Origin of the sequence: Agrobacterium sp. ES01 (assembly GCF_050320885.1) — a bacterium.
In the GTDB taxonomy this organism is placed as follows: Bacteria; Pseudomonadota; Alphaproteobacteria; order Rhizobiales; family Rhizobiaceae; genus Allorhizobium.
Genome location: NZ_JBNQTH010000001.1, coordinates 387,994 through 497,207, shown reverse-complemented (window position 1 = coordinate 497,207; position 109,214 = coordinate 387,994). Strand labels below are relative to the sequence as shown.

General features: G+C 60.3%; 117 protein-coding genes, 1 pseudogene and 1 riboswitch (2 of these 119 only partly in view). Of the genes and pseudogenes, 73 read left to right on the top strand and 45 right to left on the bottom strand.

From position 1 onward, the window contains the following. A protein-coding gene (locus ACQQ2Q_RS02585; RefSeq protein WP_428185458.1) for a nucleoside 2-deoxyribosyltransferase crosses the window boundary here: on the top strand, positions 1 to 345 show its 3' portion. Its footprint begins 225 nt before the window's first position; only the last 345 of its 570 coding nucleotides appear in the window; its start codon lies beyond the left edge, outside the window; its stop codon occupies positions 343 to 345. Positions 346 to 353: 8 nt separating this feature from the next. On the opposite strand, the gene ACQQ2Q_RS02580 is transcribed toward ACQQ2Q_RS02585, so the two are convergent. From ACQQ2Q_RS02580 to ACQQ2Q_RS02560, 5 genes are all read right to left on the bottom strand, one after another. Next, positions 354 to 812, bottom strand: a complete 459-nt coding sequence (locus tag ACQQ2Q_RS02580) for a cupin domain-containing protein (protein ID WP_428185457.1) — start codon at positions 810 to 812, stop codon at positions 354 to 356. Positions 813 to 822: 10 nt separating this feature from the next. Then, positions 823 to 1,236 (bottom strand): MerR family transcriptional regulator, encoded by a 414-nt coding sequence (locus ACQQ2Q_RS02575; protein WP_428185456.1) that lies wholly within the window; start codon positions 1,234 to 1,236, stop codon positions 823 to 825. A 147-nt stretch (positions 1,237 to 1,383) separates the two neighbouring features. Continuing rightward, entirely contained in the window at positions 1,384 to 1,671 is a 288-nt protein-coding gene (locus tag ACQQ2Q_RS02570; protein ID WP_428185455.1) for a hypothetical protein, read from the bottom strand. Between the two features lie 150 nt (positions 1,672 to 1,821). Continuing rightward, positions 1,822 to 3,135: a DUF2254 domain-containing protein gene (locus ACQQ2Q_RS02565; RefSeq protein ID WP_428185454.1), complete on the bottom strand. Its 1,314-nt coding sequence runs from the start codon at positions 3,133 to 3,135 to the stop codon at positions 1,822 to 1,824. After that, a complete protein-coding gene (locus tag ACQQ2Q_RS02560) occupies positions 3,132 to 3,656 on the bottom strand; it encodes a DUF1697 domain-containing protein (protein ID WP_428185453.1) in 525 nt (174 codons plus the stop codon). The genes ACQQ2Q_RS02565 and ACQQ2Q_RS02560 overlap by 4 nt, the downstream gene beginning before the upstream one ends. Before the next feature lie 213 nt (positions 3,657 to 3,869). On the opposite strand from ACQQ2Q_RS02560, the gene ACQQ2Q_RS02555 reads away from it, so the two are divergent. Further along, positions 3,870 to 4,481 (top strand): glutathione S-transferase family protein, encoded by a 612-nt coding sequence (locus ACQQ2Q_RS02555; RefSeq protein WP_428185452.1) that lies wholly within the window; start codon positions 3,870 to 3,872, stop codon positions 4,479 to 4,481. A 41-nt stretch (positions 4,482 to 4,522) separates the two neighbouring features. Here ACQQ2Q_RS02555 and ACQQ2Q_RS02550 read toward each other — a convergent pair whose 3' ends face one another. Together ACQQ2Q_RS02550 and ACQQ2Q_RS02545 are read right to left on the bottom strand one after the other, a co-directional pair. Beyond that, on the bottom strand, positions 4,523 to 6,118 hold the full coding sequence (locus tag ACQQ2Q_RS02550; protein ID WP_428185451.1) for a diguanylate cyclase: 1,596 nt from the start codon (positions 6,116 to 6,118) through the stop codon (positions 4,523 to 4,525). A gap of 187 nt (positions 6,119 to 6,305) precedes the next feature. Continuing rightward, entirely contained in the window at positions 6,306 to 8,414 is a 2,109-nt protein-coding gene (locus ACQQ2Q_RS02545) for a S9 family peptidase (protein ID WP_428185450.1), read from the bottom strand. Positions 8,415 to 8,607: 193 nt separating this feature from the next. Between ACQQ2Q_RS02545 and ACQQ2Q_RS02540 the strand changes: the two genes are divergently transcribed. Both ACQQ2Q_RS02540 and ACQQ2Q_RS02535 read left to right on the top strand, forming a co-directional pair. Continuing rightward, on the top strand, positions 8,608 to 8,997 hold the full coding sequence (locus ACQQ2Q_RS02540; protein WP_428185449.1) for a DUF930 domain-containing protein: 390 nt from the start codon (positions 8,608 to 8,610) through the stop codon (positions 8,995 to 8,997). A gap of 261 nt (positions 8,998 to 9,258) precedes the next feature. Next, a complete protein-coding gene (locus ACQQ2Q_RS02535) occupies positions 9,259 to 11,052 on the top strand; it encodes an SLC13 family permease (protein ID WP_428185448.1) in 1,794 nt (597 codons plus the stop codon). 33 nt (positions 11,053 to 11,085) lie between these two features. Here ACQQ2Q_RS02535 and ACQQ2Q_RS02530 read toward each other — a convergent pair whose 3' ends face one another. After that, positions 11,086 to 11,949 (bottom strand): VOC family protein, encoded by an 864-nt coding sequence (locus ACQQ2Q_RS02530; protein ID WP_428185447.1) that lies wholly within the window; start codon positions 11,947 to 11,949, stop codon positions 11,086 to 11,088. 301 nt (positions 11,950 to 12,250) lie between these two features. Between ACQQ2Q_RS02530 and ACQQ2Q_RS02525 the strand changes: the two genes are divergently transcribed. Both ACQQ2Q_RS02525 and ACQQ2Q_RS02520 read left to right on the top strand, forming a co-directional pair. After that, complete coding sequence (locus tag ACQQ2Q_RS02525) at positions 12,251 to 12,661, top strand: universal stress protein (protein ID WP_428185446.1); 411 nt, start codon at positions 12,251 to 12,253, stop codon at positions 12,659 to 12,661. Between the two features lie 47 nt (positions 12,662 to 12,708). Continuing rightward, positions 12,709 to 13,029 (top strand): TraR/DksA family transcriptional regulator, encoded by a 321-nt coding sequence (locus ACQQ2Q_RS02520; protein ID WP_428185445.1) that lies wholly within the window; start codon positions 12,709 to 12,711, stop codon positions 13,027 to 13,029. Positions 13,030 to 13,088: 59 nt separating this feature from the next. Here the strand turns inward: ACQQ2Q_RS02520 and ACQQ2Q_RS02515 are convergent, their stop codons facing one another. After that, a complete protein-coding gene (locus ACQQ2Q_RS02515) occupies positions 13,089 to 13,472 on the bottom strand; it encodes an MAPEG family protein (protein ID WP_428185444.1) in 384 nt (127 codons plus the stop codon). A gap of 205 nt (positions 13,473 to 13,677) precedes the next feature. Between ACQQ2Q_RS02515 and trhA the strand changes: the two genes are divergently transcribed. Both trhA and ACQQ2Q_RS02505 read left to right on the top strand, forming a co-directional pair. Then, positions 13,678 to 14,340, top strand: coding sequence for a PAQR family membrane homeostasis protein TrhA (gene trhA, locus ACQQ2Q_RS02510; protein WP_428185443.1), 663 nt, complete (start codon positions 13,678 to 13,680; stop codon positions 14,338 to 14,340). An 88-nt stretch (positions 14,341 to 14,428) separates the two neighbouring features. After that, positions 14,429 to 14,950, top strand: a complete 522-nt coding sequence (locus tag ACQQ2Q_RS02505; RefSeq protein ID WP_428185442.1) for an N-acetyltransferase family protein — start codon at positions 14,429 to 14,431, stop codon at positions 14,948 to 14,950. Between the two features lie 11 nt (positions 14,951 to 14,961). On the opposite strand, the gene ACQQ2Q_RS02500 is transcribed toward ACQQ2Q_RS02505, so the two are convergent. Continuing rightward, positions 14,962 to 15,702: a hypothetical protein gene (locus ACQQ2Q_RS02500; protein ID WP_428185441.1), complete on the bottom strand. Its 741-nt coding sequence runs from the start codon at positions 15,700 to 15,702 to the stop codon at positions 14,962 to 14,964. A gap of 140 nt (positions 15,703 to 15,842) precedes the next feature. On the opposite strand from ACQQ2Q_RS02500, the gene ACQQ2Q_RS02495 reads away from it, so the two are divergent. Further along, positions 15,843 to 16,913, top strand: coding sequence for a helix-turn-helix domain-containing protein (locus ACQQ2Q_RS02495; protein WP_428185440.1), 1,071 nt, complete (start codon positions 15,843 to 15,845; stop codon positions 16,911 to 16,913). A gap of 17 nt (positions 16,914 to 16,930) precedes the next feature. Here the strand turns inward: ACQQ2Q_RS02495 and ACQQ2Q_RS02490 are convergent, their stop codons facing one another. Further along, positions 16,931 to 17,551 carry a hypothetical protein gene (locus ACQQ2Q_RS02490; protein ID WP_428185439.1) on the bottom strand — a complete coding sequence of 207 codons (621 nt, stop codon included), beginning with the start codon at positions 17,549 to 17,551 and terminating at the stop codon, positions 16,931 to 16,933. Between the two features lie 276 nt (positions 17,552 to 17,827). Between ACQQ2Q_RS02490 and ACQQ2Q_RS02485 the strand changes: the two genes are divergently transcribed. Then, positions 17,828 to 18,799, top strand: coding sequence for a phospholipase D family protein (locus tag ACQQ2Q_RS02485; protein ID WP_428185438.1), 972 nt, complete (start codon positions 17,828 to 17,830; stop codon positions 18,797 to 18,799). A gap of 39 nt (positions 18,800 to 18,838) precedes the next feature. On the opposite strand, the gene msrB is transcribed toward ACQQ2Q_RS02485, so the two are convergent. Beyond that, positions 18,839 to 19,246, bottom strand: a complete 408-nt coding sequence (gene msrB / locus ACQQ2Q_RS02480; protein WP_428185437.1) for a peptide-methionine (R)-S-oxide reductase MsrB — start codon at positions 19,244 to 19,246, stop codon at positions 18,839 to 18,841. A gap of 533 nt (positions 19,247 to 19,779) precedes the next feature. Here msrB and ACQQ2Q_RS02475 point away from each other — a divergent pair. The 10 genes from ACQQ2Q_RS02475 (at position 19,780) to ACQQ2Q_RS02430 (ending at position 28,050) form a co-directional block, all read left to right on the top strand. Then, positions 19,780 to 22,170 (top strand): putative monovalent cation/H+ antiporter subunit A, encoded by a 2,391-nt coding sequence (locus tag ACQQ2Q_RS02475; RefSeq protein WP_428185436.1) that lies wholly within the window; start codon positions 19,780 to 19,782, stop codon positions 22,168 to 22,170. Beyond that, a complete protein-coding gene (locus ACQQ2Q_RS02470) occupies positions 22,167 to 22,586 on the top strand; it encodes a Na+/H+ antiporter subunit B (RefSeq protein WP_428185435.1) in 420 nt (139 codons plus the stop codon). Before ACQQ2Q_RS02475 ends, ACQQ2Q_RS02470 begins: the two co-directional genes overlap by 4 nt. Beyond that, the gene (locus ACQQ2Q_RS02465) at positions 22,586 to 22,963 is read left to right on the top strand and encodes a Na+/H+ antiporter subunit C (protein WP_428185434.1); all 378 of its coding nucleotides are present in this window, start codon (positions 22,586 to 22,588) and stop codon (positions 22,961 to 22,963) included. Before ACQQ2Q_RS02470 ends, ACQQ2Q_RS02465 begins: the two co-directional genes overlap by 1 nt. Before the next feature lie 3 nt (positions 22,964 to 22,966). After that, positions 22,967 to 24,544: a Na+/H+ antiporter subunit D gene (locus ACQQ2Q_RS02460; RefSeq protein ID WP_428185433.1), complete on the top strand. Its 1,578-nt coding sequence runs from the start codon at positions 22,967 to 22,969 to the stop codon at positions 24,542 to 24,544. Then, positions 24,541 to 25,014 (top strand): Na+/H+ antiporter subunit E, encoded by a 474-nt coding sequence (locus ACQQ2Q_RS02455; protein ID WP_428185432.1) that lies wholly within the window; start codon positions 24,541 to 24,543, stop codon positions 25,012 to 25,014. The genes ACQQ2Q_RS02460 and ACQQ2Q_RS02455 overlap by 4 nt, the downstream gene beginning before the upstream one ends. Continuing rightward, positions 25,011 to 25,379, top strand: coding sequence for a cation:proton antiporter (locus tag ACQQ2Q_RS02450; protein ID WP_428185431.1), 369 nt, complete (start codon positions 25,011 to 25,013; stop codon positions 25,377 to 25,379). The genes ACQQ2Q_RS02455 and ACQQ2Q_RS02450 overlap by 4 nt, the downstream gene beginning before the upstream one ends. After that, positions 25,376 to 25,711, top strand: a complete 336-nt coding sequence (gene mnhG / locus ACQQ2Q_RS02445; RefSeq protein WP_428185430.1) for a monovalent cation/H(+) antiporter subunit G — start codon at positions 25,376 to 25,378, stop codon at positions 25,709 to 25,711. The genes ACQQ2Q_RS02450 and mnhG overlap by 4 nt, the downstream gene beginning before the upstream one ends. 474 nt (positions 25,712 to 26,185) lie before the next feature. Continuing rightward, positions 26,186 to 26,614 carry a MucR family transcriptional regulator gene (locus ACQQ2Q_RS02440; protein WP_428185429.1) on the top strand — a complete coding sequence of 143 codons (429 nt, stop codon included), beginning with the start codon at positions 26,186 to 26,188 and terminating at the stop codon, positions 26,612 to 26,614. Positions 26,615 to 26,825: 211 nt separating this feature from the next. Beyond that, positions 26,826 to 27,239 carry a helix-turn-helix domain-containing protein gene (locus ACQQ2Q_RS02435; RefSeq protein ID WP_428185428.1) on the top strand — a complete coding sequence of 138 codons (414 nt, stop codon included), beginning with the start codon at positions 26,826 to 26,828 and terminating at the stop codon, positions 27,237 to 27,239. Beyond that, positions 27,232 to 28,050, top strand: coding sequence for a DUF6456 domain-containing protein (locus tag ACQQ2Q_RS02430; RefSeq protein WP_428185427.1), 819 nt, complete (start codon positions 27,232 to 27,234; stop codon positions 28,048 to 28,050). The genes ACQQ2Q_RS02435 and ACQQ2Q_RS02430 overlap by 8 nt, the downstream gene beginning before the upstream one ends. A gap of 12 nt (positions 28,051 to 28,062) precedes the next feature. On the opposite strand, the gene ACQQ2Q_RS02425 is transcribed toward ACQQ2Q_RS02430, so the two are convergent. Then, positions 28,063 to 28,482 carry a SufE family protein gene (locus ACQQ2Q_RS02425; RefSeq protein WP_428185426.1) on the bottom strand — a complete coding sequence of 140 codons (420 nt, stop codon included), beginning with the start codon at positions 28,480 to 28,482 and terminating at the stop codon, positions 28,063 to 28,065. Between the two features lie 277 nt (positions 28,483 to 28,759). Then, a complete protein-coding gene (locus ACQQ2Q_RS02420; RefSeq protein ID WP_428185425.1) occupies positions 28,760 to 29,173 on the bottom strand; it encodes a DUF5330 domain-containing protein in 414 nt (137 codons plus the stop codon). Positions 29,174 to 29,589: 416 nt separating this feature from the next. On the opposite strand from ACQQ2Q_RS02420, the gene ACQQ2Q_RS02415 reads away from it, so the two are divergent. Then, complete coding sequence (locus ACQQ2Q_RS02415; protein ID WP_428185424.1) at positions 29,590 to 31,176, top strand: sensor histidine kinase; 1,587 nt, start codon at positions 29,590 to 29,592, stop codon at positions 31,174 to 31,176. After that, entirely contained in the window at positions 31,151 to 32,080 is a 930-nt protein-coding gene (locus ACQQ2Q_RS02410) for a peptidoglycan-binding domain-containing protein (RefSeq protein WP_428185423.1), read from the top strand. The genes ACQQ2Q_RS02415 and ACQQ2Q_RS02410 overlap by 26 nt, the downstream gene beginning before the upstream one ends. A gap of 57 nt (positions 32,081 to 32,137) precedes the next feature. Here ACQQ2Q_RS02410 and ACQQ2Q_RS02405 read toward each other — a convergent pair whose 3' ends face one another. Further along, the gene (locus ACQQ2Q_RS02405) at positions 32,138 to 32,485 is read right to left on the bottom strand and encodes a DUF1491 family protein (RefSeq protein WP_428186463.1); all 348 of its coding nucleotides are present in this window, start codon (positions 32,483 to 32,485) and stop codon (positions 32,138 to 32,140) included. Between the two features lie 188 nt (positions 32,486 to 32,673). Here ACQQ2Q_RS02405 and ACQQ2Q_RS02400 point away from each other — a divergent pair, with 188 nt between their 5' ends. Next, entirely contained in the window at positions 32,674 to 34,341 is a 1,668-nt protein-coding gene (locus tag ACQQ2Q_RS02400) for a BCCT family transporter (protein ID WP_428185422.1), read from the top strand. Positions 34,342 to 34,451: 110 nt separating this feature from the next. Further along, positions 34,452 to 35,078 carry an FMN-binding negative transcriptional regulator gene (locus ACQQ2Q_RS02395; RefSeq protein ID WP_428185421.1) on the top strand — a complete coding sequence of 209 codons (627 nt, stop codon included), beginning with the start codon at positions 34,452 to 34,454 and terminating at the stop codon, positions 35,076 to 35,078. On the opposite strand, the gene ACQQ2Q_RS02390 is transcribed toward ACQQ2Q_RS02395, so the two are convergent. Then, on the bottom strand, positions 35,062 to 35,265 hold the full coding sequence (locus ACQQ2Q_RS02390; RefSeq protein ID WP_428185420.1) for a DUF1127 domain-containing protein: 204 nt from the start codon (positions 35,263 to 35,265) through the stop codon (positions 35,062 to 35,064). The genes ACQQ2Q_RS02395 and ACQQ2Q_RS02390 overlap by 17 nt on opposite strands. A 104-nt stretch (positions 35,266 to 35,369) precedes the next feature. On the opposite strand from ACQQ2Q_RS02390, the gene ACQQ2Q_RS02385 reads away from it, so the two are divergent. Next, on the top strand, positions 35,370 to 36,254 hold the full coding sequence (locus tag ACQQ2Q_RS02385) for a LysR substrate-binding domain-containing protein (protein ID WP_428185419.1): 885 nt from the start codon (positions 35,370 to 35,372) through the stop codon (positions 36,252 to 36,254). A 51-nt stretch (positions 36,255 to 36,305) separates the two neighbouring features. On the opposite strand, the gene ACQQ2Q_RS02380 is transcribed toward ACQQ2Q_RS02385, so the two are convergent. Further along, positions 36,306 to 37,397, bottom strand: a complete 1,092-nt coding sequence (locus tag ACQQ2Q_RS02380) for a DUF2336 domain-containing protein (protein WP_428186462.1) — start codon at positions 37,395 to 37,397, stop codon at positions 36,306 to 36,308. Positions 37,398 to 37,780: 383 nt separating this feature from the next. Between ACQQ2Q_RS02380 and ACQQ2Q_RS02375 the strand changes: the two genes are divergently transcribed. Continuing rightward, positions 37,781 to 37,987 carry a hypothetical protein gene (locus tag ACQQ2Q_RS02375; RefSeq protein WP_428185418.1) on the top strand — a complete coding sequence of 69 codons (207 nt, stop codon included), beginning with the start codon at positions 37,781 to 37,783 and terminating at the stop codon, positions 37,985 to 37,987. A 53-nt stretch (positions 37,988 to 38,040) separates the two neighbouring features. On the opposite strand, the gene ACQQ2Q_RS02370 is transcribed toward ACQQ2Q_RS02375, so the two are convergent. The 4 genes from ACQQ2Q_RS02370 to ACQQ2Q_RS02355 form a co-directional block, all read right to left on the bottom strand. Then, a complete protein-coding gene (locus ACQQ2Q_RS02370; protein ID WP_428185417.1) occupies positions 38,041 to 38,589 on the bottom strand; it encodes a DUF1254 domain-containing protein in 549 nt (182 codons plus the stop codon). Then, positions 38,582 to 39,169: a DUF1214 domain-containing protein gene (locus ACQQ2Q_RS02365; RefSeq protein WP_428185416.1), complete on the bottom strand. Its 588-nt coding sequence runs from the start codon at positions 39,167 to 39,169 to the stop codon at positions 38,582 to 38,584. The genes ACQQ2Q_RS02370 and ACQQ2Q_RS02365 overlap by 8 nt, the downstream gene beginning before the upstream one ends. A 114-nt stretch (positions 39,170 to 39,283) precedes the next feature. Next, positions 39,284 to 40,477 (bottom strand): GGDEF domain-containing protein, encoded by a 1,194-nt coding sequence (locus ACQQ2Q_RS02360; protein ID WP_428185415.1) that lies wholly within the window; start codon positions 40,475 to 40,477, stop codon positions 39,284 to 39,286. Positions 40,478 to 40,635: 158 nt separating this feature from the next. Beyond that, complete coding sequence (locus ACQQ2Q_RS02355) at positions 40,636 to 42,816, bottom strand: transglycosylase domain-containing protein (RefSeq protein WP_428185414.1); 2,181 nt, start codon at positions 42,814 to 42,816, stop codon at positions 40,636 to 40,638. A gap of 159 nt (positions 42,817 to 42,975) precedes the next feature. On the opposite strand from ACQQ2Q_RS02355, the gene ACQQ2Q_RS02350 reads away from it, so the two are divergent. Further along, on the top strand, positions 42,976 to 43,470 hold the full coding sequence (locus ACQQ2Q_RS02350) for a YcgN family cysteine cluster protein (protein ID WP_428185413.1): 495 nt from the start codon (positions 42,976 to 42,978) through the stop codon (positions 43,468 to 43,470). A gap of 247 nt (positions 43,471 to 43,717) precedes the next feature. Then, positions 43,718 to 45,616 (top strand): putative bifunctional diguanylate cyclase/phosphodiesterase, encoded by a 1,899-nt coding sequence (locus ACQQ2Q_RS02345; protein ID WP_428185412.1) that lies wholly within the window; start codon positions 43,718 to 43,720, stop codon positions 45,614 to 45,616. Positions 45,617 to 45,635: 19 nt separating this feature from the next. Here ACQQ2Q_RS02345 and ACQQ2Q_RS02340 read toward each other — a convergent pair whose 3' ends face one another. From ACQQ2Q_RS02340 to ACQQ2Q_RS02310, 7 genes are all read right to left on the bottom strand, one after another. Then, positions 45,636 to 46,697 (bottom strand): FecCD family ABC transporter permease, encoded by a 1,062-nt coding sequence (locus ACQQ2Q_RS02340; protein ID WP_428185411.1) that lies wholly within the window; start codon positions 46,695 to 46,697, stop codon positions 45,636 to 45,638. Next, positions 46,697 to 47,650, bottom strand: a complete 954-nt coding sequence (locus ACQQ2Q_RS02335; protein WP_428185410.1) for an ABC transporter substrate-binding protein — start codon at positions 47,648 to 47,650, stop codon at positions 46,697 to 46,699. The genes ACQQ2Q_RS02340 and ACQQ2Q_RS02335 overlap by 1 nt, the downstream gene beginning before the upstream one ends. Before the next feature lie 2 nt (positions 47,651 to 47,652). After that, a complete protein-coding gene (locus ACQQ2Q_RS02330; RefSeq protein ID WP_428185409.1) occupies positions 47,653 to 48,468 on the bottom strand; it encodes an ABC transporter ATP-binding protein in 816 nt (271 codons plus the stop codon). Between the two features lie 112 nt (positions 48,469 to 48,580). After that, positions 48,581 to 48,794: riboswitch (cobalamin riboswitch) on the bottom strand. Between the two features lie 253 nt (positions 48,795 to 49,047). Then, positions 49,048 to 49,800 carry an ABC transporter ATP-binding protein gene (locus ACQQ2Q_RS02325; protein ID WP_428185408.1) on the bottom strand — a complete coding sequence of 251 codons (753 nt, stop codon included), beginning with the start codon at positions 49,798 to 49,800 and terminating at the stop codon, positions 49,048 to 49,050. Next, positions 49,794 to 50,873, bottom strand: coding sequence for a FecCD family ABC transporter permease (locus tag ACQQ2Q_RS02320; protein WP_428185407.1), 1,080 nt, complete (start codon positions 50,871 to 50,873; stop codon positions 49,794 to 49,796). Before ACQQ2Q_RS02320 ends, ACQQ2Q_RS02325 begins: the two co-directional genes overlap by 7 nt. After that, positions 50,873 to 52,015, bottom strand: a complete 1,143-nt coding sequence (locus ACQQ2Q_RS02315; protein WP_428185406.1) for an ABC transporter substrate-binding protein — start codon at positions 52,013 to 52,015, stop codon at positions 50,873 to 50,875. The genes ACQQ2Q_RS02320 and ACQQ2Q_RS02315 overlap by 1 nt, the downstream gene beginning before the upstream one ends. Before the next feature lie 61 nt (positions 52,016 to 52,076). Further along, the gene (locus ACQQ2Q_RS02310) at positions 52,077 to 53,213 is read right to left on the bottom strand and encodes an ABC transporter substrate-binding protein (RefSeq protein WP_428185405.1); all 1,137 of its coding nucleotides are present in this window, start codon (positions 53,211 to 53,213) and stop codon (positions 52,077 to 52,079) included. Positions 53,214 to 53,331: 118 nt separating this feature from the next. Here ACQQ2Q_RS02310 and ACQQ2Q_RS02305 point away from each other — a divergent pair, with 118 nt between their 5' ends. Further along, positions 53,332 to 54,150 (top strand): class I SAM-dependent methyltransferase, encoded by an 819-nt coding sequence (locus ACQQ2Q_RS02305; RefSeq protein WP_428185404.1) that lies wholly within the window; start codon positions 53,332 to 53,334, stop codon positions 54,148 to 54,150. Positions 54,151 to 54,156: 6 nt separating this feature from the next. On the opposite strand, the gene ACQQ2Q_RS02300 is transcribed toward ACQQ2Q_RS02305, so the two are convergent. From ACQQ2Q_RS02300 to ACQQ2Q_RS02290, 3 genes are all read right to left on the bottom strand, one after another. Then, entirely contained in the window at positions 54,157 to 55,833 is a 1,677-nt protein-coding gene (locus ACQQ2Q_RS02300) for a sensor histidine kinase (protein ID WP_428186461.1), read from the bottom strand. 166 nt (positions 55,834 to 55,999) lie between these two features. Beyond that, positions 56,000 to 56,656, bottom strand: a complete 657-nt coding sequence (locus ACQQ2Q_RS02295; protein ID WP_428185403.1) for a hypothetical protein — start codon at positions 56,654 to 56,656, stop codon at positions 56,000 to 56,002. A 268-nt stretch (positions 56,657 to 56,924) separates the two neighbouring features. Next, a complete protein-coding gene (locus ACQQ2Q_RS02290) occupies positions 56,925 to 57,725 on the bottom strand; it encodes a hypothetical protein (protein WP_428185402.1) in 801 nt (266 codons plus the stop codon). A 378-nt stretch (positions 57,726 to 58,103) separates the two neighbouring features. On the opposite strand from ACQQ2Q_RS02290, the gene ACQQ2Q_RS02285 reads away from it, so the two are divergent. After that, positions 58,104 to 59,009 (top strand): helix-turn-helix transcriptional regulator, encoded by a 906-nt coding sequence (locus ACQQ2Q_RS02285; protein ID WP_428185401.1) that lies wholly within the window; start codon positions 58,104 to 58,106, stop codon positions 59,007 to 59,009. An 80-nt stretch (positions 59,010 to 59,089) separates the two neighbouring features. Here the strand turns inward: ACQQ2Q_RS02285 and ACQQ2Q_RS02280 are convergent, their stop codons facing one another. The 6 genes from ACQQ2Q_RS02280 to ACQQ2Q_RS02255 all read right to left on the bottom strand — a co-directional run bounded on the left by ACQQ2Q_RS02280 (position 59,090) and on the right by ACQQ2Q_RS02255 (position 66,392). Continuing rightward, complete coding sequence (locus tag ACQQ2Q_RS02280) at positions 59,090 to 60,121, bottom strand: glycoside hydrolase family 25 protein (protein ID WP_428185400.1); 1,032 nt, start codon at positions 60,119 to 60,121, stop codon at positions 59,090 to 59,092. Positions 60,122 to 60,404: 283 nt separating this feature from the next. Continuing rightward, positions 60,405 to 62,723 carry a molybdopterin cofactor-binding domain-containing protein gene (locus ACQQ2Q_RS02275; RefSeq protein WP_428185399.1) on the bottom strand — a complete coding sequence of 773 codons (2,319 nt, stop codon included), beginning with the start codon at positions 62,721 to 62,723 and terminating at the stop codon, positions 60,405 to 60,407. Next, the gene (locus ACQQ2Q_RS02270; protein ID WP_428185398.1) at positions 62,716 to 63,189 is read right to left on the bottom strand and encodes a (2Fe-2S)-binding protein; all 474 of its coding nucleotides are present in this window, start codon (positions 63,187 to 63,189) and stop codon (positions 62,716 to 62,718) included. The genes ACQQ2Q_RS02275 and ACQQ2Q_RS02270 overlap by 8 nt, the downstream gene beginning before the upstream one ends. A 13-nt stretch (positions 63,190 to 63,202) precedes the next feature. Further along, positions 63,203 to 64,507, bottom strand: a complete 1,305-nt coding sequence (locus tag ACQQ2Q_RS02265) for a cytochrome c (RefSeq protein ID WP_428185397.1) — start codon at positions 64,505 to 64,507, stop codon at positions 63,203 to 63,205. A 214-nt stretch (positions 64,508 to 64,721) separates the two neighbouring features. Beyond that, positions 64,722 to 65,225: a chemotaxis protein CheW gene (locus ACQQ2Q_RS02260; RefSeq protein ID WP_428185396.1), complete on the bottom strand. Its 504-nt coding sequence runs from the start codon at positions 65,223 to 65,225 to the stop codon at positions 64,722 to 64,724. Between the two features lie 147 nt (positions 65,226 to 65,372). Beyond that, positions 65,373 to 66,392: an LLM class flavin-dependent oxidoreductase gene (locus ACQQ2Q_RS02255; RefSeq protein ID WP_428185395.1), complete on the bottom strand. Its 1,020-nt coding sequence runs from the start codon at positions 66,390 to 66,392 to the stop codon at positions 65,373 to 65,375. Positions 66,393 to 66,698: 306 nt separating this feature from the next. Between ACQQ2Q_RS02255 and ACQQ2Q_RS02250 the strand changes: the two genes are divergently transcribed. From ACQQ2Q_RS02250 to ACQQ2Q_RS02240, 3 genes are all read left to right on the top strand, one after another. Continuing rightward, on the top strand, positions 66,699 to 67,640 hold the full coding sequence (locus ACQQ2Q_RS02250) for a hypothetical protein (protein WP_428185394.1): 942 nt from the start codon (positions 66,699 to 66,701) through the stop codon (positions 67,638 to 67,640). Between the two features lie 51 nt (positions 67,641 to 67,691). After that, positions 67,692 to 70,475, top strand: coding sequence for an EAL domain-containing protein (locus ACQQ2Q_RS02245; protein ID WP_428185393.1), 2,784 nt, complete (start codon positions 67,692 to 67,694; stop codon positions 70,473 to 70,475). Positions 70,476 to 70,624: 149 nt separating this feature from the next. Further along, complete coding sequence (locus ACQQ2Q_RS02240; RefSeq protein WP_428185392.1) at positions 70,625 to 71,344, top strand: hypothetical protein; 720 nt, start codon at positions 70,625 to 70,627, stop codon at positions 71,342 to 71,344. On the opposite strand, the gene ACQQ2Q_RS02235 is transcribed toward ACQQ2Q_RS02240, so the two are convergent. Next, positions 71,280 to 71,480: a DUF6471 domain-containing protein gene (locus ACQQ2Q_RS02235; RefSeq protein ID WP_428186460.1), complete on the bottom strand. Its 201-nt coding sequence runs from the start codon at positions 71,478 to 71,480 to the stop codon at positions 71,280 to 71,282. The two genes, ACQQ2Q_RS02240 and ACQQ2Q_RS02235, sit on opposite strands and share 65 nt — an antisense overlap. Positions 71,481 to 71,607: 127 nt before the next feature. Between ACQQ2Q_RS02235 and ACQQ2Q_RS02230 the strand changes: the two are divergent. Beyond that, positions 71,608 to 72,497 (top strand): annotated as a pseudogene (locus ACQQ2Q_RS02230) (IS1595 family transposase). On the opposite strand, the gene ACQQ2Q_RS02225 reads toward ACQQ2Q_RS02230, so the two are convergent. The 3 genes from ACQQ2Q_RS02225 to ACQQ2Q_RS02215 form a co-directional block, all read right to left on the bottom strand. Continuing rightward, on the bottom strand, positions 72,494 to 72,688 hold the full coding sequence (locus ACQQ2Q_RS02225; protein WP_428185391.1) for a hypothetical protein: 195 nt from the start codon (positions 72,686 to 72,688) through the stop codon (positions 72,494 to 72,496). The pseudogene ACQQ2Q_RS02230 and the gene ACQQ2Q_RS02225 overlap by 4 nt on opposite strands. A 191-nt stretch (positions 72,689 to 72,879) precedes the next feature. Continuing rightward, the gene (locus ACQQ2Q_RS02220; protein WP_428185390.1) at positions 72,880 to 73,443 is read right to left on the bottom strand and encodes a Panacea domain-containing protein; all 564 of its coding nucleotides are present in this window, start codon (positions 73,441 to 73,443) and stop codon (positions 72,880 to 72,882) included. 147 nt (positions 73,444 to 73,590) lie between these two features. After that, positions 73,591 to 74,049 carry a hypothetical protein gene (locus ACQQ2Q_RS02215; RefSeq protein ID WP_428185389.1) on the bottom strand — a complete coding sequence of 153 codons (459 nt, stop codon included), beginning with the start codon at positions 74,047 to 74,049 and terminating at the stop codon, positions 73,591 to 73,593. Here ACQQ2Q_RS02215 and ACQQ2Q_RS02210 point away from each other — a divergent pair. The 8 genes from ACQQ2Q_RS02210 to ACQQ2Q_RS02175 all read left to right on the top strand — a co-directional run bounded on the left by ACQQ2Q_RS02210 (position 74,040) and on the right by ACQQ2Q_RS02175 (position 81,516). Continuing rightward, on the top strand, positions 74,040 to 74,363 hold the full coding sequence (locus ACQQ2Q_RS02210) for a WYL domain-containing protein (protein ID WP_428185388.1): 324 nt from the start codon (positions 74,040 to 74,042) through the stop codon (positions 74,361 to 74,363). The genes ACQQ2Q_RS02215 and ACQQ2Q_RS02210 overlap by 10 nt on opposite strands. Positions 74,364 to 74,593: 230 nt before the next feature. Further along, complete coding sequence (locus ACQQ2Q_RS02205; RefSeq protein ID WP_428185387.1) at positions 74,594 to 77,128, top strand: heavy metal translocating P-type ATPase; 2,535 nt, start codon at positions 74,594 to 74,596, stop codon at positions 77,126 to 77,128. Further along, positions 77,125 to 77,559 (top strand): Cu(I)-responsive transcriptional regulator, encoded by a 435-nt coding sequence (cueR, locus tag ACQQ2Q_RS02200; RefSeq protein WP_428185386.1) that lies wholly within the window; start codon positions 77,125 to 77,127, stop codon positions 77,557 to 77,559. Before ACQQ2Q_RS02205 ends, cueR begins: the two co-directional genes overlap by 4 nt. Before the next feature lie 120 nt (positions 77,560 to 77,679). Further along, positions 77,680 to 77,886, top strand: coding sequence for a heavy-metal-associated domain-containing protein (locus ACQQ2Q_RS02195; RefSeq protein WP_428185385.1), 207 nt, complete (start codon positions 77,680 to 77,682; stop codon positions 77,884 to 77,886). A gap of 198 nt (positions 77,887 to 78,084) precedes the next feature. Continuing rightward, complete coding sequence (locus tag ACQQ2Q_RS02190) at positions 78,085 to 78,498, top strand: hypothetical protein (protein ID WP_428185384.1); 414 nt, start codon at positions 78,085 to 78,087, stop codon at positions 78,496 to 78,498. Between the two features lie 203 nt (positions 78,499 to 78,701). Beyond that, entirely contained in the window at positions 78,702 to 78,998 is a 297-nt protein-coding gene (locus ACQQ2Q_RS02185; protein ID WP_428185383.1) for a hypothetical protein, read from the top strand. Positions 78,999 to 79,481: 483 nt separating this feature from the next. Continuing rightward, complete coding sequence (locus tag ACQQ2Q_RS02180) at positions 79,482 to 80,087, top strand: hypothetical protein (protein WP_428185382.1); 606 nt, start codon at positions 79,482 to 79,484, stop codon at positions 80,085 to 80,087. Further along, on the top strand, positions 79,999 to 81,516 hold the full coding sequence (locus ACQQ2Q_RS02175) for a DNA-packaging protein (RefSeq protein ID WP_428185381.1): 1,518 nt from the start codon (positions 79,999 to 80,001) through the stop codon (positions 81,514 to 81,516). The genes ACQQ2Q_RS02180 and ACQQ2Q_RS02175 overlap by 89 nt, the downstream gene beginning before the upstream one ends. 22 nt (positions 81,517 to 81,538) lie before the next feature. Here ACQQ2Q_RS02175 and ACQQ2Q_RS02170 read toward each other — a convergent pair whose 3' ends face one another. From ACQQ2Q_RS02170 to ACQQ2Q_RS02155, 4 genes are all read right to left on the bottom strand, one after another. Then, a complete protein-coding gene (locus ACQQ2Q_RS02170; protein WP_428185380.1) occupies positions 81,539 to 82,108 on the bottom strand; it encodes a hypothetical protein in 570 nt (189 codons plus the stop codon). Positions 82,109 to 82,313: 205 nt separating this feature from the next. Next, positions 82,314 to 82,712 carry a DUF4440 domain-containing protein gene (locus ACQQ2Q_RS02165; RefSeq protein ID WP_428185379.1) on the bottom strand — a complete coding sequence of 133 codons (399 nt, stop codon included), beginning with the start codon at positions 82,710 to 82,712 and terminating at the stop codon, positions 82,314 to 82,316. A gap of 129 nt (positions 82,713 to 82,841) precedes the next feature. After that, positions 82,842 to 83,216 carry a VOC family protein gene (locus ACQQ2Q_RS02160; RefSeq protein WP_428185378.1) on the bottom strand — a complete coding sequence of 125 codons (375 nt, stop codon included), beginning with the start codon at positions 83,214 to 83,216 and terminating at the stop codon, positions 82,842 to 82,844. A 138-nt stretch (positions 83,217 to 83,354) separates the two neighbouring features. Continuing rightward, positions 83,355 to 83,516, bottom strand: coding sequence for a hypothetical protein (locus tag ACQQ2Q_RS02155; RefSeq protein ID WP_428185377.1), 162 nt, complete (start codon positions 83,514 to 83,516; stop codon positions 83,355 to 83,357). A 232-nt stretch (positions 83,517 to 83,748) separates the two neighbouring features. On the opposite strand from ACQQ2Q_RS02155, the gene ACQQ2Q_RS02150 reads away from it, so the two are divergent. From ACQQ2Q_RS02150 to ACQQ2Q_RS02000, 31 genes are all read left to right on the top strand, one after another. Next, entirely contained in the window at positions 83,749 to 84,360 is a 612-nt protein-coding gene (locus ACQQ2Q_RS02150) for a glycoside hydrolase family 19 protein (protein ID WP_428185376.1), read from the top strand. A gap of 65 nt (positions 84,361 to 84,425) precedes the next feature. Next, entirely contained in the window at positions 84,426 to 85,595 is a 1,170-nt protein-coding gene (locus ACQQ2Q_RS02145) for a phage portal protein (RefSeq protein WP_428185375.1), read from the top strand. Further along, on the top strand, positions 85,576 to 85,746 hold the full coding sequence (locus ACQQ2Q_RS02140; protein ID WP_428185374.1) for a hypothetical protein: 171 nt from the start codon (positions 85,576 to 85,578) through the stop codon (positions 85,744 to 85,746). Before ACQQ2Q_RS02145 ends, ACQQ2Q_RS02140 begins: the two co-directional genes overlap by 20 nt. A gap of 52 nt (positions 85,747 to 85,798) precedes the next feature. After that, entirely contained in the window at positions 85,799 to 86,116 is a 318-nt protein-coding gene (locus ACQQ2Q_RS02135) for a DUF6107 family protein (protein WP_428185373.1), read from the top strand. 132 nt (positions 86,117 to 86,248) lie between these two features. Continuing rightward, on the top strand, positions 86,249 to 86,845 hold the full coding sequence (locus ACQQ2Q_RS02130) for an HK97 family phage prohead protease (RefSeq protein WP_428185372.1): 597 nt from the start codon (positions 86,249 to 86,251) through the stop codon (positions 86,843 to 86,845). Further along, on the top strand, positions 86,842 to 88,107 hold the full coding sequence (locus ACQQ2Q_RS02125; RefSeq protein WP_428185371.1) for a phage major capsid protein: 1,266 nt from the start codon (positions 86,842 to 86,844) through the stop codon (positions 88,105 to 88,107). Before ACQQ2Q_RS02130 ends, ACQQ2Q_RS02125 begins: the two co-directional genes overlap by 4 nt. Positions 88,108 to 88,277: 170 nt before the next feature. After that, the gene (locus tag ACQQ2Q_RS02120) at positions 88,278 to 88,847 is read left to right on the top strand and encodes a head-tail connector protein (protein WP_428185370.1); all 570 of its coding nucleotides are present in this window, start codon (positions 88,278 to 88,280) and stop codon (positions 88,845 to 88,847) included. 1 nt (position 88,848) lies between these two features. After that, complete coding sequence (locus tag ACQQ2Q_RS02115) at positions 88,849 to 89,178, top strand: phage head closure protein (protein WP_428185369.1); 330 nt, start codon at positions 88,849 to 88,851, stop codon at positions 89,176 to 89,178. Further along, positions 89,175 to 89,348, top strand: a complete 174-nt coding sequence (locus ACQQ2Q_RS02110) for a hypothetical protein (RefSeq protein WP_428185368.1) — start codon at positions 89,175 to 89,177, stop codon at positions 89,346 to 89,348. Before ACQQ2Q_RS02115 ends, ACQQ2Q_RS02110 begins: the two co-directional genes overlap by 4 nt. Further along, on the top strand, positions 89,345 to 89,740 hold the full coding sequence (locus tag ACQQ2Q_RS02105) for a DUF3168 domain-containing protein (protein WP_428185367.1): 396 nt from the start codon (positions 89,345 to 89,347) through the stop codon (positions 89,738 to 89,740). The genes ACQQ2Q_RS02110 and ACQQ2Q_RS02105 overlap by 4 nt, the downstream gene beginning before the upstream one ends. 64 nt (positions 89,741 to 89,804) lie before the next feature. Beyond that, positions 89,805 to 90,212, top strand: coding sequence for a phage major tail protein, TP901-1 family (locus tag ACQQ2Q_RS02100; RefSeq protein ID WP_428185366.1), 408 nt, complete (start codon positions 89,805 to 89,807; stop codon positions 90,210 to 90,212). Continuing rightward, positions 90,212 to 90,583, top strand: coding sequence for a gene transfer agent family protein (locus ACQQ2Q_RS02095; protein WP_428185365.1), 372 nt, complete (start codon positions 90,212 to 90,214; stop codon positions 90,581 to 90,583). Before ACQQ2Q_RS02100 ends, ACQQ2Q_RS02095 begins: the two co-directional genes overlap by 1 nt. Before the next feature lie 29 nt (positions 90,584 to 90,612). Further along, positions 90,613 to 90,798, top strand: a complete 186-nt coding sequence (locus tag ACQQ2Q_RS02090; RefSeq protein ID WP_428185364.1) for a rcc01693 family protein — start codon at positions 90,613 to 90,615, stop codon at positions 90,796 to 90,798. 116 nt (positions 90,799 to 90,914) lie between these two features. Continuing rightward, the gene (locus ACQQ2Q_RS02085; protein WP_428185363.1) at positions 90,915 to 91,481 is read left to right on the top strand and encodes a phage tail tape measure protein; all 567 of its coding nucleotides are present in this window, start codon (positions 90,915 to 90,917) and stop codon (positions 91,479 to 91,481) included. Positions 91,482 to 91,610: 129 nt separating this feature from the next. Further along, positions 91,611 to 92,249, top strand: a complete 639-nt coding sequence (locus tag ACQQ2Q_RS02080; RefSeq protein WP_428185362.1) for a phage distal tail protein, Rcc01695 family — start codon at positions 91,611 to 91,613, stop codon at positions 92,247 to 92,249. Continuing rightward, entirely contained in the window at positions 92,246 to 93,130 is an 885-nt protein-coding gene (locus tag ACQQ2Q_RS02075) for a DUF2163 domain-containing protein (RefSeq protein ID WP_428185361.1), read from the top strand. Before ACQQ2Q_RS02080 ends, ACQQ2Q_RS02075 begins: the two co-directional genes overlap by 4 nt. Then, complete coding sequence (locus ACQQ2Q_RS02070) at positions 93,127 to 93,561, top strand: NlpC/P60 family protein (RefSeq protein ID WP_428185360.1); 435 nt, start codon at positions 93,127 to 93,129, stop codon at positions 93,559 to 93,561. The genes ACQQ2Q_RS02075 and ACQQ2Q_RS02070 overlap by 4 nt, the downstream gene beginning before the upstream one ends. Before the next feature lie 2 nt (positions 93,562 to 93,563). Then, complete coding sequence (locus tag ACQQ2Q_RS02065) at positions 93,564 to 97,415, top strand: baseplate multidomain protein megatron (RefSeq protein ID WP_428186459.1); 3,852 nt, start codon at positions 93,564 to 93,566, stop codon at positions 97,413 to 97,415. Positions 97,416 to 97,537: 122 nt separating this feature from the next. Then, positions 97,538 to 97,750 (top strand): hypothetical protein, encoded by a 213-nt coding sequence (locus ACQQ2Q_RS02060; protein ID WP_428185359.1) that lies wholly within the window; start codon positions 97,538 to 97,540, stop codon positions 97,748 to 97,750. A gap of 87 nt (positions 97,751 to 97,837) precedes the next feature. After that, positions 97,838 to 98,086 carry a hypothetical protein gene (locus ACQQ2Q_RS02055; protein WP_428185358.1) on the top strand — a complete coding sequence of 83 codons (249 nt, stop codon included), beginning with the start codon at positions 97,838 to 97,840 and terminating at the stop codon, positions 98,084 to 98,086. Between the two features lie 70 nt (positions 98,087 to 98,156). Beyond that, the gene (locus ACQQ2Q_RS02050; protein ID WP_428185357.1) at positions 98,157 to 98,834 is read left to right on the top strand and encodes a response regulator transcription factor; all 678 of its coding nucleotides are present in this window, start codon (positions 98,157 to 98,159) and stop codon (positions 98,832 to 98,834) included. After that, positions 98,824 to 100,227, top strand: a complete 1,404-nt coding sequence (locus ACQQ2Q_RS02045) for an ATP-binding protein (protein WP_428185356.1) — start codon at positions 98,824 to 98,826, stop codon at positions 100,225 to 100,227. The genes ACQQ2Q_RS02050 and ACQQ2Q_RS02045 overlap by 11 nt, the downstream gene beginning before the upstream one ends. 107 nt (positions 100,228 to 100,334) lie before the next feature. Next, positions 100,335 to 100,763, top strand: a complete 429-nt coding sequence (locus ACQQ2Q_RS02040; RefSeq protein WP_428185355.1) for a hypothetical protein — start codon at positions 100,335 to 100,337, stop codon at positions 100,761 to 100,763. A gap of 117 nt (positions 100,764 to 100,880) precedes the next feature. Next, on the top strand, positions 100,881 to 102,020 hold the full coding sequence (gene ccmI / locus ACQQ2Q_RS02035) for a c-type cytochrome biogenesis protein CcmI (protein ID WP_428185354.1): 1,140 nt from the start codon (positions 100,881 to 100,883) through the stop codon (positions 102,018 to 102,020). Then, positions 102,017 to 102,466: a cytochrome c maturation protein CcmE gene (gene ccmE, locus ACQQ2Q_RS02030; RefSeq protein WP_428185353.1), complete on the top strand. Its 450-nt coding sequence runs from the start codon at positions 102,017 to 102,019 to the stop codon at positions 102,464 to 102,466. Before ccmI ends, ccmE begins: the two co-directional genes overlap by 4 nt. Further along, on the top strand, positions 102,463 to 104,451 hold the full coding sequence (locus tag ACQQ2Q_RS02025; RefSeq protein ID WP_428185352.1) for a heme lyase CcmF/NrfE family subunit: 1,989 nt from the start codon (positions 102,463 to 102,465) through the stop codon (positions 104,449 to 104,451). Before ccmE ends, ACQQ2Q_RS02025 begins: the two co-directional genes overlap by 4 nt. After that, on the top strand, positions 104,448 to 104,951 hold the full coding sequence (locus tag ACQQ2Q_RS02020) for a cytochrome c-type biogenesis protein (RefSeq protein ID WP_428185351.1): 504 nt from the start codon (positions 104,448 to 104,450) through the stop codon (positions 104,949 to 104,951). The genes ACQQ2Q_RS02025 and ACQQ2Q_RS02020 overlap by 4 nt, the downstream gene beginning before the upstream one ends. 138 nt (positions 104,952 to 105,089) lie before the next feature. Then, positions 105,090 to 106,637 carry a Do family serine endopeptidase gene (locus ACQQ2Q_RS02015; protein WP_428185350.1) on the top strand — a complete coding sequence of 516 codons (1,548 nt, stop codon included), beginning with the start codon at positions 105,090 to 105,092 and terminating at the stop codon, positions 106,635 to 106,637. Positions 106,638 to 106,721: 84 nt separating this feature from the next. Then, complete coding sequence (locus tag ACQQ2Q_RS02010) at positions 106,722 to 107,477, top strand: response regulator transcription factor (RefSeq protein WP_428185349.1); 756 nt, start codon at positions 106,722 to 106,724, stop codon at positions 107,475 to 107,477. Positions 107,478 to 107,489: 12 nt separating this feature from the next. Beyond that, on the top strand, positions 107,490 to 108,896 hold the full coding sequence (locus ACQQ2Q_RS02005; RefSeq protein WP_428185348.1) for an ATP-binding protein: 1,407 nt from the start codon (positions 107,490 to 107,492) through the stop codon (positions 108,894 to 108,896). A 75-nt stretch (positions 108,897 to 108,971) separates the two neighbouring features. Then, on the top strand, positions 108,972 to 109,214 hold the 5' end (the start) of the coding sequence (locus tag ACQQ2Q_RS02000) for a bifunctional [glutamine synthetase] adenylyltransferase/[glutamine synthetase]-adenylyl-L-tyrosine phosphorylase (RefSeq protein ID WP_428185347.1). The gene runs 2,715 nt beyond the window's last position; 243 of the gene's 2,958 nt are visible here — the first part of the coding sequence; its start codon is at positions 108,972 to 108,974; its stop codon lies beyond the right edge, outside the window.

Sequence of the window (109,214 nt, the reverse complement as noted above, 5' to 3'; positions counted from 1 at the left end):
CCGTTCCGTGGCATATCCGCCGATGTCGGCACCGCCTTCGAGCTGGGTTACATGTGCGCGCAGGGCAAGATCGTCGCCGCCTATACCAATATCGCGGACGGACATTTCGAACGCAGCATGCGTTTCTACGGTGGCGACGCGGTAAAGGGCGACGATGGACGCTGGCGCGGGCCGGATGGTATTGCACTGGAAGATGTCGACATGATCGACAACCTGATGCTGCAGGGTGGTGTCCTCAGGCGCGGCGGTCATGTTGCCGTCCATGCAGCACAGCCAGACAGGCTTTATCTGGACCTCACGGCCTTTGAGGAGTGCCTGACATTTATCGCGGCACGCGGTGCGTAAAGCGAGTTCTAGTCCTGCAGCCGGTTTCCTGACCTATCGGTCAGCACCTTCTCGAAACTCACCTTGGTGAGCAGCATGTCCTTGTCGGTGTAATGCACCGCATCGTCGGGCATGCGCGTTCCCACAATCAGGTAGGTCACTGGTGCATCCGACTGGTTTTCCAGCCGGTGCCCCACCTCGACGCCGGCCTTGAAGCAAGCGGCATCGCCGGGATGCATTTCTGTCATTGTGTCGCCCTCATTGAGCATCACCTGGCCTGAAAGCACATAGACGAACTCGTCTTCCGACTCGTGCCAGTGCTTGTGGGAGGAGAAGGAGCCCGGTGGCAGGGTTTCGACGAAGGCGCCGAATTGCGTCAATCCGCCGGCGTCGCTGAGCAGTCTGGCGCTGTAGTGTCCAAGCTCTGCATTTCGTCCTTCTCCGTTCACCTCTTCAAGAGGTGCGTTCTCGCTTCTGATCACTGGCATTGGTTTCCCCTCAGTGGTCGTGTTCGCAAAGGCTGTGATCGGACAGGGCGCGGATCACATAACAATCGCCGACAGTGTGATTGCCGCAATGGTCGACAATGCGCTCCAGCTCCACTTCCAGTTTCTTCAGGCGCGCCAGTTTTTCGCGCACCTCCATCAGCTGCGCCCTGGCAATGTCATCCGCGCGCTCGCACGGTTCTTCCGGATGGCGGCTCAGCGACAGCAATTCCCGGATCGCCTCGATCGGAAATCCCAGATCGCGCGCATGGCGAATGAATGTCAGCCTGTCCAGCGCACGTCTTTCGTAACGGCGCTGATTTCCCTCGGTGCGATCGGGCGCGGCAATAAGGCCCTGCTGTTCGTAATAGCGAATGGTGGGGACTTTGACGCCCGTCAAACGCGAAAGGTCTCCAATCGCATACATGGCCATCCTTCCAGATCTCTAGTTGCTGTAGATTTGGGGATGATTGCGGCGATATCAAGTTGCGCGCCCCCGGTCGCCAGGGGCTGTGTCGTCTCACGTAAGGAAAAGAGGCAGGTAGGGGCGCAGAAACATGCGGCCCTGGAGCGACTATTGTTCGTCGCTGAATTCCATGTAGACGGCTTCAACCTTTTCAGCCGTTGTCGGAAAGCCGAAGTCCTTGATGCCGGTGCCGGCGGATGCGCCATTCTTCTTGCCGCCTTCGATGCCCCACAGAGCGCTGGCAAGATGCGAGGAGAGAAGCGTCTTGCTGAAAGCCGGATTGGAAGCAGACCGCGTCGTCGCAACCGTTTCCGGTGCTGCGTCTTCGCTGTCGATCTGTTCCGGCACATACCGGTTCTGGTAATATTGGCTGCTTAGACCGCTGTCGATCCTCATGGCAGGCCTCTCTGCGTTGGCGTTAACCTTTTATTAACGATTGAAGCTTGCGCGAGGCTTGCGCATTATTGCGCTGCGGCAAAACGGGTATTGACCTTGCAATTCATTTCTGAACTGACACTGCGAAGCACCTGACGCTACGTAAGCTAACTATAGCTGTCGTGTGTGTGCCAGATGCGATCTGGAGGTCATGGACGCATGCAGCGCATCCAGCTTTTTCCAGTCTCCCTCATAGGTCATCGCATCCTGACTACGCTCCAGCGCCTGGCGCGCCATGTCGCGCGCGGCATCTGCAATTTCGGGATCGGCGGCCTGTGCCACGACTGCGAGCGACTGCTGCACCGCCGACGCCACCTCGATCAGATGCGCGCCATCGCGGGCAACGCCGACATAGGCGGCGCCGAACAGATCGTCGGCCAGCACGGGCGGCATATAAACGGTGTCATAGCGCGCCTCGGAGCCATCGCCGTCGGCCTCTTTCGCCAGCCGCGTGCGGCGCTGCTCGGCAAATTTGCCCATCAGCCTCGACAGCCTCGACACCACATCAAGCGCCGTGCCGGGATCATTGATGCCTGGCGATAGCGCCCGCGATGCGATCTCCGACAGAACGGTGAGGCCGAATAGGGGATCCTGGGCGTAATTGCGGATATCGCCAAGGGTGAAGGCCCGCAGTGTCGCTTCGCGCGTATCGTCTTCTTCGTCTCCGAAGCCTTTTGGCCCGTGGAACATCAATAGCGGTTCGTTTGGCGAGCAATAGTCACCGGGCCGTGCAAGCAGGAAGATTTTCCCCTCCAGCCCCTTTGCGATGTCGTGCAGCCGGGCCATGTCGACATGGCGCAGATGCCCGGCAATGTCGGGAAACAGGGGAAGAGCGCCATCGGGAACTTGTGTATAGGGCAGTCCGCCGAGATAGGGGGACTGGGCCAGATCGCTCAACGCGCTTTCTGCAGTGTCACTCACACGGCTGATGGTTTCGCTGACCTGGCCAAGTCCGGCCAGATGATCGATCCAGCGCAACAGCATGGTCACGATCAAAAGAACGACCACCAGAGTGGCAACGAAAAGCACCAGACGCCCGCCGCCGCCATAGAGATGCGTATTGAGCGCAATCAGCCCGACCAGCGAAAACAGGAAGGCCCCCAGAAAGGTGGAGAGTGCCGACTGCGCCGTTCGATCCTGCAACAAGAGGCTGATCGCGCGCGGTGTGCCGCTTGTCGCCGCAGCCGTGGTGGCTGCCACCAGTGTGGAAAGCGAAAAGGTGGTGACGGCCAGCATGCTGGACGCGATGATCGACAGGATGGCATCGACAGCCTTGGCACCGACCATATCGGAAAAGCTGTCTGGTATATAGGGTCCGATGACAATGCCCAGCACGGCAATTGCAACAGCGACCAATGCATAGAGCGTTGCCCGGAACCACAGCCGCTTGACGACCTGCAAGGCTTGCCACCACGTACCGCTCATGCGTTGTTCTCCAGTTTGGTGGCCATGTCCGCAAGCTTGGTGACCGTATTGATATTGCGCGAAGTGCCGGACCTCAGAGACGGCAGCTTGATTTTCGAGCGGCCTGAGCCAAGCGGATAGTGCACATAGATCTCCCGCCCGCGCACCACGGCTTCCTCACCGTCAGGGGCCACAAAGCCGTGCAGGGCGGTATCGCCGGGCGCAGCGCTGAAGAAGCTGACGAGAACCTGGTCTGCGGGCATGCCGGCAAACGGATTGTTGTCGGCAATCGCCCTCATCTCGTCCGCGCGTCTGACGAAGACCCGCGTCGGGCTGCCAAGCTTGCGTTCGAGTTCCTCGCTCAGGCATCCAATGATGAAGGCCGGCTGGTCGTCGCTGGAAAAGATCAGATTGCCCGACTGAATATAGGTCGAAACATCGTTATAGCCGAGGCCTTTGGCAATCTCCCTCAGGTCCTCCATAGACAGTTTTGCGGTCCCGCCAACATTCACGGCACCGATCAGGGCGACAAAGACTGGCATGTTCCCTCCCAAAATTTAAAGGCTCAAATACGATAGGGGGCCGGCATCCTCTTGCCAACGTGCACACTTATTTGGTGATGAGATAGCCCAGCCCTCAACTTTAAACACACGGACCTTCCGCTTGTTCCCACAATTGCGCGCCATCTCTCTGGTGACGCGCATTGGGCAGTGATATTCAGTCTCAAGCATTGCTTATGATCGGGAGGAAATTCATTGAAATTATTCGTTGCCAAGGGAAGCTGCTCGCTTGCCTCTCACATCGCATTGGAAGAGGCCGCAGCATCCTATACGGTCGAGAAGATCGATCTGGCCAAGGGCGATCAGAACAGCGAGGCCTATCGTGCGGTCAACCCAAAGAGCCGGGTTCCGGCACTGGTCACCGACCGCGGCATCCTCACGGAAACGCCGGCCATCCTCGCCTTCGTCGCCCAGAGCCATCCCGATGCCGGTCTCGCACCGGTGGACGATCCCTTTGCCTTTGCCGAGATACAGGCCTTCATGAGTTATATGAGCTCGACGGTTCATGTGGCCCACGCCCATGGCCGGCGGGGAACCCGCTGGGCTGACGATCAGTCCTCGCTGGACGACATGAAGCGCAAACTGCCGGAGGTCATGGGCAAGTGCTTCGACATGATCGAACAGGACATGTTCAAAGGTCCCTGGGTCATGGGCGACGCCTATTCCATCGCCGATCCCTATCTCTTCACCATCGCCCGTTGGCTGGAGAGCGACGGTGTCGATCCCAAGCGTTTTCCGCGCATTCTGGATCACGGCAACCGGATGGAAGAGCGATCGGCAGTGAAGGCGGTACTCGCCTCTTACTGACGCAGGTCTGCGCCAGTCATTGGCTCGCATGGAGCGGTCGCTCAGGCCGCGTCGGTGTGTTTCAACGGCGCGGCTTCTTCGGAGATAAAGGCGACATCGCGTCCTGCTCTCTTGGCATCGTAAAGCAGATCGTCGGCTGCCTTGACGGCATCGTCGAGTGTTGCCTCGACGCCGGCTTCGATCAGCCGAATGCCCGCTGAAAAGGTGAGGGGCAGTTCGACGACCGTACCGATATCCGATTCCGCAAACATCCTTCGCCAGTGCGCACAATGCGCCATGGCGTCATCCCGGTCGGTGTCTGGCAGGAATACCAGGAATTCCTCGCCGCCCCAACGGAACGCAAAGTCGCGCATGGCAGGATCGGACTGCAGGATCTGGCCAAAACGCTTGATCACCTTGTCGCCCAAGTCATGGCCATAGCGGTCGTTGAAGCTCTTGAAGTGATCGATGTCGATCACCACCATGGCACGGGTTTGATGGCGGCCGGCCTCGCTCAGAAGCCGTGGCAGGACCCTGTAGGCATGGCGACGATTGAACAGCCCTGTCAGATGATCGCGCGAGGCCTCTTCCTTAAGTTTGCGCTGCAGGGTCAGATTGTCGTGCAACTGGGACTGCAAGTCGCGTGACAGGGTGTTGAGCGTGGCCTCTCCAGCCTTGCGCTCGGTGATGTCGTGCATCAGGAACATCCGGCCGCCGGCGCGTCCCCAGGCCGAAAGAGCGTGGCAGCCGATCTCATAGGTCTTTCCCGATGCTGCAATGGTCACTTCGCCCCGTGCTTCATCCGTGAATGACACGTCATGAATAAGGCTTGCCAGTTCCGGTGGCTCCGAAAGGATTGCGCCGATCGGGGCCTTGGGAATTCCCGGTAGTGCTGCACCGGCAGGATTGATTTCCAGGATACGGCCTTCACCATCGACGATCACCACAGGATTGGGCAGGATCGCAAAGATTGCATCCCGTCCGACCGGTGGCACCACGAACAGACTTGAAAAATACTGGGCAGACAGCAGGACCGCGCCGGTCATGGCGAAGACAAAGGGTGTCGGATCGTCGTTAAACACGCGAAAGGAAAAGAAGTTGAAGCCGATATTGGAAGCCCAGGGCAGGAGTGCTCCCATGAGCAGTGCAACCAGTTGCCAGCGATGGATTCCCTGAGCGGTACGAAGGCGAACCAGGCCATAGATAAATGCGGCCCCCATCGTGGCGTAAGCGATGTACATGGCCAGATCGTAGATCAGGCCGTGTGCGTTGCGACCGCTGGCAAGATCGTAGGCCGGGGCGTAAACGCCGTGGTGCCAGTCATTCGTGAGGGCTGCAAGTCCGACCGCTGACGTGAAGGCCAGCAGCGCCCCGATCTGCCAGTTCTTTTCGCAGTCCTCGCCGCGCGCATAGGTGACGAAACTCAGGCTCCAGAACAGGGGCACGCCGACAATGCCAAACCATGCCAGTTTGACCATGAAGTTGTTGAATTCGACGTCGTCACTGCCATTGCGCGCAATCACGCAGCAGGTCCACCACAAACCGCAAAGCACGGCAATGATCAACGAGACACGACCGGGACTGCGCGGCGTGCGAAGCACGCCGACGACGATGAGCGGGATCATTGCGGCAACCGCGACCAGCACCCAGAAAGACATAAATAAACCTTCGTTCAAATAAAAAGGCGCCAAAAAAGCGCAGGTCCCTGATCAAAAAAATATCAGCAACCTTCACGAAGCTTTATGGGAAACAATCGCTAACAAAACACTTCTGCGCCGCGCACCGCACGCAGTGTACTTACCGCATGGTAAACAAGGCCAGCCTGCCGCGAGCGTAAAAGGTCCCCTACATCTTGCCCGCAACCTTGATCGCAAACGCATATTCGAATGCGATCTCTTCCAGTCGCTGGAAGCGTCCCGATTTTCCGCCATGGCCGGCAGCCATATTGGTCTTGAGCAGATACGGTCCGGCCTCCGGCGCCTTGTCGCGCAGCTTGGCCACCCACTTGGTCGGTTCCCAATAGGTCACGCGCGGATCGGTCAGGCCCGAAAGCGCAAGGATCGGCGGGTAGGGCTTGTGGGCGACATTGTCGTAAGGCGAATAGGCGGCGATCCAGTTATACTCCTCGGCGCTCTCGATCGGATTGCCCCATTCCGGCCATTCCGGCGGCGTGAGGGGCAGGGTGTCGTCGAGCATGGTGTTGAGCACATCGACGAAGGGAACGGCCGCGATAATGCCGCCGAACTTCTCAGGTGCCATATTGGCAATGGCGCCCATCAGCATGCCGCCGGCCGATCCGCCTTCGGCGATGATCTTGTCGTAAGAGGTGAACTTCTCGCTCACCAGATGATCCGCTGCCGAGATGAAATCCTTGAAGGTGTTGGTCTTCTTTTCCATCTTGCCGTCTTCATACCAGGCAAAGCCCTTGTCCTTGCCGCCGCGGATATGGGCGATGGCATAGACGAAGCCGCGATCGGCAAGCGACAGCGCATTGGTGTTGAACGAGGCCGGAATGGCAATGCCATAGGCGCCATAGCCATAAAGCAGGCACGGGGCAGAACCGTCGAGGGCGACATCCTTGCGGTAAAGCAGGGTGACCGGAACCTCGACCCCGTCATGGGCCTTGGCAAACACGCGGCGCGTTACATAGTCGCTCGGATTATGGCCCGACGGCACTTCCTGCGTCTTCAGCAGCGTGCGTTCGCGGGTTGCCATATTATAGTCGAACAACTGGCTGGGCGTCGTCATCGACGAATAGGAAAAGCGGATGACGTCCGTGTCGTATTCGGCCGCGCCCGACAGGCCCAGCGAATAGGCCTCTTCGGCAAAGGCAATCTCGTGTTCGGCGCCGGACTTGCGATCGCGGACCATGATCCGCGGCAGGCCGTCGCGGCGCTCCAGCCAGACCAGATGGCGGGCAAAGGCCATATGGTTGAGGATCAGTCGACCCGGCTCATGCGGCACCACTTCCGTCCAGTTTTCCTTGCCCGGTGTCGCAACCGGGGTTTCCATGATCTTGAAATCCTTGGCATCCCCATCATTGGTGAGGATATAGAACACATCGCCACCTTCGGTCAGATCGTATTCCACGCCATCCTCGCGCGCCGCCACAAGCTTGGGCTCGGCCGTCAGGTCGGAGGTTGGAATGAGATGGAATTCCGAGGTCTCGTGGTCGTGGATGTCGATATAGATGAAGTCGTCGAGCAGCGAACCGCCAACCCCCATGAAGAAGCCCGGGTCCTTCTCCTCGAAGACCAGGCGATCTTCCGATTGCGGCTGGCCGATGATGTGGTGGAACACCTTGGACGGACGGTGATTGTCGTCCTGAAGCGTATAGAAGAAGCTCTTGCCATCCGGTGCCCAGACCCCGCCGCCGGCGGTATTGTCGATCACGTCGTCGAGATCGGTCTTGGTCGCCAGGTCGCGCACCCGCAACGTAAAATATTCAGACCCCTTGTCGTCATAGCCCCAGATGCCGAGCGAGTGGTCATTGTTATTGCCAAGGCCGGCCAGACGGAAATAATCCTTGCCCTCGGCTTCCTTGTCGCCGTCCAGCAGCAGGTCGCGGATCGTCTCGTCCTTGACGTCGCCGTCGCGCGGGATGCGGAAATAGCGCGGCTGCTCGCCGCCGGTGACGAAACTCGTGCCATAGGCAAAGGACCCGTCCTTCACCGGCACCGAACTGTCGTCTTCCTTGATACGGCCTTTCATCTCGGCAAACAGCGTCTTTTGCAGATCTTTCGTATCTGCCATCGCCGCCTCCATATAGCCGTTTTCGCCTTCCAGATAGGCGCGGACCTCGGGGTCGAGGATAGAGGTATCCTTGAACATCGCCTGCCAGTTATCGGCCCTCATCCAGGCGTAATCATCCGTGCGGGTGATGCCGTGACGGGTATCGCTGACCGGTTTGGCAGCAGCGCTCGGGGTGGTTGGCAGGTTCTTGAAAGGGGACAATGCGTTCTCTCGACTTTGAATATCCGGGGCGGGTGGATCAGAGATAGAGAGCGCGGCAGGGCCGATCAAGCCCGAATGTCCGTCGCGCTATTCTGGCACCTGGGAAAAACAGAATTGACAACTCGTGGTTGCTGGAACACCCCATTTCTGGCGGGTAATTTCGGCCCCGGTTAAACGACTCAGTGAGTATTCGATGTATAAAAGAGTGTTTTCCGCAGCCTTTGTAACGCTCCTTGCGGGCCATGCTTTCGCCCTGGACAACAGTGTCATTCGCCAGCTCGAGGAACTCGAGCCCGAGGAACAACTGGAGCAGCGCTGCGATATCGAAGCCATGAGCCGCATCCGCAGCGAACAAAGCGGTTTCAATCCGGACAAGGTGATCGCCTACACATTCTCCCCGCCGGACGTCGACGGCAACAGCATCCATGCCTCCGGCGCAGTCGTGCGCAGCCGTGGCAAGTGGTATCGCCTGAAATACCAGTGCGAGACGGGTGAAAAGCACCTGAAGGTCAAGAAGTTCGACTACGAGATGGGCGCACTGATCCCGCGCAACGAGTGGCAGAAATATTATCTCTATGATTGACAGGCGAGCCCGGCCTGTCGCCGGGATCGCTGGTCCCTCGAAGAGACGCGCCGTCTAGCGGTCCGCCGCTCCCTTGCCGAAGGTCGCGGGGCCGCTGGCTGCTTCCGGCCAGCCACCTTCACAACAACGCCGTATTAAACGGTCACCAGTGCTATCGGACTGCGGAACATTTCGACATCGTCGGATGTTTAATGCCGGCGCTTCGACAATGGGGACGAGCGCGCTATAGTCGTCCGCATCGCGGCACTTTCGGGGACATTCATGACGCCTGCAGACTACCTGAAAGACTACTCCGCCTTCATCGCGCTGGCGGTGCTTTTTCTCATGCTGATCGGATTCTTGCGCGAAAAGACGCCGCCCTCGGCTGTGGCCGTATCCGGTGCAGCGGTGTTCATCGCCTTCGGTTTCGTCAAGCCGGATGAAGCGCTGTCGGTATTTTCCAATGGTGCGGCCATCACCGTTGCCGCCATGCTGATCATCTCGGCAGCCTTTGCCCGAACAGGCATCCTCGAAGCCATCATCACCCGCATTCTGGCGCTGGCGCGGACCCGGCCAACCCTTGCCATCTTCACCCTGTTAGGGCTGACGATGGTGGCCTCCGCCTTCGTCAATTCCACACCGGTCGTGGTCATGTTGATCCCGGTCATGACCTCGCTTGCCTCTGCCACCGGCATAGCAAGGCGCAAGCTGCTGATCCCGCTATCCTATGCCGCCATTCTCGGTGGCACCTGCACGCTGATCGGCACATCGACCAACCTTCTCGTGGATAGCGTTGCACGTCAGCAGGGCCTGGAGCCCTTCGGCATTTTCGGCATCACGCCCATCGGTCTCATTCTGGCCGCAGGCTGTTCCATCTTCCTGCTGTTTGCCCAGACCTTTCTGTTGCCGGCCAGACGCGATGGCGACGATCTGAACAAGGGTGACGCCAAACCCGACATCGTCACGGAACTGCGCCTGCGGGACGATTTTGCCGATCTGGGCAGGCCCTATTCCAAGGCCAAGATCTTCTCCCCGCGCGGCGTCGAGCTCATGGCAGCCTTTCGCGGCGGGGTGAAACTCGATCTCACCGATGAGGACGTGCTGATGCTGGAGCGCGACCGGATCGTGCTGCGCGCCACCCAGGCCGAACTGGCCACGCTCGACAGCACCGACGGCGCCGATCTGGGCCTGCAGTTGCGGGCACCTGCGAAAAAAGCCGAAGACCATGAGATCACCAAGATCACCATCGCCTCCGGCCACGACGCGGTCGACCGCAAGATTTCCGACGCATCCTTCCTGTCGCGTCACAAGGTCAAGGTGCTGGGTGCCAGCCGCAGGGCCAACCTCGCCGGTCCCGATCTTCCGAGCCTCAAGCTCAAGCCCGGCGATGCGCTGTGGCTCGCAGGCTCCGCGGAAGACCTGCAAAAGCTCGCAAATGACATCCGCCTCATACCGTCCCAGACGCCGCTGGAAAAATCCTTCCGCCGCGACCGCGCAGCATTGGTCTTGCTGGCTCTGGCCACAGTCATCGTGCTCGCAACGCTCGGGGTCATGCCGATCGCCGTGCTGACAATCATTGCCATCGGTTTCCTGTTTCTGGTCCGTGCCATCGATACGTCCGATGCATGGCGGGCAACGGATGGCGATGTGCTGGCGCTGATTTTCGGAATGTTGATCGTCGGCATCGGCCTGCAAAACAGCGGCGCGGTCAAATTGATGATCGATGCGGTCCTGCCCATCCTGACGCTGGCGCCGCCGGTGGCCATCATCCTGATCATCTATCTGCTGACATCGGTGCTGACCGAAATGGTCACCAACAATGCCGTGGCCGTGATCATGACGCCAATTGCCATTTCCCTTGCCGGATCGCTGGACATGCCGCCGGAAGCCGTCGTGCTGGCCGTCCTGTTTGGGGCCAGCGCAAGTTTTGCCACGCCCATCGGCTATCAGACCAACACCATCGTGGCCTCTGCCGGCGGCTACCGCTTTGCCGACTTCCTGAAGATCGGCGTGCCGATGAACCTGATGGCCTCCGTCTTCACAACCTTCGGCATCTGGCTGTTCTATCTGCGCTGAGCGGTCAATGGCTCGAATGGGGGCATGCTCTCCTCAGGCGCTGAGCGTCAAAGCAATGCCCCATGGGTCCTGTATCAGATGGCCGTCTGCATTGCGTGTCACCGGGATCTCCATCGCATCCAGAGTTTTCAGCGCCATGTCGAGCGCCGGCTTCTCATTGAAAACCACGGAATATCCCTTGAGCCCGGATAGATTGCCGCTGCGCGGTCCAGCCTTGCGACTGCGCCAGATATTGGCGGCCACGTGATGATGGTAGGAGCCGGACCCGAAGAAGCTTGCGCCCGGAACCGTTGCCATCTTCTTCAGGCCAAGCACGCCTTCGTAGAACTGATCGGCAGCGGGAATGTCGCCCACCTGAAGGTGAATATGGCCAAGGCCGGCACCATCGGCCATGCCGCCCCATTCGCCCTTGGGTGCGCTGTCGTAGAGGGCCTGAAGATCGAGCGCCAGAGTGTCCATCTGGACGGTGCCGTCACTGTTGAAGGCCCAGGCATCGACGGGGCGGTCGGCATAAATCTCGATACCATTGCCTTCCGGGTCTGACAGATAGATGGCCTCCGATACCAGGTGATCGGCTGAACCATCCAGCCGCACGCCGCGATTGGCTGCGTGATAAAGCCAGTGGGCCAGTTCCTGCCGGTTCGGCATCAGGAACGCATTGTGAAACAGCCCCGCAGCGCCTCGCGGAGCGGCAGCAACGTCGCCTTGCGTCGTCAGTGTCAGCAGCGGAACGCCACCGGCGCCCAGAACCACACCGCTCATGCCAGTCTCGATGGTCTTGAGGCCCAGCATCGAGCGATAGAATTCCGCAGTGGTATCGAGATCCCGGACGACAAGATGGGCCGCGCCCACATGGGCCGGCCGGGTCAGGGCAAAGCTTTTGTCTGTCGTGTTCATATCGGCCTCCGAGGGCTATGAGAGTGCCGGACCGGATGTAATGAGGCTTGCGCTGGCGACGAGCAGGCCGCGTCGGCTGATATCACCCATGATCTGTGCTCCCTTTGATTGTCTGGAGGGAATATGCGCTGGCACAGGTGTTCACGAAAGATGCTCAGTTGGAGATTTATCGTTCGCTATTCCTTGACAGTCGCCCGTGCCGCAACTTGATCCGGATCAATGCAGGCCCATCGGGTGCGCTGCATTCTGCCGGGCATCGGAGCAGCCTGACCCACAGGTCTGCGGCAATAGGAGAACACGCATGTACAAGAAGATCATCGTACCCGTGGACTGCGGCGCGCTCGACCGGGGCGCAACCATTCTGGAAACCGCCAGCAACCTGCTGGCCGAAGGGGGCGACATCGTCCTGCTGACGGTCGTTGAAGATGTTCCGGGCTATCTGGCCATCGATCTGCCCGTCGACATGATCGAAAACGCCATTGAGGACGGCAAGGCAAAGCTGGTCGGTCTGAAGGAAAAGACAGGTGTCGCCGCCCGCGTCGAGATCCGCACAGGTGCGCCGGCCCGCGAGATTTTGGCGGCCGCGGAGGAACATTCCGCCGACCTTATCATTGTTGCATCACACGTCCCCGACTATTCGAACTATTTCATCGGCGCCACCGCCGACCGGATCGTGCGCCATTCGAAATGCTCGGTATTGGTCGACCGCTGATCGCGGTTGAGCCTCATGACAATCCGACGAAACGTAAGGAGACATCCATGGATCAAGCAAAATACGAGAAAATCCTGCGTGATCGTCAACGCGAGATCAATTCCCGCCTGAACCGCATTGATGATGACCTGGGCCACGAAAAAAGCGCCGACAGCGAGGACCGCGCCATCGAGCGCGAAAACGACGAGGTGCTGGAGGAACTGGGCCAGGCCGGCGAGGTGGAACTGAAAGCGATCGCCGCCGCCTTGCATCGTGTCTCGCAAGGCACCTTTGGCGAATGCGTCAATTGCGGCCAGCCGATTTCGCAAGAGCGGCTGGACGTCATTCCCTACACGCCCTTCTGCAAGGCCTGCGCTGCGGAGCTTTAGTCTCACAGATGCGGATCGACATTTGTGGGTCGGCTGTCGCCAGTCGGCCCGTTTTCGTCCTACATGGTCTGCAACAGCGCCCCGACTGTCCCGCCGATCAGCAGGATGAAGGACGAAAGCCATGTGATCACGGCGCCGGGTCCGCGTTTCTTGGCATCGGAATAATATTCGACCGCATAGAGCGCGCGGCCGCCGGTCCAGCACAGGCCTAAAAATCCGGCCAGCGGATCGGAGACATAGGTGCCGAAGATCCACAGCGACGGCAAAAACAGGACCATTTGTTCCACCGTGTTCTGCTGCACTCGGAACACCCGCTCGAAATTGACATTGCCGGTCGTCTTGGGCGCTTCCACGCCATATTCCTTGCGGGCCCGGGCCACGCGGATAAAGAAGAAAATATAGGCGACCAGAGCGGCAAAGGTCGCAAGAACCGTAAAGCGCATCGATAATTCCTTGAACTGACCCGGAGTGAGGATCTGCACTAGCCGTAGGACAAACCCATTTTGCTGGCAAGCAGCGCGATCTGACCGGCACGCAAAACAATTGCCGGATTGGCTGTGACGATTGTCACAATTTCAACATTGCTTAATTGCTATCCTCTTATCATCATGACCAGACTATCACTCGTTGAAGGACAGCATCCGGAAGATGACCCAGCAGTTCCGTTTTGGACGGCCCTATGATTTCCATGAACTGCTCGCCGACGGCATCGTCCATGGCGTGGGTGTTGTCTTCGCGCTCATCGGCGCAACGGTCCTGATTTTCTACGCCACCGTCTGGTCGAGCTATGGTGAAATTGCCGCGGCCTGGATCTATGGCCTGGGGCTCGTCATCGCCCTTGGTGTGTCGTTTACCTACAATATGCTGCCCCACTCGCGCTTCAAGTGGATCATGCGTCGATTCGATCATTCCGCCATCTTCATCCTGATTGCGGCGACCTACACCCCGTTTCTCGAGCGTGGCTCCGACAACCCCTGGATCCTGGCGCTGTTGATCGGCATCTGGCTGGTGGCCGCGATGGGCATTGCGCTGAAATGCTTCTTTCCCGGCCGCTACGACCGACTGGCCATCCTGCTTTATCTGGCGATGGGCTGGAGCGGTCTGATGGCCGTGGGCGAGATCGCCAGCTACCTGCCGTCGATCTCAATGGCGCTGATCGTCGTCGGTGGCGTGATCTATTCCGCCGGTGTCATCTTCCATGTCTGGGAAAAACTGCGCTTTCAAAATGCCATCTGGCACGGTTTCGTCGTCGCCGCCGCCGCCGTGCATTATTCCGCCGTCCTCACCGCCTTCAGCCTTGGCGCATCCTGAATAGCCTGCCTTCTTAAACATGCACCCGCTGGACAACGCAGCCACAGCGTGGCTATGGAACAGGCACATTTCTGGCAGGACCCTATGCATGACCTCATCTCTTCTGATCCGTGACGCCGGCGAAGCGGATCTTGCCGCCATCCGCGACATCTACAATCACGCCGTGGAACACACGACCGCAATCTGGAACGACATTCTGGTCGATCTGGACAACCGCCGCGCCTGGCTGGATGCCCGTCTTGAGCGTGGCTTTCCGGTGCTGGTCGCCGAGCGCGATGGCAAGGTCATCGGCTACGCCTCCTATGGCGACTGGCGCCCCCATGACGGCTATCGCCACACGGTCGAGCATTCCGTCTATGTCGACAAGGACTGCCGTGGCGGCGGCATCGGACGTCAGCTGATGGCAGCCCTTTTGGCAAGGGCACGGGCCGGCAATATCCATGTCATGATCGCCGCCATCGAGGCCGGCAACACGGCCTCGATCGCCCTTCATGAAAAACTCGGCTTCGCCATGGTCGGCATCCACAAACAGGTCGGCACCAAATTTGGCCGCTGGCTGGACCTGGCGGCCATGGAGCTGGTGCTCGACGACCGCCAGCCCCGGGGCTGATCGCAACCGGATCACTCGATGTGCAGCCGCAGCATGTCGCCGCGCACGGTCACTGCGGGTTTCGCACCGGGCGTGTTCGGCAAGTCGCTGTCCACCAGCGAGGCGACCGCTTCGACCAGATAGCTGATCTCGGTTGGCTGTACGAAACGAAGGCTTGCATCCATCATCTTGCCGAACAGCTGGATCGTCTCGTCATTGGCGACATGGCGATAGATGATCCGGGCCCGCAGCGCCGCGCCTGAGAGCGACAGGCCGGTCGCGTGTCCGTCGAACACCACATCGCCCGCATCGCTTGCCACGTTCACCGTGGAAAAATCGCCCTCGAGCTCGGTACGGCTTGCCGCCTGATCCACGCTGATCGCGCTGTCGGGCTTGATATTGGCCGTGAGCGTGGGCTGGCAGTCGGACCAGTCGAAAAGCCGTGGCGAGCGCCCCATGTCGACGATCAGCCTGTTGCCATCGGTGCGCATGCTGGCATCCGGTGTGCAGGTGTCGGAGAAGAACCAGCCGGAGCGCCAGACCGCACTCCAGCCATCGCGCCGCCCTTGCAGAAGAGCCGTCTGCGGCGCGTCGGGATCGGCGGTGATGATGATATGGCTTGCCTTGCCGGTCACGTCGACCGATGACACCTGGGTCAGATCGAGAGGACCGGCAATGGCCTCGCTGCGGCTGATCAGGCCGACAGCCGCGTCAGTCACGATGACGGCCAGCAGAATGCCGCAGCCGGTCAGAAGAACAGTTCTCGATTTCATGATATGTGCCTTTCAGGGTACGGGTTGAACCGCTCCTGTTGTCGGCCACATCGAGACAAAACGCGTCCTTGATCACGTTTCAGGTCGACCGGGATCGCAATCGAGGCCAAACTCTCAGCCATGTTATCAAGTGATGCCCGATGATTTTCGTACCCCTGTCCTTTTGCGCCACCCTGCTTTTGCTGGTCCTGATCGTCCGCCTCTTGTCGGCGCGCGACGAGGGAGGGCCGGCATGGCCCTTTATTCTGTTGCTGCTGCTCTACACCGTCCAGACCGTGATGGTCGGCCTGCGCTGGGGCTATGGCGTTACAGAAATCCTGCCCTTGCTGGCAACCATTGCCAGCGCCATCCCGCCGGCCTCCTATCTCGCCTTTCGCGGTCTGGCGCAGGAAGGCGATATGGTCCGCTCCGGCGATTGGCCCCATGTCCTGCCGGTCATCGCGGTGGTGATCCTGTTCGCCCTCTGGCGTGCGCCCATCGACATTTTGATCATTGCCGATTTCCTCGGCTACGGAGCGGCGCTGTTCTGGCTTGCCCGCCATGGCCCCGACGGTCTCGTGGCATCCCGTCTGGACGGTGCCCTGCGCTCCTGGCGCTCCATGCTGGCCGGCGGGGTGATGCTTGTCTCCTCGGCGCTGACCGATTGTGCCGTCAGCCTGGACATGAGCCTTGGCGGCGGGCGGCATGCGGGCGAGGTGGTCTCGGTCTCCACCACGCTCATCCTGTTGCTGCTCGGTATTGCCGCCGCCTCTGCCGGCTCCGGTGGCGGCCGTCGCGAGGTGGAGGAGGGGCAGGCCAGTCGCAAGGCTGTCGGTGCGGCTGCAGAAAATGATAACCCGGACACCGCAACCGCCAGCGGCGCGGATGCGCAGATTGCCGCCGATCTCGACCGGCTGATGGGAGAGCGACAGCTTTTTGCCGATGCCGATCTCAATCTGGCCCGTCTCGCGCGCCGTCTGGGCCTGCCGGCCCGCGCCGTGTCCAACGCCGTCAACCGCGTCCACGGCGTCAGCGTGTCCCAATATGTGAACAATCTCAGGGTCGTCGAAGCCTGCCGCCTGTTGGCCGAAAGCGATCTTCCGGTGACGGCGATCTTCTACGAGGCCGGCTTCATGACCAAGTCCAATTTCAACCGCGAATTCCTGCGCGTCACCGGCAAGAGCCCGACGGTGTGGCGCGCCGATGCCGCCGCTCGACGTCAGGCCGGTTGACGAAACCGGGCATGGCCTCAGTTGGTGCCGTTATCCATGGCGGGACGCTCCGTCGGCCCCCAGACGCCGATTGGCTGGCCGGAGCGCGTCTTGACCGCCGCATCGAACATCGCGACCACGGCCTGCTTGAGGTCCGCTTGCGCGCAGGCATAGCCGCCAGAACTCGCCCCCTTCAGGCCACCAAAGCAGTTGCCGGTGCCGCCGGGCGTATATCCGCTGGCCCAGTCCCGCACCACGCCATCCGGCCCGACCAGGAAATAGACCAGCCGTTCGCGTTCATAGGGCAGGGGCTTTCCATTGGGTTCGGCATAGCCGGTGCTCGCCGACGTCGTATCGGCAGGCGCCAGATGGCGATAGACCATGGCGCCACTGGCAAGCACGGTCGCGCCGATCATCGGTCCAAGCGCAGGCTCCGTTGTGCCATCGCCCTGGTTCGCATGCGCTGCAGCCAGCACTTTGGCATAGGGCTGGCCCACGGATTGGCCCGTCACCGGATCGGCCGAAGCCGTCGCCGTTTCCACCGAAGGGCTGACGCTCTTGGCACTCTGCGCCAGATCGTCCGTTGCCTGGAGGCATCCCGAAAGAGCGGCACTGATGACAAAGCAAAGACCCACGGTCTGAAGTGACGTTACCCGCATGCGATTCCCTTGATCTGTTTTCCGCACCTATTTGCCGGACAAATGTCGAGGATCGCAAGCGGCGAAAATACGCCATCAACGAAAAATGAGCACACGTATCGGATCAAGGCTTGCCGGTCTTGGCCGCCTCGAACTTGATGCCGCAATCCTTTTTAAGCGACGTCTGTTCGATCGCCTTCATCTCACCCTTTAGCCGCGACACTTCCGCAGCAGACGCACCGTCGCCTTTGGCAAAGAACAGGGCCGGCCTTTTCAGGGGCAGAAGTTGAAGTCATTGTGACGTCATCCTGGCGGATTTTTTTTAAAGTCGTCTGCGTCGCTGCTATGTGTTCGTATGAAATTGGGGAATTTTCTGTGTCAAATAACTGTTTTGTTGAAGGAAATGACGTCGCTCAAAAAGTAATTGAACTGTCTGATGCAGGTCCGGGGCAGATCATTTTGGCTGTCGCATTCTGGGGAACCGGAGCTTCTAAGGCTTTAAAATTAGACGAACTTGCAAGCGCTAAACGAGATGTGACTGTGCTTTGCGATCTCTTCTCACAAGGTTGCAATCCAGACGAAATTAAAAAGATTATTGACTTGGGGGTTAAGGTGAAAACTCTGAGTGGATATCACGGAAAAGTCTACTGGACAGAACATGGCTGTCTCATCGGCTCCTCAAACGCCTCCAACGGCGGCCTCCACTTTCGTTCACCTGGCAACCATGAGGCAAATGCAATCCTCACGGATAAAGACACCGTCAATGAATTGAAGAAGTGGTGTCTTTCATTGATCGAAAAAGCCGATATCGTGACTCATGATCTTGTAGAAAAAGCGAAAATAAAAAGGGATATTTCCGGTTTTTCTTTGGAATATTTAGAAGAAAATATGCGCGACAAAGTAAAGTTTGCGCTGTGGTCTGATCCCGTTACTAGTGCTCGATTTAATCAGGCGATGTCTGAGTGGCCTGACCTGGCAGGTGGTATTGATGTCTACGACGGATGGGATGGCTTCGAGGTGGGAGACGTAGTCATTGATGTTAATTGCAAAAGTAACGGAGCAGTTGAGCTGAGCTACTATATTGTCACAAGAACTGCTCCAGGCACGGTATTTACCTATGCCAAGCGTTTCCCTATCAAGTTTATACAAGACAAGATATGGCAAGAGTTGAATTCCAAGGGACACCGTGTGTTATCCGAAATCCATCAAACGAAGCCCACGGCACTGACATTCGATCAGTTGCGTGAGGAGCTGCAAAAGCTGGATTAACATAGCTTTGGCCCCGAATGGCGTCGGGGCCAGCTTTATTCACTCGGCCTCGAAAACCATCGAATGGCCGTTGATGCAGTAGCGCAATCCCGTGGGCGGAGGACCGTCGGGGAACACGTGGCCCAGATGGCCGCCGCAATTGCTGCAGCGGATTTCCGTGCGGATCATGCCGTGTGAATTGTCGCGGATTTCCGTCACCGCATCGGGCTTCACAGCCTCGAAATAGCTCGGCCAGCCGCAGCCGGAATCGAACTTGGTATCGGAATAAAACAGCGGCTCATTGCAGGCGGCACACCGGTAGAGACCCTTCTCGTGGGAATTCCAGTAAGGGCCGGTAAAGGCACGCTCGGTGCCGGCCTCGCGCAGAATGTGATACTGCTCGGGCGTCAGCTGCTCGCGCCATTCGGCGTCGGTTTTCTGGACTTTCGGCTTGGTGTCTTGGGACATCGTCAAACTCCTTGTGGTGCTGAAGATATAGGGTCCGACTTGCGTTTCGACAATCTCCCGTCCTTTCTGCGTCGCCCCCTTTCCGATCGAGGGGTGCTTGCGAGCTGCGGGCAGGGGCATGGCTGGGCATCCGGATGGGAGTGGCGGAGGGACCTGCCGTTTTTGCCGTAACCCGGTCGCGCCAGACTGTTCACGGACAGCCGTCCAATGCGGCCAAGTGGCGCATGCAATTGCGGTTTCCACCGCTCCGCGGTGCTTCGCCAACCGCGCTCTTTTGCCAATCATTGCTGAATGAAACAGCCATTCGCGCCGATCGAGGTCTTTATACAATACGCGCGCGAGCAAGTCCGGTGAAGATCGTGTATCGCGCAAGAGGGTGGCGAGAACACATATCCTCACAGCTTCTTGATCGCTGTCAATTTCACGGCGCAAACAAAGCAGGGCCTCTTGAGGCGCGTGGCTGTTTGGCCTAACTAGAGGCTCCTCCTCATGAAAACGGAGGTTTGTAGTATAGCGGGAACGGAAAAAGCTTGATGTTCGACAATGTCGCTGGCGTGACATTCATTGCCCTGATGCTGCCCTTTGCGGGCGCGCTCATCGCACCATGGCTCACACGGCGGTTCGGTCATAACGCAGCCTGGATTCTGGCGCTGCTGCCGGCTTTTGCCTTTTTGCATTTTGCCGGCTTTCTCCCCGAGATCGCGGCGGGCGAAGTGGTCACCGGCGGTTATGCCTGGGTGCCCAGCCTCAATCTGTCCTTTTCCTGGTTCCTCGATGGCCTGTCGCTCACCTTCGCCCTGTTGATCACGGGCATCGGCGCACTGATCATTCTGTATTCCGGCGGCTACATGAAGGGCCATCCCCAGCAGGGCCGGTTCTTCTCGTTCATGCTGATGTTCATGGGCGCCATGCTTGGCCTCGTCATGTCCGACAGCTTCCTGATGCTGTTCATCTATTGGGAACTGACCTCGATCACCTCCTTCCTGCTGATCGGCTTCGATCATGAGCGCGAGGCCTCGAGGCGCGCAGCCCTGCAGGCTCTGGTGGTCACCGGTGGCGGTGGTCTGGCTTTGCTTGCCGGCCTGATCTTCCTGTGGAACATGACCGGCGTCACCCAGCTGTCGCTGCTGGTCAATACCGGCGACATCGTGCGCGAAAGCCCGTTCTACATGGCCGCATTGCTTTTGGTCCTGGGCGGCGCCTTCACCAAGTCGGCGCAGTTCCCCTTCCACTTCTGGCTGCCCAACGCCATGGAAGCGCCAACGCCGGTGTCTGCCTATCTGCATTCGGCCACCATGGTGAAGGCCGGTGTCTACCTGTTGATGCGGCTCAATCCGGTGATGGGCGGCACGCCCGCCTGGGAAATCCTGCTGCCCGTCTTCGGTGGCGTCACGCTTCTGGTCGGTGCATTCCTTGCCATCCGCCAGACCGATCTGAAGATCATGCTGGCCTATACCACGGTCGCATCGCTCGGCCTGCTGGTCATGATGACAGGCTTCGGTTCCGAACATGCCGTCGTTGCAGCCGTCCTCTATCTGGTCGCCCATTCGCTCTTCAAGGGTGGCCTCTTCATGGTGGCCGGTATCATCGACCACGAGGCCGGCACGCGCGATGTCACCAGGCTTGGCGGTTTGCGCAAGGCAATGCCCATCACCTTCCTCGCGGCGCTGGGCGGCGCCATTTCCATGGCCGGTCTTCCGCCTTTCTTCGGCTTCTTCGCCAAGGAAGAGATCTATGCGGCGCTCGCCCATGCCGATTTGCGCTCGATCCTTTTCACCGTGGTCGCCATCATCGGCAATGGTCTCATGTTCGTCATCGGCTTTGCCGTCGCGCTCAAACCTTTCCTCGGACCAAAGGTGGAGACCCCAAAACCGGCGCATGAAGGCCCCGCACTGCTGTGGCTCGGTCCTTTCACATTGGCATTGTTGGCTCTGGGCATGGCGATCTTCTCCGGCCTGTCGCTTGACTTCATCTCCTCGCCCATGGCAACGGCTGTTGCAGGCATGGTGAAGGATGTCGAGATCAGCCTCATCCCGCATATCGGCATTCCGCTTGCCCTCTCGGTTGTGACCGTGATTTTCGGTATACTGGTCTATCTGGGTCTCGACCGCGCGCGCGCTGCAATGGTCAAACTCATGGACGCGCTCGGCCCCGGACCGGATCGCGGTTTCGACCACTTCATCGCCGGCCTGGTGCGCTTTGCAAGTGTCGTCACCCGCGCCGTGCAGAACGGCAGGCTGGAATTCTACGTCACCATCACCTTCGTCTTCCTGGCGCTGGTGCTGCTGGTGCCGCCCGTCCTCTATGGCGAACTGCCGGACATGCCGGTCTGGCCCGAGGAAACCCATTTCCACGAACTGGCCTTCTTTGCCATCGCCATCATCGGCCTGATCGCCGTGCTGGCTGCCAATGATCGCCTGACGGCCATCGTCTCGCTCGGTATCCAGGGCTTCTCCGTCGCCGTCATCTTTCTCCTGTTCGGCGCGCCGGATCTGTCCTTCACGCAGTTCATGGTCGAAACCCTGTCGGTGGTCATTCTGGCGCTGGTCATGACACGCCTTCGCCTGTCGCCATCCGATCACCGCACCTGGAGCCAGGTCATTGTCGACGGATCGATTGCGATTGCCTGCGGTCTCGGCTTCACGCTGATGCTGCTCAAGTCGACCCAGATCCCGTTCAACACCTCGCTCACCGATTTCTTCAATGCCTATTCCAAGGTCATTGCCCACGGTGCCAATGTCGTGAACGTCATCATCGTCGATTTCCGCGGCACCGATACGCTGGGTGAAATCGCGGTGGTCATGATCACCGGTCTTGCCATTCTGGCCCTCATCCGCATTCGCGTGGGGTCCGTGCCGGCTGCGCAATCGCTGGAAGGCGAGGCTGCCGGCAAACGCCGCGCCAAGAAGGAGGGCAGGGCATGAACACGCTGATCTTCCGCACCGTCGCCCCCTTCCTGACGGCTGTCATGGTGCTGTTTTCGATCTTCGTCCTGCTGCGCGGTCATAACGAACCGGGCGGTGGATTTATCGGTGGATTGATCGCAGCCTCGGCACTGGCCATCTACGGTATTGCCTATGGCGTTCAGGCCGTTCGCCGCGCCATCTGGTTTCACCCCATGTCTGTTGCAGGCTTCGGCCTGCTGCTCGCCTGCCTGTCGGGCCTGTTGTCGATCTTCTTCGGCGTACCCTTCATGACCGGTCTGTGGATCTATCCGGAAATTGCAGGTGTCGAAGTGCCCATCGCCACCGTCATGAGCTTCGATATCGGCGTTTATCTGGTGGTGGTTGGCGCCATCACCTCAATTGCACTGGCACTGGAAGAAAGGGAGGACGACTGATGGAAGTTCTGCTCTCCGGCCTTGTCGGCATCTTCTTTGCGGCTGCATTTTATCTGCTCATGTCCAAGCATATTGTCCGCATGTTGCTGGGCGTGGCCATTCTCGGCAATGCCGTCAATCTCCTGCTGTTCACCGCAGGTCGCCTGACGCGCGAAGTGCCGCCCATCATTGCCGAAGGCTCCAGCGAGCTTGCCTCCGGCGCTGCCAATCCGCTGCCGCAGGCCCTCATCCTGACGGCAATCGTGATTTCCTTTTCCTTCTTCTGCTTCCTGCTGGTGCTCGCCTATCGCGGCTATCAGGAGCTGAAGACCGATGACACCGACGAAATGCGCGTGGCCGAGCCGGAAAACGACCCGCTGCCACCGATGGGATACTGATTGATGGCCGCTTCTTCGACCACCCACGCCGTCGACCATGCGCTTGCCTGGGTCATGGAACCGGCAACCGCCGGTCAATGGCTGACCATATCGCCGGTGGCACTGTGTCTGACGACCGGCGCTGTCTTGATGATGGTGCGCCATACCACCCGGCTTCATGCCGCCATTGCCATTGTCTCGCTGGCCATTCTGGTTCTGCTGGAATCCCTGCTCTTGCTGCACGTCGCCGAAACAGGGCCTGTCACCATGATGATGGGCCGCTGGCTGCCGCCTTTCGGGATCGCCTTTACGGTCGATCTGACCGGCGCGCTCTTTGCCCTGTCATCGGGCATCGTGGCGCTGGCCGGCGGTATCTACGCCGTCGCCGATATCAATCAGTCCGCGCGCCGTTACGGCTTCTTCCCCTTCCTGATGGTCCTGATGGCTGGCGTCACCGGTGCCTTCCTCACCGGCGACATCTTCAACCTCTATGTCTGGTTCGAGGTGCTGCTGATCTCGTCCTTCGGCCTGCTGATCCTCGGCTCCGAACGCGAGCAGATCGACGGCGCGCTCAAATACTCGATCCTCAACCTGATCGGCACCACGCTATTCCTGATCGCCGTCGGCTATCTCTATGCCATCTTCGGCACGCTCAATATGGCCGATATCGCCCGCAAGGCTGGCGAAATGCGGGATACGGCACCGTTGATGACACTGTCGGCGCTGTTCATTCTGGCCTTCAGCATGAAGGCAGCCGCCTTTCCGGTCAATTTCTGGCTGCCGGCCTCCTATCACACGCCGCGCGTGGTGGTCTCCGCACTCTTTGCCGGTCTGCTCACCAAGGTCGGCGTCTATGCGCTGCTGCGCATCATGGTCATGCTGTTTCCGGTCGAGCGCGAAGCATTGTCGCTGCTGATCGGCATTGCCGCAGCGCTCACCATGATAACCGGGGCCCTCGGTGCGATTGCCCAATCGGACATCCGTCGCATGCTGGGCTATATCGTCATCTCCGGCATCGGTTACATGCTGGCCGGTGCCTCGATGGGCGGCGTCGCCGGCCTGTCGCCGGCCATCTTCTACGGCCTGCATTCGATCGTGTTGATGACGGCCCTGTATTTCGTCGCAGGCCAGGCAGCTGCCGTCGGCGGGTCCTTCAATCTGCGCGGTCTGGCCGGTATCTGGAAATCATCGCCGCTGCTCGCCTTCATCACGCTTGCATTGTTCTTTGCAGGCGCGGGCCTGCCGCCGTTTTCGGGCTTCTGGCCAAAGGCCATGCTGGTCAAGGGCGCGATCGATATCGGCGCCTGGTGGCTGGCGGCCTCGATCCTCATTGCCGGCTTCCTGACAACCATCGCCTTTGGCCGTGTCTTCCTGCTTGCCTATTGGCGCCCGGCGGAAACGGCAGTGGCTGTCAGCGAGGAAACGCCGCCAAAGCCGGCTGGCTGGCCGGCCTGGGCACCGATCATCGGCCTGACGGCACTGGTCGTGTGGTTCGGTCTGTTTCCGCAGCCGCTGCTGGAGCTGACCCAGCAGGCAGGCCTTGGACTGGCTGATCCGACCGCCTATCTCAATTCCGTCTTTCCGCAGGGAGGCGCCCAATGACCCTCTATGCGATCAATTTGCTTCTGGCGATCATCTGGGTGGCGGTCACCGGCAGCGCCTCGCTGCACAATCTCGTCTTCGGCTTTGTGCTCTCGACGCTGGCGCTGGGGCTGATCCGCGAGCAGACCGGCGGAACGGGCTATCTGCGCCGCAGCTGGCGCATATTCGCGCTGATCATGCTGTTCTTCATCGAACTGGCAAAGTCGGCCTGGAAGGTGGCAGCCATGGTCTTGTCGCCGCGCATGGATATCAAGCCGGGCATCTTCGCCTTTCCACTGACCCTGGAGCGTGATTTCGAGATCGCCCTTCTCGCCAACCTGATCACGCTGACGCCGGGAACCTTGTCTGTCGATGTCTCCGACGACAAGAAGACCCTGTTCGTCCACGCCATCGACTGCTCCGATCCGGAAGCTGCTGTCCGTGACATTGCTGACGGCTTCGAGCGTAAAATTCGGGAGGCTTTCCAATGATCTCGCCGGATACCATTATTCAGGTGACCTGCAATTTTGCACTGGTCGTGCTGTGTATCGCAATTTTGCTGACAGTCTTTCGCGTTGTGCGTGGACCGACACTGCCAGACCGGGTGCTCGCCCTCGACATGCTGGTCGGTATTGTCATCGGCTTCATTGCCGTCATTGCCATCCGCACCGGTTATACACTTTATGTGGATATCGCCATCTCGCTCGGACTGGTCGGTTTTCTGGCGACGGTTGCCTTTGCCCGTTTCATTTTGGCACGCGGTATTACCGGAAAGAAACCCTCGGAAGACAGCGCCGTCCTGAAGCCAGTCAAGCGCGGGCAGAAACGCAATACACGCAGAGGTGGTAAATCATGACTATGGCTGTCGCTCTCGTTACCGCATTTCTGATGGTTGCCGGTTCGCTCTTTGCCCTGATCGCCGCCATCGGCATCAATCGCCTGCCGGATCTCTACACGCGCATGCATGCGGCCTCGAAAGCAGGAACCGTCGGCTCCGGGCTTTTGCTGGTTGCAGTGGGCTTTCATTCCGGCGATTTGGCCATTTTCAGCCGCGCTTTGGCCGGTTTCTTCTTCTTTATCCTCACCGCGCCGGTCTCCGCGCATCTGCTCGCCAAGGCCGCGCACGAGGTCGGCTACAAGTTGGATCCCGTATCGGTACGCGACGATTTGAAGAAACGTAAAGTCTAGTCGCAGTTTAGTGTGGAAAAGCTAAATCATTCCTTGATTGATTTCGGGTTTTCTTGAAAGCAACGCGACTGCATTTCGTTCTGTTCACGGAAGCAAAACCTTTCCTTAACGATGAATGTCTCAACACCCTAAAATTGGTAAAAAATTGTAATTGGCCTTTATTGCAAAGAATGCTATCGCCTTATTTAAGCGCTGATATTGCGATAGTGCCTTTTTCTCCTTGGCTGCAACGTTTTTGACGGACGTCACAGCAATGGAGTTTGCGGATGTAGTGTGAACTTCATCCGTTAGATCGAAAAAGGCAGTTTTCAATTTCAGGCAGTGTGATTTTGGACGTTTTCCTGACCTGTGGGGGGTACGCTTGCACTCGGGTGCGGGCCGGAAGTCGTTCATCGTCGAAACTGTTGGCTTGAAAGGAGATACGCTCGGCGGTGAGCGTATCGTTTTGCTGCTATAAACAGGAGTTACAATAATATGAGCGAAACTGCGTTGGGCTCGAACCAGAGTGTACTGGTTGAACTGACTGCGGATATCGTTGCGGCCTATGTAAGCAATCACGTCGTCCCGGTCTCCGAATTGGCCGGCCTCATTGGCGATGTTCACACGGCACTCAGCAACACCTCTGCCCCCACACCGGCCGTATCGGTCGTCGAGAAACAGAAGCCTGCGGTCGCAGTGCGCAAGTCGGTCCAGGACGATCAGATCATCTGCCTGGAATGTGGCGGCGCCTTCAAGTCTCTCAAGCGTCACCTCATGACCCATCATTCCCTCGCCCCCGAGGAATACCGGGAAAAGTGGGATCTGCCGGCCGACTATCCGATGGTTGCACCAGCCTATGCCGAAGCGCGCTCGCGCCTGGCAAAGGAAATGGGTCTCGGCCAGCGTCGCAAGCGCGGCAAATAACCCGATATTCGGATGACATGAGAAAGCCGGGTCTCCCCCGAGGCCCGGCTTTTTCATATCGGGTATATGGAATTAATTCCTAAAAATTGACGGATGTTTTTACGTAAACCATATTGTAAAACAGAGTTTGTGAACGGCAGCGCGACCGAGGTCTGATTTGTATCTTGACGAATAGTTAAGAATATATTCCTATATCGTCAGGAGTGGCGATATGATCTCTTTGAAACAACTCTCTGTGCCGGCCGTCCACCGTCCCAATCGGCTCCTCGATGCCGGGCACCTTGGCAGTCGGGCGCATTTGCCGCCCAGGCTTGCCTGTCACCTCATATCTGACATGACGAAGGAGATGCTGGTGCTTGCTGGCCATTTCGGCCTGCTGCATCGCCACACGCGCCGCGCCGTCTGCCATGTCCGCCAGATTTCCATCTATGTCTGCCATGTGGCCATGCGTCTGCCGTATCGCGATATATCGCTGGCCTTCGGGCTCGATCGCAGCACCGTGTTCCATGCCTGCAGTGTGGTCGAGCGGCGTCGCGACGACCCCGATTTCGACGCCTTCATAACGACGCTCGAAAGAGTTGCGGCCACCGTCCTCAAAACCAGTGAAGGAGAGTACGATGTCTGACCGAAGACATGACAAAGCAGCAGTTAAAATTCTGGTGAGGCTTTTGCGAATGGCGCTGGCTGGTCCTTTGACATGGCGCTCTGGCGATGGCGATAAGATCCTGTTGATCGGCAAGGATGGTACGGAGTGCCCGTTTTCGCGCCAAACGCTCGCAAGCCTTCTCGCGCGCGGTCTCTTGCGGCAGGCGAATGGCCGGTATCAGGCAACCGGGGAGGTGCGACCATATCTTCGCCGCCTGCTGATCGAGGAGGGCGAAGACGGTTTTCAGGCCCAGCACCGCGATGTCGTCGAAGACCACTTGCCAGCGCAAGAGGGTCTGCCGCGGCGTCTCGTTCGTCGCAACCGCGATGAGTCGCCACTGGCGCAGTTGGCGAAATTGCGCGACAAATCCGGACAGCCTTATTTTACCGCAGAGGCGATCGATGCCGGTGAACGTCTGGCGGCGGACTTTTATCGCGGCGGCCTGCAGCCACGCGTCACGGCACGCTGGGAGCCAAGGCTCGATACGCGCGGAAAGGGCGGGGCAGGCGGCGTGGCCGATTTGACGGAGACGGCACTGGCCGCCCGCATACGCTTTGCCCGCGCGGTCGAGGCCATGGGCCCCGATCTGTCCGGCGTGGCAGTCGATGTCTGCTGTTTCACCAAGGGCCTGGAACTGGTCGAGCGCGAACGGCTATGGCCGGCCCGCTCTGCCAAGCTGATGCTGCGCACCGCCCTTGCCGCGCTCGCCCGCCACTACGATCCGCCCGGAAATGCGCGCAGGACCAGAGCCCGGCACTGGGGCGCCGCCGACTATCGACCGGAGCTTTGAAGCTGCGCGCTGTCACCCGACCCGACGTGCGGCTTCCTCTCGGATACGCTGGATCATCGAGCGCAGGCCGTTGGCGCGCTGGGCAGACAGATGTTCGATCAGCCCGATTTTCGAAAACAGGTCGATCGCGTCCAGCTTGACGATTTCGGTGGCATGCCGTCCGGAATAGGCGGCAAGCACAATCGCCACCAGCCCACTGACGATATGCGCGTCGGAATCGCCCCGATAGGTGATCACCGGGTCGGGACCGTCTTCCGAGGGTTCGGTCACAAGCCAGACCTGGCTTGCACAGCCCTTCACCTTGTTGTCTGGCGTGCGATCCTCTTCCGGCAGTTCCGGAAGCGCCTTGCCCAGTTCGATCACATAGCGGTAGCGGTCTTCCCAGTCTTCGAGATAGGAGAAGTCTTCGATAATCTCGTCGATCTTGCTCATCAGGCACCGCTTTCTTTATTCGCTGGGCGACGCGCACTCGCCAGGAGCACCGCTGTTTGCGATATAGGCCATATGCCGGCGAAAATGAACCGGCGCGCCGACGAAAAAAACCGCGAGGAAACAGGTTCCTCGCGGCTCAGCCAAAGGCTGCAGTTTTCATGCGGGCAGGCACGACAAGCGCCGGGACATCGTGTTCAAGAGAGAAACGGTCAATGACCCGGCACAGGATCTGGGGTGAGGGCCGCCGCGACGGCCCTGAATTCTGAAGGGGAAGGCCTCAGCGCGTCGGACGCTGCATCGGCACGGGAATGGAAGGTGTAATGGTACCGGTCACAAGAGCAGGCATCGGCTGGTCGTCGGCGCCAAGGACAGCCGTCTCCAGCTTGGCAGCGCCGGTGCTGACGCCATCTTCTTCGCCAAGCTGGGTGTCGATCAAGCCGATGGCCACATAGGCGCCCTCGCGGGCACGGTGTCCAAGCGCTGCAATCGTCTTTGCGCCCTTTTCGCAGACATCGGGTTTTTCAAGGCAGATCTGGGTCATATACTGGTAGATGCCGCTGGCAGCCGTCACGGCGCCGGCCACTTCGAAGGGCGGTGTTGGCTCGGAACTGGTATCGGGGCTGTTGCCGAAGAATGACAGGGCGACAAGCACCACCGTCAACCAGATTGTCCCTTTGATCAGAAACCACATTGTCTTGACCCATCCGTATTGCTGCCGGCTTCAGCCGGTTCTTCGCCGGTCATCCCGGCCTTGTTCCGTCAACCTAAGCCCGGTGTGCAAAGAACGATTTGCAAAACTCGCTCGGCTTTTCGGCAAATTCGTCTAAAAAGCCGAATTCCTGCATTTAATGTGTTTTTGTCTCAACTTGTTCCGGTCATCGTTAAGCATGTTTGCGGCAGACATGCGGCACCGTAGGGCATTTCACCGCGTCTGAGATGTGAATAGGTTAATTTCTATGTGGAAATAAGCGCTTACCCCCCGTTAACCACGTTTTTCATTGCCTGTCCGGATGTCTCATTTCGGGTCGTTCTGCGCCTTCCCGGGGCGGCTCGAAGCCTCCGCCTTATCTTTTCTTTAAGCGCCCGGGCCTAATGTCGGGCTTCGAAATGAACCCATATCGGGATGTGTATTGCGTGCGAGTTTTGAGTAACATTGCTGGATCGGCTTTGACGGTTTTCCGTCGCGCGTCGGGTATCGGCCAGGAGCAGGCAGCCGAGGCAGAGGATTCGGCTCAGCACGAAGCGATGCTGCTGCGCCGTCTGGCCATCGGCTTTGCCCTTCCGCTCGTTGCCCTTCCAAGTGCCTTGTCCTTCACGCTCGGCCCCGCCATCGCCATGCCCTTCGGTTTCGCGGTCGTGCTGGCCGCCTTCCTGTTGACGGCCGTTCTGGTGCTCGGCATCTCGCGCGCAAACACCCAGATGCCCAACGTGGCGGAAAATTCCGCAACGCTGCCGGCAATAACCTCTGCCGTCTGCCCGGGTCTGATTGTCTCTCTGGATCCCTCGGGCCATGTCCTGGCACTGGACGGTCGTGATCGCGACAGCTTCATGTCTTATATGCGCGACCCCATGGGGCGCGCCCTTGCCGAACAATTCTATGTCTCCGACCGCATTCCGTTCCTCAGCGCATTGGATACGCTGCGCCAGGGAGCCGATACAGCCAAGGCTGACCTTCGCCTGGAACGCTCGTCTCTGGACCGTGCCCTGGCGCAATTCGCCACAGTTCGTCTCGACCTGACGGCAGCACGCGCAGCAGACGGCAGCCTTCTTGGCTTTACCGGTCAGATGCTCGACGTGGCCGGCGAGATGCAGCTGCGTGGCGAAGTCGATACCTTGAAGGATGAGGCAGAGGCGGCAAACGAGACCAAATCACGGTTTCTGGCAGCCGTCAGTCATGAACTGCGCACGCCGCTCAATGCCATTCTCGGCTTTTCCGATATCCTCGCCGGCGAATATTTCGGCAAGCTCGAAAACGACCGCCAGCGCGAATATGTGCAACTGATCCGCCAGTCCGGCGCGCATCTTCTGTCCGTGGTCAACGCCATGCTCGACATGTCGCGCATCGAGGCCGGTCGCTATGAACTGATGGTCGAGCCTTTTGTCGTCAGCACCGCCGTCAAGGACTGCGAAAACATGCTGGCCCTTCAGGCCCGTGAAAAGGGTGTGGTGCTCACCAGCCGCATCGGTCGCGGTCTGGGAGAGGTGGTCGCCGATCAGCGTGCCCTGCGCCAGATCCTGATCAATCTCGTGGGCAACGCCATCAAGTTTACGGAACAGGGTGGCGCGGTCATTGTCGACGCGGTACTGGAAGCGGGCAATCTGAAGCTCGTCGTCAGCGATACCGGCATCGGCATTGCACCGGAAAAGATGGCCATTCTCGGCCAACCGTTTACCCAGGCCCATGACGAACTGTCCCGTCGCTACGAAGGCTCCGGCCTTGGACTGTCGCTGGTCAAGGGGCTGACGGCTCTTCATGGCGGCAGCTTCGAGATCGAAAGCCACCGGGGTGAGGGCACAGTCGTCACCATTCTCGTTCCGGCCGATGGGTCCGGCGTGAAGCTGGTCGCAAACGATGACGAGCAGACCATGGTGGAGTTCCCGCCACGTCTCAAGGCTGCCAACAACAGTGATGCAAAGACCTTCGGGCAAGAAAAGGAAAACGTGATCAATGGCGCGAAAGCGAAAATCGCCTGAGCCGAAACCCGCAGCGCGCGCGCTGAGAGTTTTCACGCTCGGCGCCGCCGCATTCGGCCGGCTTGTCTCCCGGCATCCCGTCTTCTTCGGTGGCGCAACCTGTTTCGCCATCGTCTTCGGCTTCGTGGCCGCCAACGCGCTGTGGTATCAGCCGGGGCGCCACCCGTCGCCGTATCTGCGGACCCGTGACGCCAAGGACTTCTTTGCCCTGACCGGCGTCAACCAGAACCCCATGCTCAACCGCGATGCCGCGGACGTTGTGACCTATCGCATTGCCCGAGAGGGCGATGACACCAAGGCACCGGGCACCACGCCGGCCGCCGATGAACTGGCCACCAAGGCGCCCGAGCAATCCGATGCTGCCGGTCTCACCATGGCGGTCCAGCGCGAGTTGAAGCGACGCGGCCTTTATGACGGGGCAGATGACGGCGTATCCGGTCCCATGACCCGCGGTGCCATCATCGCCTTCCAGAAAACAGTTGGCATGGCCGAGACCGGCGAGGCGAGCCCGGAGCTTCTGGCGGCACTTCGTGTGGACAGCAGCGCCACTGCCGCTATTCCTCTGGCACGTCCTGCCGAAGATCTGAGCAAACCGTCCGCCGCCATCGATCCGGTTGCAGCCGCCATCCGCAGCGCCGAAAAGACGGTTGTCACGACGCCTGCTCAAAAGAACACATCCATGGTCATCCCGGATCCGGAAAGTCTGACTGAGCAGGCAAACCTGATCATGGAAATCCAGCGCGGCCTCTCCAACATCGCCTATGCCGATGTCAGCGTCGATGGCGTCGCCGGCGACCAGACCAAGGCCGCCATCCGCCACTTCGAGCGGCACTACAGGCTGCCGGAGACCGGAGAGCCGAATGAAGCGGTGCTCAAGAAGCTGAAGTCCATCGGCGCACTGTGAGGGTCAAGGAGACCGGGGCATGAGCGGCAATCCTGCATCTACCGGACAGGAGCAGCACTAGTCCCCGCCGCTCACCGAAATCAGATCGCCAATCTCGTCGGTCTCGATCTCCACCACCCAGAGATCGCTGTCCCATGTCAATTCGCGCGCCAGCAGATCACCGACCTCTGCCGCTTCGGCGCGTGAAAGCCGCACCTCGAATGTCCGGCCCAAATCCGCGTCGTCGTCCATGGCAAAGCTCTGCGGTGCCGGCCCGTAAAGGGTTTCCAGACCGTCGCGAAAGCGTTGGCGGATGAACAGTGCGCCGGCGGATTCCGCCCCCTTGCGTTCGATCGCGGCAAAGCCGCCTTGGGAAAAGACGCGGCGAATAAGGGCGGAGGCAAAGATATCTGTCTTGAGGCGCATGGCAGCGGTGTAACCGACGGGAAGACTTGGGGGAAGGGGGATTGCCTTCGGCATTATGCGCCCTAGCTTGTCCACAAGCGCCGATACATGATTTTGCCGTAATTTGCATTGGTGCTCATTAATTGCAATAACGGCGCACTTGGCCTCGGCTGAGCCGGGGTCCATCTGATGCATACAGGGGGACATCTATGAACGACACTCCGCACGATGCTGACAACAGCACCGCTCAGGAAGGCGTTGAAGCCGTTCCTGCTCCACAGGGGGCGACCGAAGTCATCACCACGGACTACGAAATCGGTCAGGATAACATCAACTACCGCCGCCGCTTCGTCTTCGAGCTCGACATTCACAATGTCGTCTTCAGCGTTTCGGCACTTTCGATCTTTGCCTTCACCATCATCACGCTCATTTTCCAGTCCACGCTCGAGCCCGTTTTCACCGGCTTGCGCGATACGCTGACGGGAAGCCTCGACTGGTTCTTCCTTCTGTCGGGCAACATCTTCCTGCTGCTGGCGCTGGGGCTGATCTTCACGCCCTATGGCAAGATCAGGCTCGGCGGACCGGATGCAAAACCGGATTTCCGCTATCTGTCATGGTTCTCCATGCTGTTTGCCGCCGGCATGGGCATCGGTTTGATGTTCTACGGTGTGTCCGAACCGCTGGGCAATTACACCGCAGCCTTTGGCGGACCGGTCTTCGAAGATGGCGTGCGCACCGACTGGGCACCCTTGGATGGTGCCGTTGGCGATGCCGAGGGATCGAGACGGCTCGCCATGGCGGCCACGATCTTCCATTGGGCACTGCACCCCTGGGCAATCTATGCCATCGTTGCTTTGTCGCTGGCGCTCTTTGCCTATAACAAGGGGCTTCCGCTCACCCTGCGCTCGGTCTTCTACCCCATTCTGGGCGAGCGCGTCTGGGGTTGGCCGGGCCATGTCATCGACATCCTCGCCGTCTTTGCCACCCTGTTCGGTCTGGCAACCTCTCTGGGTATCGGTGCGCAACAGGCATCGGCGGGTCTCGACTTCCTGTTCGGTTTCGCGTCCAGCACCGGCGAGATGGTCTTCCTGATCATCATCATCACCGGTATTGCCACGGCCTCGGTGGTTGCCGGCATGGAACGCGGCGTAAGGCTCCTGTCGGAAATCAACATGGGGCTGGCCCTGTTGCTGTTGCTGTTCATCATCTTCTTTGGACCGACAGCGCAGATCGCCTCCGGCATCTTCCTCAATCTGGCATCCTATGTCGAACATCTGCCGGCATTGTCGAACCCGTTTGGCCGCACCGACGATAACTTCCGTCAGGGCTGGACCGCGTTTTACTGGGCCTGGTGGATTTCGTGGTCGCCCTTCGTCGGCATGTTCATTGCCCGCGTCAGCCGGGGGCGCACCGTGCGCGAATTCCTGCTGGCCGTGCTGATCATCCCGTCGCTGGTGTCTGTCATCTGGATGACGGCGCTGGGTGGCACAGCCATCAGCCAGGTCGTCAATCAGGGCCTGACCTCGGTTCAGGATGCAGCCCTTGAACTGAAGCTGTTCGAAATGCTGTCGCAACTGCCGCTCACGGGCCTGACGTCCATGGTGGGGATCATCCTGGTCGTGGTCTTCTTCGTGACCTCGTCCGACAGCGGCTCGCTGGTCATCGACACCATCTCTGCCGGTGGCAAGGTCAATGCGCCTGTTCCGCAGCGTGTGTTCTGGGCCACCTTCGAAGGCCTGGTTGCCATTGCGCTTCTGCTCGGCGGCGGTCTCGTGGCCCTTCAGGCCATGGCCGTCTCCACCGGACTGCCCTTCACGCTGGTCCTGCTCGGCGCCTGCTTCGCGCTGGTCAAGGGCCTCTCGGCAGAGCCCCGCTAAAAACGGACGGAGGCGCCGGTCACCGGCCGGCGCCTCCTCATCCACCGCTGTGGATTTGTTTTTGCGCCATCTCAGGCTATATCGGTCACGGTCCAGCCGTGGAGATGCCGATGTACACCCCGCCCGCATTCGCTGAAGACGACCATTCGTCGCTGATCGCCATGATCCGCGCCTGCCGGCTTGCCCAGTTCGTGACAGCCAGCACCGACGGTCCGATCGCCACGGCATTGCCGATGTTCATCGATGAGGCGGAAGGCGAGATGGGCGTGCTCTATGGTCATGTGGCGCGCGCCAATCCCCATTGGCAGGCCCCCGTCCGGGGCAATGCCCTGGTTCTCTTCATGGGAGCCGATGCCTATATTTCGCCGTCCTGGTATGCGGCCAAGGCCGAGCATGGCAAGGTCGTGCCGACGTGGAATTATGAGGCAGTCGAGGCGCGCGGCCCGGTCGAATTCTTCGATGATCCGGATAGCCTGCACGCTGTCGTCAGCCGCCTGACCGATCTGCATGAGAGCGGGCGTTCAAGCCCCTGGGCGGTCAGCGACGCGCCGGAGGCCTATATCAAGGCCCATATGCGCGGCATTGTCGGCCTGCGCATTCCCGTCACCGCGCTTCAGGGCAAGCGCAAGATGAGCCAGAACAGAACGCAGGCTGACCGCAGGGGCGTTTCCGAGGGGCTGGCCGCAAGCGACCGTCCTTCCGATCGAAATGTCGCCCCGCTCATTCCCACGGACTGACGATCCGTCGATAGTCTCGTTCCTTGCTCATCTTGCGGGCCTGTTCCCGCGTCAACCCCAGATCGTCCAGCAGGTGGTCTGACGGTCTGACCGCGATCATCTTCAGTTCATTCCGTAGCATGGATGAACGCCGCCATCGCTTGATGAGGCGCCAAAGGGCAATGGCAAGGCTTCCAACGACATTCATGTGCTCCACTCCCGCTAACGAATGACCCCATCATCGACGCCGCTGGACATTTTACAAACGAATAGTCATGATGGCAGGCATTCGAAAAACAGATTGCTAGATCCATGGCGTTACCCCTCGAAAGCGATCTCCTGCGAATCTTCCTCACGGTGGCCGAGGCGGAAAATGTGACCCATGCGGCAACGCTTCTGGGCCGCACCCAGTCCGCCGTCAGCATGCAGGTCAAGCGTCTGGAAGAGGTGGCCGGCGCACCGCTTTTTGCCCGCGGTCCGCGCGGTATGGCGCTGACGGAGGATGGGGCACGTCTCTTGCCCTATGCCCGCCGCATCGTCGGTCTGGTCGATGAGACCTCGGCGGCCATGCGCACCCGGCCGCTCGATGGCCCGGTCCGCATCGGCATTCCCGAAGAATACAGCACCACCATCCTGCCAAGGGCTCTGGCAGCCTTTGCCGAACGCCATCCGGCAACCGAGGTCACGGTGCTGTGCGGCTATTCCTCGCAGCAGATGGCGGCGCTGGACAATGATGAGCTGGATCTGGCTGTCATCTTCGAATGGAGCGAGACCAATTCCGGCGAAGTTCTGGCTGTCGATCCGACCGTCTGGACAACCTCCGATGCCCATGGCTGCCATCACCAGAACCCGGTTCCCATCGCCATCTACCTGCGCTCGAGCTGGTGCCGCGATTTTGCCATCCGCGCGCTGGAACAGCACACCATCGCCTACCGCATTGCCTATAGCTGCGACACCAGCAACAGTCTGCGCGCCGCCGTTACCGCAGGCCTCGGCATTGCCCCTCTGGCCCGCAGCAACATCCCGCCCGGCTGCCGCGAGCTGACATTGGCCGATGGTTTTCCGCCCGTCGACTCGTCCCGCGTCGTGCTCAAGCGCAACCCCAACCGAGCAGCCCCGGCCATAGACGGCCTGGCCGAGATGATCCGCGAAGCCTTCGGTCCGCTGTCGGGGATGCAGACGGCTGCGGCGGTTTAGCGATCAGCTCGCAAGGAATGCCGCCCTGCATGGAGCGGCATCGTCGCCACCTCAGCGTCGACCTTTCAGCGCCAGCAATCTCTGGCGCGCATGCGAGGCTGTGTTTCGGGTGCCGGCGCTATTGCCCGAGGCGTTGGCGGCCTGAAGCTTCGGCATCTCGTCCTGCGCCCTGTCGTCCGCGAAAGTGTAGCGATCGGCCTTGAGCCAGGCCTCGATCCGCTCCTCGCATTCCACCGGGTTGAGAGAGGCAAGCAGGTTGGCGGCACGATTGGCATCGGCGTCCATGCGGGCCAGCTGCGGATAGAGCCGCGTCAGCACATAGACCGCATCTTCGAAATTCATTGCAAGCCCGATCAGGGTGACCGCAAGCTGACGGCCGGAGATGTCCAGCAGAATGCGTTCGGCCAGCCAGCGGCTGGAAGACATCGCATTGGCAAGCGTGGTGGCAAAGTGACCACCCTCGCGCGAACGGGCAAACCGCACCATCAGCGCTTCCTGCAGCGGCGACAGCGAGAAGAGACCGAGGCGGTCGCTTTCGGGGCGATGGAGATGGGCGCTCAGCGAACGGATCGTCTGGCGCAGTTCTTCCTCGCGCATGCCGCGCTGCTCTTGCGGCTGAGCGATTGGGTTTACCTGCGCAGCCGGCTTGGCCCTGGCTTCCATCGGGGCAGGCGTCTTGGCCGGTGCCACGGTTTGAACCGGTTCGGGTTTGGCAACCTGCGTCTCGTCCGGCGCGACCTTCATGAAACGCGGCGTCGCATTGTGAGCATGCGTCTTGTCGGCCGCCGTTCTGTGTTCGTGACGCAGTCCCACCAGCGCGTCGATGACCCGCGGCGACAGCGCCTCGCGGCGCACGATGGCGCGGGCATGGGCGGCCCCTTGTGTGCGGGCAATCAGGATCAGCAGATCGTCGCTCATGCAGGGCGAGGATGCCAGAAACGGCGCTGCAATCGAAATCGGTTGCGATGCGATGAAATGGGCCACGGCGGGCGGCACCTGCGGACTTTGCGACAGGGCGGCCACCGCCTGGCGTCTGGCCTCGTCGGAGGATGCCTGGAACAGCGGTGCAAACAGTTCTGCGAACTGGCGCAGTTCCGATTTGGACGGAAACGACAGGCTCTCCAAGCCCGAAACGGTCGCCATCAACACCACATCCTTTTTACGCACGGCCTCTGGCCGCTCCAATTCCCGAAACTGATTGTTCACAACTCAACCCACACAAACGCATCACATTTAATTCAATCTAGCTCTAATTCATTAGAAAGTTGTTAACTATCCTGTGGCGTCATATGATAGTTAGATCGAAGCAGTGATTTGTTTCGGTTGTCTGGGATCAGACGGCGTACGCGTTCCTGGCCTGAGGACTTTGGTCTGAAGGCCCATCGCGACGAGAACGGCGCAAATGCCTCTGGATTACGGCGCCAAATGACCGCGCCATCCGGAGATGCGCCAGCCCTTGAATATACAAGGGCAGGGTGAAATCGAGTTCTCTTCATCCGTCTCATGGCTTGCATTGGAGACGACACATGGCAGAGGTCATATCGATACATGAAAGGATCGCCCGTCAGCGTGGCAGGACATCGCCTGTCGACGGCGGCGAGGCGGCCATCCTTTTGTTCACCGGCATTCGTTACGAGCGTTTTGAAGACAGTCCGGCGGCAGGAAAGCCCCTGCAAAACAAGGCCAAGCGCGTAGCCCGCGGCGTTGGAAAGAAGGATGTCGATCAGGCCTGAACAGGTCGAGATCAGCAGAGGTCGCGGCCCGTCCTGAAGGCCGAAGCCGCAGCCTAAAGCCCGGCGAACTGCGCACAGGCCGCTTCGCTCAGAAAGGCTTTGGCGCCCTCTTCGAAACTGGGCTGTGGCACCATGATGCGAAGAACCGCGTAACCGTTGCGTGCAGGCATTTCCACAATGATCGATTGCGAAAGAACGTCCGGCGGTGCCCTGCGGATGCGGGCAACCTGCTGAGGCGAGGCGATCAGCACATCCAGCACCCCATCCACCGATGTCCGGTCATTCATGCTGAACACTTCATTGGCGTCGGCATCGAAAATGGCAACCGACCAGAATGTCCGCCCGTTTTGTGCCAAAAGCCGCACCGGTGCGGATGTCGTATCGAAATGGCACACCGCCGTCCTGAGAAACGGATCCATATTGGAGAGGCCCGCCTCGTCGATATCGGCCGATAGCGGATGGAAGTCGTTTGCCTCGCCCTCGGCCTGAACGCGCGTATAGGCATCGCGTCCCGTGAAATGCGGCACCGACAAGATGATGATGATGTGCAGAACGGCAGCCCCGATCAGGCCGGTGGCAACGGCCAGCAAGACCTTATTCATGACCGCAGCCGATCTTCTCGACATTTGGCATGTCGAGATCGAGCAGGCCCGAATTGCCCGCAGCCGGCGTATCCAGCAGCCGCAGGATCAGCGTGAAATAGCCGGTATCCGGCAATGCCAGCCAGTTCATCGGCTTGGCGGTCGGCGACAGCGTGATGGCAAAGCTTCCATCCGGTTCGCGCAATACGGTACGGGAGTTGTAAGCCGCCGGCAGTTCCTGCGGGATCGGCAGGGGCTGGCCGGAAAGATCGGCAGCAAACAGCGTCCAGGCTCTCGCCTGTGGGGTGGTGCCGTGAATACGGTAGCTGCAGGTGCCGGTCAGGCGTTCGCCGTCATCATCTTCGGTCGCTGAAAATGTCAGCCCTTCGGCGCTCCCCAGCAGCAATAGTCCGGCGCGGGCCCGATGCGATTTGGCGTAAGGATCGGCTGCCTCGGTCTGGCCAAGCGGGTAGGCGGCCCAGGCACCGACGTGAATGCCGCCTGCACCGGCAGAGGCATTGAGCGCAGAAATCGTCGAGCCGATACCGCCGCCAAAGGCAATCAGAAGAGCGACGGCAATGAGCAGCGGAACCCGGAACACGATGCGGTTCAAATCCTCGGTGAACGATTGTCGAGGGGTAGCCTGATTCCGCCACAAGGGAAAGAGGCGTCGTCAACGCGCACAGGCTGGACGACGCCGGGTCAGGGCCTCTCCCTATGCCGCGCTGCTTGCCTTCGGTCTGGAAACCTGTGCCACCAACCAGCCATTGCGCCCGCCATTCTTGACTGCGTAGAGAGCTTCATCCGCCCTCTTCGACAGGGCATGCGTCTGCTCGGTGCTCTCCAGGGAACCACAGGCCACACCGATGCTGACGGTGATGCGGTTCTCGCTGGTGCCGGTGAAATCGTGACGAATATCCATTGCCGCCACCGCGCCGCAAAGCTGCTTGGCCAGCAGCGAGGCTCTGGCCCCGTCGCAATCGGGAAGGAACGCCAGAAATTCCTCGCCGCCATGGCGACCGATATGCATCAAGGGAGCAGTTTCCTGTTCCAGGGCAGCGGCCACCATCGCCAGACAGTGATCGCCGGCGGCATGGCCGTAATTGTCGTTGAAGGTCTTGAACTTGTCGATGTCGATGATGAACAGTGCCGCATTGCCAAGCCCTTTCACCTTGCCGTCTCGCATTGCCGCTAGCGCCGCATCGGTGCCGCGTCGGTTGGCAAGCCGGGTCAGGGGATCGGTGAAGGAGAGCCTTGCAAGATCCTCGTTCTGGCGCGAAAGCTCGGCCTTCAAAAGCTCGTTCTCATGGGCCTGCTTGAACACGATCAACCGTTCTGCCTCAAGCTGGTGACAGGTCACCATCGTCAGCAGAAAGACGGGCATGTAGACCACGAAATGCTGGAACACATAGTCGGGCGTCGAACCGGAGAGGAACCAGATAAAGCTGTAATTGATGACGAAGGTGACGAGGCTGGCAATGAGGCTTGGAATGAACGGCGTCTTGGCTGCAATGGCAATCACCGCCTGGAACACCAGTGCTGCATAATAATAGCTCAGCACCGAAGGATTATGGCTGGAAACCACAATCACGCACCAGAAAAGATTACCGCTGACCGAGACGCAAAGCGCTGCCACTTCCTTGTGCCGCAGCGGTGCAGAGCTGCGCAGATAGGCCAATAACAGGATCGCGATGGGCAGCACGACGCCGAAGCGCAACAGGACAGCCAACTCAAAGGCATCCGGCACCAGCAGGTAATCCACCACGATATAGGACAGGTAGAAGGCGCAGATCGCCGTCACAGTCTGAAACAGAACATGCGCTCGTGCCTCGACCCTTGAGGCGTCATAGGCGGTGCGCTCTTCGTCTGTCAGTGTGGGGCGTGCGTCGAGGCCAAGCCAGCTCGTCATGAGATGTTTACTCGCAATTGTCTTACGGTCGCGCCGATCATGGCGTCGACCAGACCAATGCGGCTTGGTCGGTTAATTCCGCTTTAAACTTTGGGGTATCGGCCAGCCGGAAACAGTTCTGGTGATATCGATGGTTAATCAACCTCAAACGGTATGTCTTACCGCAGAGCCGCCGGCTCGGGCTCGATGCTGGCCGTCGTCTGCGCATCACGCGTCAGCGGTGCGGCATCGCGCAGAAGACGGGCTGCCTCGCGCACGATCCGGGTCGATTGCGCAGACAATGTGCGTGGCCGGATCAGCTCAGGCACGGTATCGTCATCCGCTGAACCACTCTTGCCGATCTTGCTGGCCAGTCGCGGGCCATCGGGTAGCGGGTTGTCGACGCCCGGGATCGGCTTCAGCTCGATCCCCTGATGCGCGTAATCCATCAGCTTCTTGAAGGTCATGGCCGGCAGAGAACCGCCGGTCATATTGGCCGATGAGGTATAGTCGTCATTTCCGAACCAGACGGCTGCGGTATAATTGCCGGTAAAGCCGCAGAACCACGCATCGCGATAGGCTTGCGTCGTGCCGGTCTTGCCGCCGGTGAGAACGCCATCGACCGCCGCGCGCCGCGCCGTGCCCACATAGGGAACGCGCGTCAGCATCTGGTTCATATAGGAAGCAGCCGTTTCCGACAGAACCCGTTCCGGTGGCGGTTCGTCGCGGTCGAAATCGTAAAGCACGTCGCCGCCATAGGTCATGATCTGCGCAATGCCGTGCCGGCGCGATTGCAGGCCGCCGGCGGGAAACACCGCATAGGCGGTCGCCTGATCGAGCACGGTCACTTCCGAGGTTCCGATCGGGATGGTCACATCCTTGCGGATCGGGGTCTCCACGCCGAATTTCTTGGCCTGCGCAATAATCTGGTCGATCGGGTTTGGCCCAAGCTTTTCCTTGGCCAGCCGCACCGGAATGGTGTTGATCGACTTTGCCAGTGCGGTCTTGATATCGATCCGCCCGGCATAGCTGTTGCCATAATTATGCGGGTTCCAGTTGCCCCAGTGGATCGGCGCGTCGACAATCGGGCTGTCCGGCGTCATGCCTTTTTCCATGGCCAGCGAATAGGTGTAGATCTTGAAGGACGAACCGGGCTGGCGCAGCGCGCGGGAGGCGCGGTTGAACTGGCTTTCGCCATAGTCGCGCCCGCCCACCATGGCGCGCACAGCCCCGCCGTTTTCGATCATCACCAGCGCGCCCTGGCGCACATGGAAACCCTCGCCATATTCGCGCAGGCTGGATTCCACCGCCGCCTCTGCCGCCTGTTGCAGGCCCAGATCGATCGTGGTGCGCACCACCAGCGAATGCTCCGGCATGCGTGCGGCAATGCGCTGTACCTCATCGAAGGCCCAGTCCAGGAAATAGTCGGGCGCTTCCTTTTCGTCGCGGTCGATAACGGTTGCCGGATTACGCCGCGCGGCAATCACCTGACCTTCGCTCATCAGCCCGCCCTGGACCATGTTGGTCAGCACTTCGTTGGCGCGGGCACGCGCTGCCGGCAGGTTCACATGCGGCGCATATTTTGCCGGCGCCTTGAACAGGCCGGCCAGCATGGCGCTTTCGGCAAGGTTCACCTCGGTGAGGTTCTTGCCAAAATAGAACTGCGAGGCAGCCGCTGCCCCGAAGGTGCCGCCACCCATATAGGCGCGGTCGAGATAGGTGGAGAGAATTTCCTTCTTCGACAGGTTGGCCTCCAGCCACAGCGCCAGGAAGGCTTCCTTGATCTTGCGCTCCAGCGAGCGCTCATTGGTCAAAAACAGGTTTTTCGCCAGCTGCTGGGTCAGCGTCGAGCCGCCCTGGACCACGCCGCCGGCCTTGGCGTTTTCGCTCATGGCGCGGGCAAGGCCTAGGAAATCGATGCCGAAATGGGAGAAGAAGCGGCGATCTTCCGTTGCCAGAACGGCCTTGATGAAATGATCCGGCAACTGGTCCACCGGCACCGAGTTTTCGTGGATGATACCGCGATGGCCGATCTCGTTGCCGTAGCGGTCGAGGAAGGTCACGGCGAAATTGCCACGACTTCGCCAATCTTTGGTGGTTTCTTGAAAGGCAGGCAAGGCAAGCGCGAGCATGAGGACAGCACCGGCGGTGCCCAGCGTCATGCCTTCCCCCAGGATTTCGAAGACCCAGCGCTTCCATCCGCGCATGCGGAACTTGCGCGAGAAGATGGTGATGTCTTCCCAGATTTCGCCGGCACGGAAACCTGCGCTCCAGAGCGTCGAGTCGATCCAGCTGTCGATACGAAGGAGAAAATGGCGCTTGAGACGCTTTTTCCGGCCTGGCTGATCCTGGTCCTGCACGCAAAAATCCTGTCTTCACCCGCGCGCAGAAGCTTGACGTGGCCTGCCCGAACGGCCAGAGCTAGCCCGAAATGCGCGATCTATTGCACAAATAGATGAGACATGTGCACGGAAAGAACAAGTAGAAAAGCCTGATATGAGGGCTTTGGAAGATCAAAAATGACTGAGACCGTTCCATTCTGGAAACACAAATCGCTCTCCCAGATGAGTAATGATGAGTGGGAAAGCCTGTGCGATGGCTGCGGGCTCTGTTGTCTCAACAAGCTTGAAGACTGGGAAACCGGCGCCATTGCCTTCACCTCGGTCGCCTGTCGCCTGCTGGATGACAAGAGCTGTCGCTGCAAGGACTATGAGAACCGACAGGACACGGTGCCCGATTGCATCCAGCTCACCGTGGAAGGTGTCGAGGACATTGCCTGGCTACCGCCGACCTGTGCCTATCGTCTGGTGGATGAGGGCCGCGATCTCTACTGGTGGCACTATCTGGTGTCCGGCGAACGCAACACCGTCCACGAAGCCGGCATCTCCGCCAGCGGCCGCACGGTGTCGGAAGAGGATGTACCGGTCGAAGACTTCGAGGACTATCTGATCGACTGGGATGTGCTGCGCGAGAACGAGCCGGATCCGACGATAGCGGGATCAGGCAATATCTGAAGTCGGCATATGCCCGTCCTGTTCTTGATCTCGATCAATTAAACGATGCTGCGGGCGCGTTTCATTCAATCGAGGTGCGGAATTATTGCGGCCAGATCGGTTTTTAGTTGCTAAATTAATCCTGCCTTAAATGGAAATCTGTAGTCATCCCCCATCGTTCTAAGCTGCGATGACGAAGATCCGGTCTGCCCTTACAGCAAGAGGCCCGGCGTTAGCGCACTCCAGAACAAAGGTTCCGGGGGGCGGCATGCTGAAGGCAATTGGGCAATACTGTACGACATGGGGCGATGGGCGCCATCGGCAGGCGCTCGCCGAGGCCTATGTCCCGATCGTGCGCGGTTTCCTGGTTCCCGGATGTGCCTATTATCTGTTCGTCACCTGGGGCCATTGGCGTGACGAGACAGGCACCAATCTGGCAATTCTGGCCAGCCTCAGTTTTATCACCGCGATCTCCTATGCGCTCCTGCGCCAGGTTGTTCTGGCCGGGCGTCAGGTCGATCTGGGCTTGCTGGAACGGACGGGGCTGGCCATCAATCTGCTGATGTATGCCAATGTTCTGGTCCATATGCTGGTTCATTTCGAGCCGTCGAAGCTGATCTATTTCGTGCTGATGGCCGTCGTCTTTTCCACCTCCGGCGTGACACTGAGGGTCACCCTTGCCAGTATCGTCCTGTCGATCGGCACCTTGTTCTGGCTTTCCCAGCAGGCCGATGCCGCGACCGCCGAACAGTATATGTTCATCGGCGTTGCCGGCTCATTTGCCGCCTTCGGCATGACCTGGTTGCTGCGCAAGGCGGTCCTCAAGCAGATAGAGGCCCGTCTGGCAGCCGATGCAATGACAGCAACAGCGCAGGATCTGGCCCGTACCGACCCCCTGACGTCGCTTCCGAACCGACGATCCATTTTCGACGAGCTCGACTGCCTGATTGCTGCCGGAAAACCATTCTGGTTCGGGGTCATCGACCTTGACCGGTTCAAGGCCATCAACGATGTCTATGGTCACGTCGTCGGTGACCGGCTACTGGTGTCGGTGGTCAAGCGCCTTGCCATCAATCTGTCCAGTGAGGGCGTTACCCTTGGCCGGATCGGTGGCGATGAATTTGCCGTCATTGTTCCCGATGACTGCACCGACGAGACGATCCGTCGGGAATGCGATGCCTTGATTGCGCGATTGTCCGAACCCTTCATGATCGATCTGCACAGACTGACCGTCGGCGCGTCTGCAGGCTTTTGCCGTTTCCCGGGCGAAGGCCTTTCGGGCGCGGAACTCTATGAGCGTGCCGATTACACGCTCTACAAGGCGAAGGCAGGCTCCAGAGGCCGGACCGTCGTCTTCGATGTCTGCGAGCAGCGCGAAATGACCGAGCGGGTGGCGCTGGAACGTGCCTTGCAAGAACATGATCTGCATGACGAACTGTATATCGTGTTTCAGCCGCAATATTCGGTGCGCGATGCCGCGGTCACCGGTTATGAGGCCCTTGCCCGCTGGAATTGTGCGGGACTGGGCGCGATCCGGCCCGACAAGTTTATCGAGATTGCCGAGCGGTCGGGCCGCATGCCGATGATCACGACCGTCTTGTTTCAAAAGACGATGCAGACACTGGCCAACCTTCGCGATGACATTACCCTGTCTTTCAACCTGTCGGCCCATGATCTGGTTTGCCGCTCGATCGCGGGTAAGCTCCTGTCGGTGATCGAGCGTGCGGGCGTGGCGCCGCATAGGGTCGAATTTGAAATCACCGAGACGGCGGTCATGATGGACCTTCCATTGATCCGCAGTATTCTTGAAGACCTGCGGGCAGCCGGCTGCCGGATTGCACTGGACGATTTCGGCTCGGGCTATTCCAGCTTTCGCCATATCGAAACCCTGCCGCTCGACAAGATCAAGATCGACCAGAGCTTCGTGCGCACGCTCAAAACCAGCAACACTTCGCGCGAGATCGTTGCCGGTCTCTTGAGCCTGTGTCAGCGGCTGAACCTGCGCAGTGTCATCGAAGGCGTTGAAACCTCAGCCGAACTCGAAATACTCCTGCCGCTCAATCCCGATCTCATTCAGGGCTATTACTTCGGCGCACCTGTCAGTGCAGCGGACGTTCTGGCAATCAGCGGACGACGCAAGGCCAGAATGATCGCCCAGGTCAGCTGATGTTCGAAACAACAACGGGTCAGCCTGCCTTGCCGTTTCTGCGCATCAGCACGATGAAGAACACGCCGCCGGCAAGCCCGGTAATGATGCCGAGCGGCATATCCTGCGGTGGAATGATCACGCGTGCGACGATATCGGCGGCCACCAGGAAAATGGCCCCGACGAGCGCCGAAAGCGGCAGCACCCGGCGATAATCGCCTCCGACCACCATGCGCACCAGATGCGGCACCATCAGCCCGACAAAGGATATGATGCCGGAAAAGGCAACGGCTGCACCGGTCAGAAGCGCGCAGACGACAAACACCGTCATGCGAAAGCGACCGGCAGAGACGCCAAGGGTGGTCGCACTCTCGTCGCCCAGCGTCATCGCGTTGAAATTGCGTGCGTTATAAACCAGATAGCCACCGCAGATGAAAAGGGCGGCCAGCGGATAGGAAAGCTGGTTCCATTGGGCAAGCCCCAGCCCGCCCAGCATCCAGAAGACCACGGTATGCGTGGCGCGCGGGTCGCCCAGAAAAATTGCCAGACTGCCAAGCGAGGTCAGCACGAAGGAGATGGCGACGCCCGAGAGAATGAGCCGGCTCGCATCGCTCGCATGGGCAAAGCGCGCAACCGCCACCACCAGCAGCGTGCTGCCGAGTGCGCCCAAAAAGGCAAACAGCGGCACGGTGATGAGGCCCAGGAACATGCCGGTATGCAGCAGCACGATGATCGCGCCAAGCGCAGCCCCCGACGAGATGCCGAGCAGATGCGGATCGGCCAGTGTGTTGCGGGTCACGGCCTGAAGGGCCGCACCCACCAGTGCCAGACTTGCCCCGATGGACGCGCCCAGCAGCGCCCGCGGTAGGCGCACCTGCCAGACGATATTGTCGCGACCGGCACTCCAGTCGGCCTCCAGGCCGGACATGCCCAGATGGCTGAGGGTGATCTTCCACACATGGGCAAGCGGAATGGCGGTCGCGCCAAAGCTCACGCCAGCCGCAATGGTCGCGACCAGAGCCAGGATCAGCGCCACCACCAGCCACGGCATCAGATGCACGATGGCGTGGCGCGGGCCGTAGATGAAATGCCGGTGGCTCATCAGCGAACCGGCGGGTTGAAGGCAGCAGCCAGCGTCTTGATGGCCTCGATATTGCGCGGGCCGGGCGTTGCCTCGGCATAGGGCAGCACCACGAAGCGATTGTTCTTCACCGCTGGGATATCCTGGAAGGCCGGATTGTCACGCATGAAGGCGATCTTCTGTTCGGCGCTCACTTCGCCGTAATCGACAACCACCACCACATCCGGATTGCGCTCGATCACGCCTTCCCAGCCAACCGTGGTCCAGCTGGTTTCCACATCGTCCATGATATTGGTGCCGCCGGCAGCCTCGATCAGCGCGGTCGGCATGGCATAGCGCCCGGCGGTAAAGGGTTTTTCCTCGCCGGAATCGTAGACAAAGACCTTGAGCGGCCCCTTGCGCTCCGGCAGATCCGCCATCGCCTCGGCGAGCTGCTGCTTGTAGCCGGCGACCAGTGTCTCGGCGCGTTCCGCCACGCCGAAGATGCGGCCAAGATTGAGAATGTCGCCATACATGTCGTCCATCGACGACTTCGACTTCTTCATGATGTGGATGCAGCTTTCGGTCAGCTCATAGACCTTGATGCCGAAGGGCGTCAGCGTGTCGGGCGTGACCTCGCCGCCCACCTTCATGCCGTAGTTCCAGCCGGCAAACAGGAAATCGGCGTCGGCACCCAGCAACACTTCCTTGGTCGGATAAGTGGGCGTCAGTTCCGGCAGGGCTGCGATGTCGGCGGTCAGCGTCTCGTCCAGCGTCTTCCAGCCGGTCACCCCGGTATAGCCGGCCATATTGCCGGTCAGACCGAGCGCCAGCATCATTTCCGTGAGGTTGACGTCGTTGGAGACGGCCCGTTTCGGTGCCGCATCGAAGGTCACCTCGCGGTCGCAGCTTTTGACCGTGACCGGAAAACCGGATGCGGCAGCCGTTGTTGCCGAAAGGGCGAGTGCGGACAGAAGCAATGGGGCGAGACGCATGATTATTTCCCTGAAATGGATGGCTGAAGATGGAATGAAAAACGCGGCCGCCCGGTGACCGGGTGACTGTCGATCACGGTTTCCACGGCAAAGGTGTCGCGGATCGCATCGGGCGTGAGCACATGGCCGGCGGCACCGAAATCGACCTGGCGGCCCCTGGCCAGCACCAGCACATGATCGGCATGGGCAGAGGCCAGCGACAGATCGTGCAGCGACACGATCACCGTGGTTGGCAGATGCGACAACAGCGCCAGGACTTCGAGCTGATGGCGGATATCCAGGTGGTTGGTGGGCTCGTCGAGAATCAGCAGGTCGGGCTTTTGCGCAAGCGCACGCGCAATCATCACCCGCTGCTTTTCGCCACCGGACAGCGAGGCGAAATTGCGCGATGCCACATGGTCGATCTTCATCAGGGACAGCGCGTCCCCGATTGCGGCATAGACCGCGTTCCGGCTCATGCCTGATAGATGGGGCGACAGCCCAAGTTCGACGATTTCGGCGACCGTCAGCCCGAAATCGGTGGCAGGTTCCTGCAAAACCGTTGCAATCCGTCGTGCGACATCGCGCGGCTGCATGTCCCACACATCGGCGCCATCCAGCAGGATACGGCCGCAAGAGGGGCGGTGATAGCGGTAAAGACAGCGCAGCAGGCTGGACTTGCCGGCGCCATTGGGCCCGACTATGGCCAGCATCCGGCCGGCCTCGACGGCAAAATCGATCTCGCAGACAAGGGACGGCCCGCGATGCGGTCCCCAGCTCAAGCCTTCGACGGCAAGCCGGGCCGGACTAGAGCCGATCAGGGACGACGGCAGTTCCATCGCAAGCCTCCACGCAAGAAGCGGGGGAGCGGGAAGAGCCTATGCGGCCGTCAACAGCAATGTGAACGTCGAACGCCATCAATCTTTCCCCTTGGCTCACCCCGGCCAGGTTTCTTCAGACATGTCGAGGGCAGGTCTCCTGACTTGCGGGTCACAGCGCCCCCGGACCTTCCCGGCCTTTCGGCCAGTGGCATTCCCGGGTGAACTCACCGCTCACAGTTGCGGGGACAGTCACGGATTTGCGCCCTTTTGGGTACGTCTCACCGTGTTCCCTTTTAATCCCCTCCAGCGCATGCCTTCGGAGAACCTTCAACGGGGATGGGTGTAATTATATTACGTCGGGACGTCAATGGGGAATTTGCGGTCGAGCGGCAACGCAAACATTGGCGGTCCCTGAACCCGTCGTCATTCCTGTGCCTACACAGGCCTCCAGCCGACGCGCATCTGCGTGCCGGGAGGGTGTGGTGCCCTACCGTGCATCGTCGAAGGGTGCTTCCCCGCGCGCCAGAGATCGCGCTCGCTGATGGAACCCGGGTCAGGTCCGGGGTGACGGCGGAAGAAGGGATTGAGGTGATGCCCTCAAACGGTCCCATCCACAATCACCAGCGGTCGCCCTTGCGTGCAGGCTTCTATCCGGGCGTGGACCTTGTAGACCTCGGCCAGCATCGCCGGCGTGATGACCTCGGCTGTCGGGCCGTCGGCCACCAGATGGCCGTTGGAGACGATCATGGTGTGGTCGCAGTAGCGCATGGCGTGGTTGAGGTCGTGAAGCGCGATCAGCACGGCCATGCCGCTTTTGCGGGCAAGGCGGTGCATATATTCCAGCACCTCGATCTGGCGGAAGAGATCGAGCGCCGAGGTCGGCTCATCCATCAGGAGGATCTTCGGCTTGCGCACCAGCGCCTGGGCAATCGCCACCAGCTGGCGCTGGCCGCCCGACAGGGCACCCAGATCGCGGAAGGCCAGATCGGCAATGCCGAGCGAGGCCAGAATGCCGTCGATTTCGGCCAGTTCATCGTCGCCAACGCGCCAGCTGCCGCCCTGCTTGGCGGCCAGAAGCACGCTTTCGTAAACGGTCAGAACCGCATTCGCGCCGGTATCCTGGGGCATGTAACAGATGGCGTTGGAGGTCGCCTCCGTGCCCGACACATGCACAACGCCATCGCCCGACAACAGGCCTGCAATGCGCTTGAACAATGTCGACTTGCCAGCCGCATTGGGGCCGATGATGGCGGTCAGTGCGCCGCCATGGATGGCACCGGTGGTGATGTCGGAGAAGATCGTGGTGCGGCCATAGCGGGCACCGATCTTTTCGAGGGAGAGGGCTACCATGCGCGCCGCCTGTTGGTGAAGATGAGCGAGAAGAAGAAGGGGACGCCGACCAGAGCCGTGATCACGCCGATCGGCAGGATTGCGCCGGGGATCAGCATTTTCGACACCACCGAGGTGGCCGACAGCATCAATGCGCCGCAGATGGCAGAGCCCGCCATGAAGAAGCGTTGATCCTCGCCGACCACCATGCGGGCGATATGCGGGCCGACCAGGCCGATAAAGCCGATCGTGCCGACAAAGGAGACCGGGATGGCCGCCAGGAGGCTGACCAAAAGCATGGTCTCCAGCCGAAGCCGCTTGACGTTGACGCCGAACGAGGCGGCCTTGTCGTCACCCAGGCGAAGCGCTGTCAGCGCCCAGGCATTGCGGGCAAAGAGCGGCAGAACGACAACGAGGATTGCACCGGTGACCGCAACCTTGCCCCAGGTGGCTTTGGTCAGCGAGCCCATGGTCCAGAACACCACGGCGGCCAGCGCCTGTTCGGATGCCAGATATTCCAGCAGCGACAAAAGCGCGTGGAAGGTGAAGACCAGGGCAATGCCGAGCAGCACGATGGTCTCCACCGTCACCCCGCGCAGTGTCGACACACCGTAGATGAACAGCGATGCCCCCATGGCCATCAGGAAGGCATTGATCGGGATCATGTACTGGGTCGCACTGGGATAGATCGCAACGCCGGTGACAAGACCGAGCGCCGCGCCAAAGCTGGCGGCCGCCGAAATGCCCAGCGTAAACGGGCTTGCCAGCGGATTGGCGAGAATGGTCTGCATCTGCGCACCGGCCAGCGACAGACAGGCACCGACGGTCACCGCCATCATGGCAATCGGCATGCGGATATCCCAGATCACCACCCGCAGCTGCACATCGGCTGTGGAGGGTGAAAACACGGCCGAAAGCACCTGGGCCAGCGAATAACGCGCCGGTCCAAGCGCCATGTCGGCGGCAACGGACACAAGCAGGCAGACAAACAGGATCGCCAGAATGGCGATCTTGCGGCCCGCCAGCGCCCGGTAACGGTTGCCCGTTTCCAGCGGTGTGGCGGTGGCGCTGTCGTGTTCGGTGAGCGCTGCCATCAGTTGCTCTCCGTGGTCAGTGAGACGAAGTAACCGGTCTTGTAGGGCACCGGCAGAAATGTGTCGTGCAGCTCGCGGAAGGTGTCTTCCGGGTCGAGATCGGCAAACAGATCCGGATGGAACCACTTGGCGAATTGCTGTACGGCGACGAAGTCATAGGGCGTGCCATAAAACTGATGCCAGATCGCATGGGCCTTGCCGGCCTTGACTGCGGGAAGGGCATTGAAGGGACGCCGCTCCATCAGCGCCTGCAGCTGCGCGCGTGCGGCATCGAGATCGGCGCCGGGGCCGATGCTGACGAACTTGTTGACATCCGATTGCCGGCTCCAGTTGGCACCGGTCACCACCACGATATCCGGGTTGGAGACAATCAGCTGTTCGGCATTCAGTTCGCCGGAGAACTTGTCGAAGAAATCCGAGCCGATATTGTGACCGCCGCCGAGCGCGATCATCTTGCCGAAATTGACCGGGCCGAAGGTCTGGCAGCACACCTCGTCGCCGACAATGCCGGGGGCGCGCTCGATATAGACCTTGGGCTCGCGCATACCGGGATGCGCGGCCAGAACATCGGCCACGCGGGCCAGTTGCTGGCGGCGATAGGCGATCAGCTCATCGGCTGTCTTCTCGTTGCCGAACAGCTTGCCCAGCACCGAAATGGAGTTTTCCATATTGGCGTCGGGATCGACGCGGAAATCGATATAGACGAGCTTGGCACCCACGGCGGCCAGCTTTTCTTCCAGCCCGCTTTCTTCGGCGGCCTTTTGCGATTCCAGGTTCAGCGTCATCACATCGGGTTTCAGCGCAATCGCCGCTTCCACGCTGAAGGTGCCATTGCCGACATAGCCGAAGCGCGGCAGATCGGCGATCTGCGGAAAGACCTCAAGATAATTGCGGTAGGTGTCGAGATCCTTGGTCATCAGATCGTCGCGCCAGCCGACAATCGTGTCGAAGGCGTGCTTGCCGGCGAGGGCGGAAATAACGCTCACCTGCCGGGCTTCCCCCACGAGAACACGCTTGGCCGGCATGTCGATATCGACAGTGCGGCCTGCGGCATCGGTGATCTGTTCGGCCAGAGCGGGCGTTGCCAGAAGCGCCAAAAGGGCGGCGAGTTTTGCAAGCGTCTTAACGGTCAGCATGGGCATCCTCGAATAAAGAAATCCGGCGACCGAAGCCGCCGGGGTATGGGCTGAAAAAATCGAGCGATCAGGAGCCGCTTTTCAGCGAGGCGAAATAGCCGGGATGGTAGTCGACCGGCAGGAAACGCTCATGCAATTCGCGGAAGGTGGCATCGGGATCGAGATCGGCAAACAGGTCCGGATGCAGCCACTTGGCGATCTGCTGAACGGCCACGAACTGGTAGGGGCTGTTGTAGAACTGGTGCCAGATGGCATGCACATTGCCGTCCTTGACCGCCTTGATGCCGGTAAAGGCAGGCCGTTCCATCAGGGCTGCGAGCTTCTTTTCAGCCGTTGCCGGATCGGCACCGGGACCGACGCCCACCCAATTGCCGCCGGGGACATAAAGCTCCCAGTTGGCTCCGGTGATGATCACCTGATCGGGGTCGGAGGCAATGATCTGCTCCGGGTTGACCGTGCCGAAGGTGCCGGGAATGAAGTCCTTGGCCATGTTGATGCCACCGGCAAGCTCGACCATCTTGCCGAAATTCTCGTTGCCGAAAGACATGCAGCAATCATCCGAATAGCCACCGGCGCGCTCCATGAACACGACGGGCTTCTTGACGTCTGCATGCTTGGCCAGAACGTCGGTCACCCGGGCAATCTGTTCGTCGTGGAATGTCACGAATTCCTCGGCGCGATCTTCCTTGCCGAACAACTGGCCGATAATGCGCATCGACTCATCGGTATGTTCCATCGGCTTTTCGCGGAAGTCGATATAGACGAGCGGAATGCCGACCTTGGCGAGCTTTTCGATATAGCCCGATTCTTCCGTTGCCGCCTTGGCTTCGGTGTTCATGATGATCACATCGGGCTTCAGGGCGACGGCCTGCTCGATGTCGAATGTACCGTCCTTCATGCCGCCGAAGGTCGGGATGTCGGCCATCTCCGGGAACTTCTTCAGATAGATGTTATAGCCGTCGAGATCGGCTTTCTGGAAGTCGTCACGCCAGCCGACCACGCGGCCAAAGGGATTGTCGGTGTCCAGCGCTGCGGTGAAATAGATCTGACGTCCTTCGCCCAGGATGACGCGCTTTACCGGCGTATTGACCTCGACCTTGCGGCCGGCAATATCGGTAATGGTGACCATGTCGGCCAGGGCCAGGCCTGGAACAAGCGCGAGCGAAAGCGTGGCGGCGCGAGCCACCATCTTGAAATGGAACATCAATATTTCTCCTGTGGGAGCTTCGGATTTTGGCGAATTATGATTTTATGACTTTCGCAGTCAAGAAATATCTTTTAGAAACTTTCCAATCTTGCTCATCTTTCGACGGAACGCACCCATGACGACGCACGCGACCCCTTCCGCATCCCTTTCAAATCTCGGCCTTCGCGATGAAATCAAGGCCTATTGGTCCAAGCGTGCCGAAACCTTCGACACCCAGCCGGGACACGAAATTTTCTCGGAAGAGGAACGCCGGGCCTGGCATGCGCTGCTTGAGAAACATCTGGGGCGGGGCGAGGGGCGCGCGGCGCTGGATCTGGCCTGCGGTACGGCGGTTGTCAGTCATTTGCTCGACGATCTGGGCTTCAAGGTCACCGGCATGGACTGGTCCGAACCCATGCTCGATCGCGCGCGCGCCAAGGCGAAGAACCGCGGACGGACGATCCGTTTTTATCTGGGCGATGCCGAAAACACCATGGAACCGGATGAAAGCTATGACGTGATCACCAACCGCCATCTGGTCTGGACCCTCGTCGATCCCTCCGCTGCCTTTCGCGAATGGCACCGGCTTTTGAAATCCGGCGGCAAGCTGCTGGTGGTCGACGGCGATTTCGTCAATCCCGGCCCGGTGGCCAGGATTGCGCGCAAGCTGTCTGAGCTTTTGAAACGCCTGGGCCTTGGCCCCAAATCCGTGGAGAACGGCCCCATGGCGGGCGATATGGCCGCCACCCATGCCTCGATCCTGTCGCGCGTGCATTTCTGCGATGGCGCGCGCGCCGAAGCGGTTATGGCGCTGTTGAATGAGGCAGGTTTCTCAAAGGTCACGCTGGATCGGGACATGCGCGCCATTCACCGCACCCAGCGTCGGAACTTCTCGTTCCTCAAGGGCCTCGAACGCGCCACCCAGCACCGCTACGCCATCTGCGCCGAGAAATAGGTTTCGCTATACCGGCTTGGCGCAGATCATCGTTGCCGGGATCTCGAAGGTCCAGCAAATGCCTTCCGGCAGATATTCGCATTGCGCCGTGCCATGCAGGCTGGAGACGGTCGACTGGATGAGGACGGAGCCAAAGCCTTTCTCATCCGGTTCCTTGGGCGGCGGGCCGCCGGCTTCCTGCCAGGTGATCCGGATCCACTCCTTGCCGTCTTCAGACCGAAAGCCGTGCCAGCGCAAATCCAGCTGACCGTCCGGCGTCGACAGCGCACCGTATTTCATCGCATTGGTGGCAAGCTCGTGCAGCAGCATGCCCACTTCCTTGACGCAGTCGTCATCGACATCGAAATCCTCGCCCTCGGTGTTCAGCCGCGCGCCGGGTTCGAGGAAACTGTCGAGCTGTACGGTAATCAGCTTGGAGAAGGTCGGGCTTGACGCGCGATTGCCGGTCAAAAGATCCAGCGACTGGGCAAAGGACCCCATGCGGCCGGTGATCGATTTGACGAAAGCGTCGCGATCCTGCGTGTGCCTTGCCGTCTGGCGCACCAGTGCCTGCGCCACCAGAATGACATTCTTGGTGCGATGGGCCATTTCCCGCAACACCACCTGCAGGCGCTCTTCCGCCTGGTTGCGGTCGAACGAGGCCTCGGACATGACCCGCGACACCTGGTCGATTTCGGTCACGCCCGTATAGAGCGGCGGCACGATCTCGCCGCGGCCCACGCCCTCGGCGCGTTCGGAGATCAGGCGGATGGCGCTCTGCAGCTTGCGACCGAAGACCATTGCCGACACGATGGACAGCAGGAAGAAGCCGATGCCGGCGAGAATGAGGTAGCGCCATGTCGTGCCAACGGTGCCGATGGCGGTGTTGGACGGTCCCCACACCACGACCTGCCATGGGGTCACGCCGACGCGGGAATAACCCGTCATCATATCGGCAGCGGGAAGCTCTTCGCCCGTCATGCTGGCGGTTTTGGCCTCCTCCAGAAGCTCGGCCGGAAAGGGCTCGCCAGTATCCTTGCCATTGGGCGAAATGACAATGTCATTGTCGCCGTCGATCAGTGCATAGCTCCATTCGGGCGGCAGCGGGCGGTCGCCGATCAGGCTGCCAAGCAAGGGCGCATCCTGCGTCAGGATCAGAGCCAGTTCGTCGTCGCGCACGCCCGGCGCATCGACCATTTTCATGACATTGTAGACGAAGCGTCCGCTGGTGCGGCCTTTGAAGACGTCGGATATATAGGGGCGTCCGGATTTGACGGATTCTTCGATCGATTCCAGATTGCCGGTCAGGCCCAGTTTTTCGCCGTAATCGACGCGGGTGTTGAGCAATTGCTGGCCTTGGCGGTTGACCACCAGCATATACCAGCCGCTGCGCACCAGCGCCGCCTTGGCGCGACTGTGAAAGCGCCCGAAGTCGCGGCTGCGCAGTTCCGGAGAGGTTTCCAGAACCAGAAGCGTCGTCACCATGTCGTGCAACTGGCGGTCCACCAGCCGGGCAATGGCCTCCGCTTCGCCGGTGGTGCGCTGTCTGACCGATTCCAGTTCGCCGCTGCGCAATTCGCCAACGATCAGGACCGAAAAAATGGTAAGCGGCAGCGTGGTCAAAAGCGCCAGGCCGACCATATAGGCACGCACGCCGGCCGTCAGCGAACGCCACCGCACCAGAAGATGGTTCGCAAACCGCATCACCGCTCAAACCATCCAAACTGCATTCATGCCCCAATCGTTACAGCCAAGAACGAGCAGCGAAAAGAGAGAATCGCGGCTCATGCAAAAAAATAAGGCTAATCGATTAGAAGGGCAGTGCGGCAGAAATCAGTCAGGGGGCGGAGGGGTGAATCCGGTTCTGTGTCTAGTTGCCGACCTTCTTGTTTCCGGCAGCACAGACCACGCGCACATCATATACATAGCTGTCGCGCTGGTGGTCGGTATTGTTCATGTTCCAGCCTTTGGCAGCCTTGTTCTTGCGTGAAGCCACCGCGTCGAGCTCGAAATAGGCGCGCGCCACCGCCTCTTGTGGTTGGCTGAGCACCTGCTGTTTGGTCATGCCCTCACTCATCAGCTTCTGCAGTTTCTGGTCGCACTTGGTCTTGGGGTTGGAGCCAAACCACTGAATCTTGCCCATGGGAATGACCGGATTGAAGTTGATGGAGACCGTGCGTTTGCTGCCTGAGCCGATGTCTCGATTCGTGAATATCTGATGCCAGTAACCGCCGTCGTGCTCGAAATACCGCACGGGATCGACGACACCCAGTTTCATGGCAACGATACGCTCGCCGCTGGTCGCGCGGGCATAAAGACTGAACATGAACGTGTGGCTTTTGGACTTGATGCTGGTGTAACCGCCCATTTTTGCCGAAACTTCAATTGGCGCGTGATCTATTCCGTCCTTTTTGACTTCGACTTTCTCGAGCCAATCCTTGGCGAATGCCTGGCATGGTGGCATGAGCCCGGTCGCCAGAAGGGCCGCGGCCAGAACGAGGGGGGATGTGATTCTGTTTCTGTGCATGTTGTTCCCTTTCGGTTTCTATTGGGCTGCGCGTTGAATCATGATGCGACCGGATGCTGGCTGAGCTGCCATTTCGTCTGGCCTTCACCAAAAGATATGCCCGCAGCACCTGTCCGCGCGGCAGGGCGTGCTGCGAAATGACCGTACAAGATGGCCACGAAGGGCATCCGGCCTGTTCTCGCGCCGCTCTTTTTCGAAGGGGCAGGCTCAACTGCACGATAGGTCGAAGGCTTCGTGCGATGTTCTGACACGGTGATGCCCAAAACGGTCAGAAACCACCCGATATCAAACTGGAGCGATACGTATCCATCGCGGCGCCATGACGGTCTTCGTCGAGCAGCGTGCCGCTGCCAAAGCTGATACGCAGGCCTGCCGTTATTCTTTGAAAGTCTTGATCGTTACCGCCGGCAGATATGTTTTCATAGTGATAGCGGGCAAACACGGTATAGGGAGTATCGTCAAATCGATAATTTGCCTGGGCCGCGGCGTAAAACACGTCGATCGGGAGTGGATCGTAGTCGCGATAGGCGATCTCCGTGTCGAAGCGTAAATTGGGCGTGGCGAAATAACGGGCAACGCCGCGCGCGCCCAGGAAGTCGACGGAATTGCCTTGTATGTCGAACTGCCCATATTCGGCCTGTCCGAAGAGTGTGACCTGATCGAGGTAGACCTGGAATTGCGGGCCGCCTGAATATACCGTCCAGTCGACTGTCTCGATGTCGGTCCTGTTGACGGAAACAAAGATGCCGGCGGCAAAAGAGGACGGGTCGCGCCAGAACAGATGCGCGGTGCCGCCATATTGGGTATAGCCTGCTCCATCGGCGGCAAGGCGATCGACGACAAAGTCGCCCTGAACGTTCCAGTTGCCCTCGATGTTACAATTGGCGCGGGTGGCACCCCCATAGGTGTGAACGTCACCAAGGTTGCCGATATTGAACGAATAGAGTCTGCCGATATAGGCTTCGGCATGGCCAGAGCAGGCATTGTGCGTGACTGTCGGTTCCGTATCGGCAGCGAAAGCGGTTGTGGCCAGCATCGAGAAAGCCGCACTGAGAATGTATCTTGTCATGGGTCGTCTTGCCTCTTGCTTGCCTGCGCAGAACTTCTGTTGCGCTTGAAATCTCGAAAATCGCTTTGAAATGCCTCGGGTCTTTGCCGTGACACGGCTGGATCCAGGGATCGGATGCGTCGATGGCATCCGCCAAATCGCGCGCTGTTTTGCGCGAAACTTGCGAATGTATTCAGATTTCTAGGAGACCCTGATCGAGCTGACCACAGGATAACGCATGTCAAAAATGACAAATGCATAGCAAAAACGGAACAATTGTTACCGTACGTAGGGTTTTTGCTTTATATTGAATTGATTGGTTGTTCATTATTACTTGTTTTATTCGTCAGGCGGTGCATTTTGATAGAGTGGTTACAGGAACCGCCGGCCGCTGTGTGGATGAGCAACAACAAGACGGTGACTGTCGAGACAGTCGCGATGACGGTGACCGCCCGTTTGGGACAATTCTCCGACAGCAAGATGTTCTGGGTCGATGGCAGCGTCGATGTGCGCCAACCCTGCGTGATGGAGCCGAGGATGCCGACGGAAGTCGTGCAGCCCCTGATTTTCATTCCGCTGACATTCCAGGGGCAGGGGCGCATCATTATTCCGGACCTCGGTCCCGAGCCCTATGATGCCAGTCGAGCGCCCCGGGCCTTGCGGTTGGTGCCGGGGGCACCGCTCTACGATTTTTCCGAGCCGACGCTGAACCGGTCTTTCGTTCCATTCGTTGCGGTCCAGACAATGGCAAACTGGTTTGGTGGACGTTTGCCCAAGGCGATGCTGCCGTTTACGGCAGATACGATCGACAAGAGCTTGCAGGCGCCCATCCTCAACGCGAGCCTCATGCACATGCTCGCCCTGCAGGTGGATAAATACGAAGACCCTATGCGGTCATTGGCCTTCGAGAGCCTGGCGATCCAGATGGTCACCCTGTTCCTGCACGAGCTTTGTGGCGCAGACGCGCAATATAGCAGCGTTACCTCGAATGAAGTCAGGTGCGCGAAGGAGGCGCATGAGCGTCTTTTGCAGAATCTTCAACTGCCGCCGACAACAACGGAACTGGCCGAAACGGCTGGCATGAGCGAACGTCGACTGGATCATGTGTTTCAGGAACTCTTCGGCGCCAGCATTTTCAGGACGCTGGGCAATGCCCGCCTCGATCATGCCTACCAGGCGCTGCAGACCAGCCAGATTTCCGTCAAGGAGCTGTCCTTCCGCTTGGGCTACAAGCATGCCTCCAGTTTCAGCCGCGCCTTCTATCTGCGCTTTGGCAAATATCCAGCGCAGATCAGGGCAGTCTGAAGCGCGCTCTTGGGCAAGCCCGCATATCTTTAACGCCCGATACGCTCATCGCCAGACCGGGGCGGACGCGACAGAAACACTCAGGCGCCGTCCGAGAGCCAGCGGTGCCAGTCGTCCACGCTGCCGTTGAAGACATTGAGGTCGATGCGTTCGTCGACGCCCTGCGACAGGCCGGAACCGGAATATTGCCACAGCACCCAGCGCCGGTCGGGATAGACCTTGGAGGGGTGGGCGGCCACCGAGCGCAGCCAGAAGGGGTGGCTCTTGAACGCCCCCTGGAGATTGTCGGCGTAGAAATCGGGCGAGGTGTAGATCACCGGACGCTTGCCGTAATGGCGCTCCAGCCGGTCCATGAACACCCGCATCTTTTCCAGAACCGTGGCGCGGTCCGGCCGCTTCTTGCAGCTCGACTGGTGGTTCCATTCCACATCGATCACCGGCGGCAGGGCATTGGCCTCGCGCGGCACGTTCTGGATGAACCAGTCGGCCTGCGAGCTTGCCGTGCGGCACCAGTAGAAGAAGTGATAGGCCCCGTGGCGCACGCCGGCGTCCTTGGCACCGCGCCAGTTGGTCTTGAACATCGGATCGAGATGATCGCCGCCATCGGTGGCCTTGATATAGACGAAATTGGCACCCTGGCGGCGCAGCGTATGCCAGTCGATATCGCCCTGCCAGCGCGATACATCGACCCCGTGCACGGCAAGCTTGGAGGGCGACTTCTTGCCGAAATTGATCGGCTTGGCATCGCGGAAACGCTGGCTGTAGACCTTGGGCCGGCCAAGCGAGCGACCCTCGGGCCGCTCCAGCGGAACGGCAATCGCGCCCGGTGCGATCGCAGCCTCGAACACCTGGACATCCGCCCCCGAGCCGGCAAAGGCAAGCTCGGTTGGATGCGGTGCGTCTTCGACCGATGGGCTCTCACCGCTTGCCGCAAGCCGCTCGCCTGTCTGCAAAGCTCCGGCAACCGGTGCCGAGGGAATGGGAGCGGACGGCGAAATCGACCCGGTGGTCTCCCTGGACGTGACGGAAAGCACCGATTCCGGACCGGCGCTGGAGGTGCAGCCGGACAGGAACACAAGGGCTATAACAGCCGTGATGACAGAAGAACGCATCGTTTCCCTAACGCAGTACAGGCCGCACCCCGACGGGCCGCCGGTCGGCGCGGAAAAGGAAATTCCTAACAAGACATTACCGGTAAAAGATAAATAGAATTTTAACGAAGGCAGAAAGGGCCGCTCGTTTGCCGCCCCGATGCAGGGGGAGGCGGGAGGGAAAAGAAATGCCGAGGCAGACCGCCAGTTCGATGATCGGAAACGGCTCCCCGACCGCCACGGACCGGCCACAAAAAAGCCCCCGCCAGCGAAAACCGGCGGGGGCTTGGGTGTCTGTGTCTATTCACGCCTTCAGCGCAGCGACAATGGCATCCGGGGTGATCGGCAGGTGGCGCATTCTGACGCCGACGGCCTCGAAGATGGCGTTGCCGATGGCGGGCGCGATTGGCGTGGTGCCGGGTTCGCCAAGTCCGACGGGGGCTTCCTTGCTATCGACCAGTTCGACGGTCAGGTCAGGCGTGTCGATCATGCGAAGCGGGGTATAGGCGTCCAGATTGCGATCGCGCACATTGCCGTCTTCGAATTCGGTGCCTTCGTAAAGCGCCATCGAAAGGCCCCAGAGCGCAGCACCCTCGCACTGCGCCTTTGCACCATCCGGATCGACCGCAATGCCGCAATCCACCACGAGCCAGATCTTCTGCACATCCACATGGCCGGTCTTACGGTCCACATGCAGCTTGACGGCGGCCGCCACCCAGGTGGGCATGGATCGCGACTGGCCATAGGTGGTGGCAATGCCGATGGCGGTATCGGCCTCGAGCTCGGTCTTGCCATAGCCGGAAAGCTCGGCCACCCGCGACAATACATTCGCCTGACGCGATGCGCCGCCAACGGCAACTGGCGCGGAGCCGGCATTGCGGCCTTCCGCTTTCAGGTGATCGAGACGGAATTGCACCGGGTCCTTGCCCGCTTGCAGTGCGGCCTCATGCATGAAGCTTTCCAGACCCCAGTTGACCCAGCCGGGTGAAACCGAACGCAGCCAGCCGGGCCGGAATGTGGCTTCGGCCAGATCGTTGGAAATGATGCGCGCGCGCTGGGCACCCACGTCATACCAGTGATCGGCACCGTCGCTGGCGAAAGGATCGTAAGGCTCGCCATTGACACCCTTGGGCATGAAGCCCGGGATCATGACCTTGGTTGGCCAGCCCGATGCCCAGGCGGAATCCATGGCGATCACAGTCTTGTTCTCGTCATAGGCCATCCGCAGCTTTTGCACCGAGGGCGAACGTGGGCTGTCGAAGATGGCGTCGTCCGGTCTGGTCATCACCATCTTGACCGGCTTGCCACCCAGCGCCTTGGAGGCCAGCGCCACCGGCACGGCATAGTCGCCATTGAGCCTGCGGCCAAAGCCACCGCCCAGAAGATAGGTGCGCATGACCACGCCGTTTTCATCGACGCCCAGTGCCTTTTGCAACCAGGGCAGAACGAGCGACTGCCACTGGTTGCCTGTATGGATTTCCCAGATGCCGTCTTCATTCTGGAAAGCCAGAGCATTGAGCGGTTCCAGCTGGAAATGCAGCACCGTGGAGGTGGTATATTCCGATTCCAGCGTCTCGGCGGCTTTGGCAAAGACCGGATCGACATCGTGGTTGCCGGTGTCGAGCAGCGAACCGACACTCTCATCGGCAATCAGCTTGCGGGCATGGTCCTGGATCTCGGCCTCGCTCACCTTGGCGGTCTTGCCGACGCTCCATTCCACCTTGATTTTGTCGGCAGCCTTTTGCGCTGCCCAATGGCTGTCGGCAATCACCATGGCCCAGCCCTGCGTGGTGCCGGAGGGATCGTCGATCTTGATGGTCTGGCTATAGCCCTTGACCGATTTTGCATCGCTGTCGTCGATGCTGGTGATTTCGGAGCCATAGCGGGTCGGCGGCATGATCGGCATGGCATGCACCATGCCATCGACCTTGGCATCGATGCCGAAGATTGCCTGACCGGTGGTCTTGCCGGCAATGTCGAGTGCCTTGACCTGTTTGCCGACCATGGTCAGTTCGGACACCGGCTTGAGTGGCAGGGCCTTCAGCTCGTCCTCGCTGAACGAACGGCTGATGCCGTCGCCCACCAGTTCGCCAAAGCCTGCCGTCTTGCCGCCACCGGAGACAATGCCGTTGGAGACAGTGATCTCGGAGACGTCGATGCCCCACATCTGCGCTGCCTTTTCGCTGAGCGCCACACGCCCGGCGGCACCCGCCTGACGGTAGATCGGCCAGCTCTGCGACACCGACCAACTGCCGCCGGTGACCATCAGGCCCCATTTGGCAGCGGAATCGACGTGGTCGATATGCACATCGTCCCAGTTGGCACCGAGCTCGTCGGCCAGGATGCGGGCAATCGCGGTGCCGACATGCTGGCCCATTTCGGCGCGGATGATGTTGACATTGACGCGGCCTTCGCTGTCGATCCAGTACCAGATCGCCGGCTCATAGCGCGCTCCAACGGCCTCGATGGGGGAGCCGTCGGCAGCCTCCGGGTTCATCGCGGCAGCGCCCATGCGGGGAAAGCCGAACAGTGCTCCGGTTGCGCACATGGACACCAGGAAGCCACGGCGGCTGAGCTCGACGCTGTCGCGCTTGCGAAAGGCAACTCTTGGATCATCAGCCATTGGACATGTCTCCTCTCATGGCCGCTGCGGCTTCGCGCACGGCGGCGCGAATGCGCACATAGGTCATGCAACGACAGAGATTGCCGGTCATCACGGCATCGATATCGTCGTCGCTGGGGTCGGGAATATCCTTCAGGAAGGCCGCCGCCTGCATGATCTGGCCGGACTGGCAGTAACCGCATTGCGGCACAGCCAGATCGCGCCAGACCTGCTGGATCGGGTGATTGCCGTTTTCGTCCAGTCCCTCGATTGTGGTGATCTCGGTGCCGGCGACATCCTGAACGGCAGTGATGCAGGAGCGTGTTGCCCGTCCCCCCACATGCACGGTGCAGGCACCGCACATGCCGATGCCGCATCCGAATTTGGTGCCGGTCAGTCCGGCCTCGTCACGGATGACCCACAAAAGCGGTGTATCCGGCTCGGCCTCGACCTGCACTTGACGTCCGTTGATTGTGAACTCGATCATGGTCATGTCCTTGTCAGTGGGTCTCGGCCTGGGCACGGATATCGGCGACCTTCTTTGGAAGGTCGTTCCATGCGGGCAGATCGGCGCGCTTGTCGCGCAGGTAAGCGGCAATCGCCGCCACTTCGTCATCGGAAAGTGCCGTTCGGAAGGCCGGCATCACAACACCCTTTGTGCCGTTTTCCGCGCTCACGCCATCCAGCATGACATGGATCAGGTTGTCGGGCTGGTCGAGACGCGTTGCCGAATTGATGGCGAGATCGGGACGCCCTTCCTGCACGCTTTCGGCATTGTAATGGCAGGCGGCACAGGCGGTGGCATAGAGCCGCTCGCCCAGATCCTTGCGATAGGTCGGGTCGGGACGACCGGCCTCCAGGCTTGCCTTGACCACCGGATTGTCAGCCGGATCGGTATCCGGGTTTCCAGCCACATCGGCGAGATAGGTGCCGATGGCTTTGAGGTCGCTGTCTGGCAGTTCGCGCAGACCCGCATGGACGACCGGACCCATGGGGCCGGCAGCAATGCCGTGATAGGTTCCGGCACCGGTTTCAAGGTATTTCGTATATTCAGATGCGGTCCAGCCGACGGCGGATGGATTGGCCGAGGTCAGCGCTGGCGCAATCCAGTTGTCGATGGCAGCACCGGCATATTGCTCGCTTGCGATTTCCGCGCCAACGGCATTGCGTGGCGTGTGGCAGGCGCCGCAATGGGCAATTCCTTCGGCGAGATAGGCGCCGCGGTTCCATTCATCCGACTTCGCCGTATCCGGCTGATAGCGTCCGAAATCGACAAACAGCAGTTTCCAGCCAGCCTGCAGGACGCGGATATTGAGCGGGAAGGGTATGCTGTTCTCCTTGGTCGCCTCGTTGACCGGCTTCACCTCGCTCATCAGATAGGCATAGATCGCGTCGACATCGTCGTCGCCCATCTTGGTGAAGTGATCGTAGGGGAAGGCCGGGAAGAGATGGGAACCGTTGCGGTCCACACCCTCATGCATGGAGCGACGGAAGGCCTCCGGCGACCAGCTGCCGATACCGGTATCGGCATCGGGTGTAATATTGGATGCGTAGATCGTGCCAAAACCGGTCGCGATAGGGTAATTTCCGGCAAAGGGTTCACCACCCTTTGCCGTATGACAGTTGGCACAATAGCCGGCTGCCGTCAGCACGCGCCCCTTTTCGATCGTGGCAGCGTCGAAGCTCGGGCGCTCGCTGGCACTCATGGCGGGTATGGCGCCGTGATAGGCATAGATGCCGAAGCCGGCAACGGCGACGACCCCTACGGCGACAACGGTCAGGAAGACGGATTTTATGGATGGCAAGGATCTGGTCCCCAGCTTGCTATGAAATAACGTAATCATAGAAGGATAGAGCAGATGGGGAGTGTATCAATACGTCCTAAAAAAGATATTTATTAAACCGTTGCGCGCGGACGACTGCGAGTGAGTGTTTCAACGGTAAAAAGCCGGCCTCGCGACCAGCTTTTTACCATTCATTGGAAGGGATATGCGCAAGCCTGCGTTTGCCGGCCAGGCCTTAGAATTCCTGCCAGCCGGCGTCTCCGCCACCGCCACCGCCGCCGCCGGACAGGGAGATGGTGGAGGAAAACAGTTCTTCCAGATTGAGGAAGCAGATCATCGCGCCTTGATGCGACAGGATGCCTTCGGCGAATTTGGCCGACTGGATCGCGGTCTGCGGCACCGGCTGCAGGCTTTCGGCCGGCACGGTCAGGATATCCGACACGCCTTCGACCAGCAGGCCGAGCGTCATGTTGTTGACATCGGTGACGATGATGGCGCTGCGCTCCGACGCCACGGTGCCGGCCATGCCGAGCTTGACCGCCAGATCGATGATCGGGATCACGGTTCCGCGCAGATTGACCACGCCCAGCACCTCGTAAGGTGCATGGGGGAGCGGGGTCACGGGCGTCCATCCGCGAATTTCCCGGATCGAGCGGGTCTTCACGCAGAACGACTGATCGTTGAGCTTGAAGGCGATAAGCTCCAGTGAATCGGATGTGGTGGCCAGTTTTACGTTCACGCAAGGATCCCCGCGACAATGATGAGCAACCCTCGCGTTTTACCGATCAAAGCTGGCGCAAGGCTTATGCAAGCAAAGGCTGAAAAACCGTCGCAAGCCCTCTCGCGGTTGCGACGGTGACCGTGCGGTGGCGAGAGCCTTCCTCGCCTAGCGCCAGCCCAGGGCCGGTGCCACATGCTTCAGGATCGATTCGATCACATGGGCATTGTAATCGACGCCCAGCTGGTTGGGCACGGTCAGAAGCAGCGTATCGGCTTCGGCAATCGCCTCGTCCTTGCGCAACTCCTCGATCAGCCTGTCCGGTTCGGCGGCATAGGAGCGACCGAAGATGGCGCGGGTATTGGCGTCGAGATAGCCGATCGAATCCTGATCCTTGCTGCGACCGAAATAGGCAAAGTCACGCTCGTCGGTCAGCGCAAAGATGCTGCGGCTGACGGAGACGCGCGGCGTGCGGCTGTGGCCGGCCTCTGCAAAGGCTTCGCGATAGGCGCGGATCTGCTTGGCCTGCTGGATATGGAAGGCTTCGCCCGTTTCATCGTCCTTCAGCGTCGAGGATTGCAGGTTCATGCCGAGCTTGGCGGCCCACACGGCCGTGGCATTGGAGCCGGCACCCCACCAGATGCGATCGCGCAGTCCTTCCGAATACGGTTCCAGTCTCAGCAGGCCCGGGGGATTGGGGAACATCGGGTTCGGATTGGGCTTGGCAAAGCCTTCACCCTTCAGCGCCTCGAAAAAGACTTGCGCATGGCGCCGGCCCATATCGGCATCGCTTTCGCCCTCGTTTGGCTGATAGCCGAAATGTCGCCAGCCTTCGATCACCTGTTCCGGCGAGCCGCGCGAGATGCCAAGCTGCAACCGGCCTTTGGAGATGAGGTCGGCAGCGCTTGCGTCTTCCACCATGTAAAGCGGGTTTTCATAGCGCATGTCGATGACGCCGGTGCCGATCTCGATTTTGCTGGTGCGTGCGCCGACGGCTGCCAGAAGCGGAAAGGGCGAGGCAAGCTGGCGGGCGAAATGGTGCACGCGGAAATAGGCCCCGTCGGCGCCCAGTTCTTCGGCGGCAACGGCCAGATCGATCGATTGCAAAAGCGTGTCGCCAGCCGAGCGCGTGCCCGATTGCGGGGAGGGCGTCCAATGCCCGAACGACAGAAATCCAATATTTTTCATCAGGTCTCACCCATGTGGGAGGAAAAGAAGGTGACGGCAAAGCAACCGCCGTCCGTTGGGCACAATGTAGAAAGCACCACGCGCCGTTCCAAGCCATGAGATTGTGAACACTGCGTGTCCTTCAGCTGCGTCACGGCAAAGGCGCAAGCGGTCCATCGGCACCGGGCGGAGGAGGAAATATATTCGTATGCGTCTTATTTGCCGGAAACCCCTGACAAACAGCAGGACATCTACAAGTTTCCGCTCTTGAGAAAGGCGATGTTAATACGCCTGTGTCTAATTTAGCGCTGAATTCGGGGGTTTGACATGTTGAGTGCGTTCAGGGCGATTTGTATTGCTGTTTTGATGCTGGTACCCGCTATAGCAGTGGCCGGCGGAAATGACTGGGTTGTGGCCAAAGCCACCAGCCAGGTCACCTATTCTCTGGACACAGAGACCTGGACGCCGTTGAAAAGCGGTGAAGTGGTGCCGAATGCCGCGTGGATTTCCACCGGTTCGCGCGGCCGCGTGCAGCTTGTGCGTGGCGTGGAAAGCATCGCGTTTCAGCCCAATACCCGCGCTGCCATCGTCACCAAGGGCTTCTTCATTTTCCGCAAGACCGTGGTCACCCAGCAGAAAGGCACGCTCGATCTGGAAATCGAAAAGCGTATCTTGCCTCATACCACGGTGCAGACCCCGCATCTGGCCGCCGTGGTCAAGGGCACGATCTTTCATGTTGCGGTCGGTCGAACCACGGCATCCGTGTCCGTGGATCGCGGTCTGGTCCAGGTTACCTCGTTTGCCAGTCGCCAGCGCGCCAATGTCGGTGCAGGCCAAAGGGCAAGCGTGAATGTCAGGCGCGGCATGTCCGTTGCTGCCCAAGGTGCCGCATCGGCACCCAGCGTGAAAACCGTGTCGGCTGCCGCCGCTGGTCGTGCGGTCGTTAGCACGGATGCCATCGAACAGGTCTCCAGCACCACCTCGACATCCTCCTCGCAAGCTGCAGCCGCCAGCTCCAGCTCCAGCTCCAGCTCCAGCGCCAAGGCAGGCAATGTCAATGAAAATGCCAGCGCCAAGGCATCCTCGGCCAAATCCGGCAACAATGGAAAATCGGCGTCGTCCAGTTCATCGGCAAATTCTGGACAGTCGAACAAGTCCGGTAGTCCCGGCAACAGCGGCAATAGCAATAGCAGCAACAGCAGCAACGGCAACAGCGGCAAGGGCAATAACGGCAGGGGTCATGCGCATGGCCATCACAAGAAGAGATAAGTCCGTCATGGCACGTGAACTGCAATGCGGCGGGCATGGTCCCCACCGCGCATGAAGAAGACCGGTGGGCAGAGAGTGGGCACGCATATCGTGAGGATCGCATTGATCCTTTGCGTGCTGCTGATGCCGGTTCTCGGGGCGAACACACGCCTTATCCATCAGATCGATGACGAACTGATTGCCCTGCGGTTTCAGGCTGCACCGCGTGCGGCGTCCGGCAGCATGGTCTTCATCGCCATCGACAAGAAAAGCCTCGACGATATCGGTGTCTGGCCCTGGCCGCGCAGCGTCTATGCCAGTGTCATCGACAAATTGACCGCTGCCGGCGCTGCCGATCTCTTCATCGATGTCGATTTCAGCACGCCATCGTCACCGAGCGAGGACAAACGGCTTGCAAAGGCATTGGCCGATGCCGGCGGTTCCGTGATCCTGCCGGTCTTTCACCAACTGAAAACAGCCGATGCCGCCTCTGACACGGTCCTCACACGGCCCGTCGCAGAACTGGCGGACAATGCCTGGCTTGCCTTTGCCAATGTGATTGCCGACCCCGATGGCGCGGTGCGGTCCTTCATGGCGGGCGGTGATGTCGACGGGACCCCCACCCAGTCCGCACCGGCGGTGCTTGCCCGCAGCGATCGGGTGACGGGACGCCTTCCGATCGACTTTTCCATCGATCCGGCGACCGTGCCGACCTACTCGCTGTCGTCCGTCCTGGATGGAAGCGTCGGCGCAAACGAAATCAATGGACGTGCCGTCGTCGTCGGCGCCTATGCCACCGAACTGAAAGATATCTTTCCGGTGCCGGTCTATGGGCTGATGCCTGGACCGATGCTGCATATCATCGCGGCGGAGACCCTGTTGCAGGGCCGGTTGCTCGAGCCCGCACCGCAATTGCAGATCGACCTGTTCCTGGCTGCGATCATTGCCGCGATGGTTCTTCTGTTGCGCAAGCGCCGCCTTGTTCCCGTGATGGCGGTGTCTGTCGTCCTCTTCGTGGTCGGCGAAGCCGGTGCCTATCTGTTGCAGCGTGACAACGACGTGTTGCTCCACACCACCACCTGGTGGACCATGCTGGGCCTCGGCCTGTTCATGCTGATGAATGAGAAAGTCGACTTTGCCGCGCTGTTGCTAGACATCGCCAAATCCGAGCACCGCAACACCCGCCGTCTGCTGAAACGGATTGTCACCGACAGCACGGACGGGGTGATTGCCTTCGACAACGGGATGCGGGTGATCGAGGAAAGCAAGTCTGTCAGGCCGCTATTGGGTCTGGCCCCGGCCAATGGTCGCGGCGTGCCGCTCGATCTGTTTTTGCCCGTGGCGCTGATGACCCCGGTCGCGGGGCTGGTCAGTCGCTACGCTGTGAACCCCGGAAAAGTCCATTCGCTGACGGTCGACTTTGCCCTCCCGCAATTGGAGCAGGCGCGGCATCTGGAGGCGACGATTACGGTCTCGCCGATCGAAACGAAGAATGACGACGGTATTGAAAGCGACAAGGGCTTTGTCGGATGCCTGATCATTCGCGATGTCACCGCGCATCAACTCTATCAGGACAGGCTGGAGCGGCTGTCGCGTTATGACGACCTGACCGGTTTGTTGAACGGTCGCGAGTTTATCCGTCGCCTCGATGACGTGACAGAGCCCTGCCATGTCGCGGTGCTCGATCTTCATCGCTTCGCCAATGTCAATTCAGCGCTCGGTCGCGATCGCGGTGACCAGCTGCTGAAGGCGGTCGCTGCAAGGCTTGAGCGCGATGCCGTCGACGGTCTGGTGGGACGTTTGGGCGGCGATGTGTTCTGTCTGGCCCTGCCCATGCGCGACGGTTTCAATGAGGCGCAGTTTGCCGAGCGGCTTCTGGATGTTTTCAAACGGCCATTCGAGCTTGGCGGTTCCAGATTGCAGGCGGCCGTCCGGCTCGGCCTTTGCGCCCGTATCAGCAACGAGATCGATGCGGCACGCTCCATTGCCTGTTGCGAGCATGCGCTGCACGATGCCAAGGGCGAAACAGGATCGGCCTGGCGGACCTATGACACCGCATCCGCTGACCGGCGAAACCGCGCCCGCCAGCTGGAACGGGAATTGCACCCGGCTTTCGAAAGAGGCGAATTTTATCTGCTGTACCAGCCGCAGGTGGACCTGAAGAGCGCGGTCATGACCGGTGCCGAAGCGCTGATCCGGTGGCAGAACCGTGAACTTGGCCCCATCTCGCCGGTCGATTTCATCGAGATTGCCGAGGCCAACGGCTTCATCTGCGAACTGGGCGAATGGGTGCTGAACGAAGCCTGCCGCGAGGCCGCCCGCTGGCCGGATGCCCTGACGATTGCGGTCAATGTATCGCCTGTACAGATTCAAAAGGGCGATTTTTTCCGCACTGTCGTGGCGGCGCTTCAGGCAAGCGGGCTTGCCCCGCAACGGCTGCATCTGGAAATCACCGAGACGGCTTTCATCGACGGCCGGGAACGCATTGTCGAGACGGTGACTGCGCTGCGCGAACTCGGCGTCACCATCGCGCTGGACGATTTCGGCACCGGCTATTCGTCGCTGAGCTATGTCGCGGGCTTTCCGCTCGACAAGCTGAAGATCGACCAGTCATTCGTGCGCAAGATCGTGTCCGATCAGACGAGCCTGACCATCGTCCAGACCATCATGTCGATGAGCAATGGTCTCGGTCTCAAGGTTGTGGCGGAAGGTATCGAAACCCGCGACGAATGGCACCTGCTGAGGCTTGCCGGCTGCCAGCAGGGGCAGGGCTATTTCTTCGGCAAGCCGCAATCGGCAGCGGATCTTCTGGCGCTCTATCAAAGGCCGACATGGGATATGGCCGAGGCCTGCTGACCGACACCCCGTAAGAGCCGGACGGCATCGTCGGGCAGCGGCTGCCCTTCGGGCGTATTCTGCGGTCTTATGTAGCAAACGCACCAAGCACATGCGGGGTGGAGAAATGACGACTCCACAACCGCTAACATTTGTGTTTGATTTCACGCATGGCAGGACAGAACAAAATATTCCGCTGGCTATCAACAGTAGAATGGCAGTGGTCTCTTTGGACCTTTGTCAAAGGGACGGGTATCGTGAGTAGTTTTGCGATACCAGCTTGGGCGGCTAGCGCTACTGATATGTTCGGCCAGTACGCCCCGTTTTCTTGGGTCTCGGCGGGGTTTTGTGGTCTTTTATTGGCCGCCTTGATCTATGCTATTTCCGCGCTTGCATACGGGCGAATAGTGAAATCCAGATATAACCAGCTTTTGTTCTCTAAGTCTGGATTTGTCGATCCAATGTTGAAGACTTTTGAAAGCAAGCGGATATTTCTTAGCGAATTTTGCCTGCCATCTGAGCAACATATCGAAGGAAAGGTATTCATTGGCTGCGATATCGTCGGGCCTGCGAATATCATTCTACGGAACAACAATCAGTTGGCTGACCCTCATTTGCCTATATGCGATGCAGTTTTAGTTAGACCTGATAGGAATATTTTAAACGGGATAATCATTGATAGCTGCACATTCAGGCATTGCTCATTCAAGCGAGTGACAATCGTTGTGCCAGAAAATGCTTTCCACCAGTTCGAACATTTGGATTGGCTAAATTGGCTAAATTTAGCGGACCCTCAGACACTCGACGAGGCAGAAGATGGCCAGTCTAGTTCAAATGTAGAGATTGAGAGCCAACCGCAGCTAAGCATTGGAGAAGAAAAGAAGCAGTGAACTTCCCACGGCTTAGCTTATTGCGAATGTTCACTTCTTTCTCATCAACGCCGATCCCGGCCAGCCTCTCCACAAGCTGCGCATAGGTTACACCTTTGCGCTTCAATTCCGCCTTTAGGAGGTTGGCGGCTTTCATTTCCCAATCTGTTTTATCTGTCATGTATAACCTGTGATGCGAAACGTATCGCAAATGATTACATTGCCATTTACTGCTGTGCGTCAAAGTACTATATACGTTACATAAGTAACGGAAAAGATGACGAATGGCGCGGCACTTTCTCCTTTCAGCCGAAGCCCGCACCCTCTCCCTCAAGGAAATCTACAAGGGAGGCGAAGAAAAGGCTTATGAGACCTTCAAGCGCCTGCGCTGGGAAGGTGGCGAACCTGTTTGCCCTAAGTGCGGTTGCCTGGATCACTACGAAATCAAGACCCGCCGCAAGTTCAAGTGCGCTGCCTGCCATGCTCAGTATTCGGTTACGTCCGGTACGATCTTCGCAAGCCGCAAGCTTGGCTTCTGTGACCTGCTGGCCGCGATCTGGACGTGCAGTACAAGACGGCATGGGTTCTTGCTCACAAGCTGCGCGAAGCTCTGGCCGTTGAAACAGCCGAGGAAGTCTTCGACAGCGAAGTCGAGATTGACGGCGCTTACTTCGGTGGTCACGTCCGCCCTGAGAACCGCAAGGACCGCCGCTTCAAGTAGAACCAGTCAGACCGCCGCCGCGTCGTTATCGCTCTTCGTGAGCGTCAGGGCCGCACCATTACCTTTGTTCGCAAGTCGGAAGCCGAAGGCGTCGAAATCGCCAAGGCACGCATTGCCGCAAAGGCCATGATCTTCGCTGACGAAGCCACACATTGGGACGCGCTGGAAATGCATTGCGAAACTGGCCGCATCGACCACAGCGAACTCTACAGCGAGTGCAACGGCAAGCACACCAATTCGGTTGAAAGCTACTTCTCGCGCCTTCGCCGCATGGTCGGTGGCCAGCACCACCATGTTTCACACAAGTACCTCTACCAGTACGCGAACCACGCCGCTTGGATGGAAGATCACCGCCGTCGCTCAAATGGCGCGAATGCCTTCGGCCTTCTCGGCGCTTCGCTTTCGCACCCGGTTAGCCGGAATTGGAAGGGCTATTGGCAGCGCTCTATCTAAGAATGCAGCAAGGACTCAAGCGAAATTCTAACTGCCTCTTTGTCTGGAGCGGGAAGAGATTTTACTGAAATCAAAAATGCAATCATCTCTTCAACGACATCAAGAGGCATCTTCCCAAGTACCTCAGCCTTATAAAGATCAAGCTTTGCATCAGTATATCGGACCAAGAGTGAGAAGCTGATTGCCGTCACACCAGTTTCCGATTTTGGTAGGCACGGTATTCGCTCACAAACAACTGATAGGCAATCCCTGTAGTTAGGGTCTGAATTTAGGAAGATAAATTTCCCTGATGTCTCCCCATCGGGGATGCATACACAAAAATGATATTTTGTGTATCCTGCAGACGGAGCGTATATTTTTACTACGTCTCCGATCTGCATAGCTAAATATTTTCGGAAAAGAACTTTACATCCATGGCCTTTTCAATGCTTGGAACATCAAAAAGCATAGCGTAACTCATATCAAAAGATTTGACATCGTCATCATCTTCCCACGCATCTACATACGCCGGGTCTTCATGAGTAAGCTTTCTAATTTGTGAAAAGCCAAGAGATTTAACGGTTACAAAAGATTCTGACAGTGCTTCTATATCGCTTTCCGATAATATGCTCTCGTCATAAGGGCGAGTGGCGTCCTTAAACTGATTAATTGTCGGACTTTGTCTTATCTTTGTCCAAGGGAACCCCCGCAGATCTGGGTCTCCCTTTAGCAGATCATAGACATTCGAAGGAACCGGCCCATGCTTCATCGCTGAGTAACGGTCGAATGTAATAGGGCGACCGTACTCGTTCAAATGCCGCCTATCGGCCAAAAAAACAGATTTAACAATATCATACTGGCTCGCAAATTTATTTGTCCTATCTGCTTCAGAAATCAGAAACACGACGGACTCAAAAATTTTCGATTCATTCGGCTTGATATAAACAATAGGCGCTTTCATACGCATTATCTCAATCCCATTGGGAGCGTCGTTTAGTTACTAACGTAGTTCAACGCGTTTTCCATGCAATAACATAGTGCGTGGCAGTTGAAAACAAAAGCTCACTCGGAAACGAGATCGCCTGACTTTAACAGTAAAAATGACACAGACTAGTTAACCCCGCCGTTCCCAACTTATATTCCCCTTGGCGTCTGCAACGCCCCTTACCAGGCCTTCGGCCTTCATAGACCGGAGGGCTTTGCTTACCCGCTTGGTGAGGTCGGATATATATTTTCGGTCCCTCGCGTCCTCGCCACGCATGGCAACGATTGTCTGCGCAATATCGCGGCTGGATAGCGGCCCTTCTGCGTGCCGTAGTTCGCCCATGATGGCCCGAGAATGCTCACCACGCCCAAAGATTACTTCGCGCTTCTGGCGAGGCATGGCGGCGTCTAGATCGCCAGTGTAGCCCAATACGGAGAGAGTGCGGTCTATTGCGCCTATGTCGTTCTTGATTTCGGCTAGGCGGTCGCGAATGCGTTCGGCTTCGTTGAATAGGTCGGCTCGTTTAGCGAGAAGGCCGGTTATCGTGTGGTCAATGGTTTCCGTTCTTGCCGGTTTGTATGTGTCCATGGTCTAATTCTCCTTTTGGTGGAGGGGAACCAATGTCACAACAAGTCATATGCTCGGCAATCGCGGCTAAACACGTTCTTTCGTTCCGATACAAAAATATCGTCAGAACCGTCGAGCCTCATCTTCTTGGGTCTGACAGCGATGGCGACTTGACCCTGAGTGCATGGCAGCTTTCAGGAACTGGCCAAGGCTGGCGCGATTTTCACGTTTCCAAGCTATCCGGGCTAACCACAACTGAACGAACCTTCTCAGGGCCAAGGGCCGGATATAATCGATGGGATGAGACCATAGACCGTGTGGTTTGCCGTCTTTGAACCCACCACAGCTGAACCGCTTAGGAAACTTGGCCGGTAACGAGTGAAGCGAGCATGATGACCAATGATCGTGGAACATTGGCGCACCTCCTATTCTGTTGCTAGATTGTTGGAATTGCTATATATTTCCTTGGTGCTCTTGCTACATAAGGCCGGAATTCCGTTTTCAGGCCTGCCCCTTGACCTTCCCATGATGGGAAGCTCCATCTACTGTGCATGAGGTGCACAAGATGACTGATCAAGCAAAGCCAACTTCTCCGTTCCAGCCGATCACCTTGTCGGTGACGGGCATGAGCTGTGCGTCCTGCGTACGCCGCGTCGAGCAGGCCGCCGGCAATGTGGATGGCGTATCGGCCAGCGCGGTGAATTATGCCGGCGAGACATTGACGGTGACGCCGGGTGAGGGGTTTTCAGCAAAGGCCCTGATCGCCGCGGTCGAACGGGCCGGCTATGCGGTGAAGCCGGAGACGGTGGAACTGGAGATCGACGGCATGACCTGCGCCTCCTGCGTGGCGCGGGTGGAAAAGGCGTTGGCCGCTCTGCCCTCCGTCGCCGCCGTATCGGTGAACCTTGCCAATAATATCGCAACCGTATCGGCGATCGGCGGCAAGGATCAGAGACCGGCGCTGATCGAGGCGGTGAAAAAGGCCGGCTATGACGCCAGGGCGAAATCGGCAGGCACAGGCGAAAGCCGCGAGCAAAAGCGCGCCGAGGAGATCCGTGGCCTGGCACGCGATTTCTGGGCAGCGCTAGTGCTGACGATCCCCGTCTTCATCATGGAAATGGGCGGTCATATCTATCCGCCATTCCATCATTGGCTAATCGGCATGGTGCCCGCATTCTGGCTGAACGTGAGCCAGGCGGTGCTGGCCACGGCTGTTCTGGCCGGACCGGGCCGGCGCTTCTTCGTCATTGGCGTGCCGGCGCTCTTGCGCGGCGGGCCGGAGATGAATTCGCTGGTCGCCCTGGGGGCGGGGGCTGCCTACCTCTATTCGCTGGTGGCGACCTTTGCGCCGGATATTTTGCCGCTCGAGGCGCGCCACGTCTATTACGAGGCAGCCGTGGTGATCGTGACCCTGATCCTGCTCGGCCGCCTGTTTGAGGCACGTGCCAAGGGTCGGACCGGCGAGGCGATTGCCAAATTGTCTGCCCTTGCGCCGAAGACGGCGCGGGTGGAGCGCGACGGAGCGGTCCGGGACGTGGCCGTGGATGATGTCGCGGTCGGCGATATCGTGCTGATCCGTCCGGGAGAGCGTCTGCCGGTGGATGGAACCGTGGTCGACGGCCATTCCCACGTGGACGAGGCGATGATTTCGGGCGAGCCGGTGCCGGTGGAGAAAACCGAAGGTGCCGGGGTGATCGGCGGCACGATCAACGGCAATGGCACGTTCCGCTACCGCGTCGACAAGGTTGGCGCCGACATGATGTTGTCGCAGATCATCCGCATGGTCGGTGAAGCGCAAGGGGCAAAGCTGCCGATCCAGGCCACCATCGACAAGGTGACCGGCTGGTTTGTGCCGGCGGTCATGGCAGCATCGGCGCTGACCTTCGCGGTCTGGCTGTGGCTGGGGCCGGAGCCATCGCTTTCCTATGCGCTGGTCAATGCGGTGGCGGTGCTGATCATTGCCTGCCCCTGCGCCATGGGACTGGCGACACCGGTGTCGATCATGGTGGGCACCGGCCGTGCCGCCGAACTGGGAGTTCTGTTTCGAAAAGGCGAGGCCATGCAGCGGCTCTTTGAGATCGACACGATCGTACTGGACAAGACCGGGACGCTGACCAAGGGCAAACCGGAGCTGACCGATATTCTGACCGCACGGGGCCTGGACGAGGCTGACTGCCTGATGCTGGCGGCAAGCGTGGAAGCGCGCTCGGAACACCCGCTGGGCGAGGCGGTGGTGCGGGCAGCCGAGGCCCGCGCCCTGACGCTGCTCAAGGCCGAGGGGCTGGAAGCGGTGACCGGCTACGGCATTGCCGCCACCGTGGATGGCCGCCGGGTGGAGATCGGCGCGAGGCGCTATATGGACAAGCTCGGTTATGGCGAAAGCGCAGATATCGCCACCGACGAGCGCGCCGAAACGCTGGATGCTGCTGTCGATCGCCTGGCCTCTGAGGGCAAGACGACGGTGTTTCTGGCGATTGACGGAAAAGTGGCAGCCGTTCTCGCCATTGCGGATCCCTTGAAGGCCGACAGCGTTGATGCCGTTGAGGCATTGAAACGTCTGGGACTGACGGTGGTGATGGCAACCGGTGACAATCTGAAAACCGCCAATGCGATTGCAGGCCTTGCCGGCATCGACACGGTGGCAGCCGACCTTTTGCCGGAGGGCAAGGTGGAGGCCATCAAGGCGATGAAGGCCAGGGGCCGGACGGTGGCCTTTGTCGGCGACGGCATGAACGATGCGCCGGCACTGGCGGCAGCCGATACCGGCATTGCCATCGGCACGGGCACGGATGTGGCGATCGAGAGCGCCGATACGGTTCTCTCAAGCGGCGATCTGGCCGGCGCCGTCCATGCCGTCGAGATCGGCCGGGCGGTGATGCGCAATATCAGGCAAAACCTTTTCTGGGCCTTCGGCTACAATATCTTGCTTATCCCGGTTGCGGCGGGCTTTTTGTATCCCGCTTATGGCGTGCTGTTGTCACCGATGATCGGGGCCGGCGCCATGGGATTATCCAGCGTGTTTGTCGTGACCAATGCGCTGAGACTGAAGCGAGCCGGCGTGAGCTCCATCGGGGGATCGACACAGGAGAAGTCTGCATGAATATCGGGCAAGCGGCAGAGGCATCGGGAATCTCGGCCAAGATGATCCGCTATTATGAGGAAATCGGCCTGGTGCGCCCGGCGCATCGCACCGATTCCAATTACCGCATCTATAGCACCGACGAGGTGAACCGGCTGCGCTTCGTCAAGCGCTCGCGCATGCTGGGTTTTTCGCTGGCCGAGACCGAACAACTGCTGAAACTGTGGGATGACAAGGACCGGGCGAGCGTGGAAGTGAAGGCGCTGGCGACGGCCCATATCCGCGAGATGGAAGACAAGATCGCCGCCATGCAGGACATGGTGACCCAGCTGAAGGATCTGGCGGATTGCTGCCAGGGCAATAATCGCCCGCATTGCCCCATTCTGGCCGAGCTGGGTGGGGGCGAAGACAGTGGCCGGCAGGCGAAGCCGAAGACGAGGCAGCAGGCGTGATGGCTGAAGCCACGCCTGGCCTGCGACACGGTGTCCTGTCTACCGGCAATGGCTTGACCTTCCAGCAAAGGCAAGGCGCATGACTGCGCCAAGCTTTGCCAATTCAAAAAGAACGGACCGATGAGCGAAAAGACGATCTTTCATGTCGAAGACATGAGCTGTGGCCATTGCGAAAAGACCATTCGCCAGGCCTTGATCGAGGCCCTGCCGAACGCCGCCGTCGACATGGATCTGACCGGCCAGACCGTAAGCGTTGCCGGCGATGCCGCCATGGCAAGGGCGGCGATTGCCGGAGCCGGCTATACGCCCGTGGCGGCAAGACACTGACTTGAGGACAGGTTCCGGATCCCATCGCAGCGAAGCAGATAGTGCCGCGGGGATCGGCTGGCAGGCCGGTTTGGTTGTATGCTACCTGAATTGCCTGGCAAGATCTTGCGAAGATCGTTTGAAAACAATGCTGTCTTGCATGCCGGATTAACGCTAGGGTTGCATCGATCGAGCGGGGGTGATTCGATGCGGCCAACCATGCTGATAACACTCGGACTGTGGACGGTGAGTGCCGGTGCCTCCCGGGGCGATGACGGCAATCTGTTCTTCTACGAAAAGACGATCGCCAGCATGGCGCAATGCCATGACGTCTATACCGCCCACACGCCGGACTGGAAGAGCCGCGAGAATTTCGTCCGCCGCGCCCTGCCGGGCGGGCGCGAACTGATTTCCCAATGCGTGCCCGACGGGGTGAGCGAACTCTATTGCGACCCCGGCTCCAAGCTCTCGGTGGTCTCGATCCTCGTCGACGAAACCGTCCCCGCCTGCCACGACATCACACCCCGGCTGACCGTGCGCGAGGTGGAGGCACTGCATCTGCTGCGGCCGGACAAACCAAAGCAGGATGCAGCGATGCGGCCGGATGATTTGGGCGTGGTAACGGCGCGGTAGGGGGATGGTCTGGGGTTGCCGTTCGTAGGGCGCGCGATAGATTAGCGACACCGAACGCGCCGAAGGATTGCTTCGTAACGTTCGCGACAAGCGCCTTACCGATCGGCGAATTGGTGAGACCGGTTTCGGCTACACAGAAGGCAAAAAGCTCGAAAAAAGAGGAAAAAGATGTATCTTTGCTTCTTTGATTGGGGAGGCTGAAAATGTGGAAAATAATTACCTTGCATAGGGATTCGCAGTCAAATGGGCAGTGGAAAGAACTGCAATCTACTTTTGAGACCGCGTTCGCTGCGGCAGGGATGCCACCGAAAGCCGCAATGTACTGCAACCGGCAATTTGACCAAAATGAAGTAGTGTTTTATTTTTCTCCCGCGGGCGCCGAACTAATTCGATCGATATTGAAGCGACTTTCAGCGGAAGATGGGGAAGCACCCGCAGCAGAAGACGTCACTTTGCTTGTCGGGCATAACGACGCCCAAGACACATCAGCGATGACATAGTTTGGAACCCGACTGTTTGCAGGTAGAAGTTGATCTAGATTCGGAAGAGTTAGAAAGCCGATTATTCACAGTTGGAGCGAGCGCGCTAGAACGATTACCTGATGCGGATAAATACCGCGTGCAAGGGGTTAAACCCGCGGCCACTATCTTTATAAAGCTCTATGTATCTGTAATTAATCCTTTGATCCCTGTTTCAGCCATCTCTGGCGATATCGCCTAGTTTTCAGCTTTTCACTGCCAGCCTGTCGCGAAGCAGTACGCATTTTTGCACCTCGGTACGCCACGCCTACAAAATAGGAAAATAATCCTTGACGGCGTGACGGTGGTTTGGTAGGGTTCAGGCATCGTCAAAGAAGTGTGCTTGGGTGGCCTTTCGGGGCTGATACCGGCAGGCTGTTTTGGCTTTTGCGAGCGCCCTTTTGACGGGGTGTAGTTGATGGCGCTGCCTGTGGGTGGCGCTTTTTTCGTTGAGCGGAGTGCGTGATGAGCGATCCGGATCCTTTCGATCCGGGGCGGGTGGACCTTGCATTGTTCGGGCCGTGGCCCGTGCAGGCGCAAGAGGTGTCGCTTGCGCCGGATGTTTCGCTGTTCGAGGCGCTGGAAATCAAGTCGGTGGCGACGCGCAGCGAGCGCGACGCGCTGGTGGTGCTTTTGAACGACCTGACCGCGGAAATGCGCGACCAGTTTGACCTGCACCGGCAATTGCGGGCGGCAGCGCAGGGCTGGCTGTCGGCCGAAGGACAGGCGGGCGGCGAGCCGGATGGGACAGCGGCCAAGGCAGCGCGCGGCGACCTGAAGGCGGTGACCGATGCCATGCAGGCGATCGTGCGCACGCTGGAAAAGATCGACGCCTTGCAGCGGCAACTGGCACGAGACCGCGCCGAGGCTGCGGAGCTTGGCGAGGAGGAAAGCGATGCCGATATCCGCGCCCGGATCGAGGCTCTTATCGACGCCAGAGCGCGGGAACGCGCAAGGCTCTGGCTGGCCGCTTCCCCCGGCGATGGTGGCGGGCTTCTGGCCGGTGGCGCAAGGCACGGTGTGGCTGGTGGTGCCGACGCGGCTGGAGAGGCGACAGCCGCGACGGTGTGAGGCGGTTGAGGGCAGCGACGGCGCGCTTGCCGATGAAGCCGAGGCTGTCGGTGACTGTCTCTCTGAGGTCGAACCTGTCCCGCATCCGCCTGCCGACGCAGCCTCCCCTGAGGCGGGGAACTGGAACGGGACGCCGGCGCTGAACGCGCCGTCGTCGGACGGGGCGGCGGGACTGGCGCTTTTCGGCGAGCCGGTGTCGCGGGCGGCAGCGCTTCGGATCGGGTCGGACTGGCGCTTGCTGGGGCGGGCAGACCAGATGGCGCCGGCAGGCGCCTGGCGGCAATGGCTGCTGATGGGCGGTCGCGGATCGGGCAAGACGCGGGCCGGTGCGGAATGGGTGCATTCTCTGGCAAGCCGGGCCGAGCGCTCCGACCTGCGGATCGCGCTGGTGGCGGAGACCCTGGGCGATGCCCGCGAGGTGATGCTGGACGGTTTGTCCGGTATCTGCCGGGTGGCGCGCTGGCGTCGCCCCGAGGTGGAGATTTCGCGGCGACGGCTGGTCTGGCCCAATGGCGCGGTGGCACAGCTGTTTTCATCCGAAGATCCCGAAAGCCTGCGCGGTCCGCAATTTCACTTCGCCTGGTGCGATGAACTGGCCAAATGGAAATATGCCGAAGAGACCTTCGACATGCTGCAATTCGGTTTGCGGCTGGGCGAGGCGCCGCGCCTGCTGGCCACCACCACGCCGCGCCCGGTGCCGCTGGTCAAACGGCTGATGGCCGATGCCGCAACCGTGGTGACACGGATTTCGACGCGCTCCAACAGCGACCACCTCTCCCCGGATTTTATCGCCGCCATGGAGGCCCGCTATGCCGGATCGCGGCTCGGACGCCAGGAGCTGGACGGCGAACTGATCGAGGATCGCGAGGACGCCCTGTGGCGGCGCGACCGGCTGGAGGCGCTGGTGGTGAAGGCCCATGGCCCGTTGCAGCGGATCGTGATCGGCGTCGACCCGCCCTCCGGAACCGGCGCCTTGTCCTGCTGCGGGATCGTGGCGGCGGCGCTGGAGGAAAGCGGGCGAGCCGTGGTGCTTGCCGATGGTTCGGTATCGGGCCGCAGCCCTGCCGGCTGGGCGGGGGCCGTGGCACGGCTTTATCATCGCTTCGAGGCCGATCGTGTCATTGCCGAGGTCAACCAGGGCGGGGCCATGGTGGCCGAAGTGCTGCGCAGCGTGGAGGCCGGACTGCCGGTGACAATGGTAAGGGCGATGCGCGGCAAGTTCCTGCGCGCCGAACCGGTGGCAGCCCTCTACGAGCAGGCAAGGGTGGTCCATGCCGGACGGTTTGCCGATCTGGAAGACCAGATGTGCGACTTCGGCCCCGACGGATTATCCTCCGGCCGTTCGCCCGACCGGCTGGACGCACTGGTCTGGGCGCTGACGGCGCTGATGCTGGATCGCGGTGGCGAGCCGCGGGTGAGGGGGATGTGAAGGCGGCCGCACACCGTGGGGCCTAGTTGTGGAGACGCAGGCGCTCGGCAATGAGACCGAAGCGTGTGCCGCGGCCGACGACCGTCAATGGGTCTGCGGGCGCGAGCAGCTGACGAAAATCATCGGGAATGTCGCAGACGCGGTCGAACGCGAATATCAGTCCCTCGAATTCGACCGGCATGCGGCAACGGCTGGAACCGCTGCGATCGGCACGGGAGACGGTGAGGTTGAGTTGCGTTTCATGGCCGGCGACGACGGCAAGCAGCATCGGGCCGCTGACGACCACGAGGACATAGCCGATCCAGAACCCGAACAGCGGCGACATCAAGATGGTGATGCCGGTCTTGAACCAGCCTCCGCCGAGGCGGTGCCGGGCGCTGATCGTCAACCACAGCATCAAGGCCGCAAAGACGACGCCGGTGACAAGGCCGGGCAGGTGGGCAAGCGCCAGCCAGTCCGGTGCGGGAATGAAGGCAAAGCCGAACACCTTGGCGAGGATCGGCATGAGGACGATCAGGAGCACCGATAAATAGAGATAGGCCTTCCATTTTGCCTTCGGCTTTGTCGTTGGCGCTCCGGGCCACATGTCCATCGATTTATTCCGAATGCGTTTCGGCAGGTGGTCTGCAGGGTGAGGATGAAGAGAGGTGTGAGGATCTGCGATCCGGGTGCCCTGCCTACCGAGAATCGCCGTTCAGATAAAGAGCGGGCCTGTGTTGCAGATGAAAATCTCCACCCAATCCCCTCCCCACAAGGGGAAGGGGCAAGGCAGGACGGAGGAGAGTTTGGGCCTTTGCTCAACCGGCGTTCGAACCTGTCGGAACAAGCGTCCCCTGATGAAACAGCATCTGCCAGCGCGCGCCATCCTGTTTCCAGATGGAACTGCGCAGGGCGCAGCGCTCCGATCCGTCGGCGCTTCGGCGGATGGTTCGGTAGGTCAGCAGCACTGCATCAGCCGAAATGGCTGTCAGGACATAAGTGTCGGTGAGGAGTTCGCCCGAAGTCTCGTCGGGATCTTCTGCAAGCAAAAGCTCGATGATCCCGGCGCGGTGATAGACGGTGCCCGATGCGCCGAACTCGACAAAGTCGGGCGCCAGCAGGGCGTCCAGCGCATCGCGTGAAGTGCGGATCTCCGGCTGGTGAAGAGACTGCTCGAGGGCGCGAATCTCGGCCAGAAGGTTGGATGGATCGCTCATGACGGCCGCTGCTCTTTCGATGTCGTTGCACAGATGCCAAGGCATACGCCGACGGTGCGGGCGTACCAAGCGGTGGCGTCGGTGGCTTTGGCCAGGCGGAGATTTTGGATTGCCATAAGACGAGGGCGGCTAAAGCGCTTGGGGCTCGCCGATTTCGATTGCGTGTCTGTCGGGGTCATAAAAGCGGAAAACACGCTGCCCCCAGGCCTGCTGCTCTACCGGGTGGATGAGGTCCACTTGGGGGGCAATGGACGTAAATGCCGCGTCTATGTCGTCGTGCTCGAAGTATAGAAGAAGGTTTTCGCACCCGTAGGTTTCACGCATCGAGGCTGGTCTTTTCCAGACTGTTTGGGTCAGTGACTGTCCCTCGTGAATGGCAAAGCCGCCTTCAAACAGAACGAAACTGCCAAAGTCCTCGCGAAGCTTCAGGCCGATGACGTTCTGGTAAAAATGTAGGGACAGCGCGATATCGCGGACGAAGGGTATGGGATTGACGAAACGCATGGCTTGGCTCTCGAACAGTTTTGCGAACGGAGGTCAGTCTAGCGTCGTTTCAGCAAATGTCCTGCATGATCCAGCCCAACAAAAAGGCCGGCCTTCTTGCGAAGGACCGGCCCTGGCTCCTCGTTCTTTCGAACAGGATTATTTCGGCGAATAGCTCGGTGCGTAAGAATAGCCGGATGCGGACTGCTTCTGGGGCTGCCGCATCTGGCGCCATTCGGCTTCCATGCGCTCAATGATGTGGGCGGGGATGGCATTGGTGTTGGCGGGAACCTTGGTCTGGCTCGACACTTTCACTTCCATGATGGCGCTCCTTGCTGTGTGGACCGGCTATGAAACGATCTCTGAGGTGGAAGGTTCCACAGCGTTAAAGGATTGTAAATACGCCGCCTAACCACCTTAAACGATTGAATTTATTTAAACCGATTTAGATCTCAACTTATTCACAATCTGTCCTGGCGCGGCCGCAAAATGGTCGGCCAGGCGCCGCATTCAAAGCCGTGAAACAGTGCCTTGAAACAACGGGAGCCGGGTGATGGAAATCGACCGGAAGCGATTCTTTTCCGCGGCACGCGCCGATCCGTTTGGCGGTCGCTTGGGCCAGGGCCAGGTGGACGGGATGAATGCGATCCTCGACCATTGGCAAGATGCGCTGCCGCAGGGCGACGGCCGCTGGCTTGCCTATATGCTGGCGACCGTCTTTCACGAGACGGGGTTTACCATGCGGCCGCTTCGCGAGGGATATGGACGAAGCGATGCACAGACCGTGGCGCGGCTGGATGAGGCCTTTGCCAGCGGACGCTTGCCGAGCGTGACGACGCCCTATTGGCGCGCCGACCGAGACGGCAAATGCTGGTTCGGGCGGGGGCTGGTACAGATCACCCACAAGGCGAATTACGACCGCCTGGGCCGGGCGATCGGTCTGGATCTGGTGGCCGATCCCGGCCTTGCTCTTCGCATGGACGTTGCGGTGCGCATTCTCTTTTTCGGCATGACCGAGGGGCTTTTTACCGGACGACGGCTGGCGGCCTATTTTAACCGCGACCGGGAAGACTGGACAGGTGCGCGGGCGATCGTGAACGGACGCGACCGGGCAGAGGCGATTGCCGGATATGGCCGGTCGTTTTGGTCAGCGCTTCAGCGGTGAGCTTCGTGACCGCTCGCTGGCGACGATGCCGGCCAAAACGCATGATTTCTGGAAAGGACTAGCCGATGAAACTCCCGTTTCGCTTGCCGGGGCTGCGCGCGGCAGCCTATCCGTCGCCGCCGGATACCAAGGCCGCAGTACCCCTTGCGCTGATTGCCGGCGAAGGTCAGGCGCGCTGGACGGTCGGGTCTTATGCGGCGCTGTCGCGCGAAGGCTTCATGGGCAATCCGGTGGTACATCGCTGCGTGCGGCTGATTGCGGAAGCCGGCGCGGCGATCCCCTGGTTGCTCTATCAGGACGGAACCGAGCGGGAGACGCATGGCGCACTGTCGCTGATGCGCCAGCCGAACGGGCGGGTGAGCGGGCCGGATTTCTTCGAGGCGCTGACGGGGCATCTGCTTTTGTCGGGCAATGCCTATGTGGAACCGGTGATGCTGGGGAGCCGGGTGGCCGAACTCCATTTGCTCAGGCCGGACCGGGTGAGCGTGGTGGAAGGACGGGATGGCTGGCCGGTCGGCTATGACTATCGCGTGAGCGGTGCGGCGCGACGGATCGCGGCAGACGGCGATGCGGCGCTGTTGCATCTGAAACTCTTCCATCCGCTCGACGACCATTCCGGATTGCCGCCGCTGGCGGCAGCGCGCATGGCGCTCGATCTCAACAATGCCGCGACGCGCTGGAACAAGGCGCTGCTCGATAATTCCGCACGGCCCTCCGGGGCCTTGGTCTACCAGCCCAAGGAGGGCGGCAATCTGACGGTCGATCAATATGAGCGGCTGAAGGCTGAACTCGACGATGGCTATTCCGGCCCGATGCGGGCAGGGCGACCGCTGCTGCTGGAAGGCGGGCTCGACTGGAAGGCGATGGGGCTTTCCCCGCGCGACATGGATTTCATGGAGGCCAAGAACGGGGCCGCGCGCGACGTGGCGCTGGCCTTCGGTGTGCCGCCCATGCTTCTGGGCATTCCCGGCGACAATACCTATGCCAATTACCAGGAGGCCAACCGCGCCTTCTTTCGCCTGACAGTGCTGCCGCTGCTCAACCGCACGGCGAGCGCCTTTTCCGGATTTTTGTCCAGGCTCTATGACGAGGAACTGCGGCTTGAGCCGGATCTCGACCAGGCGCCGGGGCTGAGCCTCGAACGCGATGCCCTGTGGACGCGGCTGGGGCAGGCGGATTTCCTCAGCGACGAGGAGAAGCGCGAGGCGGTGGGCTATGGCGGTGAAGACAGCTGAAGCCGATGACCGTGGAGCTGCTGTTGGCGAAGCACTGGATCCATTGTCGCCATTCGGCGGCGTGTTGAATCAAGATATCAAGTCTCGCAACACGCATGTCAGCTGTCGGCCCCAAGCGATTCAAACCACGTTTTTGTTAGTGATCGCTTGAAGAGCATTTCCGGCTATTCGGATTTTCAATTTGAGTCTGGAGAATGAAGACGATGACCGACTTTTCCCATGATGGCGGGTTGTGGACGGCGCGGCTGGCGGGCGCGGTGGCAGGCTCTGCGATCTCGCTTGCCTATCTGTTGCCCCATGGACGACGGGAGGCCGCGACACGGTTTCTGACCGGTGTCGCCTGCGGTCTTGTCTTTGGCGGGCCGACCGGCATCTGGCTGGCGGCGCGCCTCGATCTCGCAGTCACCATGGGACGCGGCGAAGTTGTGCTGATGGGATCGGCGGCGGCAAGCCTGTGTGCCTGGTGGGCGCTGGGGGCGCTGGCCCGCATTGCCGGCAAATGGAGCGGCAAGGGCGGGTGACACCCTGTCCTTGACGCCCGGCATGACGGGATGAGACGGATCATCATCCGCCCCTCGCACAGCGTCGTCCCGTGATCGGGCAAGGAACATCGTTTCCTTTCGACAGTCATTCATTCCATCGGGAGAGACTTCATGACCCTGTTTAACGGGCGGCTTTCGCTTGTCCAGAAATATGCCGACCTGACATTGCAGGGCGTGGCGGGGGACGGGCGGTTTTCGGGCTATGCCAGCATTTTCGGAGAGGTCGATCTGGGGCGCGACGTGATTGCCCCGGGGGCTTTTCGCCGGTCGCTGGATCGGCGCGGGGCCTCTGGCGTGCGCATGCTCTATCAGCATGATCCGGCCGAACCCATCGGCGCCTGGACGGTGATCCGCGAGGATGGGCGCGGGCTTTACGTGGAGGGCCGGCTTGCGCCGGGCGTGGGCCGTGCCCGCGAAGTGCTGGCGCTGATGAAAAGCGGCGCGCTGGACGGGCTGTCGATCGGTTTTCAGGCGGTCAGGTCCAAGGCCGACGGCAAGAACCGCGCGGGCACGGGCGTGCGCCGCATTCTCGAGGCGGACCTCTGGGAAATCTCGGTGGTGACCTTTCCGATGCAGCCCGAGGCACGCGTTTCCAACGTCAAGAATGCGCGGTTCTTCCGCGACAGGGAGACCGAGCTGCTGCGCGCCATGCGGCGGGCGGCTCGGACAATGGCAGAAGCGAAATTCAAGCAAGGGATGACACGATGACCATGGAAAACAGCATGATGGTGCCGCATAAAAAGGCGCTCGAATTGAAGGCCATGCCGGAGACGATGACGGCAGCCTTCGACGACTTCATGATTGCCTTCGAGGCGTTCAAGGACGCCAATGACGAGCGGCTGGAACAGATCGAAACCAAGCTTTCCGCCGATGTGGTGACCCGCGACAAGGTGGAGCGCATCAACAAGGCCATCGACGACCAGTCCAAGCTGATCGACCAGATGGCGCTGAAGAGCCTTCGCCCGAGACTGGGGCGAACTGGCGCGGCGTCTGTGGGGGCCGACGAACACAAGGCCGCCTTTGACGCCTATATCCGCCGTGGCGAGGAGTTGGGCCTGCGCGAGATCGAGGCCAAGGCGATGAGCGCTCAGACATCGGGCGATGGCGGCTATCTGGTACCGGATGAAACCGATAGCGAGATTGGCCGCAGGCTTTCGGTGGTCTCGCCGATCCGCGCACTTTCGACGGTGCGGCAGGTGTCTGGCTCTGTGTTGAAAAAGCCCTTTGCGCCGGCCGGTATGGCTTCGGGCTGGGTGGCGGAGACCGCGGCACGACCGCAGACCAATACGCCGGAACTGGCGGAACTCTCCTTCCCGACCATGGAACTCTATGCCATGCCGGCGGCAACCCAGAGCCTGCTCGACGATGCGGCGGTGGATGTGGAATCCTGGATTTCGGCCGAAGTGGATATCGCCTTTGCCGAACAGGAAGGGACGGCCTTCGTGCTGGGCGACGGGGTGAACAAGCCGAAGGGATTTCTGGCCTATGACACGGTCGATGAAGCGGCCTGGGAATGGGGCAAGATCGGCTTTCTGCCGACGGGAGCCGCCGGCACCTTTGCGGCAAGCGGTCCCTCCGATGTGCTGATCGATGCGATCTACACGCTGAAGGCGGCTCACCGGCAGAATGCGAGTTTCGTCATGAACCGCAAGACGCAAGGCGAGATCCGCAAGTTCAAGGATGCCGATGGCAATTATCTCTGGCAGCCGCCGGCAACGGCAGACGGTGCGGCGGCGCTGATGGGCTTTCCGGTGACGGAGGCCGAGGACATGCCGGATATTGCCGCCAATGCGCTGGCGATTGCCTTTGGCGACTTCCGTTCCGGCTATCTGGTGGTCGACCGCACCGGCGTGCGGGTGCTGCGCGATCCCTATTCAGCCAAGCCTTACGTTCTGTTCTACACCACCAAACGCGTGGGCGGCGGTGTGCAGAATTTCGAGGCCATCAAGCTGGTGAAATTTGCGGCCTAAGGCGTGCCGGCGCTTGGACCCCCTCACCAGGACAATCTGCGCCTTGGCTTTGCCATGACCCCGTTTTTCTATCCTCTCCCACCACGGGAGAGGAGAGGATAGGGCGGGCAGGCCGCCCCGATAAAATAGTGCAAAAGCCGCAAACAGTGGCGGCGCTTTTGGAGATCCCCATGACCTATGCCCAGATCACTCCGCCGTCGGTGGAGCCGCTGACGCTTGCCGAGGCCAAGGCGCATATGCGCCTGGATGCAGCCGATGAGGATGCACTGATCACGGCACTGATTTCGGTGGCGCGCAATTGCCTGGAGCACGTGACCGGGCTTTGCCTGATGAGCCAAGGGCGCCGTCTCTATCTGGATGGCTGGCCGGTCAACGGGATCGTGCGCATTGCCCATGGTCCGGTGATCTCGGTGGATGCGGTGACGGTCTATGACGCGGATGGCACGCCGGAGATACTGTCGCTCGATGGACAGTGGCTGGATGGGGTGAGCCGGCCGGCCCGTTTCTGGCTGCCGCGGCAAGTGGCGCCGGGGCGAGCGATGAACGGCATCGAAGTCGACTTTACCGCAGGCTTTGGCGAGACCGGGGCAGATGTTCCGGACGAGTTGAAGCGGGCCATGCTGATGCATGTGGCGCTGATGTTCTCCTATCGCGGCGTGGTGTCTGCCAGCGACCAGCCGGCGGCCATGCCGGAGGGCTATGCAAGGCTGGTGGCACCCTATACGCGAAAGGGGCTTTGACATGGCAGGCTTCGATCCCGGGGAGATGACGGCACGACTGACGCTGTCGCGACCCGTGGCCGTCAGCGATGGCCAGGGCGGGGCGGTCGTCACCCACGAGGCGGTGGCAGCGCTTTGGGCGCGGATCGTGCCATTGGCTGCCGCCATAGAGGAGCGGGCGGGGGCAGAACTGGTGACGTTGACCCATCGCATATGGATCCGTCATCGCGCCGACATGCAGGCCGGCATGCGCTTGGAGAAAGGCGCACGACGGTTTGCCGTAAAAAGCGCCCACGATCCCGATGAGACACAACGCTTTCTGGTGCTCAGCTGCGAGGAGGAGGGACCATGAGCCTGCTCTTTGTCCTGACGGGACCCGATCTCGCCGAAGCGCTGCGCCGGCTGGTGACGAGGCGGGTGCGGCAAATGCGCGATGGAGTCGAGGCGGTTGATGCGGGCCAGGGCCGCGATGGCTCCGGGACGGATGATCCCTCCACGAATGCAAAGGGAGACGGGCAATGACCGCTCCGGTGAATGACCTGCTGACCGCAATCCACGCGCGGTTGACGGCAGAGCCAGGCCTTGCAGCGCTGCTCGGCGATGCCATCCACGATCGCCGGCTGAACCGCACCGCCATGCCCTATCTGGTGATTGGCGAGGCCGAGGCGCGCGACTATTCGACATCGACGGAGCCGGGCCTCGAAGTCTTGCTGACAATCGAGGCCTGGTCGGCCGCATCGAGGCGCGAAGCCGAGGAGGTTGCAGCAACAGTGCGGGCGAGCTTGGAGGACGCGCAGCTCTTTCTCGAGGATGTCCAGCTGATCTCGCTCAGCCATCAGCGCACAGCCAGCAGACGGGAGGCCAAGACGGCTCTGTTCGTGGCCGAGATGCGGTTTCGCGCGGTGCTGGAGTGAGGCCTTCGGTCCGATCCGGTCGGACGAAAATAATCACGATCACGGTTCAACAAGGGAGCCCAAGATGACGGCACAAAAGGGCAAGGACCTGCTGCTGAAGATTGATGATGGCGGCGGGTATCAGACGGTGGCGGGTCTCAGATCGAAGCGGCTGGCTTTCAATGCCGCAACGGTCGATGTGACCGACGCGGAAAGCGCCGGGCGCTGGCGCGAGCTTCTGGGCGGGACGGGCGTGCAACGTGCCTCGCTGTCGGGCAGCGGTCTGTTCAAGGACGCAAGTTCCGACGAACTGGTGCGTGCGTCCTTCTTCTCCGCCAGCATCCTGAACTGGCAGGTGGTGGTGCCCGACTTCGGTACCGTGACCGGTCCGTTTCAGGTGACGGCGCTTGACTATTCCGGCGCCCATGACGGTGAACTGACCTTCGAGATTGCGCTGGAATCGGCCGGTGCGCTGAGCTTTGGAGCCTTGTGATGGCGCGCGCGATGACAATGCACCGCGCCAACCGCCGGCGCGGCGAGGTGGAGGCGGTGATTGACGGCGAGCGGCGCATTCTCTGCCTGACACTGGGCGCGCTGGCGGAACTGGAAACGGCCTTTGCCGCAGACAGCCTCGCCGATCTCGGTCAGCGCTTTTCCGGCGGGCGGCTGAGGAGTGTCGACCTGATCCGCATCCTGGGGGCCGGCCTGCGCGGTGGTGGAAACGCGTTTGACGACGAGGATGTGGCGGTGATGACGGTGGATGGCGGATTGCCGGGCTTCGCCTCGATTGCCGGCGAACTGCTGGCGGTGACCTTTGCCGGGACAGGCGAACCGCGCAAAGGGAGTGCTGCGCCGGACCCCTGATAGCCGCAGCAGATGGAAAGCCTGACGATGTGGCGCCGTTTCCCTGGGACGCGGCGCTGCATGCCGGGCTCCATCTTCTGCGGCTGAAACCAAGGGTGTTCTGGCGATTGACGCCGATGGAACTGGCGGCGATGACAGGCGCCTTTTCGCCGCCAGGTGGCCGGATCGGGCGCGCGACGCTGCAGGATTTGATGCGGGCGTTCCCCGATGGGTGACGCTGCCTCTTGGGGAGGCTGAGGCTCAGCAGCGCTGTTTTTCCACCGGGCATATATTGGCGACGGTGCAGGTCTGACTGTTCTTGAGCCTGCCCTGTCGCCTTGGAGGATCTGACATGGATGACGAAACACTCTCGTTGGGCGTCGATATCGACGCAACGGCTGCGCTTTCCGTTCTGGACGATCTGGAGCGGCGGTCGCAATCCTTCGGACGGGCGCTGACATCGGCGCTGTCGAGTGCCGCAAGCGGCGGCAAGGGGCTGGACGATGTGTTGCGCGGCCTGGGCAATCGCCTGACCGCCATTGCCCTGCAGGCGGGTTTGAAGCCGCTGGAAAATCTGGTGTCCGGCCTTGCAGGCTCTCTTGTCGGATCGGTGACGCCTTATGCGCTGGGGGGCGTTCCCGGGCGGGTAACGCCCTTTGCCGATGGCGGCGTGGTCTCAGCCCCCACCTACTTTTCCATGGGACACGGCACCGGGCTGATGGGCGAGGCTGGCGCCGAGGCGATCCTGCCCTTGAAGCGCGGCCCCGACGGCGCATTGGGTGTCGAAAGCAACGGCGGCGGCGGCCAGCAGATCGTCTTTAACGTGACGGCCACCGATGCGGAGAGTTTCCGACGCTCGGAAGGGCAGATTACCGCCATGCTGGCCCGCAGCGTGGCACGCGGAAAGCGCGGACTTTAGCCCAAAGCGGGCCTCTGAAGGATGACGGCCTGCGGGTGGGCCGAGGCGGTGTTGCCCATATAGCGTTCCTCGATCCCTGACATGTGAGCCAACGCCCGGCGCAGATTCCGGCTTCTCTGGAGAACAAAGATGACGGCTTTTCACGACGTGCGGTTTCCGTTGCGGCTGTCGCTGACGACCAGCGGCGGGCCGGTGAGGCGGACCGATATTGTCAATCTTTCCAATGGCCGCGAGGCCCGCAATCGCCGCTGGGCCAATTCGAGACGTGCCTATGACGCGGGCTCCGGCCTGAAATCGGTGGCCGACCTTTATGCGGTGCTCGAATTCTTCGAAGCGCGCGGTGGAGAGATGTATGGTTTTCGCTTCCGTGACCCGATCGACTGGAAATCGGCTGCACCCGATGCGGCGGTGACGCCGATCGATCAGGCGATTGGCACCGGTGACGGCGAGACCGATGAGTTCCAATTGACCAAGACCTATGGCGATGCCGGGGGCATCTGGCGACGCGAGATTTACAAACCAGTGGCAGGAAGTGTGTCGGTTGCGGTGGCCGGCGCGGTGCAGGCAGCGGAGAATTTCGTCTGCGATCCAGCAACCGGCATGGTGCGTTTTGCCGAGGGCCATGTTCCGGCTGGGGGCGCGGCGGTGACCGCTGGCTTTGAATTCGACGTGCCAGTGCGCTTTGCCACGGACCGGATCGAGGTGAATCTTGCAGCCTTCAATGCCGGCAGCATTCCAGCCATCCCCCTGATCGAGATTGTGCCATGAGACAGATATCCGAAGATCTGGCGGCTCATCTGGGCGGCGATGCGACGACGCTTTGCCATTGTTGGCGCCTGACGCGGCGCGATGGCGTGGTGCTGGGCTTTACCGAGCATGATCGCAATCTGGCCTTCGATGGCACCGATTTTAAGGCCGCGAGCGGATTTCGGCGAAGCGAAACCGAGGCGGAAGACGGGCTTGCGGCTCCGCCAAGCGAGGTGACCGGCGGCTTTTCCAGTGAGGCCATGACCGAGGGCGATCTGGCATCCGGTCGCTATGACGGTGCGCGTGTCGAGGTCTTTATCGTCAACTGGCAAGCGCTCGACCAACGCCTGCTGTTGAAGGTGCAGGAGATTGGCGAGGTGAGCCGGGGCGGCGGGCAGTTTACGGCCGAGCTCAGAAGTTTTGCGCATCGGCTGGGCCAGGAAAACGGGCGCGTCTACAACCGCCGCTGCGATGCCGATCTGGGCGATGGCCGGTGCCGGGTGAATTTGGCAGCCTTTCGGGCAACAGGCACGGTAACGGCGGTCGAGGCGCCCGAGCAGATTGTTGCGAGCGGACTTGACGGTTTTTCGGCCGGATTTTTCGATGGCGGAAGACTGGTCTTTGAAAGCGGCGCCAATGCGGGACTTGTGCTTGCAATCGACAGCACAAGAGCCGTCGACGGCGGGATCGAACTGCGCTTCTGGCTGCCGCTGGAGGTTTTGCCCGAGAGTGGCGACACATTCGAGATTACCGCCGGCTGCGACAAGAGTTTTTCCACCTGCCGGGCACGCTTTTCCAATCACCTGAACTTCCAGGGCTTCCCGCATGTGCCGGGCAGCGACTTTGCCTATTCCTACGCCGACGGCAGCGGCAACCACGATGGCGGGGCCTTGTTCGAATGAGCGTGATCGGTGAACGGGCACTGGCCGAAGCCGAGACCTGGATCGGCACGCCCTATCGCCATCAGGGGGCGACAAAGGGCGTCGGTTGCGATTGCCTGGGCCTGATCCGCGGTGTGTGGCTTGCGCTTTACGGGAAAGAGCCGGAGGTGCCGGGCCCCTATGCGGCGGACTGGGCCGAACATGGTGGTGGCGAACGGCTGATCGAAGCGGCAGAGCGGTGGTTCAGGCCGGTGGCGGGTCTTCAGGCGGCAGGTCCGGGTGATGTGCTGCTGTTTCGCTTTCGCCCGCAATTTGCGGCCAAGCATGCCGGTATTCTGGCCGGTGAAGGACATTTCATTCATGCCTATGAGCAGGCGGCGGTGCTTCGCTCAGCCCTTGTGCCCGCATGGCGACGGCGGGTGGCGGGCGTTTATCGCTTTCCGGAGATCTGATGATGGCGACCATCGTTTTTCAGGCGGTCGGCGCAGCCATTGGCAGCGCCTTCGGCCCCATTGGCACGATTGTCGGACGGGCTGCAGGGGCACTGGTTGGCAGTGCCGTCGACCGCGCAATCTTTTCCGATAGCCGCACGATGTCCGGCGCAAGGCTTGCCACGGCGCGGATACCGGGCGCCAGCGAAGGAACCGCGATCAACCGGGTCTACGGCTCCGCGCGCATCGGTGGCACGCTGATCTGGGCAACGCGGTTCGAGGAGGAGGTGACCACCGAGCGCAGCGGCGGCAAATCGACCGGCGGCGCCAAGGTCAGAAGCTTCCACTATTACGGCAATATGGCGGTGGGACTTTGCGAAGGGCCGGTGGCCGGCATTCGCCGTGCCTGGTTCGACGGGCGCGAGGTGGATCTGACCGGCATCGAGCTGCGCTTTCACGACGGTTCCCAAAACCAGCAACCCGATCCGCTGATCGAAGCCAAGCAGGGGGCGGGCAAGGCACCCGCCTATCGCGGTCTGGCCTATGTGGTAATCGAGCACCTGCCGCTTGGCGATTTCGGTAACCGCATACCGGTGATGCAGTTCGAGGTGATGCGGCCGGTGGGGACGCTGGAGCGCCAGGCGCGGGCCATGGTGGTGATTCCCGGTGCGACCGAGCATGGCTATGCGACAACGCCGGTCAGCGAAAAGACCGGGGCCGGCAGCATTCGCATCTTGAACCGAAACGGCTTGATGGCGGCCACCGACTGGCAAGCCTCCATCGACGAATTGCAGGCGGTCTGTCCGAATCTCGAAACCGTGGCGCTTGTCGTGACCTGGTTCGGCACCGATTTACGCGCCGGCAATTGCCGGATTGTGCCGGGCGTGGAAGTGGCCGCACGGCAAGGCGAAAGCCGTGCCTGGTCTGTGGCGGGGATCGGTCGGGCGGGTGCGCATCTGATCAGCCACCATCAGGGCGGTCCTGCCTTTGGCGGCACCCCGGATGACGCAAGCGTGGTGGAGGCCATCAGGGACCTGACGGCGCGCGGGCTGAAGGTGGTCCTCTATCCCTTCCTGATGATGGACATCGCCTATGGCAACGACCTGACCGATCCGTATGGAGAGGCGGCACAACCGGCCTATCCCTGGCGCGGGCGCGTGACCTGCCATCCTGCCATCGGCCAACCGGCAACCGCGGACCGGAGTGCGGCGGCGCGAAGCCAGATCAATGCCTTTTGCGGATCGGCGGAGACGGATGATTTCGCCATCAATGGCACGCGCGTGCGCTATGACGGCCCGGATGAAGGCTATCGGCGGCTCGTGCTGCACTACGCCTTGCTGGCCAAGGCTGCGGGCGGCATAGACGGTTTCCTGCTGGGATCGGAATTGCGCGGGCTGACGACCGTGAGGGATGCGGCCAATGCCTTTCCCTTTGTCGAGCAGCTGATCGATCTGGCCGGTGATGTCAGGGCAATCCTCGGTGCTGGAACGAGTATCACCTATGGCGCCGACTGGAGCGAATATTTCGGCTATCACCCGCAGGATGGCTCGGGCGACGTGTTCTTCCATCTGGATCCGCTGTGGGCAAGTTCCGCCATCGATGCCGTGGGGATCGACAATTACATGCCGCTTGCCGACTGGCGCGACGAGGACCGGGCCTCGGCCAGTCCGGACGGCTTTCGCGTTGGCGACGATCCGGTGGGGCTGGAAGGGCAGATCACCGGTGGCGAGGGCTTTGACTGGTATTACGCCTCCGGTGCAGACCGGGAGAGCCGGAACCGTTCCCAAATCGCCGACGGACTGGCGGGCAAGCCCTGGGTGTTCCGCTACAAGGATATCGAAAACTGGTGGGGCAATCGCCACTATGAGCGTGAGGGCGGGGTGGAAAAGCCGAGCCCGACGGCCTGGACCGCGGGGATGAAGCCGGTCTGGCTGACCGAACTGGGATGCCCGGCAGTGGACAAGGGCTCCAACCAGCCGAATGTCTTTGCGGACCCGAAATCCTCGGAAAGCGCGATGCCCTATTTTTCCGGTGGCGGGCGGTCCGACAGCACGCAACGCCGGTTTCTGGAAGCCCATCATCGCCATTGGCAGAGCGGCGATGCGCCAGACGGAATGGTCAATCCGGAGCGGCTGTTTCTGTGGTGCTGGGATGCGCGCCCCTATCCGGCCTTTCCGTTTCGCAGCGATATCTGGAACGATGGCGGAAACTGGCGAACGGGACATTGGCTGAACGCGCGGCTGGGTGCAGGCACGCTTGCCGATGTGATTGCCGCGATCCTGACCGATCACGGCTTTACCGATTTCGACGTGTCGCAGGTCTCCGGCGACCTGACCGGATACATGCAGGGGCAGGTCACCTCGGCGCGCGCGCTGATCGAACCGCTGGTGGAGGTGTTTGCGCTCGACGTGATCGAAGATGGCGAGCGGCTGGTCTTTCGCTCCAGGGACAAGGCAAGCCTGCCGCCAGTAGATGCGGCGGTGCTGGCGGACCTGAAGGATGAACCGCTTTGGCGCGAGACACGCGGTCATGACGGTGATTTTGCCGCCGAAGCCGTTCTGACCTTCTTCGATGAGGCAAGCGATTATGGCGAGGCCAGCGCACGGTCGAGACGGCTGGAAGTGGCCACCCGCCGGGAACTGACCCGTGAACTGGCGGCGGTGATCCCCGAGGAAACAGCGCTGTTGGCCGCGGAAGGTCTGCTGCGCGATCACCGGCTATCGCGCCATACGCTGGAATATGCCCTGTCACCCAACCGGCTGGATGTCACGCCGGGCGACGTGTTGCGGCTGACGCAAGGGCCGGGGACGCGCTTCATCGTGACACGCATCGAAGACGGAGTCGCCCGCCGACTTCATTTGCGCCGGCTGGGCACCGGCAGTTCCGCAAATGTGGTGCCGACGGACGAAGGGCGCCTGCCGGGGGGCAATCCGAGTGCGGGTTTTGCGCCGCTCGTGCATCTGATGGATTTACCGCGCCTCGATGGGGCAGGGACCGAGGCCGATTTCGCCCGGGTGGCTGCACTGGCAAAGCCGTGGCGACGCATTGCCTTGTCGTCTTCTCCGGTAGAAGACGGCTATCGCCTGCGCACGGTGGTGGAACGTCCCGCGGTGACGGGCACATTGATGGCGGATCTCGGCACTGGCGTGTCCGGTCGCTTCGATCGCTCACAGTCGCTGGATGTCGGACTTGATTTCGGTGCGCTGTCGTCCGCGCCCAGGCTGTCTGTCCTGAACGGGACAAACCGTATGGCGGTTCAGTCGGAAAATGGCGGGTGGGAAGTGCTGGCCTTTGCGCAAGCGGAAGAAATCGCCACCGGGCGCTGGCGGCTGTCGAACCTGCTTCGCGGATTGGCGGGCACCGAGGATTGCATGACGGCCGGGGCTGTTTCAGGCGCATCCGTCGTGCTGTTGAACGAGGCGGTAGTGCCGGTGGGGCTCGCACCCGATGAGGCGGGGCTGCTGCTCAACTGGATCGCGGAACCGGCAACAGGCAGTGGCGCAGCGACTGAGGCGATTGCCTTTGCCGGAGGCCTGCGGGCGGCAACGCCGCTGGCACCGGTTCATCTGCAAGCACGGCGACAGAGCGATGGTGATATCCGAATCACATGGGTGCGGCGGGGGCGGCTGGACGCCGATGACTGGATGGCCGCCGACATTCCGCTCGATGAGGAAGAGGAAGGCTACCGGCTGGACCTGCTGGATGGAGAGGCGGTGGTGCGCAGCGTGCATGTGTCTCAACCGGCCTATGTCTATGCCCAGTCGGAGGAGATTGCGGATTTTGGCGCGGTGCCGACGACGCGCTCGGTGCGGGTGCGCCAGCTTGGCCGCAAGGTGGCCGAAGGGTTGCCGGCTGAGGCGGATCTGCCTGTCTGATTCGTCGGAGATTGCCCCTCTTGCCCATGGCTGTGCCTTCTTTACCGCCGGCGCGAACGCGGAGACGAGAGGCAGGGCCAGGCGACGTAAAATTTCCACAACATCCAGCAAAGGAGAACGCGATGTTGACGATGAAGCCATGGTATCAGTCAAAGACGGTTTGGGGCGGTTTGCTGGCGGTGGCCGCACCGCTGTTGAGATATGGCGGGCTTGAGGTGGATGCCGAAGCCCAGGGGCAGTTGGCCGATATGGCCGTGACGATTGCAGGCTCAATCGGTGGATTGCTGGCGATCTATGGCCGTATTTCGGCAAAATCGGGCATCGCTGGCCATTAAACGGTTTGTGAATGCGTGCATTCATTTGCCATTCAGACGTCATCGGTTAAAAATCCGCCAAACAAGACAAGCGGTGGAATTAAATCGATGGCATCTCCTCTGATCATAGCGGCGCTGGCGGGCGCATTGTCCGGCCTCTCCGTGCCGGCGCAACTTGATGGACACGTCACCTATGTCGCCGCGGATTGCTCGGCCGCCGCCTCGCGGGTTGTGGCCCAGACGGGTGGCCAACTCTTGTCGGCCAAGCCCTCGGGCGGCAATTGCGTGGTGACCGTTCTGGTGCCTGGAAACGGCAATGAACGGCCCCGCAAGGTGACCGTGAAGGTTCCGCAGTAACAAGCGATGATGCGCCGACATGAGCGCGGTGCGTCATCCATAAGAACAAGAACGAATGAGGAAGCACGGAATGCGCATTTTGGTGGTGGAAGACGATGCCGATCTGAACCGGCAACTCGTCGAGGCGCTGCAGGAGGCAGGATATGTGGTGGATACCGCGCTCGACGGCGAGGAGGGACACTTTCTCGGCGATACCGAGCCTTACGACGCGGTGATCCTCGATATCGGCCTGCCCGAAATGGACGGCATTACGGTTCTGGAAAAATGGCGGGGCGCCGGCAAGGACATGCCGGTGCTGATTCTCACGGCACGCGATCGCTGGAGCGACAAGGTGTCCGGTATCGATGCCGGTGCCGACGACTATGTGACGAAGCCGTTTCATGTCGAGGAAGTGCTGGCACGCATTCGCGCCCTGATCCGCCGGGCAGCCGGCCATGCCTCGTCCGAGATCGTTTGCGGACCGGTGCGTCTGGATACCAAGGCATCCAAGGCGACCGTGTCCGGAACGACGCTCAAGCTGACCTCCCATGAATTCAGGCTGCTCTCTTATCTGATGCATCACATGGGCGAAGTGGTCTCGCGCACCGAACTGGTGGAACACATGTACGATCAGGATTTTGACCGGGATTCCAACACGATCGAGGTCTTTGTCGGACGCTTGCGCAAGAAGCTCGGTGTCGACATGATCGAGACGGTGCGCGGTCTGGGTTACCGCATGCAGGCGCCGGGCGACGCGCGTGCGAATTAGATCCCTCACAGAACGGGTCTTGTTGCTGGCGACCATCTGGTCGGCCGTGGCGCTGGTGACGATTGCGCTGGTGATTTCGGCGCTTTACCGGCAGGGCGCGGAGCGTGCCTTTACCAGCGTGCTCAACGCCCAGCTCTACAATGTCATCAATTCCGTCTCGATCGGCGCAGACGGCAATCTGGCCGGCAATCCCGAACTGGGCGACCTCAGGTTTTCGCAGCCATCGACGGGCTGGTACTGGATTGTCGAGCCATTGGGCACATTCGGCTCCGTGCGGCTGACCTCGATATCCCTGGGAAGCAATACGCTGCCGGTGCCAAGCGTTGCCGAAATTCCCTTCAACAACAGCTACGAGCGGTTTTACCAGGTTGACGATCACGTCGGTAATCACTTGAAAGTGGCTGAAACCGAAGTGGTTCTCGATGGTGACGGGCATGCAGCACGGTTTCGCGTTGCCGGCAACCTGACCGTCGTCGAGGAGGATATCGCCGCCTTTTCCCACAGGCTTTACATCGCACTGAGCATTTTCGGCATCGGTGGATTGCTGCTGAATGCCGGCGCCATTCTTTACGGGCTGAAACCGCTCGACAGGGCGCGACGTGCGCTGGAGAGTATCCGCGGCGGCGAGGCCGAAGCGCTGGAGGGAAATTTTCCGCGCGAAATCCTGCCTCTGGTCAACGAGGTGAACGCGCTGATCGAAAGCAACCGCCGCATTGTCGAGCGCGCGCGAATGCAGGTTGGCAATCTCGCCCATTCCCTGAAAACACCGATTGCCGTGCTGCTGAACGAGGCGCGCGCGCTGCCCAAGGCGCAAGGGGCACTGGTAATCAACCAGGCCGAAGCCATGCAAGCGCAGGTGACCTCCTATCTCAACCGCGCGCGGATTGCCGCCCAGCGCGACTCTGTTCTGGCGCGCTGCGAGGTGGAGCCCGTTCTGGAACGCCTGGTGCGCGTGATGCGGCGGTTGAATCCGCAGATCGAGTTCGATCTGACCATGCAGCCAGCGCTGGTACTGGCCATGGAGCAGCAGGATCTGGAGGAGACGGTCGGCAATCTTCTGGAAAATGCCGCACGATTTGCCAAGGAAAAAATACGGGTGGATGCACGTCTTGCGGCGGACGGCGTGGCCGGTAGCGATCCCGCCCGTCGTCAATGGGTGGAACTGGTCGTCGAGGACGATGGGCCGGGCCTGGAGGATGGGCAGATCGCAGAAGCCATGAAGCGTGGCCGCAGGCTTGACGAATCCAAGCCTGGCACGGGTCTCGGGCTGTCTATTGTCAAGGAAATCGCCGGCGAATATCAGGGCGATTTCGGGCTGTCGCGGGCGCCTACCGGGGGCTTGAAGGCTCGGCTGATCCTTCCGGCCGTCAGCCGCGACGCTGTGCGCAATTGATCACAGTCTTCAAGGACTGCTCTCCTGATCCAAGATATCCCCCAAATCGGCGACTGGACATGATAAACCTTATATTCGATTGTTCAGGCAAGATTCGGAAAGGCCGCATGCGAAGCGCTTACAGAACACGCTCCATCGTCATCATCGTCGCATTTGCGTCTCTGGCTGGCTGTACGACCTCTTCCGGCGGCAAGGGGACGGGGTCTTTCCTGTCGTCTTCCTCCAATAGTTCGACCGTGTTCATCACGTCGCTGAACGGCGGAATTGTTGCCCGCAGCGGTGTGCAGCTGTCCAAAGACGATCGCGAGCGCGCACTGGAAGCGGAATATCGGGCGCTTGAGGCCGCTCCGGGTGGCCAGCCGGTGGCATGGGCTGGCAGCAATGTGAGCGGTCAGGTGGTTGCCGCAGCGCCCTATCAGGTGGGCGCGCAGAACTGTCGGCAATATACCCACAAAATCAATACCAACGGCCGCGAAGTCGAAGCGCGTGGTGCCGCCTGCCGCAACAAGAACGGCAGCTGGACGCCCTTGACATAAGTCAAGGCCGCTCGACCAGAGCAGGTGTAGCCATCCTCTTGCGGCCAAACGCCTCAAAAGCGCGTGACCGCCTGTTTAGCGATTGGAAAGCAGCGGCCGTTGCAGTAATTGGGCTCCATGTTGTTCTGGATTATCACCGCCGTCCTGACCTTTGCGGTCGCCGTCCTTCTTTTGTATCCGCTATGGCGGGCATCTGCGCCTGCCATCGATGTGGATCGGGCCGGAGAGGAAGCCGTTTATCGCGATCAGTTGCGCGAGCTCGAGCGTGACAAGGCGCAAGGGCTGATCTCGGCTGAGCAGGCGGAATATGCCCGTGCCGAAATCGGACGGCGGCTTCTGGCCGTTGCCGGAAAAGGTGCCGAGGCACCGGTGCGGACGGGACGCCACCGCATGGCCCAGATTTTCATTCTTCTCTGTCTGCCGCTAATCGGGCTCGGTTTCTATCTGGAGACCGGAAGTCCGGGTCTCAAAGACCAGCCGCTTGCGGCACGGTTGGAAAACCCCGGCAACAATATCGACCTGCTTGTGGCAAAGGTGGAACGGCATCTGGCGCAGAACCCGGAAGATGGCGCCGGTTGGGATGTGCTGGCACCGATCTATTTCAGGGGCGGACGGATGGGCGATGCCCATATGGCCTATCGCAATGCCATCCGTCTGTCAGGCCCGTCTGCTGCCCGCTATGCGGGGCTGGGCGAGGTGATCATCGCCGAAAACGACGGCGTGGTCACGGCGGATGCGAGTGCTGCCTTCGAGGCGGCGCTGAAGGAGCAACCCGACAATCCGCGCGCCGAATTCTATCTGGCTTTGGGCTTCGAACAGGCTGGCAAGCAGGATGAGGCGCTGGCGGCCTTCGAGGCGCTTGCGGCAAAGTCACCCGCCGATGCGCCCTGGCTGCCGCTGGTGAAGCAGCATATTGCCATGGTCAGCGGCAAGGGGCCGGTTGCGGCACAAGGCGATGCACCGGGTAATCCGAGCGAGGCCGATATCGCCGCGGCCCAGGATATGTCGGCGCAGGATCGCACAGCGATGATCCGCGGCATGGTCGACAGCCTCGATGCCAAGCTGAAGGAAAATCCCGACAATTTCGAAGGCTGGATGCGTTTGGTCCGTTCCTATGCGATGCTCAAAGAACCAGATCGCGCGGTGGACGCTTTGAACGCCGCCTTCAAGACATTTCCGGCGAATGGCAAGCAGGGTGCGCAACTGGCGGACCTTGGCCGTCAACTGGGCCTTCCCGTGGAGGACGTCAAGCAATGACCCGCAAGCAGAAACGTCTCACAGTCATTCTTGGCGGCATGGGCTTTATTTTCGCCGCTGTCCTGCTGGTGATGTTCGCCTTCGGCCAGTCGGTTGCCTATTTCTACATGCCGTCCGACCTTCAGACCAATCATGTCGGCCCGGGAACACGCATTCGCCTCGGCGGGCTGGTGGAAGACGGCTCGGTGAAGCGCGGTGGAGGATCGACGGTCACCTTTGCCGTGACCGATGGCAAGAACACGGTCCCGGTGACCTATACCGGCATTCTGCCCGACCTGTTTCGCGAGGGGCAGGGGGTGGTGACCGAAGGCACGTTCGAAAGCGGCAATGTCTTCGTGGCCGATACGGTGCTTGCCAAGCATGATGAAAACTACATGCCCAAGGAAGTCGCCGACCGGTTGAAGAAAGATGGCGTCTGGGAAGGCAAAGAGAAGGCCACGCAATGATCATCGAACTGGGCCATTACGCGCTGGTTCTGGCGCTCGCGACCAGCATCATTCTGTCGGTCTTGCCGATGATCGGCGCACGGCGCGGCGATGGCGCGCTGATGGCGATTGCCACAACCGGAACCGTCGCCCAGTTCGCGCTGGTGCTGTTTTCCTTCGCGGTCCTGACCCATGCCTATCTGGTCTCCGATTTCTCGGTGAAGAACGTGTGGGAGAACTCGCACTCGCTGATGCCTGCGATCTACCGATTCTCGGCGGTCTGGGGCAATCACGAAGGCTCCATGATGCTGTGGCTGCTGATCCTGTCGCTGTTTTCCGCGCTGGTGGCCTTCTTTGGCACCAACCTTCCCGATCGCCTGAAGGCCAATGTGCTTGGCGTTCAGGGATGGATTTCCACGGCCTTCACACTCTTCATCCTGTTGACCTCCAACCCGTATATACGGCTGAGCCCGGCACCCGCCGAAGGCCAGGACCTGAACCCGATCCTGCAGGATGCCGGTCTGGCGATCCATCCGCCGCTGCTCTATCTCGGCTATGTCGGTTTTTCCGTATCCTTCTCGTTTGCGATTGCCGCCCTGATCGACGGCCGCATCGATGCGGCCTGGGCACGCTGGGTGCGTCCCTGGACGCTCGCTGCCTGGACCTTCCTCACCGCCGGCATCGCGATGGGGTCTTACTGGGCCTATTACGAACTCGGCTGGGGCGGTTGGTGGTTTTGGGACCCGGTCGAAAACGCATCCTTCATGCCATGGCTTGCCGGTACGGCACTTCTGCATTCGGCGCTGGTGATGGAAAAGCGCGAGGCGTTGAAAATCTGGACCGTGCTGCTGGCCATCCTGACCTTTTCGCTGTCGTTGCTCGGCACATTCCTCGTCCGCTCGGGCGTCTTGACCTCGGTCCATGCCTTTGCGACAGATCCGACACGCGGTATCTTCATTCTCTGTATCCTGATGCTGTTTATCGGCGGAGCATTGGCCCTGTTTGCTTTCCGCGCACCATTGTTGAAGTCCGGCGGTCTGTTTGCCCCGATTTCGCGCGAGGGCGCGCTGGTGCTCAACAACCTGATCCTGACGGTTGCAACGGCAACGGTGCTGATCGGCACGCTTTATCCGCTGCTTCTGGAGACATTGACCGGCGACAAGATCTCCGTTGGCCCCCCTTTCTTCAACCTGACCTTCGGCCTTTTGATGCTGCCGCTTCTGGTGGCGGTACCCTTTGGACCGCTTCTGGCGTGGAAGCGCGGCGATCTGCTGGGCGCGTTCCAGCGGCTTTACGCGGCAATCGCGCTGGCCTTCGTCGTGTCACTGGTCATCTATTACATCGAACATGGTGGCCCGGTGCTGGCGGTCTTCGGCATGGCGGCAGGGCTTTACCTCGTCTTCGGCGCCTGTTCCGACCTCTGGTATCGCGCCGGTTTCGGAAAACTCGCCTTCAATGTCGCCTGGCGTCGCTTCGCCGGTCTGCCGCGCTCGGCCTATGGAGCGGCACTCGGGCATCTGGGACTTGGCGTAACGGTGCTCGGCATTGTGGCCGTTACCACCTATGCCACGGAAACCGTGGTGGAAATGAAGCCCGGAATGACCACGGAGGCTGGCGGCTACAGCGTGACCTTTGACGGGATGCGGCAGGCCGTCGGCCCCAACTTCACCGAGGATCGCGGCCATTTTACGCTGCGCAAGGGCGGTGTCGACAAGGGCGATTTCTGGTCGTCCAAGCGGCTTTATACGGCGCGCAGGATGCCGACCACCGAAGCCGGTATCCGCACCTTTGGCCCAAGCCAGCTTTACGTATCGCTGGGTGATCCCATGGATGATGGCGGCATTGTCGTGCGGATCTGGTGGAAGCCCTATATCCTGTTCATCTGGTTCGGTGCCGTGATCATGATGGTCGGCGGGTTCGTCTCGCTGTCGGACCGTCGCCTGCGTGTCGGTGCACCGAACCGGCGGGCGAAAGCGGTGCCGGCACGGCTGGAGGCGGCGGAATGATCGCCGCAGGGGCATTCGGGTTTGCGCGTAGCGTGAAGCTTATATTTCTTGTTGTGCTTCTCGGGCTCTCTGCAGCACCCGCCTTTGCCGTCAACCCGGATGAGGTGCTTGCCGATCCGGTGCTGGAGGAGCGGGCGCGCAATCTGTCGATGCAGCTGCGTTGTCTCGTGTGCCAGAACCAGTCGATCGACGATTCCAATGCCGAGCTTGCCAAGGATTTGCGCCTTCTGGTGCGCGAACGGCTCGTCAAGGGCGACAGCGATCAAGACGTGATCGGCTATATCGTCTCGCGCTATGGCGAGTTCGTTTTGTTGAAGCCGCCTCTGGCGCTCAAGACCTATCTTTTGTGGGGCGCACCTCTTGTGCTGTTCCTGATCGGCGCGATTGCCATGTTTACCTATGGTCGCAACCGGGCAGGCACCGCGCCGGAGAAGCTGACCGCGGAAGAAGAACAAAGGCTGAAGACCCTGCTGGCCGAAAACGGCACTGACCAGTCCTGACTATCTTTCTGGAAAAATTACCAAATTGTCATGTCGCGGACAGTTCACTGTAAGGTGACAACCCCTATATCTTCGTCATCCACCGCTTCCCGCCGCACTTGGGCGATAACGCAAAAGCAACTGACGAAGGTACGAACAATGTTCAATCGGAAGACTTCCCGCACTCCTCTCGACAAATTCCTGAAGGCCTCCACAGCAGCTGGTCTCGCAGCTGTCATGCTGGCCGGTGGCGTTCCCGCTCTCGTCACCCCGTCCTATGCCGATGCAGTGAGCGTACAGGCGCCGCAGGTGCCAAGTTTTGCAGACGTGGTTCAGGCGGTTTCGCCAGCCGTTGTCTCCGTTCGTGTTGAAACGGACGTGCAGCCGGCATCCGACGATGGCTCCTTCTCCTTCGGGTTCGGCGGTCAGGGAATGGACAATCTCCCGGACGATCATCCGCTGAAGCGCTTTTTCCGTGAGTTCGGCATGCCCGGCGACAACGGCGGCCGCAAGGCTCCGCCTCCGCACGGCAAGGGCAAGCTGCGCCCAACCTCGCAAGGATCCGGCTTCTTCATCTCCGAAGACGGCTACATCGTCACCAACAATCACGTTGTCGACGATGGCGCTGCCTTCACCGTCGTGATGAAGGACGGCACCGAATATCCGGCCAAGCTGATCGGCAAGGACAGCCGCACCGATCTCGCCGTGTTGAAGGTCGACCAGCCGAAGAAGACCTTCACCTATGTGAAGTTTGCCGACGGTGACGGCGCCCGCATTGGCGACTGGGTCGTGGCGGTCGGTAACCCGTTTGGCCTTGGTGGAACGGTGACCGCAGGCATCGTCTCTGCCCGCGGCCGCGATATCGGCTCCGGTCCTTATGACGATTATATCCAGATCGATGCCGCCGTGAACCGCGGCAACTCCGGCGGTCCGGACTTCAACCTGAGTGGCGAAGTCATCGGCATCAATACCGCGATCTTCTCTCCATCCGGCGGAAACGTCGGCATCGCCTTCGCGATCCCTGCCTCGCTGGCCAAGAATGTGGTCAAGGAATTGATCGAGAAGGGCACCGTCGATCGTGGCTGGCTGGGTGTTCAGATCGAGCCTGTGACCAAGGATATCGCAGAATCCCTCGGTCTTGCCGAAGCCAGTGGCGCAATCGTTGTCGCGCCGCAGGAAGGCTCTCCGAGTGTGGCTGCCGGTATCGAGCAGGGTGACGTGATCGTTGCCGTGAACGGCGAAACGGTGAAGGACAACCGCGACCTTGCCAAGAAGATCGCCAACTTTGCACCCGGTACCAAGGTGGAAGTCTCGCTGTGGCGCGGTGGCAAGTCGCTGACCAAGACCGTTGAACTGGGCAAGTTCCCGACCGACAAGCAGATGGCAAAGGCCGACGGCAACGGCTCCGACGAGGATGCCGCGCCAGCAACAGAGCAGGCTCTGGCCAATCTGGGTCTTGACGTTCAGCCTTCAGACGATGGCGCCGGACTGACGATCACCAATGTCGATCCCAACTCGGATGCTGCCGATCTGGGTGTGAAGCCCGGTGAGAAGATCACCTCGGTCAACAACAAGGAAGTCTCATCTGTGGAAGAGGCGCAAAAGGCAATCGACGCCGTGAAGAAGGAAGGTCGCACCAAGGTTCTGGTGATGATCGAAACGGAGAACGGCAACCGCTTCGTCGCTCTGCCACTCGACAACAGCTAATTGGCCTAAGGGGTCAAAGCGCGAGAGCGCCGAGCAGCAATAAGCAGCCCGGCGCTCTTTTTTGTGTTGGAAAGGTGAAGAGAGATGGAACGGGTCGAGCAAATTTCCAATTCGGGCGATTCCGATTGTGCCAAGGGTACAGCCGGCGATATGGTCGCGCACATGAAGATACTGGTAATTGAAGACGATCTAGAAGCCGCAGCCTATATGACCAAGGCCTTCCGCGAAGCCGGCATTGTTGCCGACCACGCCAGCGACGGCGAAAGCGGTTTGTTCATGGCCACGGAAAACAGCTATGACGTGATGGTGATTGACCGCATGTTGCCGCGCCGCGACGGCTTGTCGGTCATCAGCGAACTGAGGCGCAAGTCAATCGACACGCCTGTGCTGATCCTGTCGGCGCTCGGTCAGGTGGATGACCGTGTCACGGGCCTTCGGGCAGGCGGCGACGATTACCTGCCAAAGCCCTATGCATTTTCCGAGCTTCTGGCCCGTGTCGAAGTGCTGGGACGCCGCAAGGGCAAACCGGAACAGGACATGGTCTATCGGGTCGGCGATCTGGAACTTGACCGCCTGTCGCATGAGGTGCGTCGGGGCGGCAAGGAGATCCTGCTGCAGCCGCGGGAATTCCGCCTGCTCGAATATCTGATGAAGAACGCCGGACAGGTTGTCACCCGCACGATGTTGCTGGAGCATGTCTGGGACTATCACTTCGATCCCCAGACCAATGTCATCGATGTCCATGTGTCGAGATTGCGCTCGAAGATCGAGAAGGAATTCGAGACATCGCTGCTGAAGACCGTGCGCGGTGCCGGCTATATGATCAAGGACGAAGGGTAAGCGTATTTTTTCATGAACCGCCTGTCCATGCTGTTCAAGTCGACCGCCGTGCGTCTGTCGGCACTCTACATGATCCTTTTTGCGCTTTGCGCAGCATTTCTGGTCTTCTATGTGACGGCACTGTCAGAACGCGTGCTGACCCAGCAGACCCAGGAAGGCTTGCTGCAAGAGGTGCGCGAGGTCGACGGCGCCTACAAGAGCGGCGGCATGAACCTCTTGCTCAGTACCATGGAGCGACGCGCCCGCGCACCGGGCGCCAACCTTTATGTGATCGCCAGCCCCAGCGGTGAAATCCTGGCCGGCAATGTTGCCTCGGTGCAGCCGGGCATTCTCGGCCGCGAGGGCTGGACGAACGAGCCTTTCCGCTATGAGCGTTATTCGGGCGCGGGCAATGAACGGCGTCATGTTGCGGTCGCCTTCCTGCTGAAACTCGACAATGGACTGCATATTCTGGTGGGACGCGATCTGGGCGAACCGGCCCGTCTCAGACTGCTCGTGCGCAAGGCCCTGATGGTGGCGCTTGCCATCATGGGCGGCGGTGCGCTGATCATCTGGTTTGCCATCGGTCGAAACGCGCTCAAGCGCATCGACAGGGTGTCTGCCGCCAGCAAGAAGATCATGGCCGGTGACCTCTCGCAGCGTCTTCCTGTCTCCGGATCGGGCGATGAATTCGATCGGCTGTCCGGCAGTCTGAACGAGATGCTGGGCCGCATCGGCAAGCTCAACGAGGGCTTGAGGCAAGTCTCCGATAATATCGCCCACGACCTGAAGACACCCCTGACACGGCTGCGGCACAAGGCATCCGAAGCGCTTGATGAGGATGACGCGGCGAAGCGGCGCGTGGCTCTTGAAGGTATCATAGCCGAATCCGACCAGCTGATCCGGACTTTCAACGCACTTTTGATGATTTCACGCGTAGAGGCAGGTTCGATCGCAGCCGAATTGTCCGACCAGGACATTTCAGCCGTCGCTGCCGATAGTGTGGAGCTTTATGAGCCGGTGGCCGAAGAAGCGGGGCTTTCGCTGGTCTCCACCATTGCGCCGGGCCTGTCAGTGCGCGGCAATCGCGAACTGATAGGACAGGCAATCTTCAATCTGCTCGACAATGCGATCAAATATGCAGACGGCGCGGAACAGCCGCAAATCCGCATATCCGTTACAACGCGCGACGGCGACGTCCGGCTATCGGTTGCCGATAACGGGCAGGGTATCCCGTCCGAACAGCGCGAAGAGGCGGTCAAACGTTTCGTGCGGCTCGACGAAAGCCGCTCGAAGCCGGGCACAGGCCTTGGCTTGTCTCTGGTCGAGGCTGTGATGGCACTGCATGGCGGCCGGCTGGAGCTTTTAGCAACGGATGAAAGCGACGCAGACCATCCGGGCCTCACCGCAACCATGGTCTTTCCGCCGCGCAAAGCCTAATCTCCCATTCAGGATTCGCGATGCGGTTCGGGAGGCCGCATAGGCGAAAAGGTATTGCCCTGGAGGAGATTTGACGTGCAGCAAACAGCCAGCGCGCTGAGCGAGGTGCATGCAGGTGCGCTGCATCCGCTGAACCAGAGCGAATTGAAGTCTGTCGGAGAAATTCTGAGCGACATTGGCGCGACGCATCCGGCAATTGCCGACATGCTGGAGACGATGACGCCGCTCCACGAATTTGTCGCCGCAGCACTGAGCCTCTCTCCGCATTTGCGCGACATCGCAGCGCGAGATCCCGAGATCCTTGTTCTGGCGATCGGC

Excerpts from the sequence above, each read along its gene's own strand:
- ACQQ2Q_RS02580 (WP_428185457.1), bottom strand. The coding sequence starts at position 812 with ATGCCAGTGATCAGAAGCGAGAACGCACCTCTTGAAGAGGTGAACGGA.
- ACQQ2Q_RS02575 (WP_428185456.1), bottom strand. The coding sequence starts at position 1,236 with ATGTATGCGATTGGAGACCTTTCGCGTTTGACGGGCGTCAAAGTCCCC.
- ACQQ2Q_RS02570 (WP_428185455.1), bottom strand. The coding sequence starts at position 1,671 with ATGAGGATCGACAGCGGTCTAAGCAGCCAATATTACCAGAACCGGTAT.
- ACQQ2Q_RS02565 (WP_428185454.1), bottom strand. The coding sequence starts at position 3,135 with ATGAGCGGTACGTGGTGGCAAGCCTTGCAGGTCGTCAAGCGGCTGTGG.
- ACQQ2Q_RS02560 (WP_428185453.1), bottom strand. The coding sequence starts at position 3,656 with ATGCCAGTCTTTGTCGCCCTGATCGGTGCCGTGAATGTTGGCGGGACC.
- ACQQ2Q_RS02550 (WP_428185451.1), bottom strand. The coding sequence starts at position 6,118 with ATGTCTTTCTGGGTGCTGGTCGCGGTTGCCGCAATGATCCCGCTCATC.
- ACQQ2Q_RS02540 (WP_428185449.1), top strand. The coding sequence starts at position 8,608 with ATGTATAAAAGAGTGTTTTCCGCAGCCTTTGTAACGCTCCTTGCGGGC.
- ACQQ2Q_RS02535 (WP_428185448.1), top strand. The coding sequence starts at position 9,259 with ATGACGCCTGCAGACTACCTGAAAGACTACTCCGCCTTCATCGCGCTG.
- ACQQ2Q_RS02530 (WP_428185447.1), bottom strand. The coding sequence starts at position 11,949 with ATGAACACGACAGACAAAAGCTTTGCCCTGACCCGGCCGGCCCATGTG.
- ACQQ2Q_RS02525 (WP_428185446.1), top strand. The coding sequence starts at position 12,251 with ATGTACAAGAAGATCATCGTACCCGTGGACTGCGGCGCGCTCGACCGG.
- ACQQ2Q_RS02520 (WP_428185445.1), top strand. The coding sequence starts at position 12,709 with ATGGATCAAGCAAAATACGAGAAAATCCTGCGTGATCGTCAACGCGAG.
- ACQQ2Q_RS02515 (WP_428185444.1), bottom strand. The coding sequence starts at position 13,472 with ATGCGCTTTACGGTTCTTGCGACCTTTGCCGCTCTGGTCGCCTATATT.
- trhA (WP_428185443.1), top strand. The coding sequence starts at position 13,678 with ATGACCCAGCAGTTCCGTTTTGGACGGCCCTATGATTTCCATGAACTG.
- ACQQ2Q_RS02505 (WP_428185442.1), top strand. The coding sequence starts at position 14,429 with ATGACCTCATCTCTTCTGATCCGTGACGCCGGCGAAGCGGATCTTGCC.
- ACQQ2Q_RS02500 (WP_428185441.1), bottom strand. The coding sequence starts at position 15,702 with ATGAAATCGAGAACTGTTCTTCTGACCGGCTGCGGCATTCTGCTGGCC.
- ACQQ2Q_RS02495 (WP_428185440.1), top strand. The coding sequence starts at position 15,843 with ATGATTTTCGTACCCCTGTCCTTTTGCGCCACCCTGCTTTTGCTGGTC.
- ACQQ2Q_RS02490 (WP_428185439.1), bottom strand. The coding sequence starts at position 17,551 with ATGCGGGTAACGTCACTTCAGACCGTGGGTCTTTGCTTTGTCATCAGT.
- msrB (WP_428185437.1), bottom strand. The coding sequence starts at position 19,246 with ATGTCCCAAGACACCAAGCCGAAAGTCCAGAAAACCGACGCCGAATGG.
- ACQQ2Q_RS02475 (WP_428185436.1), top strand. The coding sequence starts at position 19,780 with ATGTTCGACAATGTCGCTGGCGTGACATTCATTGCCCTGATGCTGCCC.
- ACQQ2Q_RS02470 (WP_428185435.1), top strand. The coding sequence starts at position 22,167 with ATGAACACGCTGATCTTCCGCACCGTCGCCCCCTTCCTGACGGCTGTC.
- ACQQ2Q_RS02465 (WP_428185434.1), top strand. The coding sequence starts at position 22,586 with ATGGAAGTTCTGCTCTCCGGCCTTGTCGGCATCTTCTTTGCGGCTGCA.
- ACQQ2Q_RS02460 (WP_428185433.1), top strand. The coding sequence starts at position 22,967 with ATGGCCGCTTCTTCGACCACCCACGCCGTCGACCATGCGCTTGCCTGG.
- ACQQ2Q_RS02455 (WP_428185432.1), top strand. The coding sequence starts at position 24,541 with ATGACCCTCTATGCGATCAATTTGCTTCTGGCGATCATCTGGGTGGCG.
- ACQQ2Q_RS02450 (WP_428185431.1), top strand. The coding sequence starts at position 25,011 with ATGATCTCGCCGGATACCATTATTCAGGTGACCTGCAATTTTGCACTG.
- mnhG (WP_428185430.1), top strand. The coding sequence starts at position 25,376 with ATGACTATGGCTGTCGCTCTCGTTACCGCATTTCTGATGGTTGCCGGT.
- ACQQ2Q_RS02440 (WP_428185429.1), top strand. The coding sequence starts at position 26,186 with ATGAGCGAAACTGCGTTGGGCTCGAACCAGAGTGTACTGGTTGAACTG.
- ACQQ2Q_RS02435 (WP_428185428.1), top strand. The coding sequence starts at position 26,826 with ATGATCTCTTTGAAACAACTCTCTGTGCCGGCCGTCCACCGTCCCAAT.
- ACQQ2Q_RS02430 (WP_428185427.1), top strand. The coding sequence starts at position 27,232 with ATGTCTGACCGAAGACATGACAAAGCAGCAGTTAAAATTCTGGTGAGG.
- ACQQ2Q_RS02425 (WP_428185426.1), bottom strand. The coding sequence starts at position 28,482 with ATGAGCAAGATCGACGAGATTATCGAAGACTTCTCCTATCTCGAAGAC.
- ACQQ2Q_RS02420 (WP_428185425.1), bottom strand. The coding sequence starts at position 29,173 with ATGTGGTTTCTGATCAAAGGGACAATCTGGTTGACGGTGGTGCTTGTC.
- ACQQ2Q_RS02415 (WP_428185424.1), top strand. The coding sequence starts at position 29,590 with ATGAACCCATATCGGGATGTGTATTGCGTGCGAGTTTTGAGTAACATT.
- ACQQ2Q_RS02410 (WP_428185423.1), top strand. The coding sequence starts at position 31,151 with ATGGCGCGAAAGCGAAAATCGCCTGAGCCGAAACCCGCAGCGCGCGCG.
- ACQQ2Q_RS02405 (WP_428186463.1), bottom strand. The coding sequence starts at position 32,485 with ATGCGCCTCAAGACAGATATCTTTGCCTCCGCCCTTATTCGCCGCGTC.
- ACQQ2Q_RS02400 (WP_428185422.1), top strand. The coding sequence starts at position 32,674 with ATGAACGACACTCCGCACGATGCTGACAACAGCACCGCTCAGGAAGGC.
- ACQQ2Q_RS02395 (WP_428185421.1), top strand. The coding sequence starts at position 34,452 with ATGTACACCCCGCCCGCATTCGCTGAAGACGACCATTCGTCGCTGATC.
- ACQQ2Q_RS02390 (WP_428185420.1), bottom strand. The coding sequence starts at position 35,265 with ATGAATGTCGTTGGAAGCCTTGCCATTGCCCTTTGGCGCCTCATCAAG.
- ACQQ2Q_RS02385 (WP_428185419.1), top strand. The coding sequence starts at position 35,370 with ATGGCGTTACCCCTCGAAAGCGATCTCCTGCGAATCTTCCTCACGGTG.
- ACQQ2Q_RS02380 (WP_428186462.1), bottom strand. The coding sequence starts at position 37,397 with ATGGCGACCGTTTCGGGCTTGGAGAGCCTGTCGTTTCCGTCCAAATCG.
- ACQQ2Q_RS02375 (WP_428185418.1), top strand. The coding sequence starts at position 37,781 with ATGGCAGAGGTCATATCGATACATGAAAGGATCGCCCGTCAGCGTGGC.
- ACQQ2Q_RS02370 (WP_428185417.1), bottom strand. The coding sequence starts at position 38,589 with ATGAATAAGGTCTTGCTGGCCGTTGCCACCGGCCTGATCGGGGCTGCC.
- ACQQ2Q_RS02360 (WP_428185415.1), bottom strand. The coding sequence starts at position 40,477 with ATGACGAGCTGGCTTGGCCTCGACGCACGCCCCACACTGACAGACGAA.
- ACQQ2Q_RS02350 (WP_428185413.1), top strand. The coding sequence starts at position 42,976 with ATGACTGAGACCGTTCCATTCTGGAAACACAAATCGCTCTCCCAGATG.
- ACQQ2Q_RS02345 (WP_428185412.1), top strand. The coding sequence starts at position 43,718 with ATGCTGAAGGCAATTGGGCAATACTGTACGACATGGGGCGATGGGCGC.
- ACQQ2Q_RS02340 (WP_428185411.1), bottom strand. The coding sequence starts at position 46,697 with ATGAGCCACCGGCATTTCATCTACGGCCCGCGCCACGCCATCGTGCAT.
- ACQQ2Q_RS02335 (WP_428185410.1), bottom strand. The coding sequence starts at position 47,650 with ATGCGTCTCGCCCCATTGCTTCTGTCCGCACTCGCCCTTTCGGCAACA.
- ACQQ2Q_RS02330 (WP_428185409.1), bottom strand. The coding sequence starts at position 48,468 with ATGGAACTGCCGTCGTCCCTGATCGGCTCTAGTCCGGCCCGGCTTGCC.
- ACQQ2Q_RS02325 (WP_428185408.1), bottom strand. The coding sequence starts at position 49,800 with ATGGTAGCCCTCTCCCTCGAAAAGATCGGTGCCCGCTATGGCCGCACC.
- ACQQ2Q_RS02320 (WP_428185407.1), bottom strand. The coding sequence starts at position 50,873 with ATGGCAGCGCTCACCGAACACGACAGCGCCACCGCCACACCGCTGGAA.
- ACQQ2Q_RS02315 (WP_428185406.1), bottom strand. The coding sequence starts at position 52,015 with ATGCCCATGCTGACCGTTAAGACGCTTGCAAAACTCGCCGCCCTTTTG.
- ACQQ2Q_RS02310 (WP_428185405.1), bottom strand. The coding sequence starts at position 53,213 with ATGTTCCATTTCAAGATGGTGGCTCGCGCCGCCACGCTTTCGCTCGCG.
- ACQQ2Q_RS02305 (WP_428185404.1), top strand. The coding sequence starts at position 53,332 with ATGACGACGCACGCGACCCCTTCCGCATCCCTTTCAAATCTCGGCCTT.
- ACQQ2Q_RS02300 (WP_428186461.1), bottom strand. The coding sequence starts at position 55,833 with ATGCGGTTTGCGAACCATCTTCTGGTGCGGTGGCGTTCGCTGACGGCC.
- ACQQ2Q_RS02295 (WP_428185403.1), bottom strand. The coding sequence starts at position 56,656 with ATGCACAGAAACAGAATCACATCCCCCCTCGTTCTGGCCGCGGCCCTT.
- ACQQ2Q_RS02290 (WP_428185402.1), bottom strand. The coding sequence starts at position 57,725 with ATGACAAGATACATTCTCAGTGCGGCTTTCTCGATGCTGGCCACAACC.
- ACQQ2Q_RS02285 (WP_428185401.1), top strand. The coding sequence starts at position 58,104 with ATGAGCAACAACAAGACGGTGACTGTCGAGACAGTCGCGATGACGGTG.
- ACQQ2Q_RS02280 (WP_428185400.1), bottom strand. The coding sequence starts at position 60,121 with ATGCGTTCTTCTGTCATCACGGCTGTTATAGCCCTTGTGTTCCTGTCC.
- ACQQ2Q_RS02275 (WP_428185399.1), bottom strand. The coding sequence starts at position 62,723 with ATGGCTGATGATCCAAGAGTTGCCTTTCGCAAGCGCGACAGCGTCGAG.
- ACQQ2Q_RS02270 (WP_428185398.1), bottom strand. The coding sequence starts at position 63,189 with ATGATCGAGTTCACAATCAACGGACGTCAAGTGCAGGTCGAGGCCGAG.
- ACQQ2Q_RS02255 (WP_428185395.1), bottom strand. The coding sequence starts at position 66,392 with ATGAAAAATATTGGATTTCTGTCGTTCGGGCATTGGACGCCCTCCCCG.
- ACQQ2Q_RS02250 (WP_428185394.1), top strand. The coding sequence starts at position 66,699 with ATGTTGAGTGCGTTCAGGGCGATTTGTATTGCTGTTTTGATGCTGGTA.
- ACQQ2Q_RS02245 (WP_428185393.1), top strand. The coding sequence starts at position 67,692 with ATGAAGAAGACCGGTGGGCAGAGAGTGGGCACGCATATCGTGAGGATC.
- ACQQ2Q_RS02240 (WP_428185392.1), top strand. The coding sequence starts at position 70,625 with ATGGCAGGACAGAACAAAATATTCCGCTGGCTATCAACAGTAGAATGG.
- ACQQ2Q_RS02235 (WP_428186460.1), bottom strand. The coding sequence starts at position 71,480 with ATGAAAGCCGCCAACCTCCTAAAGGCGGAATTGAAGCGCAAAGGTGTA.
- ACQQ2Q_RS02220 (WP_428185390.1), bottom strand. The coding sequence starts at position 73,443 with ATGCGTATGAAAGCGCCTATTGTTTATATCAAGCCGAATGAATCGAAA.
- ACQQ2Q_RS02210 (WP_428185388.1), top strand. The coding sequence starts at position 74,040 with ATGTGTCCATGGTCTAATTCTCCTTTTGGTGGAGGGGAACCAATGTCA.
- ACQQ2Q_RS02215 (WP_428185389.1), bottom strand. The coding sequence starts at position 74,049 with ATGGACACATACAAACCGGCAAGAACGGAAACCATTGACCACACGATA.
- ACQQ2Q_RS02205 (WP_428185387.1), top strand. The coding sequence starts at position 74,594 with ATGACTGATCAAGCAAAGCCAACTTCTCCGTTCCAGCCGATCACCTTG.
- cueR (WP_428185386.1), top strand. The coding sequence starts at position 77,125 with ATGAATATCGGGCAAGCGGCAGAGGCATCGGGAATCTCGGCCAAGATG.
- ACQQ2Q_RS02195 (WP_428185385.1), top strand. The coding sequence starts at position 77,680 with ATGAGCGAAAAGACGATCTTTCATGTCGAAGACATGAGCTGTGGCCAT.
- ACQQ2Q_RS02190 (WP_428185384.1), top strand. The coding sequence starts at position 78,085 with ATGCTGATAACACTCGGACTGTGGACGGTGAGTGCCGGTGCCTCCCGG.
- ACQQ2Q_RS02185 (WP_428185383.1), top strand. The coding sequence starts at position 78,702 with ATGTGGAAAATAATTACCTTGCATAGGGATTCGCAGTCAAATGGGCAG.
- ACQQ2Q_RS02180 (WP_428185382.1), top strand. The coding sequence starts at position 79,482 with ATGAGCGATCCGGATCCTTTCGATCCGGGGCGGGTGGACCTTGCATTG.
- ACQQ2Q_RS02175 (WP_428185381.1), top strand. The coding sequence starts at position 79,999 with ATGGTGGCGGGCTTCTGGCCGGTGGCGCAAGGCACGGTGTGGCTGGTG.
- ACQQ2Q_RS02170 (WP_428185380.1), bottom strand. The coding sequence starts at position 82,108 with ATGGACATGTGGCCCGGAGCGCCAACGACAAAGCCGAAGGCAAAATGG.
- ACQQ2Q_RS02165 (WP_428185379.1), bottom strand. The coding sequence starts at position 82,712 with ATGAGCGATCCATCCAACCTTCTGGCCGAGATTCGCGCCCTCGAGCAG.
- ACQQ2Q_RS02160 (WP_428185378.1), bottom strand. The coding sequence starts at position 83,216 with ATGCGTTTCGTCAATCCCATACCCTTCGTCCGCGATATCGCGCTGTCC.
- ACQQ2Q_RS02155 (WP_428185377.1), bottom strand. The coding sequence starts at position 83,516 with ATGGAAGTGAAAGTGTCGAGCCAGACCAAGGTTCCCGCCAACACCAAT.
- ACQQ2Q_RS02150 (WP_428185376.1), top strand. The coding sequence starts at position 83,749 with ATGGAAATCGACCGGAAGCGATTCTTTTCCGCGGCACGCGCCGATCCG.
- ACQQ2Q_RS02145 (WP_428185375.1), top strand. The coding sequence starts at position 84,426 with ATGAAACTCCCGTTTCGCTTGCCGGGGCTGCGCGCGGCAGCCTATCCG.
- ACQQ2Q_RS02140 (WP_428185374.1), top strand. The coding sequence starts at position 85,576 with ATGGCGGTGAAGACAGCTGAAGCCGATGACCGTGGAGCTGCTGTTGGC.
- ACQQ2Q_RS02135 (WP_428185373.1), top strand. The coding sequence starts at position 85,799 with ATGACCGACTTTTCCCATGATGGCGGGTTGTGGACGGCGCGGCTGGCG.
- ACQQ2Q_RS02130 (WP_428185372.1), top strand. The coding sequence starts at position 86,249 with ATGACCCTGTTTAACGGGCGGCTTTCGCTTGTCCAGAAATATGCCGAC.
- ACQQ2Q_RS02125 (WP_428185371.1), top strand. The coding sequence starts at position 86,842 with ATGACCATGGAAAACAGCATGATGGTGCCGCATAAAAAGGCGCTCGAA.
- ACQQ2Q_RS02120 (WP_428185370.1), top strand. The coding sequence starts at position 88,278 with ATGACCTATGCCCAGATCACTCCGCCGTCGGTGGAGCCGCTGACGCTT.
- ACQQ2Q_RS02115 (WP_428185369.1), top strand. The coding sequence starts at position 88,849 with ATGGCAGGCTTCGATCCCGGGGAGATGACGGCACGACTGACGCTGTCG.
- ACQQ2Q_RS02110 (WP_428185368.1), top strand. The coding sequence starts at position 89,175 with ATGAGCCTGCTCTTTGTCCTGACGGGACCCGATCTCGCCGAAGCGCTG.
- ACQQ2Q_RS02105 (WP_428185367.1), top strand. The coding sequence starts at position 89,345 with ATGACCGCTCCGGTGAATGACCTGCTGACCGCAATCCACGCGCGGTTG.
- ACQQ2Q_RS02100 (WP_428185366.1), top strand. The coding sequence starts at position 89,805 with ATGACGGCACAAAAGGGCAAGGACCTGCTGCTGAAGATTGATGATGGC.
- ACQQ2Q_RS02095 (WP_428185365.1), top strand. The coding sequence starts at position 90,212 with ATGGCGCGCGCGATGACAATGCACCGCGCCAACCGCCGGCGCGGCGAG.
- ACQQ2Q_RS02085 (WP_428185363.1), top strand. The coding sequence starts at position 90,915 with ATGGATGACGAAACACTCTCGTTGGGCGTCGATATCGACGCAACGGCT.
- ACQQ2Q_RS02080 (WP_428185362.1), top strand. The coding sequence starts at position 91,611 with ATGACGGCTTTTCACGACGTGCGGTTTCCGTTGCGGCTGTCGCTGACG.
- ACQQ2Q_RS02075 (WP_428185361.1), top strand. The coding sequence starts at position 92,246 with ATGAGACAGATATCCGAAGATCTGGCGGCTCATCTGGGCGGCGATGCG.
- ACQQ2Q_RS02070 (WP_428185360.1), top strand. The coding sequence starts at position 93,127 with ATGAGCGTGATCGGTGAACGGGCACTGGCCGAAGCCGAGACCTGGATC.
- ACQQ2Q_RS02065 (WP_428186459.1), top strand. The coding sequence starts at position 93,564 with ATGGCGACCATCGTTTTTCAGGCGGTCGGCGCAGCCATTGGCAGCGCC.
- ACQQ2Q_RS02060 (WP_428185359.1), top strand. The coding sequence starts at position 97,538 with ATGTTGACGATGAAGCCATGGTATCAGTCAAAGACGGTTTGGGGCGGT.
- ACQQ2Q_RS02055 (WP_428185358.1), top strand. The coding sequence starts at position 97,838 with ATGGCATCTCCTCTGATCATAGCGGCGCTGGCGGGCGCATTGTCCGGC.
- ACQQ2Q_RS02050 (WP_428185357.1), top strand. The coding sequence starts at position 98,157 with ATGCGCATTTTGGTGGTGGAAGACGATGCCGATCTGAACCGGCAACTC.
- ACQQ2Q_RS02040 (WP_428185355.1), top strand. The coding sequence starts at position 100,335 with ATGCGAAGCGCTTACAGAACACGCTCCATCGTCATCATCGTCGCATTT.
- ccmI (WP_428185354.1), top strand. The coding sequence starts at position 100,881 with ATGTTGTTCTGGATTATCACCGCCGTCCTGACCTTTGCGGTCGCCGTC.
- ccmE (WP_428185353.1), top strand. The coding sequence starts at position 102,017 with ATGACCCGCAAGCAGAAACGTCTCACAGTCATTCTTGGCGGCATGGGC.
- ACQQ2Q_RS02025 (WP_428185352.1), top strand. The coding sequence starts at position 102,463 with ATGATCATCGAACTGGGCCATTACGCGCTGGTTCTGGCGCTCGCGACC.
- ACQQ2Q_RS02020 (WP_428185351.1), top strand. The coding sequence starts at position 104,448 with ATGATCGCCGCAGGGGCATTCGGGTTTGCGCGTAGCGTGAAGCTTATA.
- ACQQ2Q_RS02015 (WP_428185350.1), top strand. The coding sequence starts at position 105,090 with ATGTTCAATCGGAAGACTTCCCGCACTCCTCTCGACAAATTCCTGAAG.
- ACQQ2Q_RS02010 (WP_428185349.1), top strand. The coding sequence starts at position 106,722 with ATGGAACGGGTCGAGCAAATTTCCAATTCGGGCGATTCCGATTGTGCC.
- ACQQ2Q_RS02005 (WP_428185348.1), top strand. The coding sequence starts at position 107,490 with ATGAACCGCCTGTCCATGCTGTTCAAGTCGACCGCCGTGCGTCTGTCG.